Source organism: Mesorhizobium sp. M4B.F.Ca.ET.203.01.1.1, assembly GCF_004791025.1.
Lineage (GTDB): Bacteria > Pseudomonadota > Alphaproteobacteria > Rhizobiales > Rhizobiaceae > Mesorhizobium > Mesorhizobium abyssinicae.
The window spans coordinates 338927-448213 of sequence record NZ_SRUO01000003.1 but is presented as its reverse complement, the minus strand read 5'-3'; the positions used below and the strand labels follow the sequence as shown (position 1 = coordinate 448213).

Sequence of the window (109287 nt, the reverse complement as noted above, 5' to 3'; positions counted from 1 at the left end):
GGTGGTGCTCGACGGCAAGCGCGCGACGGGGGTGCGCTATCGTGCCGGCAAGAGCGAAGCCGTGGCGGAAGCCAGGCGCGAGGTCATCCTGTGCGGTGGCGCCTTCGGCTCGCCGCAAATGCTGCTGCTTTCCGGCATCGGTCCGGCGGTGGAGCTGGCAGTGCACGGCATTCCGCTCGTCCATGAACTGCCCGGTGTCGGCAAGAACCTGCAGGACCATCTCGATTTCATCCTGGCCTGGAAGTCGCGCGAGACCGAGCTGATGGGCATCGGCCTCCGCGGTCTGCCCGGACTGCTCAGGCACATGCTGCGCTGGCGCAAGGACGGCACCGGCATGATTGCCACGCCCTATGCGGAGGCCGGCGCCTTCCTCAAATCCGACGCGGCGGCCGAGCGGCCCGACCTGCAACTGCATTTCTGCATCGCCATCGTCGACGATCACGGCCGCAAGCTGCATATGGGTTATGGCTTCTCCTGCCATGTCTGCGTGCTGAGGCCGCATTCGCGCGGCGAGGTCGGGCTTACGAGCGCGAACCCGCTGGCGCCGCCGCGCATCGACCCGCGCTTCCTCGAGGACGAGCGCGACGCCGAGCTTCTGCTCCGGGGCGTGCGGATGACGCGCGGCATATTGGAGGCGCCGGCGCTGGCCAAATATCGCCAGAAGGAAATCTACACCGCCGGCGCTGCCAGCGACGCCGAGCTGATGGCGCATATCAGGGCCCGCGCCGACACGATCTATCACCCGGCCGGCACCTGCAAGATGGGCATCGACGAGATGGCGGTCGTCGATCCGCAGTTAAAGGTGCGCGGCTTGCAAGGGCTGCGCGTCGTCGACGCCTCGGTGATGCCGACACTCGTCGGCGGCAACACCAATGCGCCGACGATCATGATCGCCGAGAAGGCGGCGGATATGATCCGGGCGGCAGCCTGACGCCATCTTGGTCAGACCAGCCTGCCCGGTTTTGCTCCGGAAGCCCTGCCTTTATCGCTCGCCGGGCGCCACGGAATCAATCTGGTAGGACCAATCGTGCGATTTGCGCTTCCCCTCCGGCCTGCTTGCCCTTACGATAGGGCTATATTTCGTGCCTCGAAATAAATAGCCAGCTAAGGGAGGAACCGGCATGGCAGGCAAAAAGATTTTGATGCTCGTTGGCGAGTTCAGCGAGGAGTATGAGATTTTCGTCTTCGAACAGGCCATGCATGCGGTTGGCCATACGGTGCATGTCGTCTGCCCCGACAAGAAGGCCGGCGACATCTTGAAGACCTCGCTGCACGATTTCGAAGGCCACCAGACCTACACCGAAAAGCTCGGCCACGACTACATCCTCAACAAGAGCTTCGCCGAGGTGAACCCGGCCGATTACGACGCCGTCTATGCGGCCGGTGGGCGCGGGCCGGAATACATCCGCATCGACAAGCGGGTGCAGGCGCTGGTCAGGCATTTCCACGAGACCGGCAAGCCGATCTTCACCATTTGCCACGGCGTACAGATCCTGATCGCCGTCGATGGCGTGGTGCGCGGCCGCCAGGTCGCGGCGCTGCAATATTGCGAGCCGGAGGTGACGCTGGCCGGCGGCATCTACATCGATGTCGCGCCGACCGGCGCCCATGTCGATGGCAATCTGGTATCGGCCAAGGGCTGGCCTGGCCTTGCAGCGTTCATGCGCGAATGCCTGAAGGTGCTCGGCACCGAGATCCGCGACGGCAAGGCGCTGATGCGCGACGAACGCAAGGCGGCCTGAGCAAGGTTTGAAGAAACCCGCCGCATCCCGGTGCGGCGGGCAATGGATATTGAGCCGCTCTTAAGGCGCGCCGAAACGCCCTTGAGCGGCATGCCTCAAGCGGCAAGCGCGCTTCGCGGAACGACACCAGCTTGCCGCGGTTTTCGTCCCATAGCGCCAGCTTCACGCAGCGCAGGCTGTCGAGAAGCGTGACGCGGCCGATCCGCCGCAGCTCCGGATAATCCCGCAGCACTTCCGGAAGCCGGTAGCACGGCACCTTGGCGGAGAGGTGGTGGACGTGATGGACGCCGATATTGCCGGTGAACCAGTTCAGCACCGGCGGCAGGTCGTAGTAGGACGATCCATGCAGCGCGGCGCGCTGGAATTCCCAATCGGGATCCTTCGCCCATTCGGTCTCCTCGAACTGATGCTGGACATAGAACAGCCAGACGCCGGCCGAGCCCGCGAGGATCACGATCGGCAGGTGGACGACCAGGAACGCGCCCGGCCCGACAAGCCCGATGAGCGTCACCGCGGCGAGCGCGATGCCGAGATTGGTCGCCATGGATGACACCCACGGCGTCAGGCCGCCGCGCATCATGCCGACCGGCAGCCTCTGCTCGAAGATGAAAAGCCATATCGGGCCGAGACCAAACATCACCAGCGGATGGCGATAGAGGCGATAGGCAAGGCGGCCAGGCCAGGATAGCTGCCGGTATTCGGCGACGGTCAGTGTCCTGATGTCGCCCATGCCGCGCTCGTCGAGATTGCCGGCGCTGGCGTGATGGGTGGCATGGGCGCGCCGCCAGCAATCATAAGGCGTCAGCGTGAGCACGCCGAGGGCGCGGCCGATCCAGTCGTCCGCATAACGATTGGCGAAAAAGGAGCCGTGGCCGCAATCGTGCTGGATCATGAATATCCGCACCAGAAAGCCGGCCGCCGGAACGACGAGGGTCAGCCCCCACCAATGGCCGTAGGAATAGGCGGCAGAAGATAGAGCCCAGAGTGCGACGAAAGGGATGAGGGTTATGGCTAGTTCGATGGCGCTGCGCCGCCGGTCAGGCTTCTTGTAGCGCGCCAGGATCTTCAACCAGGCGCGCTTGCTGTTTGCCGCCGTCTCGGGGGAAATCATGTTCATCAGGGAGCATAGGCAGCGCATCCCGCCCCAGCAAGACGGCGATCACGCGAAATTACTGCGCGTAATTGTCGCGCGATGCCCGCGGTTCGTGCGGCCTACTGGCGACGTTCGCCGTTGGCGGCCCTGGTCTCGATGTCATCGAGCTGGTCGAGCAGGTTGCGGAAATGCTCGGGCGTGTTCGTTTCCAGGCGGAATGACGGCAGCGTGCGCAGGAAGCGCTTCGTCGCTTCGCTGCCAAGCTGTCGTCTGATATCGGCGGCGAGTTCCGCGCGCCGTTCGCCTTTGTTGCCGCTCATTGTCCCAAATCCTGTGTCGGCTTCGAAACTCCCTCAACCCGGCAATGGTTCCCTCGCCGTCGCTTTCTCGCAAGCGAAGCCGGCGATTAAGGTAAAATTTGATTTAATGTCGAACGTTCCCTGGAGACGCCGTGAAACTGCGCTGGGTCGCTTGCCCCTTGATTTTTGGCCCTCAAACCTCGATATCGGGCGCAAATCCAAACCATTCGGAATGACGGGAAACGGCGATGAGCGACCAGGCAAAAGACGAACGCGCGCCCGAGGATATCGAGCCTGCCGAGGCCAGTGGCGAGCGTCCGCAGGGCAGCGTCGACGGCGACTATGAGGCGCTGGTGCGGCTGCTGAAGGAAAACGAGGAACTGAAGGACCGCGCGCTGCGCGTGGCGGCCGAGATGGAGAACCTGCGCCGCCGCACCGCGCGCGACGTGCATGACGCGCGCACCTATGCGGTCGCCAATTTCGCCCGCGACATGCTGTCGGTGTCCGACAATCTGCGCCGCGCGCTGGACGCCATTCCGGCCGAGGCAAAGGCTGGCGGAGATGCCGGCTTCAAGGCGCTGATCGAGGGCGTCGATCTCACCGAGCGCGCCATGCTTTCGGCGCTGGAACGGCATGGGGTGAAGAAGCTTGCGCCGGAGGGCGAGAAGTTCGATCCGAACTTCCATCAGGCGATGTTCGAGGTGCCCAATCCCGACGTTGCCGCCGGCACCGTCGTCCAGGTCGTGCAGCCGGGCTATTCGATCGGCGACCGCGTGCTGAGGCCGGCCATGGTCGGCGTCGCCAAGGGCGGCCCGAAGGCCGCGGCCACCGAGGCGCCGGTCGAGCCCGGCCCGGTGAACGAGCAGGCCGAGAAGGATGCGTAGTTAAGGGAGTAGGGCAGTAAGGGAGTAGGGACAGCGGCGGGACTATTCACGCGGCTTGTGCTATCTAGAGGTCCCTATTCCCCTACTCCCTTACTGCCCTATTCCCTTATTCCCATGAACCTCATCGAGCTTCTCGACTATGCCGGCGTCGCCGTCTTCGCGGCGACAGGGGCGCTTGCCGCTTCGCGCAAGCAACTCGACATCATCGGCTTTCTGTTCCTGGCCTGCGTCACCGGTATCGGCGGCGGCACGCTGCGCGACGTCATCCTCAACCTGCCGGTGTTCTGGGTCGGCAACCGCGATTATGTGCTGATCTGCGTGGTGGTCGCGGTGCTAGTCTTCTTCAGCGCCCATCTGGTCGAATCCCGCTACAAATTGCTGCTCTGGCTCGACGCCATCGGTCTCGCCGCCTTCTCGGTGATGGGCGCCGCCAAGGGCCTCGCCATCACCGGGTCCCCGGTCGTCGCCACCATTACGGGCGTGCTGACCGCAACCTTCGGCGGTATCCTGCGCGATCTTCTGGCGGGCGAGCCATCGGTGCTTCTGCGGCCCGAGATCTACGTCACGGCTGCGCTTGCGGGTGCGGCGCTTTTCACCGTCGGCGATCTTGCCGGCCTGCCGCCATTGGCGGCCGGTCTGGTGGGTTTCGCCGCGGCATTCGCGGTGCGCGGCGGCGCGCTCAAATTCGGCTGGGCCTTCCCGGCCTACAAGAGCAGGCCCGGGCGGCGGCCGGAGGATATTCCGTGATGGAGGGATTAGGGAATAGTCAGTAGTCAGGGGAGCGTGAACGTGATGTCTTCCCCTACTGCCTACTGCCTACTGCCTACTGCCTACTCGCGTCAGGCCGCGAAGCGCTGGCCTTCCCCGCCATAATAGTTGACGTAGCGCGCGCCGATCTCCTTGACCGGCATGACGACGAAGACGTCGACGGTCGAGAATTCGTGATCGATGACGCAGCCGTCGCCGATGCGGGCGCCGACGCGCAGGTAACCCTTGACCAGCGGCGGCATGGACGCGATGGCCGCCTTGGCGTTGACCGCTTCGATCGGCATCAGGTCCATGGAGCAGTAGCGGCCGGCAACCGCCTTGACGTCCCACGCCGAATTGGTGCGGCAGTGATGGGCGAGGTAGGTTAGCGCCTCGGCATGCGCCGCCGGCACGATGCCGTGGAAGGAAGCGCAGCCGGTCATCACGCCAATGCCGTAGTGGTTGATATAGGCCCAGATGCCTTGCCACAGCGCCTCGATGGTGCGCTTGGAGCGGTATTCCTTAAGCACGCAGGAGCGGCCGAGCTCGAGAAAACGCTGGCCGGGATGACGGGCGATCAGATTGGTCAGCTCGAATTCGCCCTCGGAATAGAAGCCGCCAGCCGTCGCCGCGATCTCCTGCCGCAGCAGCCGGTAGGTGCCGACGATGCGGCGGTGCTCAGGGCCGGGAAGCGACGTATCGAACACCAAAAGGTGATCGCAGAGCGGATCGAAACGATCGGCGTCGCGCCGGTCCTGCGCCTGGAACAGGTCCTTCCTGGCGCCAAGCTCGTCATAGAACACCCGGTAGCGGACCTCCTGCGCGGCAGCGATCTCGGCTTCGTTGCGGGCAAGCCGGACTTCGAGATTGCCGATGCGGCCGAGAGGGGCGCCTGTTGCGACGGCATCAGCCGTCCGCGTGGCGAGCAGGGCGCCGCCAGCGTTCGGCCGAGTGTCACATTCCGGCATAACTGTATGCACGAGTGATTCTCCTTCGAGCCATCCCTCTTGGCACGGGGATACGGTGTAGGTGCAACAGGATTGTGACAGTACCGTGATACGGCGCGGCGGGCAATACTTCGTCGGCTGGCGAATGCCCTCAACCGGCTACCTTAACGAAGCAAAGCCAAGCGATCCAAGGGCGATTGGCGGGGCAAAAAAATCAGGCAGCGACCTGCGCCTCGACGGCGCTTACCAGAGCATCCGGATCGAGCGGCTTGGTAACGAAGCCGCTGGCGCCGTGCGCCAGCACCGTATGGCGGGTCTTTTCCTGGCTGTCCGCCGACAGCACCATGATCGGAACCGGCGGCACCGCCAGCGCCTCCTCGTGGCGGCGGATGGCGGCGATGGCATCCAGCCCGTCCATGACCGGCATGTGCAGGTCCATCAGCACAACATCGAAGCGATGCTTCAGGCCGGCATCGGTGACGGCCTCGACGGCGGCCTTGCCGTTGCCGACGACCTTGACGCGGTGCCCGGCCTTCAGAAGTGTGGCGCGGGCGAGCATGGCGTTGATGTCGTTGTCCTCGGCGATAAGCACCGACAGGCCGTGCTCGCCGCGGCGGCCGCCGGCGCGCGCGGGCGGTGCGCCCTGCCTGTCCGTCTGCGGCAGCGCGACGGCGGGCGCATGGCTGGTCAAAAGCACGCGCAGCAGCGTCTCGCCGCGCACCGGCCGCGCCAGGAAGGTGGCATAGCCATTGGCGCGGAATTCGCCGAGCATGCCGCGGTCGGTCGGCGCGATCAGCGTGATCGCCTCGCAATCGGCAAAGCCGCCCTGGCGCAAGCGCTTGAGCAGGCGCCCGTCGCCGTTCTCCATCGCGGCGTCGACCAGAAGCGCATCGCAACCCGCCGCGAAAGGCGTTGCCTGGGCGAGGGTCGTCGCCAGTTCGACGGCGCCGCCATGGGCGCGGATGGTGCGCGCGATGGCGTCGGCCTCGACCGCGTTCTTCGACACGATCACGGCACGCCGGCCGGACAGTATGTCCTGCCGGTTTTGCGGCGGCTCGGTCGCCGCCACCGCCGGAAGCTCGAAGACGAATTCGGATCCCTCGCCGAGCCGGCTCGACACGGAGATCGAGCCGCCCATGGCGGTCACCAGGCGCCTGGAGATGGCAAGGCCGAGGCCGGCGCCGCCATGCACCCGGGTCGAGGTGCCGTCGGATTGCTCGAACTCCTCGAAGATGCGTTCCATGTCCTCTTCGCGCAGTCCCGGACCGGTGTCGGCGACGTTGAAGCAGATGCGGTCGGTGGTTTCGGTGCGCGCCCGCGCGACGCTGAGCAGCACGCCGCCGGTGTCGGTGAACTTGATGGCGTTGCCTATCAGGTTGAGCAGCACCTGGCGCACCCGACCCGGATCGGCGGTGATCATCTGCGGAACGTCGGGCTCGACATGGCAACCAAGGCCGATGCTTTTGGTGAAGGCACGTGACGCCATCAGTTCGATGATGTTGTCGGCGATCTCGCGCACAGATGTCGGCTGCGGCTCGGGGTCGAAGCGGCCGGCCTCGATCTTGGAGTAGTCGAGCAGGTCCTCGATCAGGGCGAGCAGCGCGCTGGCCGAGGTCGAGACCGCGCCCACATAGGTGCGCTGCTCGGGCGACAGATCGGTGTCGACCAGGAGCTTGGCCATGCCCATGATGCCGTTCATCGGCGTGCGGATCTCATGGCTGACGGTGGCGAGGAAGCGCGACTTGGCCTGGCTGGCATATTCGGCGCGCTCGCGGGCGGTGATCAGCGAGGATTCGGCGCGCTTGCGGGCGGTGATGTCGCGCGCGATCGCCCGGTGCGAGACGGCGCCGTTGTCCTTGTCGCGCACCGACAGCTCGATCCAGGAAAACCAGCGCGGACCGCTCGGCGTGCGGATGGCGACGTCGGTGGAGCTCAGACACTCATGATCCGAGAAGGCGGCGTCGGGAACGATGCCGACATCGATGCCAAGCTCCGACAAGCTCTTGCCGGCGAGGTCGCGCTGATCGATGTCGACAAGGTCGGCGAAAACCTTGTTGGCGTAGACGATATGGCCGTCGCGATCGCGATGGACGACGAGGTCGCCGAGCGCGTCGATCAGCCCGCGAAACCGCTCCTCGCTTTCCTGCATCTCCCACATGCGGTCAGCGAGCGTCTCGATCTCGGCGCGGTTGCGGGCGGCGGTCTCGTCGAGCAGGGCCGCGGCGCGGCGTTCGTTGCGCTTGCTGCGCAGATGCATGCCGAGGCCGGCAAGGCCCGTCACCAGCAAACCGAGGGTGACGAAGGTCGGCGCGCCGGTCAGGTGAGCCAGCCCGGCCAACACCGCGATGGCGACGACGGTCAGGAAAGGCAGGCCTTCGGGATTGGCCGGGGGGAGCACGGGCGCCAGCGGCGGCGGGGCGACAAGCTGCCGCTTCGGCGCGTCGGGGCCTTGCCCGCCCACGCCTTCGGCAGTCTGCGCCGCCTTGATGCCGGATTCCGCGATCATGCGGAAAGCCTTGCCACAGAGAGATTATGGAAGGCTGCGGCGGATCGTTCGAATTTTAACAGTCGCGCGGTTTTCGCCCTATCCGCGGCTCACATATCGACCACGACGCGGCCCCTGATCCTGCCGTCGACGATGTCGCGCGCGGCGTCGATTATGCCGTCAAAACCGATGGTCCTGGACAGCGTCGCGAGTTTCCTGTGGTCGAGATCGGTGCCGATGCGGCGCCACGCCTCGAGACGCACCGCCTTCGGCGCCATCACCGAATCGATGCCGAGCAGCGAGACGCCGCGCAGGATGAAGGGAGCGACGCTCGCCGGCAGGTCCATGCCGCCGGCAAGCCCGCAGGCGGCCACAGCTCCGCCATAGGCGGTCATCGACAGTACATTGGCGAGCGTGTGGCTGCCGACCGCATCGACGCCGCCGGCCCAGCGTTCCTTGGCGAGCGGCTTTGCCGGCTGCGTGAGCTCGTCGCGCGAGATCACCTCGGCGGCGCCGAGGTCGATCAGATAGGGGCTTTCGGCATTGCGGCCGGTCGAAGCGATGACATGGTAGCCGAGGCTGGAGAGGATCGAGACCGCGACCGAGCCGACGCCGCCGGCCGCACCGGTCACCACGACCGGGCCGCGATCCGGCACGATGCCATGCCGCTCGAGCGCCATGACGCTGAGCATGGCGGTGTAGCCGGCGGTGCCGACCGCCATCGCATCATGCGGGCTCATGCCCTCCGGCAGCGGCACCAGCCAGTCGCCGTTGACACGGGCGCGGCCGGCAAAGGCGCCGAAATGCGTCTCGCCGACGCCCCAGCCGTTGAGGATGACCTTGTCACCCTTGCGCCAGTCGGCATGCGAGGAGGAGATGACGGTGCCGGCGAAATCGATGCCCGGCACCAGCGGCCAGCGGCGGATGACCGGCGCCTTGCCGGTGATGGCCAGCCCATCCTTGTAGTTCACGGTCGTCGCCTCGACCGCGACGGTGACGTCGCCCTCCATCAGGTCGGCTTCGGTGAGGTCGGTGACGGCGACCGACTGCTTCTTGTCGGCGTCGCGCGAAACGAGGATGGCTTTGAAGGTATCGGACACGTTCTTCTCCCGGCTGTGCGGTGCTCGGACTGTGCGGCGACGGCCGCGCGAGGTCAATCTTGCGAGGTCTTGGGCTGGCGCCGCCAGCCGATCAATTCATCGAAGAGGACCAGCGCGGCGCCGACCGAGATGAAGGCATCCGCCAAATTGAAGACGGCGAAGGACCAGACCGGCGTGTGGAACAAAATGTAGTCGATGACATGGCCGTAGGCGACGCGGTCGATGACATTGCCCACCGCGCCGCCGATGATCAGCGCGAAGCCGGTCCGGGCAACCGCGTGGCCCGCCGGCGTGCGGGTTGCGAGGTAGAGCACGAAGGCGACGACGAGGACGGCAATCACCACCAGGCCGGTATCGCCGAAGGACTGGAACATCGAGAAGGCGATGCCGGTGTTGTAGGTGCGGAACAGCGCCAGGAAGGGCAGGAGATCGACCTTCTCCTGGAAGGTGAGGCCGCTTTTCACCAGGTGCTTGATCCACTGGTCGAGCGCGATGGCGACGACGACCAGCAGGGCGTAGGGGGACCACGACTTCACGGTTTGATGCCCTCTTGTTTGACCATGACCCTGTCCGAATACCGGACGCCATTTCTTGGCATCATGGTCTAGTCCGGGCCCAGCTTCAGCGCGGCGCGCCGGATCTCGAACAGCATGATGCCGGTGGCGACCGCCAGATTGAGTGAATCGGCGCGGCCGGCTTGCGGAATCCTGAGCAGACGGTCGCAGCTCTCGGCCAGGCTGTCGGGCAGGCCCTGCTGCTCGTTGCCCATCAAGAGCAGCACCGGCCCCCTGGTAAAATCGACCGAACGGTAATCGACCGCGCCCTTCAGATGGGTGCCGGCGACGAGGCCCGGAAAGCCCTTGCGCCAGGCCAGAAAAGCCTCCGGCGTCGCCCTGGCGACGGGCACGGCGAAGATCGAGCCCATGGTGGCGCGCACGGTCTCGACGGAAAAGGGATCGGTGGTCTCGCCGACCAGGATGACGCCCTTGGCGCCGACGGCATCGACGGTGCGGATGACGGTGCCGAGATTGCCGGGATCGCGCACCCGGTCGAGCGCCACCCAGACGTCGCCATCCGTGGCGCGAATGTCCCTCAGTGGCAGCACCTTCTGGGCAAAGACGCCGACCACCATTTGCGGGTTGTCGCGGCGGGTGATCGCCGCCAGCACCTTTTCGGAGACTTCGAGCACGGTGCCGCCGGCGGCGACGGTGCGCGCCGCGACCTTCTCCACCGCCGCATTGCCGCGTCCGGCCTTGGCGAAGACCAGCGTGCGGATATGCCAGCCGAGATCGACCGCGTCGATGACCAGCTTCAAGCCTTCGGCCATGAAGGCGTTCTGCTGGTCGCGGAATTTCTTCAGCGCCAGCGCCTTGATGTCCTTGACCAGCGGGTTGGCGAGGCTGGTGACCTCCTTCACCTGGCCGACGGCGCGGGAGCTCTCATAAGCGTTCATTCAGGCCACCCAGCGCGAGAACAGCGAGGTCGACAGCGCGCGGCCGGCGGATTTCTCGCGGATGATCAGCTCGCCCGATTCGACCGTGCCGCCCATGCCGGCGAAGGTGTCGCGCATCAGGGCATGGATGGCGAAGAATGAAGCGCGGATCGAATAGGCGGTCAGCACAACGGCGAGCGGCTTCGGCGTCAGGATTGAGCGGCAGAGGTCGGTCAATCCGGGCAGGTCGTCGAACAATTGCCAGACCTCGCCCTTCGGGCCGCGGCCATAGGCGGGCGGGTCGAACAGGACGATATCGTAGCGGCTGCCGCGGCGCTCCTCGCGCTCGGCGAACTTCACGGCGTCCTCGACGATCCAGCGGATCGGCTTGCTGGCGAGCCCGGCCATCTCCTGGTTTTCCCGGGCCCAGCCGATGGCCTTCTTGGACGCATCGACATGGGTGACCTCGGCGCCGGCGCGGGCTGCCACCAGCGAGGCAAGGCCGGTATAACCGAACAAGTTCAGTACCTTGACCGGCCGTTTGGCGGCCATGATCAGCCCGGCCATGTGATCCCAGTGGGAGGCCTGTTCGGGAAAGACGCCGACATGGCGAAACGAGGTGAAGCGGCCAAGATAGTCGATGCCGTCATGCTTCATCGGCCAGGTTTCGCCGAGCGGCGTTTTCGGGAAGCGCCAGCGGCCGATACCCTCCTCGTCGGTGTCGCCGGTGAAGATGGCGTCGGCGCGCTCCCAGTCCCTGGCCGGCAGCGCCCGCTGCCAGATCGCCTGGCCCTCCGGCCGCACGATGCGATAGGGGCCGTACTGCTCGAGTTTTTGGCCGGCGCCGCTATCCAGCAGAGCGTAGTCGGCATTGGGCGCCACTTCGAGGATCAGTGGCAGCCGCTCGGTCGGCAGCGCGCCCTCGCGGCGCGCAAGGACGCGCGGCGCGGATTTGGGTTCGGGGCGGCCCTGTGGCTCCTGCCTCGTTGCCGCGCCGGCCTCGCGGGGATGCGATTGGGCGGCATTGGCTTTGGCGGGCTGGCGCGGACGGTTGTCGCGGTTTCGATCGCGAAAGGATTTCAAGAACACTCTCCGGAACGGCAGGCCGCTTTTGACATAGGGCCATCGGCGGCGCAACAAAATGGTCCGACGTCCGTGATGGACCTCAGCGGGGGAAACGGGCAAATCTGGGCCATGTCCCGCTCCGAACGCCTGCTCGACCTGATCCAGATCCTGCGCCGCCACCGCCGGCCGGTGAGCGGGCGCACGCTCGCGGGCGAAATGGGCGTCTCGATCCGCACGCTCTACCGCGACATCGCAACGCTGCAGGGGCAGGGCGCGCCGATCGAGGGCGAGGCGGGGCTGGGCTATGTGCTGAAGCCTGGCTTCATGCTGCCGCCGCTGATGTTCACCGACGAGGAGATCGAGGCCGTCGTGCTCGGGTCGCGGTGGGTCGCCAAGCAGCCGGACAAGCGGCTTTCGGCCGCCGCCACCGATGCGCTGGCCAAGATCGCGGCGGTGCTGCCGGATGACCTGCGCGAGGATCTCGACGCCACCGCGCTGCTCGTCGGGCCGGGCGCCGAGGCCACCGAAGGCATCGACCTTGGCCTGGTGCGCCTGGCCATCCGCAACGAACGCAAGCTCGGGTTCCTCTATCGGGATGGCGCAGGCGCCCAGTCCCAGCGCATGGTCTGGCCCTTCGCGATCGGCTTCTTCGACAAGGTGCGGGTGTTGGTCGCCTGGTGCGAGACGCGGCAGGATTTTCGCCATTTCCGCGCCGATCGCATGTCCGGCCTCAACGCCACCGATGTGCGCTATCCGCGCCGGCGCCAGTCGCTGCTCAAGGAGTGGCGGGCAACGCTCGACACGACGCAAGCGGGTCGGGATGCGTCGAAAGGCACCGGCCGCTGATGGCTGCTGCCAGAATCTGACAGTGGTGGTGCGTAAGGTCCTCCAATCGAAGACACGTTGGAGAACAGCAATGGACACCCCCAATTTCGTCATCCTCTATGTCGACAGCCCGGAGCGGAGCGGCGCCTTCTACGCCGCGCTGCTCGGGCGGCAGCCGGTCGAGGCATCGCCGACCTTCGTGCTGTTCGTGCTCGACGGCGGCTTCAAGCTCGGCCTGTGGTCGCGCCATACGGTGGAGCCGGCGGCGGCGGCCGCGGGCGGCGGCGCCGAGATCGTCTTCGCGCAGGACACGCCGGCGGCGGTCGACGCCGCCCACCGGGACTGGGCGGGTCGCGGCCTGAACATCCTGCAGGCGCCGACCGACATGGATTTCGGCCGCACCTTCGTCGCGCTCGATCCCGACAATCATCGGCTGCGCGTCTATTGGCTGAACGACGGGGACCAGGCATGAGCGCGCATTGGATCGCCGTCGCCTCGGCCGCGCATGTCCGGGTCGGCCGCGCGGGCGGCTTCATGCAGGTCAACCACGGCAGACTGGCGCCGTTGCGCCGCATCAGACCCGGCGACGGCATCGCCTACTATTCGCCGAACACGGTGCTCGGCGAAAGGGACGGCCTGCAGTCGTTCACGGCAATAGGCACCGTGCGTGAAGGCGATCCCTACCAGGGCGAGATGGGCGGCGGCTTCACGCCATTCCGGCGCGATGTCGCCTGGGCGAAGGCGGAGGAAGCGGCGATCAAGCCGCTGCTCGACAGGCTGGACTTCACAGCGGGCAAGACGAACTGGGGCTATCAGCTGCGCTTTGGCCTGTTCGAAATCGACGAACACGATTTTCGGCTGATTGCCGAGGCCATGGGTGCCAAGGCCTCCGAGGCAGCCTGAGTCAGCGGCAGGCTGCTGACACCAGGCTGTCATCAGCCTCGTGCAACAAGCGCATCATCACCTGATCCGCCGCGCTTGCCCCAAGGAGAACATTATGGACTTCGTCTCGATCCGCATCATCACCGACCAGATCAAGCCTCTGGTGGCATTTTACGAGGCGATCACCGGCTTGACGGCGACCTGGTTCACTCCGGATTTCGCCGAACTGGCAACCGCCTCCTGCACGCTGGCGATCGGCAGCACGCGCACCCTGGCGTTGTTCGGAGCGGATGTGGCGGAGCCGGCCGCCAATCGTTCGGCAATCATCGAGTTTCGCGTTGCCGACGTCGACGCGCAATATCGCAGGCTGGCGGAGACCATCGGCGCCTTCGTGCAGACGCCGACGACGATGCCATGGGGAAACCGATCGCTGCTGCTGCGCGATCCCGATGGCAATCTGGTGAATTTGTTCACTCCGGTCAGCGCCGAAGCGATCAGGAAGTTCGATCGCAAGGCTGTGGCGCCGGCAGACGCTATCGCTTGAGCGCCTTGTAGACGGCAATGCCGGCGGCAAGGTCCTCGAGCGCGGCGCCGACCGACTTGAACAGGGTGATCTCGCCGTCGCTTTGCCGCCCGGCCTTCTCGCCGCGCGCCAGCTCATGCAGGTCGGCAATGATGGCATCCGGCTTCAGCACGCCGGCGGCGAGCGGCTGGACAATGTCGCCCGCTTCCTTGGTGGCGCCGGCGCGAGTGTCGACATAGACGCGGGCGCGCCGGATGGCGTCGTCGTCGCTCTCGCGCATCGTCGGCGTGAAGCCGCCTACCAGGTCGACATGAGCGCCCGGCTTCAACAACGCGCCCCTGACCAGCGGCTGGGTGGTTATCGTCGCCGAGGAGACGATATCAGCCTCCGCAAGCTCGGCGTCGAGGTCTTCGGCGACGCTGGCCGGCAGCCCCTCGGCGCGCAAGCCGGCGGCGACCTTTTCGGCATTGGCCGGGGTCCGGTTCCAGATGCGAATGGCAGTGATCGGCCGCACCGCCGAATGCGCCTTGGCAAGGAAGGTCGAAAGCGCCCCGGCGCCGACGATCAGCAGCCGCGAGGCGTCCTTGCGGGCGAGGTAGGAGGCGGCAAGCGCCGAGGCGCAAGCGGTGCGCCATTGCGTCAGCCGCTGGCCGTCGATCAGCGCTTCCGGCTCACCGGTCGTTCCGTCGAGCAGCAGGTAGAGACCCATCACGGCCGGCTTGCCGATGGCGTTGTTGTCGGGCGAGACGGTGACGATCTTGACGCCGATATGGCCACCCGCCGAGGTGCCGGCGGCGTTGAAGTCGGTCCAGGCCGGCATCAACAGCAACGTCGAGGCCTCGCCGTCGGGACGTTCGACGGTGTGATGATGGCGGACCGGCTGCACGGCGCCGTCACGGAAAGCAGTGCGCAGCGTCTCGACCAGCCCGGGAAAGGTCAGCGCCTGGTCGACCTCGGCGGCCGAAATGGTCAGCATGAAAGACTCCGTGCAGTGAGGGCGCCCGCGAAACGGAAACTCTTGCGGCATCCCTGGCGCGCGCCCTGAAGGGTCACGCGGCGTTGCAATGCTTCAGGCCGTCGGCTTCGGCAGGGCCGGGCCCTGCGGCGCCTGCGGCGCGCGGCTGACCGCCTGGCGCAGGTTCTCGGCCTCGACGCCGCGCTGGCGCGCCAGCTTGCGATAACGGCCCTGCTTGACCCAGGTCGCCACGCTGCCGACGATCATGCCGACGGCGAGAGCCAGGAACAGGAAGATGAAAAGCGGCAGCTTCAGCGTCAGCGCCGGATTGCCGGGATTGAACGGGTCGAGCGTGAAGGCGACCGGCTCGCGGTTGGCGACGGCCAGCGCGATCAGGATGATGGCCAGCGGCACGAAGACAACGACGAGCATGAAGCGGTTAAACATCTGATTTCCTGTCGAAAGCAGGCCTGTCGGAAGGCCGGCGCACGAATTCGCGCCTATTTGCCGCCGTTAAGCCTTTCGCGCAATTCCTTGCCGGTCTTGAAGAACGGCACCCACTTCTCCTCGACCTCGACGGATTCGCCGGTGCGCGGGTTGCGGCCGGTGCGGGCGGGACGGTTTTTCACCGAAAAGGCGCCGAAACCGCGCAGCTCGACCCGATTGCCTTCGGCAAGGGCGTCGGTGATCTCGTCGAAGATGGCGCCGACGATGTTTTCGACGTCGCGCAGGAAAAGATGCGGATTGCGTGTGGCAATAATTTGCACAAGCTCGGATTTGATCATGAGAACGGCTCCCCTGAAAGCACTTCAGTCAAATTATGAGGATGATTTTATTTGCTTTTTCGCTCGTCCCAAACGGCTCGTCAAGGGTGCCAGACCGAAACGAGACCGTCAAGAAACAAGCGGTCCGCTCCAATTTCGTGAATGACGTCGCCGCCGGCGTCGGGCAGGCCGAGCGCGCCAGCGATGGTTTTCGCCATTGTCTTTGAGAACAGGAAGCCGCCGTGCCGTTCGGTGTCCTTCCACTCCACAACCTTGAGCTTGGCGTCGACGCCCTTGGTCGCCAGCCAGCCGATCGCCTCGGTCTCGCCGCCGACGGCGTCGATCAGATGGTTGGCGAGCGCCTGCCTGCCGGTGAAGATCGAGCCGTCGGCAAGCGCCAGCGCCTGCTCGTGGGTCATCTTGCGGCGGTCGGCGACGATGCCGACGAACCAGTCATAGCTGTCGAGGATGAGCTTGCGGACCATGGCGCGCTCGTCCTCATTGGTCGGCTTGAAGGGCGAGGGCGAGGCCTTCAGCGGCGAGGATTTCACCTCCTCGAGCTTGATGCCGAGCTTGTCCATCAGGCCGCTGACGTCCGGATACTGGATAAGCACGCCGATCGAGCCGACGATCGAGGATTTGCGCGCGACGATATGGTCGGCGGCGCTCGCAATCATGTAGCCGGCGGACGCGGCGAGCGTGCCGACTTCCGCCACGACGGGCTTGTCGCCGGCGAGCTTGCGCACTTCCTCGAAGATCGATTCACCTCCGACCGTGGTGCCGCCGGGCGAGTCGATCGACAGGATGACGCCCTTCACCCTCGGGGATTCGCGGATGGTCTCCAGCCGCTTGATGAGCTCCTCATCCTCGGTGATGGTGCCTTCGATCCGGACCTTGGCGATATGGTCGACGGCCGAGCCGCTGAAGTCGTCGCGATAGACCCAGGTCGACAGGGCGATCAGCGCGATGGCCGCGACGATGAGCGCGGCAACACGCCAGAACGTCACCTTGCGGCGCAAACGGCGGCGGTCGATCAGGTCATCGGCTCTCATTGCCATGGTCAGCCTCTCGGTCGGTGGGAAGAGTTGCTTTTAAAGCAAGCGTCCGCGCCCGGCTACCGTTTCCTGGCGGGGTTGCGTCAAAGCGTCCGCGCGACGCGAGGCGGTGCTTCATGAAAAATTAACGCCGCTCGTCCGTATCTGCTATGAAGTGCGGAAATTGCGTCGACTTCACTTCCGTTTGTACAACGGCAGCCGTCACATTTTTGCGGTTTTCCTCCGCTTGTGCTTGCTTACGGGGGCCGACATCCCACCTATAGGCGGTGATTTGGCGGGGCAAGGGTTTATTAGAATTTAGTCATGCTAGCGCGATCGAACGAAACGACCAATGCCGAGACGGCTTTGGCGCCAGCGGCGCCAGCCGGCACGCGCGGTGATGCGTTCGACCGCGCGCAGCGGCATTCGCGCCGGGTGCGCGTGCTGAAATTCGCTGTGCCGCTGCTTGCGGCTGGCATCGCCATCGCCTTTCCGGTCTATTCCTATCTTGCCGCCCCGGTGTCGATCTCGGTGCAGGCCGAAGGCAGCGCCTTTGCCGACGGCAAGCTGGTGATGGCCAACCCCAAGCTCAACGGCTTCACCAAGCAAAAGCTGCCCTATTCGCTGACGGCGCTGCGCGCCATCCAGGACGTCGGCAAGCAAGGGATCATCGATCTTGAAGGGATCAACGCCAAATTGCCGTTGACATCGGACAATGTGGCGACCGTCAACGCCACGCGCGGCGTCTACAACCGCGACGGCAACACGATGAGCCTGACCAGCGACATTACGGTGACGACGACCGACGGCATCGAGGCCAAGCTCAAATCGGTCTTCCTCGACATGGGCAAAGGCACTATGAAGACGGATGATCCGGTCGATGTCAGCCGAGGCGGCTCGCGGATCACGGCGGATTCGATGGCGGTCCAGGACAACGGCAAGGTCCTGGTCTTCGAGAGCAAGGTGCGCGTCAACATCGATCCCGCCAGCTTGAAGGCGGCAGAGCAACAGGGCGGAGAATCGAATGCGTCGCAATAGTATGGCACGGCTTTTGAGCGCGGCTTCGGTGCTGCTGCTGCTCGGCGCGTCGCCGTCGCTTGCCCAGTCCGGCACGACCAGCCAGGTCTCGGGCCTCAAGCTTTCCGGCGATCAGCCGATCCAGATCGAGAGCGACAAGCTCGAGGTTCGCCAGGCCGACAGCGTCGCCGTGTTCAGCGGCAATGTCACCGTGACGCAAGGGCCGACCACGCTCAAGGCCGGCAAGATGACGGTCTACTATGTCAAGGATCCCAATGCCGCCAAGGGCGCCGCCGCCGGCGCGTCGGCGATGACCGGCTCGGCCAACATCGACCACCTTGTGGTCGACAACAAGGTCTACATCAAGTCGAACGACCAGATCGCCACCGGCGACAATGGCACGTTCGACATGAAGAGCCAGGTGCTCGTGCTTTCCGGCAAGGAAGTGGTGCTGTCGCAGGGGCCCAACGTGCTCAAGGGCTGCAAGCTCACCGTGCAGATGAAGAGCGGCCTCGCTCAGGTCGACGGCTGTGGCGGGCGCGTCATCATGTCGATGACCCCGCCGCCGAAGTCGGGAGCGCCGAAGCAATAATGGCCGGCGTATCGTCGCTGCTGGCTCGCCTTCCGGGGCGGGCCGCCGGCAAACCAGCGGCGCCGGCTACGGTTTCCGCCGATTCCGCCAAGTTCAAGGGCACCTTGATCGCCAAGGGCCTGACCAAGAGCTACAAGGGCCGCAAGGTCGTCAGCGGCGTGACGCTTGGCGTGCGCGCCGGCGAGGCGGTCGGGCTGCTCGGCCCCAACGGCGCCGGCAAGACGACCTGTTTCTATATGGTGACCGGCCTGGTGCCGGTGGACGAAGGCACGATCGAGATCGACGGCTTCGACGTCACCTCGATGCCGATGTACCGCCGCGCCCGGCTCGGCATCGGCTACCTGCCGCAGGAGGCCTCGATCTTCCGGGGCTTGAGCGTCGAGCAGAACATCCGCGCCGTGCTCGAAGTGGTCGAGAAGAGCCGCAAGGCACGCGAGCGCAGCCTCGACGAGCTGCTCGAGGAATTCCACATCAGCCATCTGCGCAAGGCGCCCTCGCTGTCGCTGTCCGGTGGCGAGAGGCGGCGTCTCGAGATCGCGCGCGCGCTCGCCACGCGCCCGGCCTATATGCTGCTCGACGAGCCTTTCGCCGGCATCGACCCGATCGCGGTGGCCGATATCCAGCAGCTGGTGCGGCACCTGACCGCGCGCGGCATCGGCGTGCTGATCACCGATCACAATGTGCGCGAGACGCTCGGCCTGATCGACCGCGCCTACATCATCCACGCCGGCCAGGTGCTGACGCATGGCCGCGCCGACGAGATCGTCGCCAATGCCGATGTGCGGCGGCTTTATCTCGGCGAGGGTTTTACCCTCTAAACAGGAAATCCAGCTCCCGACGCAATTTTTCGGCGATTTTTGGGATTCTTGTCCGATTTTTGCCTGAAATAACGCTCCGGTAAGCGCGTTTTGCTACCGTTTCCCTTGACAAGCAAAAGCCGGGCCAGTTTGTTTGTCCCGGTCGGAAAAACTCGTTCCGGCATGTCCTGTGCGTAGAGGCGTTTGAAAACCAACCATGGCGCTGGCGGCGAAATTACAGCTACGGCAGTCCCAGTCGCTGGTGATGACGCCGCAACTGATGCAGTCGATCCGGCTGCTGCAGCTCACCCATGTCGAGCTCGAGCGCTTCATTGATGACGAGATCGAGCGCAACCCGCTGCTGGAGCGCGCCGAGCCGCAGGACGACGCGGCGAGCGACCTGGCGCAGAAGAGCGATGCCGCGCCGGAAACCGCCGCCGACGGCGACTGGTTCGAAGCCGAGACCGAATGGAGCGCCGAAGCGATCTCGGACAAGCTCGATTCCTCGCTGGAGAATCTCTTTCCCGACGATCCCGGCACCAGCGAGCGGCTCGGTCCGGATCTCAGCGCGCAATGGAAATCGGCTTCCGGCAGCGGCATGGGCGCGTCCTCGCCCGAAGGTTTCGATGTCGGCGACATGGCCGCCAGCGCGATCACGCTGCGCGAACATGTCGGCGAGCAGATCGCGCTCGCCTTCGCCGACCCGGCGGCGCGGCTGATTGCCGGGGAGCTTGCCGATGGCCTCGATGAAGCCGGCTATCTGCGCGCCGACATGGCCGAGATCGCGGCTCGCCTCGGCGCCAGCGAAGCGGCGGTGGCCAAGGTGCTGGTGATCTGCCAGACGTTCGAACCCGCCGGCCTGTTTGCCCGCGACCTCGCCGAATGCCTGTCGCTGCAGCTTGCCGTGCGCGACCGGCTCGATCCGGCGATGCGGGCGCTGGTCGCCAACCTCGAGCTGCTGGCGCGGCGCGATTTCCAGACGCTGAAGCGGATCTGCGGGGTCGACGAGGAGGATCTGCTCGACATGCTGGCCGAGATCCGGGCCCTCGATCCGCGGCCCGGAATGGCGTTTTCGGGCGGCGCCAGCGACGCCATCGTCGCCGATGTCGAGGTGCGTGCCGCCAACGACGGCAGCTGGGCAGTCGAGCTCAATGCCGAGACGCTGCCGCGCGTCCTGGTCGACAATGTCTATTTCGCCAGGGTTTCGGGCCACGCGAAGGACCAGGCGGAGAAGGACTTCCTGGCCGAGTGCCTGCAGAGCGCCAACTGGCTGACGCGCAGCCTCGACCAGCGGGCCAAGACCATCCTCAAGGTCGCTTCGGAGATCGTTCGCCAGCAGGACGCCTTCCTGGTCCATGGCGTGCGCCACCTCAAGCCGCTCAATCTGCGTACGGTGGCCGATGCCATCGGCATGCACGAATCGACGGTGAGCCGGGTCACGGCCAACAAATACATGCTGACGCCGCGCGGCGTGTTCGAACTGCGCTATTTCTTCACCGCTTCCATCGCCTCGGCGGGCGGCGGCGAGGCGCATTCCTCGGAAGCGGTGCGCGACCGCATCAAGCAATTGATCGATGAGGAAAAGCCTGTCGACGTGCTCTCCGACGACGCCATCGTCGACATGCTGCGGGAAAGCGGCGTCGACATCGCCCGCCGTACAGTCGCCAAATACCGGGAAGGCATGAATATTCCCTCCTCGGTGCAGCGGCGGCGTGAAAAGCGCGCTATCGCCAGCGCCGGGCGCTGACCGCACCGTCAAACGGCCGCGGCGCGGATTTCCACAGTTTTCGAGCTTCATTGACAAGCCGCAATGAAGTGTCTAGAAGCCCGCCCGCATGAGGCGGGCCTGAAACCCGCAAGCGGATGGGTCCGTCACAGCGAAGGCCTCGCGACGGCCAGAAGGCAACTTGTGATCAACCGGAAAGTTCGGATTTAAAATCGGCGCGAGCGCCGCCGCAAAGCTTGTGCGCGCGGACCACGAGTATAAACTCGGGACAGTTTGAAGCCTGAGTAGGGAAGGTCAGTTTTCAGATGAAACTGCGCATTTCGGGAAAACACATGGACATCGGCGATGCGTTCCGTACGCGCATCAACGACCGTGTCGGCGAGGCGATCGGGAAATATTTCGATCGCGGTTTTTCAGGGCATGTCACGGTCATCAAATCGGGGTCGCGCTTTTCGGCCGACTGCATGATCCGGCTCGATTCCGGCGCCTCATTGCAGGCGACGGGCGACGCACAGGACCCCACGCTTGCCTTCGAGGCGGCGGCTGATCGCCTCGAAACCCGCCTGCGGCGCTACAAGCGCCGCCTGAAATCGCACAACTCCGGCAACGGCAATGGCGAGCCAACCGACATCGCCTATACGGTGATGGCGCCTCTCGCCGACGACGACGAGGAGATTCCGGAGAATTTCGCTCCGGCGGTCGTCGCCGAGTCGACCATGACGCTGCGCACCATGTCGGTGGCGTCCGCCGTCATCGAACTCGACACCAAGGACAGCCCGGTCTTCGTGTTCCGCAACGCCGGGAACGAGCATCTCAACATCGTCTACCGCCGGCCGGATGGGAACATCGGCTGGATCGACCCGTCCACGACCAAAGTCGCACAGGGATAGCAGCCAGCCGCGCGAGGGGGCGAGGACTGGCTGCGGCGGGCGAACAAGGGATTTTTCAGGCATGGATCTTAGCGATCTGATCAACGTTCCGGCGATCATGCCGGCGTTGAAGGCGAACTCCAAGAAACAGCTGCTGCAATTGCTGTCTGAGAGGGCGGCGGCGATTTCGGGCATTCCGGAGCGGGAGGTGTTCGACACCATCCTGCAGCGCGAGCGGCTGGGTTCGACCGGAGTCGGCAACGGCATCGCCATTCCGCATGGCAAGCTCGCCGGGGTGAAGCGGATCGCCGGCGTCTTCGCCCGGCTGGAAACGCCGGTCGATTTCGAGGCGCTGGACGACCAGCCGGTCGACCTGGTGTTCCTGCTGCTTGCACCGGAGGGTGCTGGCGCCGACCATCTCAAGGCGTTGTCGCGCATCGCGCGCGTGCTGCGCGACGCCGACACCGTGGCCAAGATCAGGGGTACGCGCGATGCGGTGGCGATCCACGCGCTGTTGTCGGACACGCAGGCCTCGCACGCGGCCTGAAGCTCTTTTCGGGATTAAAACCTTCGGAGGGCCGCCAAAAGCGACCCTTTCCATTTGGACCCTGACAGACCGCCGTCAGTGAATGGCGACGGTGGTCAGGTCGTTCTCCAGCGCGCCAGCCAGCGCCCGGTCGCGGGCGTCGGACAGCAGGATCGGCTGGCCATTGGCCGCAAACAGCGCCCACAGCTCCATGCCGGGCGCGATTTCGTCGAGGCCGGGGAAGCGGCCGCGCAAATCGTCGCTCGAGACTTTCCGGAGATAGGCGACCGAGCCTTCGCCGAGATGGGCGAATTCGCCGCTGGTCATGGTCGAGGTTTCGTCGGTTCTGGTCATTTCAAGCCTCCTTGACGCGAGGACGCCGTCCAAGGCCGCCCCGCATGAGAGCCATTAGAGCGCCGTGCGTCCAGTTGGACGCACAAAGGACGCTCTAACTTCAAGTCTGCTGCATCGTGCTTTCGGAAAATCGATTCCGATTTTCCGGCCGATGCAGCGGTAAAGATCAGTCTTTCACCGATATGTTTATTTTCCGTACCAGCCGCTCGACCTCCGGCCGATCGAGATCGATCGACAACAGGCCGTTCTTCAGCTCCGCCGCGATCACCCGCATGCCGTCGGCCAGCACGAAACAGCGCTGGAACTGGCGCGCGGCAATGCCGCGGTGAAGGAATTCGCGCTCGGTATCGTCGGTCTGACGGCCGCGCACGATCAACTGGTTCTCCTCCGTCGTGACATCGAGGTCGCTTTCGGCGAAGCCGGCGACGGCGAGCGTGATGCGCAGCCTTTCGGCCATGCCGTCGGCGCCGCTGAGGCGCTCGATGTTGTAAGGAGGATAGCTGTCACCGGACTTCGCCAGACGCTCGAGCGTCTTTTCCATGGTGTCGAAGCCCAGGAGAAGCGGGCTCGAAAAGGGCGTCATTCGGCTCATGTTACAGTGTCCTCTGGAGAGCGACATAAACTGGAAAAACCCGGATGGCATTTTTCCCGATTGTCTTGATATGGTCCGCCGCGCGGACAAGTTCAAGCCATCACAAACCCCGCCCCAAAACCCCGCCCAAAAAGACTCCCAGAAGGAATTGAAATGCCGCAGTCACGCAAGATCATCATCGACACGGATCCCGGCCAGGACGATGCCGTCGCCATTTTGCTGGCGCTCGGCAGCGCCGAGCTGGAGATCGTCGGCATCACCGCCGTTGCCGGCAACGTGCCGCTGAATCTGACCGAGAAGAACGCCCGCAAGATCTGCGAGCTGGCCGGCCGGCCCGATATCAAGGTCTATGCCGGCGCCATCCGGCCGCTGGCGCGCCAGCTCGTCACCGCCGAGGAAGTGCATGGCAAGACCGGCCTCAACGGCCCGCAACTGCCCGATCCGACGATGCCGCTGCAGGATCAGTACGCCGTCGATTTCATCGTCGAGACGCTGATGAGCGAAGACAGCGGCACGATCACGCTCTGCCCGCTCGGACCGCTCACCAACATCGCGCTGGCGCTGATCCGCGAGCCGCGGATCGCGCCGCGCATCAAGGAAATCGTGCTGATGGGCGGCGGTTTCTTCGAGGGCGGCAACGTCACCCCGACCGCCGAATTCAACATCTATGTCGACCCGCACGCCGCCGACGTCGTCTTCAAATCCGGCGTTCCGATCGTGATGATGCCGCTCGACGTCACCCACAAGGCATTGACCACGGCCAAGCGCACGCAGGCTTTCCGCGACCTCGGCACCAGGGTGGGCATCGCCACGTCGGAGATGCTGGAGTTCTTCGAGCGTTTCGACGAGGAGAAGTACGGCACCGATGGCGGGCCGCTGCACGATCCGTGCGTGATCGCCTATCTCATCAAGCCCGAGCTGTTCAAGGGCCGCAATTGCAATGTCAGCGTCGAGACCTCTTCCGAGCTCACCATGGGCATGACGGTGATCGACTGGTGGGGCGTGACCAAGCGGGAAACGAACGCCATGGTGATGCGCGACATCGACCATGACGCGTTTTTCGCGCTGCTGGTCGAGAGGCTGGGGCGGCTCTGAAAGCTTCCTTCTCCCCGTTTAGGTGGATGAGGGGCGGCGCGAATGTCGGTGTTTTGCCAGCAATCCTGGCGCTGCCCTTCACCCGATCGCTTGGCGACCACCCTCTCCCCGTAAACGGGGCGAGGGAAGGTAGGCGCTACTTCGCCTTCGAGAACGCCAGCCAGAGGCCGCCGCCGACCAGGAAGCTGCCGCTGATGCGGGACATCAGCTTGATGCGGCTGGCCGACAGCAGCCGGCCGGCGCGGCCGGCGGCAAGCGCGTAGGTGGAATCCGACATCGCGGCGAAGACCATCGCGGTGAGACCCATCACCACGATCTGCAGCGTGTAGTTGCCCTGGGGCGCGATGAACTGCGGGAAGAAGGCGCCGAAGAACACCAGCGTCTTCGGATTGCTGATCGCCACCAGGAAACCCTGTAGGAAGAAGCCGCCGCGCGGCTTCCTGGCCGAGCCGTCGGGGTTCAGCGTGCCTTTCGAACGGAACATCTGCACGCCCATCCAGATCAGATAGGCGGCGCCGATCAGCCTGACCCATTCGAACCAGTGCCCCATGCCGGCGATCAGCGTGTTGAGGCCGATGCCGACGATGGCGATCATGATGGCGAGGCCGGCCTGGGTGCCGGCGACATTGGCAAGGCCGGCACGCGAGCCGTGGCGGATGCTGTTGGCGATGATCAGCGTGACGGTCGGGCCGGGCACCAGGACGATGACGATGCAGGCGACGACGTAGGTGGCGTAGAGTTCCAGCGACATGGTCTTCCCTCAAGCAGGATGGCGCCGATCCGGCGGCGGCCGAACGCGATCAATGCACGGCGCCGAGGCCGGCGCAAGCGCCAGCCTGCCGCCACAGGCGGTCCTCAGCTTGCCCCTGCCTGCCAGGGCAAGGTCGCCTCGTAGGCCGCGCCGGCCCGTAGCACAGCGAGGTCACAGCGTGGCGTCCCGATCAGTTGCATGCCCATCGGCCGGCCCTTGCCGTCGAAGCCAACGGGTACGTTGAGCGCCGGACAGCCGCCGAGCGTGGCGAAGGCGGAGACCTGCATCCAGCGATGGTAGCTGTCCATGGCGTGCCCGGCCACTTCGCGCGGCCAGCGGGTGGCGACCTCGAAGGGAAAGACCTGCGCGGTGGGCAGCGCGACGAGGTCGAAGCGATCGAAGATCGACAGCAGCGTCCGGTGCCAGGACGAGCGCCGTACCGTGGCGGCATGGATCTCGGGCGCGGTGAGGCGCATCGCCTGCTCCACTTCCCACACGGCCTCCGGCTTCAGCAGTTTGCGCCTGGCCGGATCGTCGTAGTGGACCTTGAGCGCGCAGCCGCTGCTCGCCTGGCGCAGCGTGACGAAGGCCTGCCACAGCGCCTCGAAATCGACATCCGGCACCAGCGCTTCGCTGTGGAACGACGCGTCGGCGAAGCGGACGAGCGCGGCCTGGCAAAGGTCGAGGATGCCAGGCTCCATCGGCAGATGGTCGCCGAGATCGCCGAGCCAGGCAATGCGGCCGCCAGTCGCCTTCGTCGACAATCCGTCGAGGAAGGAACCCGGCTTGTCGTGCGACAGTGGGGCGCGCGGATGATGGCCGGCCTGTTCGTCGAGCAGCAGGGCGATGTCGCGGACGCTGCGGCCCATTGGCCCTTCGACGCCCATCTGGGCATGGAAGACATCGATGTCCGGCCCGGCCGGGACCAGTCCCTGCGAAGGGCGGAAGCCGTAGACGTTGTTGTAGGCGGCAGGGTTGCGCAACGAGCCGCCGAAGTCGCTGCCGTCGGCGACCGGCAGCATGTCGAGCGCCAGCGCCACCGCAGCGCCGCCGCTCGAGCCGCCGGCGGTGAGAAGCGGATCGAAGGCGTTGAGCGTCGGGCCGAACACGCTGTTGTAGGTGTTGGAGCCAAGTCCGAATTCGGGAACGTTGGTCTTGCCGATGATGATGGCGCCCGCCTTGCGGACGCGCTCGACGAAGAAATCGTCCTCGCCGGGGACAAAGTCGGCGAAGATCGGCGAGCCGAAAGTGGTCCTCAGGCCCTTGGTCAGCGCCAGGTCCTTGATAGCAATGGGCAGACCGAACAGCGATCCCGCCTTGCCGGCGAGGGCCAGATGGGCGTCGGCCCTGTCGGCATCGGCGAGGATATCGGCGCGGTCGCGCAGCGACACGATGGCATTGACCAGCGGGTTCACCGCCTCGATGCGGTCGAGGAAGGCGGTGACCACCTCGCGCACCGACAGGCGGCGCTCACGGACTGCGCCGGCCAGCTCCACGGCGGACAGCCGGCAGATATCGCCCGCGGGCGGGACGGCATGTCTGGTCGCCGGACGCATGGCCGTCACCCGGCGGCCGACAAGGCGGCGTCGACGTCCTTCGCCAGCGGTATCGCCGGCTGGGCGCCGGGCTTCAGGCAAGCGAGCGAGCCGGCGGCGGCGGCGCGGACGAGCGCCTGTTCGAGTGGCAGGCCCGACGACAGGCCGGCACCGAAATAGCCGCAAAACGTGTCGCCGGCGCCGACCGTATCGACCGGAGTGATCTTCAACGCCGGCACGGTCAGGAAGGTGTCGGGCGTCGCGGCGAGCACGCCGTCGCCACCGAGGGTGACGACAATGGCGCGTCCGGTCTTGCCGGCATAGTCGCGCATCCGCGCCGGGCGGTCGCGGCCGCTGAGCGACAGCGCCTCGCCGTAGAGATCGAATTCGGTCTCGTTGGCGACGGCATAGTCGGCCTTGCCCAGAAGCTCGGACGCCTCGGGGCGGAACGGCGCGGTGTTGAGCACGCTGACGGCGCCGGCCGCCCGCGCCGCCTCCAGCGCGGCGTCAACGGTCTGCAAGGGGATCTCGTGCTGCAGCAGCACGACGTCGCCCTTCTTGAGCTGTGCCTTGGCGATATCGCCTGGCAGCACCGAATCATTGGCGCCCGGGACCACGGCGATGACGTTTTCGCCGTCGGCGCCGACCAGGATCAGCGCCGTGCCGGTCGAGGCGAAGCTCTCGCCTATGCCGGAGAGATCGACCTTGCCAGTGAGCAAAGCCAGCGCCTCGGCGGCGAAGCTATCCTTGCCGACGGCGCCGACCATCCTCACCTTGGCGCCGGCGCGCGCGGCGGCCAGCGCCTGGTTGGCACCCTTGCCGCCGGGCGCGGTGGCGAAAGCGGAACCGCGCACCGTCTCGCCAGGCGCTGGCAAGCGGTCGACATTGGCGATGAGGTCGAGGTTGATCGAGCCGACTACGATAATCAAGAAGTGCCTCCTGCTTAATGGGCGGGAAGCTAGCCCGTAAGAGTGCCGGTTGCCAGCCCATTGAGCAGTTCCGCGCGAGCCGCCACGCTTTCATTCGCAGCGCACGGTGACCGTGCCCTGGTAGCTGCCGGCGGGAAAGATGCCCGGCGATTTGGTGGCGGTGAGGTCGACCTGCATGGTGTGGGTGCCGTTGATTACACGCTGCGGCGAACTGCCGGGAATATCCGTGCCCGAGCCGTCGAGACGGAAGACCGTGGCGAAAGTGACGTTGGTGTCGCCACCGCTTGGAGCGGAGGTGAAGGCGATCGGCGCCGGCGCCGAAACAGAAAAGCAGTCGATCAGGTTGAGGATCGTGCACAGCAGCGAGCTTGCGGTGATGGTGGCGCCGGCGCTCGACCCGCCCGCCTGCTTGGAGCCGAAGATGTTGATGGCGGGATTCGGCTTCATCGTTCCGGAGGCGCCGATCACAATCGTGCAGGTGCCAACGACCGCCGCCTGGGTCGGAAGGCAGAGGCCGGCAAGTGCTGCCATCGCCAGCAGGGCGCGGCTATTTCTTCTTCCTTTTCCTGCCATCGCCGTTTGTCCCTCTGATGCTCCAGCCTTCGTTGGCCCATCCGGCCGATGCGGCCGCGGGAGCGCGAGCGGCCGTCGGAGGGGCGGCAGGCACGCTTGCCGTCGTCTGGCCGTCGGTGCCGAGGCCCATCTTGAGCAGCTTAAGCTCCAGTTGCAGGCGCTCGACCTCGAGCTCGTAGAGGCGGCTACAATCGACGCGCTTCGGCGTCCGCCCGATCGGCACCACCACGCGGCCATAGGTGGCGAGGTCGCTGTTCGACTGGCTGCTGTTGTTGCCTCTGATGACGCCGACATCGAGATAGGCGCCGCTGCCGGAAACCGAAGAGCGGCAGGTGGTGCCGTCGGAAGCGTGAACCTCGTCCTGGCCCTGGGGCAGAGTGACGCCGGGCAGGGTGAAGCCCGTCTGGTTCTGGTTCAGGTTCAGTATGTCCTCGGCAAACCCCTGACTCACGACCGCCAAGGCGGGCAGCAAGGCAAGGGTCAGGACCTGCGATGTCCGAAGAACTTTCCGCATATCTGTGCCCTTATCTGCGTCTGCTCGCTTGGAAAGGGGATACTCTCGGTACAGATACGCACTTTACGCTCGGTTGCGCCGTCGAACGGCACGACCACCAGGACCGGACGCGATGCCTGGCCGGCCAAAAGGAAGGCGCTCGGCGTGATCCTGGCGGCGACCGGCTGGAAATCCTGGTCGTAGACATGAACCTCGACGCGAATGCGCTGGTCATACGGGTTGCCCGGGAAGACCCGGACGGCGAAGGCATCGGTGAACGACCTCACCTCGCCGCGCATCGGCGTCATCGACTGGCCCGTCGCGGCGATGGGAGACAGCACGGCGGCCAACGCCGCCGCCAGAGTTCCAATCTTTCTCAAAGATCGCTCCTTTCGCGAGAGGCTATTCGCAGCGCAATGTCACGGTCGCCTGGTAGTTGCCGGCGGAGAAGCGGTTTGAGCCGCCCTTGGTGCCAGCAAGGTTGACGGCGACCGTCGATGTGCCGGGTACCGTCAGCGCGGTCGCCGTTCCGGTTTCGGCAATCGTCTGCGCGCCGGAGGTGGCGAAGGTCGGGGTCCATGTGGTGGCCGTGACATCCGAGGCCGGCACGGTGGTGGTCGTAACCGGGTCGACGCTGAGCGTGACGCCGCCCGTGGTGTCGACCTGGGCGCTGCCGGCTGAACCGCCGGCATTGTGGGAGCTCAGCGACTGAAGGTTGGTGCTGACGGTCATCGTGCCGTTGGAATTGATCGTGATCGTGCAGGTCGCGGTGATCGTGCCGTTGAACAACACGTTTCCGGTGGCGGCCGATGCGGTCTGGTCGATACAGGCGACCAGCAGTGCCGCACCGATGACGGCGCGAAAGAACTTCATCGAGACCCTCCTATCAAGCCGGCTGGTCCGACTTAATGCAAAGGTATCTTCGCTTTGTCGTGGTTAATTTAGGGTAAACTTAAGGGGCGTGACTTGCCTGCAAAGAGAAAAACCGGCGAAACCACAGGTTGTCGCCGGTTGTATCGCTTACTGTTGCAGGACAATAAGTGTAAGAATACTTGCTTATACTTCGATCTGCGGTTTTGTGCAACAATCACCGAAAAAATCGATGTTTCAAGACCCGACCTGTCCCGCCTCCCAGCCGAGGATGGCGCGCTTGCGCGTCAGGCCCCAGTGATAGCCAGTCAACGCCCCGGATTTGCCGAGCGCGCGATGGCAGGGCACGACGAAGGACATCGGATTGGCGCCGACAGCCGCGCCAACCGCGCGGCTCGCGCTCGGCGCGCCGATGCTGGCGGCGATCGAGGAGTAGGTGCAGGCCTTGCCCATCGGAATGCGCAGCAGGGCTTCCCAGACACGCAGCTGGAAGTCGGTGCCGATCATCACCACGCGCAGCGGCTGGTCGGCGCGCCACAGCCTCGGATCGAAGATGCGCGCGGCATAGGGCGCGGTGGCGCTCATGTCCTCGACATAAGTCGCGTTCGGCCAGCGCCCCGACATGTCGGCGAAGGCCGCCCGCTCGCCGCCGGCATCATTGAAGGCAAGGCCGGCAAGGCCGCGGTCGGTGACCATGATCAGCGCGATGCCGAAGGGCGAGATGTGATAGCCGTAGCGGATGGTGAGGCCGGCGCCGCGCGTCTTATAGTCGCCCGGCGACATCGCCTCATGGGTAACGAAGAGGTCGTGCAGCCGGCCGGGGCCGGACATGCCGAGCTCGAACGACGTCTCGAGCAGCGGCATGCCGGAATCAAGCAGCCGGCGCGCGTGGTCGAGCGTGACCGCCTGCAGGAAGGCCTTGGGCGACAGGCCGGCCCAGCGGGTGAACAGCTTCTGCAACCCGGTCGGCGTCTCGCCGACCTCCTCGGCCAGAACCTCGAGCGAGGGCTGGTCGCGATAGTCGAGGCTGATCTTCTCGATGGCGCGGCGCACGACCTCGTAATCGCTGCCTTCGGGGGTGATGTCGTTCTGAAGGATCGCGGTCGGTTTCATCTGCGCATTCATGGTCATCTGGGCGTTCATGGCAATATCTCCTTGAGCGCGAATATCGTTGTTCCCGCCCTCTGCCACCACCCGAAACTTGCCTTCCAGCAACCGGCGCCCAGATAGAACTGGCTCAGTGAAAGGAAAGCCCATGGCCGGCGAGAAAGTCCATCTCACCCGGGAAAAGGAAACCCTGCTCATCACCGTCTACGGCAAGGCGCTGGAAAGCCGGAGGCCGGATTCGCTGTTGCAAGATCGCTTCGCGGATGAGGCCGTTCGCCGAATCGACTATGACTTCGCGAGGCTTAAGGTCGACGACAATCTCGCCGTCAGCCTGGCAATCCGGGCGAAGGCGCTGGACGACTGGACGTCGGCCTTCCTGGCCATGCACCCCAACGCCATCGTGCTGCATCTCGGCTGCGGGCTCGACACACGGGTGTTCCGCATCGATCCGCCGCCAGGCGTCGACTGGTTCGACGTAGACTATCCCAAGGTCATCGAGCTCAGGCGCAAGCTTTTTCCGCCGCGCGACCACACCCATTTGATCGCTTCGTCGGTTACCGAGCCCGGCTGGCTCGATGCTGTGCCGGGCAATCGGCCGGCAATGATCGTTGCGGAGGGGCTCACGCCCTATCTCGCCGCCGACGAGGGTCCAAAATTGTTTGCGCGGCTTGTGTCGCATCTGGCCGGTGGCGAGCTTGTCTGCGACGCCTACAGCGATCTCGGTCTGAAATTCGTGCGTTCCAGCCCGACGTTCCGAGCTACCGGGGCCGAGCTTCACTGGGCGATCAACGACCCGCGCGAGCTGGAGCAGGCTGCGCCTGGCCTGCGGTTGGTGGAGGAAACCTCCGCCTACAAACCCGAACATGCCGCGCGCGTGAGCTGGTTCGCGGGCCTGATCTTCCGCCTTTGGAGCCACATCCCGGCCCTTCGCAAGGTGGGCCGGTTGCTGCGGTTCCAATTTGACGATCAGCGCGCCCTGGCGGTGGCGAGCGCGCGCGAAAAGGCGGCGGCAAAACTTTCGCGGGAAGCGGGGTCGAGGAAGGACCCGATCGACACGATCTGCCCCTGCGCTTCCACTGCCATCCTGGTAATGCCGATCTCGGCATGGCGGGCGATCGAGAAGCGGGCCCAGAATGGATTGAAGCGGTGCGCTTCCGATTTGCCGGAGGGCGCGGTCTTGCGGATGTCGAGGGTGGTGCGCGACACCGACACCTCCTCGCGGGCGCGGGCGGCGCGGTAGTTGACGCGGAAGGCGATGTAGACGGCGATCACGTCGAGCCCGAAGAAGCCGAACACCGGCCAGGCGCCGCGCGACAGGAAGAACGCGCCGGTGACCAGCCAGCCGAACGACAACGCGGCCATCAGGACGAAGAAGCCGGTGCGGCCGAGCGAGCGGTGCGGTGTCAGCAAGGCATGGAAGAAGGGTTCGTCGGCCTGGAAAGAGGCGTTTGTGTCGCTCATGGCTGGATATTATAGGAAGGGAATGGCAAGCCCCAAGACGAAAAAATCCCCGATGGCCAAAAATGCACTGCCGCCCGGCCGGCGCGACGGCTCGAACGCCAAGCCGCGGCCGCGGCCGGCACGATCACGGCCGCTCTACAGCCCGGCCGAGGTGCATGAGATCTTCCGGCGGTTTTCGGTGCAGCGGCCGGAGCCGAAGGGCGAACTCGAGCATGTCAACGCCTTCACCTTGCTGGTCGCCGTGGTGCTTTCGGCGCAAGCGACCGATGCCGGCGTCAACAAGGCGACGCGGGCGCTGTTCAAGGTCGCCGACACGCCGCAGAAGATGCTGGCGCTGGGCGAGGCAAAGGTCGGCGACTACATCCGCACCATCGGACTCTGGCGCAACAAGGCCAAGAACGTGATCGCGCTGTCCAAGGCGCTGATCGACGAGCATGGCGGCGAAGTGCCAGACGACCGCGACCAGCTGGTCAGGCTGCCGGGGGTCGGGCGCAAGACCGCCAATGTCGTGCTCAACATGGCCTTCGGCCAGCACACGATGGCGGTCGACACGCATATCTTGCGCATCGGCAACCGGTTGGGGCTGGCGCCCGGCAAGACGCCTGAGCAGGTCGAGCAGGGGCTGCTGAAGATCATTCCGGAAGAATATATGCGCCATGCGCATCACTGGCTGATCCTGCACGGCCGCTATGTCTGCAAGGCGCGCAAGCCGGACTGCCCGGCCTGCGTCATCGCCGATCTGTGCAAAGCGGCCGAGAAAACGTCCGAGATACCAGCGCCGCTGGTGCCGATCGCGCCGCTGGCGGAGAGCGTCGCCGTGGAGGCTCAGTAGCCGCGCGCCATCGCCGCGGCGAAGACCGGGATCAGCAGGAAGATGAAGGCTTCGGCGCGGACATAGGTCTTCACCGAGGCGAGCTCGGCCGCCGGCACCTGAAAGCCGGGAGTGGCGCCGGCCTGCCGGTTCCAGGAGATGAAGCGGATGGTCGGGACGATCGACAAAAGGCCGACGATGACGAAGGCCGTCATCTTTGCCCAGAACATCCAGTTGTAGATGTAGAACTCCCAGCCCTTGAGGCCATAGAAGACACGGCCGGCGCCGACGATGACGATCAGCGCGGCGATGATGCCGTAATGGCGGTCGATGCCGACAAGGCGCTTCAGCGTCGCGGCGGGCAAGTCGCCGCGGATCAGCACGAATTCGGCGCCGATGATGCCGGCCAGCGAAAACACCAGCAGATGATGGATGATGGCCAGCACGAGGTCGGTGGTATCCATGCTTTTCCTCTGGTTGGATGATGCGTGGGCTGAATCAGATTCCCGCGAAGACTAGCATCGCCGGACAGAATTCCCAGACATGGCCGGCAGCTAGCTGCTCTGGTGTGATGGGACGTTCTGGTCTGGAGGATGATCCGGACCGCCGTGGCCCTTGTTCGGTGCGGGAGGTTTGCTAGGCGCCTGCTTGACGTTCAAGCGAGGCAAGTTTTATGGGCAGTCCAAAGGCAACCGGCGTCCCGGTCATCGAAACGGCGCGGACCATCCTGCGGGCGCACCGGCTGGACGATTTCGACGCCTACGTCGCCATGTGGGCCGATCCCGCCGTCACCCGCTTCATCGGCGGCAAGCCGCGGACGCGCGAGGAAAGCTGGATGCGCTTCCTGCGTCATGCCGGCCTGTGGTCGCTGCTCGGCTACGGTTTCTGGGCGATCGAGGAGAAGGCGACCGGCCGCTTCATCGGCGAGGCCGGCTTTCACGATCTGAAGCGCGCCATCGAGCCCTCGATCGAGGGCGTGCCGGAAGCTGGCTGGGCGCTGGCTCCGGAAGCGCAGGGCCGGGGACTGGCCAGCGAAGTGGTACAGCGGGCTCTCGCCTGGGGCGACGTGACGTTCTCGCCGGCCAGAACAGTCTGCATCATCGATCCGGAAAACACCGCCTCGCTCAATGTCGCGGCCAAATGCGGCTACACGGAAATCCTGCGTACCACCTATCACGACAACGCGACGATCCTGCTGGAACGGCATCCCTGAGCCAGCCCAGCCATCCTCAGCCGGCCATGCGCAGCTTGCGCGCGAGAGCGCTGTCCGGACCGTCGTCGGGGGCAGCGCGCGAGCCCGGACTCAGCAGCTTCGTCGTTGCGTTGAAGGGTTGCGGCCGGGCGATCGCATAGCCCTGGCCATAGTCGACGCCGATCGACTTCAGGGCCTCGATGATGCTCTCGCTTTCAACGAACTCGGCAATCGTGCGCTTGCCCATCACCTTGCCGATATGATGGATCATCTCGACCATGGCCCGGTCGATGCGGTCCTCCAGCATGTCCTTGACGAAGCTGCCGTCGATTTTCAGATAGTCGACAGGCAGGTGTTTCAGATAGGCGAAGGACGACATGCCGGAGCCGAAGTCGTCGAGGGCGAAGCGGCATCCCAACTCGCGCAACTGGGCAATGAAGCGCATCGCGTTGGCGAGATCGGCAATGGCGCTGGTCTCGGTGATCTCCAGGCAGACCATGTTCGGCGGAATGCCGAAGACGCCGAACTGTTCGCGCAGGAAGTCGAGGAACGTCTCGTCGCCGAAGCTCGCCCCCGAGAGATTGATGGCACAGGTGGCGATCGGAGCGGCCGTTGGGTTGGCAAGGCGCGCGGCCAGAACGGCGAATGCGCCGCGCACGACCCAGCGGTCGATCGCCGGCATCAGCCCATAGCGCTCGGCCGCCGGGATGAAGCTGGCCGGCGAGACGATGGAGCCGTCCTCATCCGTCAGCCGCAGCAGGATTTCGATATGTGCGCCGGCTTCGGCCACGGCATCATTGAGCGGCCAGATCTCCTGGCAATGGAGCCTGAAGCGATTTTCCTCCAGGGCAGCGTGCAGGCGCTGGACCCAGGCCATCTCGGTGAAGCGTTCGCGCAGGGCGGTGTCGCTGTCGCTGTGCAGCTGAACCCGGTTGCGGCCCTTCTCTTTGGCCATGTAACAGGCGACGTCGGCGGCCTGCAGGGTCTCCTCGAGCGTGACTTCGGCATCGGTGATCTGCACCACGCCGATGCTGACAGTGATGACGAAGGGCCGCCCATTCCAGGAGAAATGCAGATCCTGCACGGTCGCCCGCAGCCGTTCGGCGATATCGGCGGCGACATCCGCGCTGCAGTCGAAGAGCAGCACGCCGAACTCGTCGCCGCCGAGCCTGGCCAGGATGTCGCCCGCGCGCAGCTCATTGCCGAGCAGGACCGAAACCTGGCGCAGCAACTGGTCGCCGGCGGCGTGGCCGCATGTATCGTTGACGAGCTTGAACTGATCGAGATCGAGATACATCAGCGCGTGCTGGCCTGGCCGGCTGTGCAAGTCCGCCGCCGTTCTTTGCAGGCGGTTCTCGAAGTCGCGGCGGTTGGCAAGCCCAGTCAGCGCGTCGTGCGATGCCTGCCATGAGAGCCGCTCGATATAGTCCTGTTCGCGCGTCATGTCGTGGACCGCGAGCACGGCGCCGACCAGCCTGCCCGCGACCGACAGCGGCGCGCCGGTCAAGGCGACGGGAACGACCGAGCCGTCAGCGCGCTTGAGCAGCCATGGTCGGGCGTTGGCGGGCTGCGGCTCGCCGGCCAGCAGGCGCTCCATCCACCGTGTCTCCTCGACGCCCGTTTCCTTGTCGATGAGCCTGAACAGCGATGCGATCGGCTTGCCCTTTTCCGCATCGAACTGGCGCGCCAACAGACGCTCGGCAACGGCGTTCATATAGTCCAGCCGCCCGTCGGCAGTCGTGCTGATGACGGCCTGGCCGATCGAGGCGAGCGTGATTTGGGCCCGTTCGCGTTCGGCGTTGAGCGCGTTCTGAAAGGCCTGACGCTGCGCCAGCAGCTTGCGCGTGCGCCACACGGCAAGCAGGATCAGCAAGGCCGCCGTGGCCAGGTTGGCCAGCGTCAATGCCAGCTTGATGAAACGCGAACCTTCACCCAGGCTGTCGGAGAATGCCTTGGAAAGGGGGCCGATCTCATCGTTGAGCCGGTGGATCTCTGCCTTCCAGGCGCCGATCTGCGCCGCCGATGCCGGTCCTTCCTCGATCTTGCGGTGGATGGCGTTGCCGAGCTCGTCGAGCGCCAGGATCATGACGTCTGCCGCCGCCCAGCGCTGGATGGCCACATCGAGGTAGCTGACATCGCGGAAGTTGCGGAACAGCCAGATCATCCCGGTGACATCGTCGGCGTGATTTCCGCCTTGCAGGAAACCGGCGCGCGCCGCGTCGGTGTCAGGCTCGGCTTGCTCGAGCGCCAGCCGCGCCGCGTGGTCGGCCAGCGGAACGGCGATCGCGTCGCGATATTCGTTGAAGAAGCCCGTTTTGCCGGTATCGACATAGAGGCTGAGGAAATAGATGGCCTCTTTCTGTCCCTTCGACCAATGGCTTTCGCCGCCAACGTAGGCGCGAACGGCCGAAAGCGTATAGAGGCTGCCGCTGGCGACGAGAGCCTGGATCAGGACCACGAGTATGAATGGCCAGACCAGTCCGACAAGACGCGGACTGGCAAGCGTCGCTGACAGCCTCATCAAGCTTCCATGGAAATTGCCATGGCTCCCCGTGAATCCGCCGGTCCGACCGATCAGTCATGGGTCGGACGAAACCTCTCGCCCTCATGTCGCAGCTCGTTATGCGACAACAGCTCGACTAGCATGTCGGCCTTAACAGCCAATAAACTTGTCCAGTATTTTAGCTCGACACAAGGCGTCTTCTTCCGCGGCGAGCTTACGCCGGGGTATAGGATCGGATTTTAGGAAAATATTATTGGGGCTCGACTGCTTCCAATTTGCCCGAATGCCAATGTCCGGCAAGTCGCGGCCGAAGCCTGTGAACATAATTCAGATAGATTCCAGTGCTTTGCCGGCGCTGGCCGCTTTCACGCTTGCCCGTTCGAGCATCGAGGCGTCTTCGCCGAAGGCGCGGGTGGCGCGGGCGGCGGCCTCGAGCAGGGGCGCGGTCATGCGCCGCAGAAAGGCCGCGTCCACGCGCGTTCTCGGCCCGGCCAGGGTGAGCGCGCCGAGAAGGGTCCGTCCGGGGCCGAAGACAGGCGCCGAGACGCCAGCCGTCTCGGGATCGCGATCGCCCACCGACAAGTGATGATAGTCTTCGCGGATGGTCTCATAGGGCTCGCCCGGCTCGCCCGAAAATGCCGCGAGCACGCGGCCGCCGGAGCCGGCCAGCAAGGGCAGCACGTCGCCCTCGCGGATCGTGTAGCGGATCGGATGCTTGGACTCGACGCGGTAGAGGCAGGTACGGACGTCGCCGGAGCGGACATAGAAGGCGACGCTTTCCCAACTCCGCTCGGACAGGTCGCGCATGATCGGCAGCAGGACATCCATCGCCACCACCGAGCGCTGGTAGATCGCGCCAAGCCTGAAGGTGGCCGGCCCGATGCGATAGCGCCCGTCGTCCAGGCGTTCCAGCAATTGCCCGCGCATCAGCGAGTTGGCGAGCCTCAGTATGGTGCTCTTGTAGAGGCCGGTGCGGGTCGCGATCTCGGCCAGGCCGAGCGAGCGGTCAGCGGGGGTGAATGCGTCGAGGATGGCGATGGCGCGGTCGAGCGCGGCAACGCCTTCGGCCGACGCCGGGCTGGCAGGTGTATTTTTCATCCCGATGATGATTTCATGTTGGTCGCCCCGTCCAGGCCAAGCCCGGATGAGGCGATTTTGTCGTGGCAAAATCGTTCTGTCCAGTAGAATGCCATTCCCGTTGACAGAACGCAGTCACAAATGCTTGAACTCGAAGGCGGGTCTGAATTCAGGCCACGTCTTGGCAGGCACCGGAGGAGGTGTCGTGATTTGGAGGAATCCCATGCTGAACAGACGCAGATTCTTGACGAGCACCGCGGCCGGCTTCGCGGCACTGCACTTCACGCCCGCCTTCGCGCAGGACGCGCCGCAGCTCCAGATCTTCGTGCCGGCCGCGCCCGGCGGCGGCTGGGACCAGACGGCACGCACGATCGACCAGGTGCTGCGCTCTGAAAAGCTGATCTCGGGCTCGCAGATCACCAATGTCGGCGGTGCCGGCGGCACGGTCGGCCTGCCGCAATTCGTCAACCAGTGGAATGGCAAGGCCAATTCGCTGATGGTGGCCGGCATGGTCATGGTCGGCGCCATCATCGCCAACAAGTCGGCCAACAACCTGACAGAGGTGATCCCGATCGCCCGCCTCACCGGCGAGTTCGAAGCGCTGGTGGTGCCGGCGGCGTCGCCGTTCAAGACCGCCGCCGACTTCGTCGCCGCGCTCAAGGCCGATCCGACCCAGGTTCCGGTGGCCGGAGGCTCGGCCGGCGGTTCGGACCATATTTTGTTCGGGCTGATCGCCAAGTCGGCCGGCGTGCCGGCGACCAATCTCTCCTATGTGCCGTTCGCCGGCGGCGGCGAGGCGCTGTCGGCGCTGCTCGGCAACCAGGTGGCGGCCGGCATTTCCGGCTATGGCGAGTTCTCCGAGCAGATCAAGGCGGGAGCGCTCAGGCTGCTCGCCATCTCCGCCGACAAACGCCAGGAGGGCATCGACGCGCCGACGCTGAAGGAGGCCGGCATCGATGTCGAATTGTTCAACTGGCGTGGCGTCTTCGCCCCGCCCGGCGTGTCCGATGCCGACAAGGCAGCGCTCATCAAGCTGGTCGAGACCATGGCCAAGAGCGAGGCCTGGGCGACCGAGTGCAAGAACCGCAACTGGACGCCGATCCTGCTCACCGGCGACGACTATGCCAAGTTCGTCACCGAGGACACCGCCCGCATCGGCGCCATCCTCAAGGATCTCGGCCTCGCCTGATGCCTTCCCGGAGCGGGGCGGCCCGCGCCGCCCCGCCTCGACGCTCGCCAAGCGCATGGACATGAACTCCGTCGCGGGTGAGACTGCGGTCAGGACCGGCCGTGGGATGCCGGTCATCCAGGGAGGACATTCATGAGCACCAGCGACCAGCAGGCGCCGCCGCGCTTCGCCATACCCGAATTGTTGATCGGCGTCGGGCTCTTGGCCTGCGCCGCGGCCGTGGCCTGGCAGACACTGGCGATCCCGGTGTCGCCGCTCTATTCCAAAGTCGGTCCCAGGGTGTTCCCTTATATCACCATGGCCGGCATGGTGGTGCTGTCGTTGCTGCTCATCGTCGCGGCGCTCCGGGGCGGCTGGCAGCCGGACGAGGAGAAGGAGACGCCGACCGACTGGAAGTCGATGGGCTTCGTGGTGGCCGGCCTCGTCGCCAACCTTACGCTCATCCATCCGCTCGGCTTCACCGCCGCATCGGTGATCATGTTCGTGCTGGTCTGCTACGGCTTCGGCAGCCGCCGCCCGCTGCGCGACGTGCTGCTCGGGCTGATCCTGGCGCTCGCGGCCTATTTCGGCTTCGCTAAGGCGCTTGGCGTCAACATCGGCGCCGGCTTCGTCGAAAACCAGCTGAACACGGTGATCAACGCCGTCATCGCCATGGTCAGGGGCTGACGCGATGGACACGCTCAACCAACTCGCACACGGCTTCTCGGTAGCCTTCACGCCGGCCAATCTTTTGTGGTGCCTGGTCGGCACGACGCTCGGAACGGCGATCGGCGTGCTGCCCGGCCTCGGGCCGGCGCTGACCATCGCGCTGCTTTTGCCGATCACCTACCAGGTGGCGCCGGAAGCCTCCTTCATCCTGTTCGCCGGCATCTATTACGGCGCCATGTATGGCGGCTCGACGACGTCGATCCTGCTCAACACGCCGGGCGAAAGCGCCACCATCGTCACCGCCCTGGAAGGCAACCGGATGGCGCGTTCGGGCCGCGGCGGCGCCGCTCTCGCCACCTCGGCGATCGGCTCGTTCGTCGCCGGCACGATCGGCACGCTGGGCGTCGCCTTCCTGGCCCCGATCGTGGTCAAGTTCGCATTGGCCTTCGGCCCGGCCGAGTATTTCTCGCTGATGGTGCTCGCCTTCATCACCGTCTCGGCGGTGCTGGGCTCGTCCTCGGTGCGCGGTCTCACCAGCCTGTTCGCCGGCTTCGTCATCGGCATGATCGGCGTCGACCTGCAAACCGGGCAGCCGCGCTTCACCTTCGGCATGGGCGAACTGCTCGACGGCGTCGACGTCATCATCGTCGCGGTCGGCCTGTTCGCGGTCGGCGAGACGCTCTACATGGCCTCGCGCCGCTATGCCGGCAAGGACGAGATCGTGCCGCTCAAGGGCTCGCTCTACATGACCGCGGCCGAATGGGGACGCTCGTGGAAGGCATGGCTGCGCGGGGCCCTGATCGGCTTCCCGATCGGCGCCATGCCGGCCGGCGGCGCCGAGATCCCGACCTTCCTCTCCTATGCGATCGAGAAGAAGCTGTCGAAGCACAAGGAGGAGTTCGGCACGGTCGGCGCCATCGAGGGCGTCGCCGGCCCGGAAGCCGCCAACAACGCCTCCGCCGCCGGCGTGCTGGTGCCGATGCTCACGCTTGGACTGCCGACCTCGGCCACCGCCGCGATCATGCTGTCGGCCTTCCAAAGCTACGGCATCAACCCCGGGCCGCTGCTCTTGACGACACAGGCCAATCTCGTCTGGGGCCTGATCGCCAGCCTGTTCATCGCCAACGTCATCCTCGTCATCCTCAACCTGCCGCTGATCGGCCTGTGGGTGCGGCTCTTGAAGATCCCGGCGCCGCAGCTCTATGCCGGCATCCTGGTGTTCGCCACCGTCGGCACCTATGGCATCTCGCAGTCGCCGGTCGATCTCGTCATCCTCTATCTTCTGGGGGCGGCCGGCTTCCTGATGCGGCGCTTCGATTTCCCGACCGCGCCGGTCATCATCGGCATGATCCTCGGGCCGCTGGCCGAGACGCAGTTCCGCCGCGCGATGACGATCGCCAACGGCGACTGGACGGTATTCTACCGGCATCCGCTGTCGCTGACGCTGCTGACGCTCGCCTTCATCGGTCTCGTCGGGCCGCATATCTGGGCCTGGGTCGAGCACCGGCGCAGGCGCGGACCGGAGCACGTGCCCGGCGATGCCTGATCGATCTGGAGCATCATGACCGACCTGCTTTCCGGCATCCGCGTCCTCGATCTGACCAATGTGCTGGCCGGCCCTTATTGCGCCTACCAGCTGGCGCTGCTCGGCGCCGACGTCATTAAGGTCGAGGCGCCGAATGGCGGGGATCTGGCGCGCCAGCTCGGCGCTTCGGCAACGCTCAACCAGGCCGGCATGGGCGCCTCTTTCCTGGCGCAGAACGCCGGCAAACGATCGGTCGTGCTCGATCTCAAGCAGGAGGCCGATCGCGACCGCTTCCTCGACCTGGTCGCGTCCGCCGACGCGCTGGTGGAAAACTTCCGGCCGGGCGTGATGGACAGGCTTGGGCTCGGCTATGCCAGCCTGAAGGCTATCCGCCCGGGTCTCGTCTACTGCGCCATATCGGGCTTCGGCCAGAGCGGACCGATGCGCGACAATCCCGCCTATGACCAGATCATCCAGGGCCTGTCGGGCATCATGAGCATCACCGGCACGCCGGAAACGGCGCCGCTGCGTGTCGGCTATCCGGTCGCCGACACCCTCGGCGGGCTGGTCGGCGCCTTCGCCATTGCTGCGGCCCTGGTCAAGCAGAAGACGAGCGGCGAGGGGGCATTCCTCGACGTGTCGATGTTAGAATGCACGCTTTCGGCGCTCGGCTGGCCGGTGTCCAACTATCTGACCGCCGGCGTCGAGCCGCGGCCGATGGGCAATGAGAACATGACGGCCGCACCGTCGGGCGCGTTCCGCACCGGCGAGGGGCTGCTCAACATCGCCGCCAACAAGCAGGAGCAGTTCGTCACGCTTTCCCAACTGATCAGACGGCCCGAACTGGCATCGGATCCGCGCTTTGCCGAGCGCGAGGCGCGCAAGCAGAACCGCGCCGCGCTGAAGGCGCTGATCGAGGATGCGCTGGCGGGCGCCTCGGCCGCCGCCTGGGAGGAAAAGCTCAACCGCGCCGGCGTGCCGGCCGGGCGGGTGCTGACGATCCCGCAGGTGCTCGACGAGCGCCAGGTGACCGAGCGCGGCATGACGACCCGCTTCGAAGGCGTGCCCGGCATGGACCGGCCGCTGACGGTGGTGCGCGGCGGCTTCATGGTCGACGGCGCGGCACCGCTGCCGGCCGGGCCGCCGCCGGCGCTGGGCGAGCATATGGACGAGGTGTTTGCGACGCTGCCGGCGCGCGACAAGACAAGAGCGCCGGCATGAGCGAGGACAAAAAGACCGGCCGCGCGCGCGGCGAGGATTGGTGGCGGACCGGCATCATCGAGATGAGCCCCGGCGTGATCCGGCTGCGCGGCTACGAGATCCAGGACCTTATCGGTCGCGTCAGCTTTCCAGCCATGATCTGGCTGATGCTGCGCGGCGAATTGCCCAGCGAGGACCAGGCGGCGCTGCTTGGCATCGCGCTGGGTGCCGCCGTCGACCACGGGCCGCAGGCGCCGTCGATCGCCATCGCCCGCATGGCGGCGACCTGCGGCGTCGGCATCAACAATGCGATGGCTTCGGCCATCAACGTGCTGGGCGACGTGCATGGCGGCGCCGGCGAGCAGGCGCTTTCCTTCTACGGCGACGTCGCCGCGGCGATGGACCAGGGCACGACGCTGGCCGATGCGGTGGCGGCGCGGCTCGATCGGTTTTTCGCCGAAGACAGGGGCTATGTGCCGGGTCTCGGCCATCGCTTCCATCCGGTTGATCCGCGCGCGCCGCGGCTCATCGAACTGACCCGCGATTTCGCGGCGCGCGGCGTGGTCGGCGGTCGCTTCGCCGACATCGCAGAGGCCATCGAGGCCGAGGTGGCGCGGCGCAAGGGCAAGCGCATCCCGCTCAACATCGACGGCGCGACGGCGGTGATCTATGGCGAGCTCGGCTTCCCGCCACCGCTGACGCGCGGCCTTTTCGTGCTGTCGCGCTCGGTCGGCGTCCTGGCGCATGCCTGGGAGCAGTCGCAGGAAACCGAGCGCAACAAGGGGCCGCTGCCGCGGGAATGGCTGTGGGCCTATACGGGTACTCCGGTACGACCGTTTCCCGGGCGCGAGGATGAGAGCAGCTGATCTCAAATCGCGTCGGGAGGCTCGGTCTGGGGGACAGTCAAATCCCTCAGCAGCGTCGACAGATCCGGCTCGTCGATAAGCAGCGCCGCATCGGCTGGGGCAAGCCATGCCCGCTGCCGCGTGCCCGCTTCCATCCAGCGGGGCAACTCCTCCGTCACGTTCAGCAGGTAGACGACGACGTCGACGCGGACGAAGCGGCTTGCCAGGCGTTTCCAGTAGGAATAGGTGCCGGCCGGCTGTTTCAGGATGTCACCGAGGACGCCGGCTTCTTCCCGCGCCTCGATCATGGCCGCCTTGCGCCCGCTCTTGCCTTTCATTGGCCAGCCTTTTGGCACGATGAAGCGCCTGGTCGTGCGCGACGTCACCAGCATCACCTCGATGTCGCCGCCGGCGTCCAGCCGAAAGGGGATGGCCGCCACCTGGCGGATCCGTTCCCCCTTCTTTGCCTTGCGTACCGCTGTCTTCTTGGTCGCTGCCATTCCCAGAATCCGGCCGGATCGCGCCCCTGCCCAGAAGGGAGGGCGCCATGCCGCAAAACCTCAAAACCGCCGGCAATGCAACGTGGCATTTTCCGGCAGGTAAGTCGGCTAAATAAATCGAAAATGCCGGCTTGTCAGCGGCACGACGTCAAAATTGCATTGCCCAGCACCTGACAGCCCGGCTTGACGACCGGCACCTGCGGACGAGGCTGCGGCACAATCTGGCGGTCCAGCTCGCGATTTAGCTGCTGCTGTTGCTGGAACTGCTGCCGCAGCATCCTGTTCTGCAGCTGCAGCAGTTCGTTCTGCTGGACCAGAACATTGCGATTTGTTGGGATAATCACCTGCGCCAAGGCATGGGGAGCCACCGCCGGCACGATCGCCGTCGCCAGCATTGCCGACATCAGAACCGTCGTTGGACGAAGCTGCGGCATCGATCCGCTCCCGCGTTAAAATCTACCATCCATATAGGGCATTTGACAGGCGGTGCCATGGTCGATGGGCGGCCACGCCGAATTTGATTGGTTCATCCGCCACGAATCTGCCCACCAACCTGGCATTGCCCTTGATGGCGGAGCTGTCGGCGGACTGAGTGCCTTCTTTGGCCGACCGGGACGATCGGCAGTGCCGATCGCCCGTATCAGTCCACCTCGCGCAGGCGGTAGCCGACGCCGGTCTCGGTGGTGATGTAGCGCGGCTGATCGGGGGTCTTCTCGATCTTCTGCCGGAGCTGGCGAACGTAGACCCTGAGATATTGCACGTCGGTGGAGTCGCCCCAGACCTGCTTCAGCAGGAAATGATGGGTGAGCACCTTGCCGGCGTGCTGCACCAGGATGCGGAAGATGTCGTATTCCTTGGGCGAGAGTTTTACCTCCTTGCCCTCGACCGTGACGATGCGCTTGACCAGGTCGACGGTCAGGTCGCCGGTGTGGAACACCGGCTTCTCGCCCTGCTGCTGGAACTTGTGGCGCAGCGCCACGCGGATGCGGGCGACGAGCTCGTTCATGCCGAACGGCTTGGTGACGTAGTCGTCGGCGCCGAGCTCCAGCGCCGAGACGATGCCGGCCTCGTCGGTACGGCTGGAGAGGATGACGACGGGAATGTCGAGACCCTCGCCCCGCCATTTGCCGAGCAATTCATGACCGGTCATGCCGGGCAGGCCGAGATCGAGCAGGATCAGGTCCGGCTTCTCCGTCGCCACCAGCTCGATGGCTGCCTTCGCGTTGGGTGCTTCGGAGACGGCATAGCCCTGGCTGCCCAGACCGACGCGCAGCAATTTGCGGATCGGCGGCTCGTCATCGACGACCAGTATGGTGACGTTCTGATTGGTCATGCCGGATCACCGTTGCTCTGATCGTCCGTACTGGCGCGGCGCATGCCGGGCACATCGGCCGGCACCGGCATGCGGATGGTGAAGATCGCGCCGGCGCGGTCGGTGCGGTTTGCCGCGGTGATCGTGCCTCCCATCGCCTCGATGAAGCCGCGGCTGATCGACAGGCCGAGCCCGGTGCCGGCGCGCACCTGATCGCGCTTGCGCACCCGGTAGAAGGTGTCGAAGATCCGTTCAAGATCATCGGGCGGGATGCCCGGTCCTTCGTCCATGATCTGCAGGATGACGGAGCCGTTGTCGACCCAGCCCTGCAGCCGGATGGTGGAGCCGGGCGGGGCATATTTCGCGGCGTTGTCGAGGAGATTGAACAGCGCCTGCTCGAACAGCACCGGATCGAGCCTGAGCATCGGCAAGTCGGCGGGGATGTCGATCTCGGTCTTGTGCTCCTCGGTGATCTTGCGTGCGCGGAGCAGGGCGGAGCCGACACTATCGCCGACAAAGTGCAGTGCGTGGTTCGGCTCCATTGCGCCGGATTCGATCTTGGTCATGTCGAGCAGGTTGGCGATGAAGCGGTTCAGCCGCTCCGATTCGTCGAGCACCGTCGACAACAGCTCGGCACGGTCCGTTTCGGGCAGCGCCGCCGCGAATTCCCTCAGCGTGCCGGCCGCGCCCATGATGGCGGCGAGCGGGGTCTTCAGATCATGCGAGATCGAGGTGAGCAGCGCCGAGCGCAAGCGGTCGGCCTCGGCGGCGAGCTTGGCACGGTCGACGTCGGCGGCGAGCTGGATGCGCTCGATGGCGACCGCCGCCTGGTCGGCAAGCGCATCGAGCAGGCGCTGCTGCTCGGGCGTCAGCAGCGGTCCCTGCCTGTCGTCGTCGAGGCCGACGACGCCGATCGCCGTGCGGCCAGTTCTCAGAGGAAGGTAGAGGCGTTTCGCGCCGGGCAGCGTGTCGGCGCCACGGCCGGCGGCGCGGTTATGCTCCCAGGCCCAGCGGGCGGCCGCGATGTCGGCCTCGGCCAGCGTGTCGTCGGGCGGATAGCCAGCCTTGACGGTGATGGTGCCGTTCTCGGGGAGGAGCAGGACGACGCGCAGCTTCAGCATCAGCGCGATCTGGAAGGCGGTCGCCCACAACACGTCGTCCAGCGTGCCGGCGCCGGCGAGCTTCCGTGAAAACTGATAGAGGTCCTCCGTGGCGCGCGCCCGCGAGCGGGCGGCGATCGCCTGGCGCTGCACGCGCGCGGTCAGATTGCTGGCGATGACGGCGACGACGAGAAAAACGGCAAGCGCGACAATGCTCTCCGGGTCGCGGATCGTCAGCGTGTAGCGCGGTTCGAGGAAGAAATAGTTGAAGGCGAGCGCGCTAACCAGGCAGGCGTAGAGTGCCGGCCAGAGCCCGCCGGTCACGGCCGATGCAAGCACCGCCACGAGAAAGACGATGGCGAGATTGCGGACGTCGAGAAACTGGTCGAGGACCGCGCCGAAGGCGAGCGAGCCGGCGACATAGGCCGTGGCAAACAGATAGGGCCAGATCTCGAAGGGCTTCTGCTCGGCTGCCGTGCCGACAGTCTTCGCCACCGCCTCGCTGGCCTGCTCCGTTCCCGAAATGACGTGGACGCTGATGTCGCCAGCATCGCGGATGAGATCGTAGGTGAGCGAGCCTTCGATCAATTCCCGCCAGCGCGAGCGGGTCGGCCTGCCGATGACGATATGGGTGAAGTTGTTCGCCTTGGCATGGCGAACAATGTCCTGCGCGATGTACTGGCCCGGAATGGTGGTGACCTCGGCGCCGAGCTGCTCGGCGAGGCGCAGGTTCGCCGCCAGCCGGTCCTTGTGGTCTTCGCTCATGCCGGCCGAGCGCGGCGTGTCGACATGCAGCGCCGTCCAGGGGGCGCGCAGCCGGTCGGCCAGCCGGCGCGCATAGCGGATGCGGGCAGCGCCGCCAGGGCGCGCATCGACGCAGACGAGCACCCTTTCGCCCGCCGCCCACGGCCCCGGGATGGCGTGCGACTGCATGTGGTTCAGCAATTGCTCGTCGACGCGCTGGGCGGTGCGGCGCAGCGCCAGCTCGCGCAGCGCCGTCAGATTGCCCGGCGAGAAATAGTTCTCGATGGCGCGCTGGGCGGTGTTGGGGAAATAGACCTTGCCTTCCTCCAGCCGCTTGATCAGGTCGTCCGGCGTGAGATCGATGATCTCGATGTCGTCGGCCTGGTCGATGACGGAATCGGGGACCGTCTCGCGGACCCTGACGCGGGTGATCTGCGCCACGACATCGTTCAGGCTTTCGACATGCTGGATGTTGAGCGTGGTGTAGACGTCGATGCCGTGCGTCAGGATCTCCTGGACGTCGAGATAGCGCTTGGGATGGCGGCTGCCGGGAGCGTTGGTGTGGGCGAGCTCGTCGACGAGTACCAGGGCCGGGCGGCGGACAAGGATGGCGTCGAGGTCCATCTCGTCGAGGACGCGCCCCTTGTAGTCGACCTGGCGGCGCGGGATCAGCTCATAGCCTTCGACCAGCGCCAGGGTTTCCTTGCGGCCGTGCGTCTCGACGATGCCGATCACCACGTCCACGCCGTCGGCCAGCCGGGCGCGGCCGGCCATCAGCATCTCGTAGGTCTTGCCGACGCCGGGCGCGGCGCCGAGGAAAATCCGCAGGCGGCCGCGCTCCTCCCGCTCCGCCTGCTCGAGCAGCGCGTCGGGAGAGGGTCTGGTCTCGTTGCTTCTGGCGTCCGGCATCTGATCCTGGGTCTGGCACCGATCCTAAACATGGGTGGCGCCGGGTAGGCTGTCGATCCCCGGCGCCACCATTCACGGATTCGTGGCGTCGTCCAGCGCGAGGTTGAGCGCCAGCACGTTGACCACCGGCTCGCCCAGCACGCCGAGCTCGCGGTCCTCGACGTGACTTTCGACAAGCGCCTTGAGCTTGGCTTCGCTGATCTCCCTTGCCTTGGCGACGCGGGCAACCTGGAAATAGGCGGCCTCGGGGCTGATGTGCGGATCGAGCCCGCTGCCCGAGGTCGTCACCAGATCCATCGGCACCGGCTGGCCCGGGTTTTCCGCCTTCAGCTTGTCGGCATCGCCCTTGATGCGGTCGACCAGCTTGGGGTTGGTCGGGCCGAGGTTGGAGCCGCCGGAGGCGGTGGCGTTGTAGCCGTCGCCGGCGGCGGAGGGGCGGCCGTGGAAATAGCGGTCGCTGGCAAAGGCCTGGCCGATCAGTTCGGAGCCGATGACCTTGCCGTCCTTCGCGACCAGGCTGCCATTGGCCTGGCGCGGAAACAGCGCCTGGGCGATCCCGGTCATGCCGATCGGGTAGACCAGGCCGGTGAGGATGGTGAAGAAGACGACCATGACGATCGCGGGTCTGATTTGCTTGAGCATGGGGATGGTCCTTATGCGAGGCCGAGCGCGGTGACGGCCATGTCGATCGCCTTGATGCCGACGAAGGGGACGATGACGCCGCCAAGGCCGTAGACGAGGAGATTGCGGCTGAGCAGCGCGCCGGCGCCGATGGCGCGGTATTTGACGCCCCTCAACGACAGCGGGATCAGGGCGATGATGATCAGCGCGTTGAAGATGATGGCCGACAGGATGGCGCTCTGCGGCGTCGCCAGATGCATGATGTTGAGCGCCTGCAGCGGGCCGGCGGTCTGGCCCGGCGCGACGTAGAAGACGGCGAACATCGCCGGGATGATGGCGAAGTATTTTGCGACGTCGTTGGCGATCGAGAAGGTGGTCAGCGAGCCGCGCGTCATCAGCAGCGCCTTGCCGATCTCGACGATCTCGATCAGCTTGGTCGGGTCGGAATCCAGGTCCACCATGTTGCCCGCTTCGCGCGCGGCCACCGTGCCGGTGTTCATGGCGACGCCGACATCGGCCTGGGCGAGTGCCGGCGCGTCGTTGGTGCCGTCGCCGCACATGGCGACCAGCTTGCCCTTGCCCTGCTCGTCGCGGATCAGCTTCAGCTTGTCCTCGGGCGTCGCCTGGGCGAGGAAGTCGTCGACGCCTGCCTCCGCCGCGATCGCCGCCGCCGTCATCGGGTTGTCGCCGGTGATCATCACGGTGCGGATGCCCATCTTGCGCAATTCGGCGAAACGCTCGCGGATGCCGCCCTTGACGATGTCCTTCAGGTGGACGATGCCGAGCAGGCGTCCGTCGCGCTCGACCGCCAGCGGCGTGCCGCCGGACTTGGCGACCTCGTCGGCGATCGCCTGCAGATCCCTGATCGTTTCAGTGCCCGGCCGCGTTGCATGGCTGGCTGATGTCAGCTGGTTGACATGGGCGAGCACGGAATCGACCGCGCCCTTGCGCACCGACGAACCGTCTATGTCGACGCCGCTCATGCGGGTCTGCGCGGTGAAGGGCACGAAAGTTGCATGCAATGTCGCCATGTCGCGGGCGCGGATGGCGTATTTCTCCTTGGCCAGCACGACGATCGAGCGGCCCTCCGGCGTCTCGTCGGCCAGCGAGGCGAGCTGCGCGGCGTCGGCCAGCTCCTGCTCGGTGACGCCCTTGACCGGACGGAACTCCGTCGCCTGGCGGTTGCCCAGCGTGATCGTGCCGGTCTTGTCGAGGAGCAGCGTGTCGACGTCGCCGGCGGCCTCGACGGCGCGGCCGGACATGGCCAGCACGTTGAAGCGCACCAGGCGGTCCATGCCGGCGATGCCGATGGCTGAGAGCAGCGCGCCGATCGTCGTCGGGATCAGCGTCACGAAGAGCGCGACCAGCACCGTCACCGGTATGTAGCCACCCGAATAGGAGGCGAAGCTCGGAATGGTGGCGGTGGCCAGCACGAAGATCAGCGTCATGCCGACGAGCAGGATGTTGAGTGCGATCTCGTTCGGCGTCTTCTGGCGTTCTGCGCCCTCGACCAGCGAGATCATGCGGTCGAGGAAGGTATGGCCGGAGGCTGCGGTGATGCGCACGCGGATCCAGTCCGACAGCACCTGCGTGCCGCCGGTGACGGCCGAGCGGTCGCCGCCGGATTCGCGGATGACCGGTGCGGATTCGCCGGTGATCGCCGCTTCGTTTACGGAGGCGACGCCTTCGATCACCTCGCCGTCGGAGGGGATGATGTCGCCGGCCTCGACCAGCACGATGTCGCCGACCTTGAGGCTGGTGCCGGGCACCAGCTTGAACTTGGCGCGGTCCTCGCCGGCGAGCAGCTTGGCCTGGGTCTCGGTGCGCGCCTTGCGTAGCGAGTCGGCCTGCGCCTTGCCGCGGCCTTCGGCGACGGCTTCGGCGAAGTTGGCGAACAGCACGGTGAACCACAGCCAGATGATGATCTGCAGTGTGAAGCCGCGATCGCCGCCGCCGGTGAGCAGGTCCCTGACGAACAGCACGGTGGTGAGCAGCGAGACGACGGCGACGACGAACATCACCGGGTTCCTGACCAGCGTGCGCGGGTCGAGCTTCCGGAAGGCGCCGCCCATGGCGGGCCACAGGATGCGGGCATCGATGATGCTGGCGGATTTGGACTGGCTCATTTTGAGGCTCCAGTATCGATGGTGTTGGACGACGCCGAGCGGTCGGATGCCGAAAAGGGCGGCCCGTAGACCAGCAGCCAGATCACGATCATGACCACTGCCAGGCCGAGGAAGGTGGATATGGTCGGGAAGGGACGGGGAGTTGCCTCCCCCTCATTTTCAGCTCGGGGCCTGACCTTGCGACGCATGTAGGTGAACCAGGACATGGTGGTTTCAGAAGGTCTGCCCATGGATCATGGCCAGGTGCTCGACGATCGGTCCGATCGCCAGCGCCGGGAAGAAGGTGAGGCCGACGACGATCAGGATGACGCCGACCAGCAGGCCGACGAACAGCGGGCCGTCGGTGGGGAAGGTGCCGGCCGACGCGGGCACCGTCTTCTTTGCCACCAGCGAGCCGGCGATGGCCAGCGCCGGGATGATGACCAGGAAGCGGCCCATCAGCATGCCGATGCCGAGCGTGATGTTGTACCAGGGCGTGTTGCCGGTGAGGCCGCCAAAGGCCGAGCCGTTGTTGGCAGCGGCGGACGTGTAGGCGTAGAGGACCTCGGAGAAGCCGTGCGGACCGCCATTGCCCATCGAGGCGACGGCGCTCGGCAGCACGACTGCGATGGCCGTGAAGATCAGCATCGCCAGCGGCAGGCAGAGGATGGCGAGCATCGCCATCTTGACCTCCTTGGCCTCGATCTTCTTGCCGAGATATTCAGGCGTGCGGCCGACCATCAGGCCGGCGACGAAGACGGTGACGACGATGAACATCAGGATGCCGTAGAAGCCGGCGCCGACGCCGCCGACGATGACCTCGCCGAGCTGCATGTTGAGGATCGGGATCAGGCCGCCGATGGCGGTGAAGGAGTCATGCATGGCGTTGACCGCGCCGCAGGAGGCGGCCGTGGTGATGACGGCAAACAGCGCCGACGCCGCGATGCCGAAGCGCGTCTCCTTGCCTTCCATATTGCCGCCGTCGATGCCGAGCGCATGGACCAGCGGATTGCCCGATGCTTCCGCCCAGTAGCAGACGGCGACTCCGGCGACGAACAGCGCGCCCATGGCGGCGAGGATCGCCCAGCCCTGGCGCTGGTTGCCGACCATGCGGCCGAAGACGTTGGTCAGCGCCGCGCCCAACGCGAAGATGGTCACCATCTGGATCAGGTTGGAGATCGCGTCGGGGTTCTCGAAAGGATGCGCGGCGTTGGCGTTGAAGAAGCCGCCGCCATTGGTGCCGAGCATCTTGATGGCGACTTGCGAGGCGACGGGGCCGAGGGCGAGCGTCTGCCTGGCGCCCTCGAGCGTGGTGGCGTCGACATAGGGGCCAAGCGTCTGCGGCATGCCCAGCCAGACATAGACGAGGGTGAGCGGGACGCAGAGCGGCAGCAGGATGTAGAGCGTGCAGCGGGTCACATCGACCCAGAAACTGCCGATCGACTTTGACGAGGCGCGGGCGAAGCCGCGCATCAGCGCCACCGCGATCGCGATGCCGACGGCCGCCGAGACGAAGTTCTGCACGGTAAGGCCGACCATCTGCACCAGGTAGGACATGGTGCTTTCGCCGCCATAGTTCTGCCAGTTGGTGTTGGTGACGAAGCTGGCGGCGGTGTTGAAGGCGAGGTTTTGCTCGACGGCCGTCATGCCGGCGGGGTTGTAGGGCAGCACGCCCTGCAGCCGCTGAAGGGCATAAAGCAGCAGGAAGCTCGCCAGGCTGAAGACCATGATGCCGGCCGCATAGGTGGTCCAGTGCCGCTCCTCGCGCTCGCTGGTTCCCGAAATGCGATAGAGCCCGCGTTCGACCGGGCCGAAGACCGGCGATAGCAAGGTGCGCTCGCCATTGAAGACCCGGTACATGTAGCCGCCGAGCGGCTTCACCAGCAAAACGACGATCCCGCAATAGACGAGGATCTGTATCCAACCGTTGAGAGTCATGAGAATAGCTTTCCGTGCCTTGCGCCAGATGCGGTCAGAAGCGTTCCGGGCGAACGAGGGCGTATGTCAGGTAGACGAGCAGGAACAAGGTCACGCCACCCCCGAGGAAATAGTCGAGAAGCATTTTCGGACCTTTCGCTCAGAGAATGTCGCAGGCTTTGATGTAGGCGAAGGATAGGGCGAAGAACAAAACGCCTATCCCGATAACGATGACGTCCATCGCGCGTGGTCCTTATTTCCGGTTGGCTTCGGCCTGCCCGCGGTCGGCAGGGTCAGAGCGGCACAAGACACCGCCGCGACTGCAATGCGGAAGCCGCTACGGGGTGCTTGCCCCCGGGAATATGGATCGGAAGGCCATAAAGGTTCGAGACGGGGCGGACAGGAAAGAAATAGGAATCCCATAAAGATTTCGGACCGACAGGCGGCACTGCCTCTCACTGTCCCGCGGGGCACTTGCAGGCTGGCCCCGCCGGATTATCAATAGTCTCGAGGCACATTCTGCGTGGCCCCAGGCTTGGCGGCGCGCGGTCGATATTCCGAGGAAGGACAAGAAATGCTCGACATCGCACCATCGCAGCAGGCGGCCACCTGGCTCGGTTCCTTCGCCCGCACGCTCGAAGCCGGCGACATCGAGGCGGTGGCCAATCTGTTCGTCGAGGACTGCTACTGGCGCGACCTGCTCACCTTCACATGGAACATCAAGACCATGGAGGGCCGGGCGGCGATCCGCGACATGCTGGAGGCGACGCTCGCGACGGCACGGCCGTCGCGATGGAGCCTCACCGGCGACGCGAGCGTCGACGATGGCATCATCGAGGCCTGGTTCAGCTTCGAGACGGTCGTTGCCAGGGGCGAGGGCATCCTGCGCCTCAAGGATGGTCGCTGCCGGAGCCTGTTCACGGCGATGAGCGAACTCAAGGGGTTCGAGGAGCAAAGGGGTCCGGCGCGGCCGCTCGGCATCCGCCACAAGGCCGATCCCGATCGCGAGACCTGGGCGGAGGCGCGGGCACGCGAGGCACGCGACCTCGGTGTCAGGGAGCAGCCCTATTGCCTTGTCATCGGCGGCGGCCAGGGCGGCATCATGCTGGGCGCCAGGCTGAGGCAGCTCGGCGTTCCCGCGCTCATCATCGAGAGGAATGCGCGCGCCGGCGATTCCTGGCGCAACCGCTATCGCTCGCTCGTGCTGCACGATCCGGTCTGGTACGACCATCTGCCCTACATTCCGTTCCCGGAGAACTGGCCGGTGTTCACGCCCAAGGACAAGATGGGCGACTGGCTGGAAATGTATGCCCGGGTGATGGAGCTCAACTACTGGGTCGCCACCAAATGCGTCAGCGCCGCCTATGACGAGGCCGAACAGGTCTGGACGGTCGTCGTCGACCGCGTCGGCCAGCGCATCACGCTGAAGCCCAAGCACATCGTCTTCGCCACCGGCGCCTACGGGCCGCCGCGGCGGATCGACCTGCCGGGCGCCGAGGCCTTCAAGGGCGAGGTCCTGCATTCCAGCCAGTATGCCAGCGGCGAGAAGTTCCGCGGCAAGCGGGTCGCGGTCATCGGCGCCGCAAGCTCGGGCCATGATGTCAGCGTCGACCTCTGGGAGAGCGGCGCCAAGGTGACCATGGTCCAGCGCTCGCCGACCACGGTGGTGAAGTCCGACACGCTGATGGAGGTCGGCTTCGAGATTTTTTCCGAGAAGGCACTGGCGCGCGGCATCACCACCGACAAGGCCGACATGATCGTCGCCTCGACGCCGTTCGCGCTGGTGCCCAAGGGCCAGCGGGCGCTGTACGACGTCATCCGGAAACGCGACGCGGACTTTTACGACCGCCTTCAAGCCTCGGGCTTCGCCATCGACTTCGGCGAGGACGAGACCGGCCTGCTGATGAAGGCCTATCGCACCGGCTCGGGCTTCTACATCGATGTCGGCGCCTGCGAGTTGATCCTGAACGGCGAGATCGCGGTCAAGAGCGGCGTCGGCATCAAGTCGCTGACACCGAGCGGCATTCTGTTCGAGGACGGCAGCGAGCTTGCCGTCGATGCAATCGTCTGCAGCACCGGCTTCCAATCGATGAACGAGACGGTGGCGCAGATCGTTTCGCGCGAGGTCGCCGACAAGGTCGGTCCGTGCTGGGGCCTGGGCTCCGGTGTCAAGGGCGACCCCGGACCGTGGCAAGGCGAGTTGCGCAACATGTGGAAGCCGACGGCGCAGGAGGCGCTATGGTTCCACGGCGGCAATCTCGCGCTGTCGCGGTTTTATTCGAAGTTCGTGGCGATGCAGATCAAGGCGCGGATGGAGGGGATTGCGACGCCGGTTTATGGCGAGCCGAGCAACGCCGGGTAAGGTCGACCCCCACTCCGTCGATCTTCGCTCGCCACCTCTCCCCCGATCGACGGGGGAGGGGAAAGGCGCGAATTCGCCAACCCTGGCGCGCCCTTCCTCTCCCTCCGGAGGGGGGAGAGGTGGCGCTGCGAAGCAGCGACGGAGTGGGGGAAGCCATTCGCCAAACGTGCCGCCACCGCAACCCGGGCATCTCCCCTCACGTGGGGGGGAGATTGGCCAATCACTTTCCAAAATGCCTGGCCGCTACTTCCACATGCGTGTGACCCGCATGCGGCTCGAAGCGTTCGGTCTCATTTTGGTCGCCGGCGTCGTTCGGCCACCATGTGCCGCCGATGACGATGCCTTCTGAGACCAGCCGCTGATCGGCGACCAGCGCGGCGCCGACCGCGTCGACGAAGGTGAAGCGGCCCGCTTGCTGTCGCAGAACCGCGACGTCGCCGATGCCGCCGACCTTGAGCGTGCCAAGCTCCGGCCTGGCGATCGCCTCGGCCGGCCGCTGCGTCGCTGCGCGCAGAACCTCGACCAGCGGCATGCCGAGCGCCATCAGCTTCGACATGCAGACGACGATGTCGAAGGCGGGGCCGTCGACGCAGTAGAGATGCACGTCGCTCGAGATGACGTCAGGCGCAAGTCCCTCGCCGAGCATCGCCTTCGCGACTTCGAAGTCGAAGGAGCCCATTCCGTGGCCGATGTCGAAGATGACGCCGCGCTCGCGCGCCAGCCGCATGTCCGGGCGCACCGCGCCCGAGGCGAACACCGGCGCGTTGGGAAATGGGCGGAAGCAGTGGGTGAGGATGTCGCCCCGGCGCAGCCGCGGCAGCACTTCGGAGCGGCCGGGCGGCGGCTCGTCAATATGCGCCATCAACGGCAGGCCGGCCTGATCGGCCGCTTCCAGCGCCAGGTCGACCGGAGCGATGCCGCTGGTGCCTCCGGCATGCTTGCCGGAGCGGACCTTGACGCCGACGACGACATCGGCGTGCTCGCGCACCGCGGCCACCGTCTCGCGTGGCTCGCAGAGCCGCAGATCGCTGCACTCGCCGACGGAGACCGTCTGCGCGAAGCCGAAGATGCCGGCGAAGGAGATGTTGACGTAGGCGAGGATGCGGACCCTCGAGCGCTCGATGACGTGACGGCGGAAGCCGAGGAAATTGCCGGCGCCGGCGCTGCCGGCGTCGATGAAGGTGGTGGTGCCGCTCTTCGCCGCCAGCCGGTCGGCGTCGACACCGAGCGAGGTGCCGCCCCAATAGACGTGGCTGTGCAGGTCGATCAGTCCCGGCGTGACGAGGCAATCCCGCGCATCGATGACCTGCGTTGCGTGCTCGGCATCGATGGCGGCCTCGATCGCGGCGACATGGCCATCGGCGATGGCAAGGTCGCGCGGCGCATCGAGCCCGGAAGCGGGATCGATGACACGGCCGCCCTTAATCAGGAGATCGAATTGCATCGGCTGGCCTCTTGCTTGTCTATCAGAGCGGTCGGTAGGCGACCGCCTCGACCTCGATCTTGATGTCGATCATCAGTCGCGACTCGACCGTGGTGCGGGCCGGCGGATCCTTGGGGAAATGCCTGGCATAGACGGTGTTGAAGGTGCCGAAGTCGCGCGCGTCCTCCAGCCACACGGTCGTCTTGACGACATCGTCCATGGTGCAGCCGGCAAGCGCCAGGGCCGCCTTGATGTTCTGAAGCACCTGCTCGGTCTGCTCGACGATGCCACCCTTGACCACCATGCCGTCGCTGCCGACCGGCACCTGGCCCGAGACATAGACGAAATCGCCGGCGCGGACGGCTGGCGAAAGCGGCACATGGGACGTTCCGAAACACTGCTTGGGCAAGGAATAGCCTCCTGTTCAGACATGGCAGGACGGTTGCTGGTCCCGCCGCTGCCGACCCTCTACCCCTATCGACGCGATCCTCCTAGTGCCCGCTGTTGGAAAGCAACATTCTTAGCGATGGATGTTGCTTTCTTACAGGCAGGCCAGCATCTTGCGCCGCCATGCCGGCCGCGACCCAGGAGAGAGAAAAATGACCTTCGACAAGAACCCGTTTCCGGCCGGCGACGCCGATCGCCACGCGCTGTGGGAAATGCTGGTGCGGCGCGATATCGATGCCTTTCTCTCGCAGGACTGGTCGATGGTCGAGGACGATTTCGTCGCCGAAAGTTTCTTCGGCATGCATGCGCATTTCCTCAACGACGCGGACGCCTGGCGGCTGCAGTTTCCGACGCTTGTCGCCTATCGCGACGAATGGCTGCGCCAGGCGAAGGAGACCGCGGCGACGGCATTCGCCGAGCCGCTGCGCGAGGCGCTGTTCCGCGTCACCAACATGCGCGACATCGACGTCGACGGCGATCGCGCGGTGCTGCACAAGAAGTTCAACGGTTCGGTCACCAAGGCGGACGGCAGCGTCGACAGGCTGAAATGGCAGACGCTCTATTTCTGCTCGAAGGCGGGCGGCCGCTGGAAGATAACGGGTTTTGTCGGCTACATGCCGCATCCGCTGGGAAGCTAGGCTTCAGCTGAAGCCTTCGGCCTACTGCCCTTTGATGCTCTCGGCGATTTCGTGCAGCACCTTGCGGTCAGTGCCGTGCCGCTTGATGAGCGTGCGGGCCTGTTCCGGCGTGATGCCGGCTTCCTCGGCGAAATGCCTGACCTCGTAGTCCTCGTCGCCGGCCACTTGCGAACGGTCGCGGTTGTCGGTCTTCGTCTTGTCGTCGGCCATGACTGCGTTCCTCGTTCAACACGAGATAACGAAGAGGGTCGGGTGGGGTTCCCGGACCCTGGGATTCAACGCGAGCGCACGGATGCGCAAGGAGCAAGCAGGCTCGGGCCTTAATGTGTCCGGTGGTCGAAAACCACGCCCATGGTCTTACCAATTGCCGCCATCACGATCAGCTCGACCAGATGGTCGTCGCTGTCGTCGCAAGCCGGACCGATGCGACGGATGGCGTCGATCGCCGCCCGGGTCGATACGGTATCGCCGGCGCGGAATCTCGAAAGCGCAGAGGAAACAAGTTCTTCTGCCGTCGGGTCGATGGCTGCCACTTTTGGCACGATGGTCATTGGCCTCCTCCTGCCATGAACCCTCACACGGACAATGATACGCCAAAGGCCGGCCGGCGCCAGCGAAATGGTGGTCCGACCAGTGTCACTGGCGACAGCCTGCCGCCATTGCCTACCCTGTCCTCGATGATCCGCGACTACGCCGCTGTCACGAGCAACCGATGGTGTGCTTGGGCGGCGCGTCGTTTTCGTCCGGGTTGGGAACCGGGTCTTCGTCCGGAAGCCGCTCCGGTTCCGGCTCACGCATCGGCTCCGGTTCGGGAAGCGGCGGCGGCGTTGGCATCGGAGTGGGCGTGGGATCGGGATTGGGAAGAATTGCCATCGTGTGTTGTCCCTGCGCTCGGTGTCTCAGGCGCGTTCGTTCAGGCTCGACGTTCGGGTGATGCGGGCAGAACGGCTGCGCCCCGCGCATGGTTCCGACTGACCTCTGCGCGCCGGCCGCGGCATGCGGTCACGCCGCCCCCGAAAATGATTCACGACGCGGCCCGTTCCGGGTCTTGCCGACCATCGGCGGCGCCATAATTCCACTTCAGGGGTTGGGTCATCTGCTGAAACAGGAGGCGGCCGTGAAACACCAAACCGTGGACCAACTCAATGCCGTTGCCGACGTTCATGCCGAAGCAACGTCTCTCTTCGCAACCCGAGCCCAACGCCTCGAACGCTGGGCGAAACTACTGGAACAAAATCTCGATCGGCGCCTCGTGGCGCTCACGGGCACCGAGTACACGGCGCCCGACCTGCGTGACAAAATGCGCTGCGCCGGATCTCCGATCGATGTCGCCTTCGAGGATCCGATCTTTCGCGCGCAAGGCCTGGCCGATGACACTTACGGCGAAGCCAGGCGCTTCTTCGAGCTGAGCGACTGGCAGCTGCACGAGATCGTCTGCCATTGCCATGTCGGCGCGTCGTTGCCGGCCAGATGGACTGCCTCCCGCGTGCGCGCGGCAATCTCTCCCGGATCGGGCGTCTTCGCCTGGCTGAGAGCCTTGTTCATCCACTGACAGGGTGGTGAGGCCGCCGACTTGAAGCGGCTCCGGTTCGACCTCGAACCGGACCGCTTTCATCGTGGATGGAGCGAGGTTCAGACCGAAAGGGTCCTGCGCGGCCGGGCGCCCTTGCAGCCAAGCGAGTGACGATCGGGTCCGTCGCCCGGCGCGCCGGTCACGTCGTTGTCTGGATGATCAGCGTCAGCGTGCCGTCGCCGTCGATGTTGGCCGCGACGACTTGCGAGGAGTTGAGCCCGTTGGCCTGCAACACGGACAATGCCTGCGGCGAGGCATCGACGGAACGCTGCAGCTCCAGCAGCTCGTCGGCGCTGGTCTCGGTGATCACGGCTTCCGCCTGCTGCTTGAGTTCCGCCGGCAGGTCCTCCACCGCGACGAGGGCGATGTTGGTGAAATCCTGTCCGGAGAGGTTCTGGTCGGGCGCCGGCTGATCCGGCAGCGGCTGCTGGGCCGGGGGCAGGTTCTGGGGAAGCTGCGGGTCGGCAAGTTGCGCCGAGGCCGGCTGGGACAGGGCGAGCGCAGAGAGCGCGACGATCGCCGTCAACATCCGCATCGTCTTTCCTTCCGTTCTTTTGGGGTGGTGTCCTTGCGACACAACCAATCCGCGGACCGATGGTTCCCGAATGAGCACGGCACCAGAGCGGGGCCGCCACCCGGCGGCGTCATCAAGCCGCGATGGAACGTTTCGGACAGGCGTTCATTTTTCCAGATCACCCCATCGGCGAGGGGCGCTGCAACGTGAGGAGAGAACCATGAAAATCAGGGATTGCATGACGCAGGCCGTTCGGGTCGCCAGTCCCGACCAGACCTTGCGGGACGCGGCTCGGGCCATGGCCGATCTCGACGCCGGTGTGTTGCCCGTCGGCGAGAACGACCGGCTGGTCGGGATGATCACCGATCGCGACATTGCCGTACGCGGCGTCGCGGAAGGCAAAGGCCCGGATACGAAGATCAGTGAGGTGATGAGCGCGGAGGTGAAATATTGCTTCGACGACCAGGAAGTGGACGACATCCTGCGCAACATGGGTGACCTGAAGCTGCGGCGGATGCCGGTCCTCAGCCGCGAGCACCGGCTGGTCGGCATCATTTCGCTCGGCGACCTCGCCACCAACAGCAACGCGGCATGGGCCGGCGAGGCGCTTGGCGGCATTTCGCAGCCAGGCGGCGAGCATTCACAGACCGCGCACTGACGGATCACGCCAGCGCGTCCAGCGAGCCCTCAGCGCCAGCCGAGGGCTGGCGCGACGAATTTGAGGATCGCCTCGATCACATGCGCATTGTAGGCGACGCCGAGCTGGTTGGGCACGGTGAGAAGCAGCGTGTCGGCCTCGGCGATCGCCTCGTCCGCCTTTAGTTGTTCGATGAGCACGTCCGGCTCGGCGGCATAGGTGCGGCCGAAGACGGCGCGCTTTTCGGGCTCGATATAGCCGAAATGATCCTCGCCCTCGCTGTTGCCGAAATAGGCGCGGTCCATGTCGTTGACCAGCGCGAAGATGCTGCGGCTGACCGAGACGCGCGGCTCGCGGCTATGGCCGGCCTCGGCCCATGCCTTGCGGAAGGCACGGATCTGCTCGGCCTGCTGGATATGCAGCGGCTGGCCGCCCTCGTCGAACTTCAGCGTCGAGCTCTGCAGGTTCATGCCAAGCTTGGCCGCCCATTCCGCCGTAGCGTTGGTGGCCGCACCCCACCAGATCCTGTCGCGCAGGCCCTCGGACAAAGGTTCCAGGCGCAGCAGGCCGGGCGGGTTGGGGAACATCGGCCGCGGATTGGGCTGGGCGAAGCCGTGGCCGCGCAGCACCTCGAGGAAGACCTCGGCGTGGCGGCGGGCCATGTCGGCGTCGCTCTTGCCCTCCTCGGGCACGTAGCCGAAATAGCGCCAGCCATCGATCACCTGCTCCGGCGAGCCGCGGCTGATGCCGAGCTGCAGCCGGCCGCCGGCGATCAGATCGGCGGCACCCGCGTCCTCGACCATGTAGAGCGGGTTCTCGTAGCGCATGTCGATGACCGCAGTGCCGAGCTCGATACGGCTGGTTTTGGCGCCGGCAGCGGCCAGCAGCGGGAAGGGCGAGGCGAGCTGGCGGGCAAAATGGTGGACGCGGAAATAGGCGCCATCGGCGCCCAGCTCCTCGGCGGCGACCGCAAGGTCGATCGACTGCAGCAGCGCATCGGCCGCCGAGCGCGTCCCCGACTGCGGCGACGGCGACCAATGCCCGAACGACAGAAAGCCAATTTTCTTCATGGGATTACCGGATGCGGGTGGAGGATTGGGCGGGAGCAATCGCATATAGGGTTTCACGCGGTATCGCCGCAAGGTGGCCGCTGGTTCATTCGCAAGCGCGTGACGCTCGCACAGACGGCCCCATCATTGCATGCTGGGTGAAAGCGCGATGACAATCGGATGGTCGCTGAGCGTAATTTCGAGCGAACGCACGTTGCTCAGTGTTTGGACAGGCTCAACGCCAATTGTTGGATCGTAGGTCGTCACCGACGCGCGTGTGTCGCCAAACTGGAGCGTCACATAGTCCTGACCGCTCAATCGTTCGTCCCACACGATAAGTTGGAATGTGCCGTCGCTGTGTTGCAGGAGCAGCTCGTGCACGGTCTCGGGTTGGTCCGCGATCGTGAAGTCGAGCTGGCCGGGTTTGGCGAGGGTACCTTTGTCCGCCAAAATCGTCGTAAGGTTGTGAAGGTAGATCGCGGCCTTGCGGGGTGAATAATCGGGTTTGAAGAAGCCGAAGGATTGGTTGCCCTCTTCGTCGGTACGGTCCCGCAACAGATAGACCGATGTATAGGCGTAGCCGCGCTTGAACTGCGCGAGGTACATGCTCATCAAATTCAAGCCATGCATTTGTTCGGTGACGCTACCTCCGATCGCAACCCCGGTCTCGGTCGTGACACGCGGCAGCGTATTGAGTTGCTCCTGGGTGTAGCCCTGAAATCCTCTGCCCCAGGTGACGCCGAAATTGCCGAATAGCCCGTCCACTCTGGATGCGGCGGTTGGATCCGCAGCGTGCCACGTCTTGTTGTCCGCCGGATATGGCGAATGCGAGTGATAGATGTAGTTGTGCAAATTGGCGTAGTCGGCATACTTCGTGCCGTCTGGCATCCGGGTTTGGGCGTCGGGCGGGATCGTAAGGAACTGAAGGCCGACATTGTCTCGCTGCGCGCCGGGTTCCGATATCGACCAGACGGGATATTTCGCGAGCATCGGATCACTTTTGACGGCCTGGTAAAGATCGCGCTGAAGCTTTGCTACGGCCATCCACGAAGCCTCAGTACCGCCGCCGTTCTCTCCCTGATAGGTGACGCCCCAGTTGTTCGGCTCGTTGTTGCCCTCGAACGCGAGCAGCGCGCCGGCTTCGGCAAGCACTCTGCCTGTTTCGACCAGCTTCTTCACATCGGTCCCACCACTGACCAATCCCCAATTCAGACGCGCGCCGGTTTCGCGATGCAGATCAAGAAAGGTCTGGATGGTTGTGGGACCCTCGTCGCTCAAACCTTCTATTCCCGCCCTGACCCACCGAAAGCCGCAATAGCGGACCATTTCGATAGTCCTGGCCAACGGCTGGCCTCGATCGGGGAATGTGCTGACGACGCCGATGCTATTGAGAAAGTCGTTCGTCGCAACGGCGGTCTTGGGCGCTGCAAGCGAATGGTGGGGCGATACCGGCACCACAGCCAGCGCCAACCACACGCCGACGAGGGAGCGAAGCATTTTTGAAGGGATGATCATCGCCTGGGACTTCAAGCCTCTCCGGGAAGAGCAGGGGTCTGCGCGCGTGCGCTGCTCCCGCCGTCGCTGGTACACCCGCAGTCGGGTGCCGGACCTAAAGCTTGAACCAGCCAGTGCTGGAGGTCCCGCGCCAGCGAAGTTACAGCCGCATCAGGAGTTCCTCAATTAAGGCTAAGTGCGGGTGGCCGTCATCCTTTTTGGGGGCGTGACCGGCCCGCGGTGCCATCTGACAGCCAGGCTTTGCGAGGCGGCCAAAGAGGTGATGATCGAGGTGGCAGCGGCCCACGAGGGAAGTGGCAATTTCGGTGGTGGAGAAATGACGCCGCCGGTCCAAGGCGGTGGTTTCACACTTTCGCCGTGCGCCAGCCGGCCGATCCCGCTTCCGGTCGCGAACAGAACCATTGCTCGCCACGGGCCGGGTTTGTGGGGGCGCCGGCTTTTGGCGGCTTTCCCCAAAATGTTTGTTTTTCAGGTCTTTAGTGGCCTACGGCAGTGATGGCGGAGAGAGCGGGATTAGACGCCAAAGGGCCCTATGCCCTTGAAATCGTTGATTGTGCTTGGTAATCGCCCCTTGGAGTTGGTCTAAGTGGATGGTCTAAGCATGGCAGGTTTCAAGGGCAGAGCGCGGCGGCACCTCTCGCTGAGGGGGCGAACGTGGTGGTTCAAGATGGCGATACCGGAGGCGGCTCGCCATGAGTTCAAGCGCCGCACGGCCATCGTGGAAAGCCTCGAAACCGGGGACATCCGGGTTGCAATGGAAAGGCGAGACGCGAGAGAGCGGACAGCCCTCGACCTATTCAAGGCCATCAAGGCCGGGGAAGCGGTGACACCGGAGCAGATCGACGCGACCTCGCGGGGTGCCATCGTTCGGGAAGCGATCAAAGCCCTTCAAGATGCAGGCGATACCGACGCGCTGCACGACGCTGTAAGCGCCGCCGAGGACGAGCGTGACCATTACCGAGGCAAGGAACGGAAGCTGTTTGACACTGCGGTGTCTGGGAAGGTGCCCGTCGATCAGCACCTTGAGGCGTATCTGAAAGAGGCAAAGCTCGCCGACAAGACGACCGCTGAGTGGCGGGGACTGGTCAAGCGGTTTGCCCGATGGTGCGCCGAGAAGACCCTCAGGCTGGCCGACATCGACCGTAGGAACGCAGGCAAGTACGTCTCGGAGGAAATCGCAGAGATGCACCCGAAGACCGCCAAGAAGCACCTTTCGGCGGTGCGGGGTTATTGGGACTATCTGGCGCGGCGGGGCCTCGTTGACACCGAGCAGAGCGGCAACCCATGGGACCGCCAGCTACAGCCCCAGCGGCGCAAGAAGGGCTCTGCCGAGGCCACGCAGGGGGAACGACCATTCATCCCGAGGGAATTGAACGCGGTGCTGTATGGGCAGCAGCTCGACAGCGGCGACAGGATAGAGGCGGGGCAGTTCGACCACCAGCTACAGGACGCGGCATTGGTCGGGGCGCTGTCTGGAATGCGCCTGGAGGAGATCGTGACGCTTCGGGTAGGGCAATGCGCAGGCGGTTGGTTCGACATACGGGACGCGAAGACACAGGCTGGCATACGGCGGGTGCCGATACACTCGGGGCTGGTCAAGCTGGTAGGGCGACGGACTAAGGGCAAGAAGCCCGGTGACTGGCTGTTCCATGAATTGGCCAACGAACGGGACGCGGCGGCGGTGACGACCAAACGGTTCACGCGCTACCGGGTGGCTTGTGGTGTTGACGACAAGCGGGACGGTAGGCGCAGGAGCTTGGTCAACTTCCATTCGTTCCGGCGCTGGTTCGTCTCTCAGGCGGAACAGGCGGGCATACCTGAGACGACCGTGGCGGCTGTTGTCGGGCACGTCGAGGGGCGCAAGTCGATCACCTTCGGGGTTTACTCTGGAGGACCGAGTGATGCGCAGAAGGTGGCATGTGTGAAGGCCGTGAAGTTGCCGCAGCCGCCACTTGCGGGTTGACGCCAAACCTGAGCAGACTTGTGGCAGCAAACGAGGAACAAACGCGCTGATGTTGCCCGCAACCGAGGAGGAGAAAGCCGACGTCGTCAGGTACTTACTGTCACAATCGCCAGCCCGCACGAAGGTGACATTCCTTCAGAAGGTTTATTCCGAGGCGCTGATCGGCCACCGGCACGATGTGTGGGATGTTCATACGGGCAAGGGCCGTTGGTGGGTGATTACCAATCCGACAAATCTTTATTCGCAAGAACAGTTCCCAAACATGGACCTTGCGGTGACATTTCACATGGGCCTCTGCTTGCGTATCCCGCGCACCCAACAACAGCGCAAGTCCGATAGACGCATCATCCCGTTTGGGAGTGTCTTCACACATCTGGTTGAGGCCACAGATGCACTGGGGCAGGCCCAGAATGTGCCTGACTATCAAGCCATAGGGATGCGAGCGCGCGAGGCTCTTCTCGCGTTCATCCGCGCCGCTCAAGACATTACAGAGTGGACCATGGAGCCGGCCCCGAAACGCGCCGACTTTCGCGCTTGGACTGACTTAATCTGCAATACAGCATTAGGCGGAAGTGCGCAGCAGGAACGCCGACACCTATTTAAGGCGATGCTGACAGAGGCATGGGTGTTCTCGAACTGGCTGACCCACGCCCACTCGGCCACATGGCACGACGCAGAAGCGGCGATTGCGGCGGTCGAGCATGCTCTGGGTCTGGCGTCCTCGTTGGTACTCCGCCACGCAAGGGAGGTGCCTGAACAGTGTCCCGAATGCGGCTCGCCTCATCTATCTCCGCAGGAAGGGTGGCGGGAGGATTTGCCGGAGATCGCGTGGGAACGCCCCGTATGCGGTGACTGTGGCTGGATGGGAAAGGGCGTTCCGATAGGGCCTCGTGACGGTGAGACGGATGAATTGTTCATTCGTGAAGGTGCAGATGAAGGGGACGATTGCGTGATCATGACAGTCCCCTTGGTTGCGCTGAAGAAGCCGGGCGAGGGCGTGAAGCCCGCCAGACGGGGCCGAAATGTTGGGCGGAAAAATCCGCGTGGGTGATCAGATAACTGGCTCGCGCGAGGACCCCCGTGCCCCCCCTCTCCGTCGCCACGCATAGCGCTTCAAGCACTCGCTTGTCTCCCAATCGTGCTTTTGCCGACATTGCCAATGGGCTACGTTTCTGTCTGCCATCACCGAAGGGATCGTAAGATGCAGAGCAGCATACTCATGGAAATTCGTGACAACATTTTCCTTATAATCGCATTCGCTATTGGCTTTGCTGTACCTGTCGTCAGCATGTTCAAGCCGTGGAAAGGAGGATTGTGGAACTATCCATCTGATCCAAAAGAACAAAGACGGCTCGCGTGGAGCGTTTTTGCATCGTTAGTTGCGATGTGTTTTATGGCTTTGCATATTTATTCTAGGCGTTGAAAACAGACGCGGCGGCGCAGCCCATCATTTCGCGTGAACAAAGGTAATCCTTACCTCACATCGCGGTTGACATGTGAACTTCGTGTGAGGTAAGTCGTGTGAACATTGGCTCTAAGGAGATAGTTCACACCATGGCAATCATCGGATACGCCCGCGTCAGCACGACCGACCAGAACACGGCAGTCCAGATCGACCAGTTGAAGGCGGCAGGGGTGACCGACGACCACCTCTTTGAAGACCGGCTGTCGGGACTTGACGACAAGAGACCTAAGCTCGCTGAGATGCTGCGGCACGCCCGCAAGGGTGACACGGTGGTGGTGACGAAGGTTGACCGGCTGGCACGGTCGGCGGCACATCTGCACCAGATCGTGGACGACCTCGACAAGCGAGGTGTTGGGTTCCGGGTTCTGAACGACCCGTCGCTGGACACGACCAAGCCGCACGGCAAGCTGATGTTTGGCATCCTCGCCAGCATTGCAGAGTTTGAGACCGCCCTCAGGAAGGAGCGGCAGATGGAAGGCATCGCCAAGGCGAAGGCTCGGGGTGACCACCTCGGGAGGCCAAAGACGGTGACTTCCGAGGTTGAACAGAAGGTGCGCGACATGCGGGCCGTTGGGGCGTCCCTGAGGGCCATTGCGGCTGCTGTTGGGTACTCCACCGCTACCGTGCAAAGCGTTCTCAAAGGAGATGAGACAACAGGATGAAGAAGGGTAGGAAGTTCCTTGGTGGCAAGACCGGGCGCTATGAGGGCGCTGGACCGAAGCGGTATCAAGGGGGCTGGGAGCATGACGGCCTGAGCTTCGCGGAAGTGGTCAAGGTCAAGTTCCCGAAGACGGGAGAGGAAAGTCGCGCGGTGAGACGCGAGCGGATACGGAAGGCGCTCCGATACTGGGCGCGCGGGCAGCTTCGGGCTTGGACCGCTGACTGGGAAGTCTACAAACCGATGGTGGCCGAGATTGACGCGATGGTGAAGGCCAGACGGTCGGTGGGAGCCGTCCAGGCCATGGTGATGGAGCGAGTGACGGCACGGAGCTTCGTGGTTGGGACCTCCGAATACCAGAAGTGGGACGGAAGACAGCCGGGGATGGCCGATAGCATTGAACAAATAGAGGACCATTTCAAACCAGTGGAAAGGCCAGATGATGGAGAGCGCGTTCGGAAGAGCGAGAAGGAACTCTTCGATGAACTTCAGGCCATCTTGAGGGATGCTCCGAGGGGCCGGTAGAGGTTACTTGGTCGGATAAGGCCCACCTGTTCGGACGACAACACCCTCTCCTCACGGCTTCTCACCTACCGATCTGTCCGGCGTTCTCCCGCTGCCTGCCCTGTTCCATTCCGGGGGCCGTGGCGCGCGGTGGCTGTGGCCGGTCGGTAGATGTGAGGCCGTGTGTGCCCCTATCTGTCCTCCCCTTTTGGACTGGACGGTTCAGGGTCGCGGGTTCCCTCATACAACAACAATCTGAAAGGTGAACATGATCACAGGAGCGGCTGAGGCATTGGCCGGCCTTATAGAACTATCAGCGTCCCGCCAGGACAACCTCAGCAGGCCCGACAGATTGCCGCTTGTGAGCGTGAGGGTGCTGCCAGACCTATTCCAGCCACGCGGCGGGATGGATGAGCGGCACCTATCCGACCTTGTGAAGCTCCTCAGGAGCCGGAAGGACCTCGACCCCGTGACCGTGATGGTTGTCGGGGACAGCTACGTCTTGATCGACGGGCACCACCGGCACGAAGCGTACCAGCGGACGGGCAACGACAGCATCCCCACGGTCTATTTCGAGGGGACCCCTGAGGAGGCCGTGCTGGAGGCCGGGAAGGCGAACGCCAAAGCCAAGCTACCGATGTCCTCCCGTGAGCGGCAAGACTTCGCGTGGCGGCTTGTCGTGCTGGATCGGTACAGCAAGGCGAAGGTGGCAGACGCGTCGGGAACGTCGACGTCACAGGTGGCCACCATGAGGAAGGCCAAGAGGGTACTGGGGGTGGACGCCGGGAACTTCGAGACGTGGTTCAAGGCAAGGAAAGCAGCTGAAGGAAAGGACATGGACGGGGCGGACGAATTTGACCCTGAAGAGTGGAAGCAACAGGTAGCAGATCGGTTTGCGGATACGCTTGCGAGAACCTTCTCGGGGCGGCTGTCCGACGACCCTGAGATTGCCGCTATGGCCCTTGCGGCGTACTTCGGCAGGCGGCTTCCCGAGGTGGTCGGGGAACTTCAAGGCTTCCTGCCCGAGGTGGCCGACGAGGAGTTCTGAGGACCCTCAGGTGTACAACCACTACGGTGTACGAATTGTACAGGCTGGGACCCAAAGAGGCCCGGCGACAACATCAACGCAACAGCAGAGAAGCAGAGGAATTTGAGATGCAGGACGAAGCGACGCGCCGGAAATGGCGTGAGTACAAGAGCAAGTGGCGCGCGGAGAACCCGGAGCGCAACAGGGAACTCGACAGCCGGGCCTATCACCGAAACCGCGAGACCATCAACCGGAAGCGCAAGGAGGTGCGGAAGCTGTTCGCGGAGTGGCGGCAGTCGTTGAAGGTGATGCCGGTCAATGACTGACCGTTACATCGAGATCATCCCCACAATCCGTGTGATCGAGACCGACCGCGAATGGATTGTCCAGGCGGTCGAGACGAAACGAACCCGTAGGCGCGGCGCTCAGTCGACCGGCGAATGGACCGACCGCGCATACCTCACCAGTCGGACGATGCTGAACGGCGAACTTAAACGCCTTGTTGGCAACGGTGCGATGAAGGCGGGCCTTGTTGGGCACGTCAGCCAAGCGGTTCTGGACTGGCTCGACAGCCTGCCGGATCGGCACCCGTCGCGCGAGGTCCCCACGGTGTTGGACATGCTGGAGGCGTCGACAGCGGGCAGCGAGCATGGTGAGACTTTCCATGACCATCTGCCGCTCATCGTGAGGCATGGGCCGCTGAGGTGGCGCAACGACCGGAATGCCCGCTTTGACCCTTGACGAAATCAGGCGGCGTGACTGGGTCGCGACTTATCCGGCGAGGGCCGCAGCCCTTGCCCTGATCGAGTGGTTGAACGCCGATGACTGGGAAATCTCATCGGAGCTTGACCGGAGGCTGCCGGGCATCGGCATCGACTGGACGAGCAGTTTTTCCGTGGCAGCCGAGCGGTGCTTTGAGGTCTATGGCTTCCCTGAATTGGGTGCTGTAGCGGTTGCCCGGAGAGTTGCCGAGGTGTGGATGCGGCCCACCCGCTCAGCGCCACAGGAAGGGGTCACCGGAGGCAGCACCAGCCTTTCCCGTCCAGCCACCCCAGCCGCCCCTTGCGCGCGTTCTGAGAGCCCTGAGGCGTTGACCTACGGGTTCCAGCCTCGGCGCTGACTGCGTCAACCACCACCGCCATCACAAGCAGACCAAGCCTCGGGGCAATTCCGCTCCGGGGATCACATCAACGTTGAAGGATCAAACGAAATGACCGACTACATCGACAACCCGAACAAGTACCAGACCGACAACACGCCCGTGGCGCAGGCCATGATGAGGGCGCGGGAAGCACAAGCCGAAGCCGACAGGGCAAAGCAAGGTGCGCTGGCTGCCGAGGCCGCAGAGCGGGCGAAGCAGGACGAAATTGACCGTGCGGTCGAACTCTCGATGTCCCGCATGAACCAGCAGCTTCAGGCCCAGCGCATGGGTGTGAAGACCCAAGGAGCGATCCGGTCTCAGGATGTCGGGGTTGTGCCACCCATGGCAGAGGTCGAGAAGACCACGGTCAAGGTTCTTGGCGGTATCGAGGTCAGCTTTAGTCAAGCGAAGGACATGGCCGAGACGGGGCAGATTACGCAGGCCGAGTTCAACAAGGCCGTGGTCGATGGTCTGGCTGTTCGGGGCTACGCAGCACCGAAGTCTTTCGCCTGACCACGGAGGCCGAGAGTGACGAGGGGGCTTCGGCCCCTGAGTTGCCTGCCGTGGACGACAAGACCGAAGAGGAGGAACAGACCGACGACGAGAAGGAAGACAAGCAGCATGCCGAGTTTGTGCGCATGGCGGACCAGAGCCTTGACCGCTTCAGGGACACTCATAGCGAACCCCAGCAGCAATTCATTGTGGACGCCTTCGTGGAGACGGGAGAGATACCAACCGGGGAAGCCTTCGGGATCGAGGAGGTGGAAGCGGCTGTGGTCGAGACTGCATTCACTCAGCACCTCGACCGCAACGTTCTGCGGCAGCATGGGCTGACGCTGGCGACCTACTTCGAGCATGTCGACGAGGCCGACTACCCAGCGCTGCGCAAGGCTGCGGTCAAGGGTGAATGGCACGTCTTCCACAGGCATGCTCAAGCCATAGCAGCGGCCCGTAAGGACGGCACAGCTTTCGCCGATTGACGACCTTCCTGCCCCCGATGCATCGCCCCAAGAGGTGTGTCGGGGGTGGGGTCTTTGTGGCATCCGTCCCTATTGCACGAACCCCTGTTCCGCCATGCAGCCCTTGAAGGTGCTGCTCGACGCCATCGCTCCGGCAATCCAGAGCCGTCCAGCCATCACCTGCGTTTCGCTTGCGCGACCATTGCAAATCGCCTTGGCCCTTTCGAAGCGGCTGTCTTTTGTTGTGGCCTTAACCTCACGCCACTGCCCCGACGACGTCGTGTTGTTGCACCCGACGAGCGCCAAGCCGAGCGCGGCTATGAACATGGACCGCATTCATCCCTCCCGGTTTGGCGCAGCATGCTGGAAGTTGAAAATGAGGGCAATGGGTCGATCCGTTGCGATACCCATGGCAGGCGCCAACGGTGTATTGAAGATGTGGGAGCATGGCGCGCAGCGAAGCGCGCTAATCGGGGCGTATGAGGAATGATGCCAGATTGGTCTAAGTGATTGGTCTAAGTCTCAGGCGATCATTCACCTAAGATGCTGATTTTGCTTACTAAATCGCCTCATTGTGAGGAATGGCGGAGAGAGCGGGATTCGAACCCGCGTTACGGTTTCCCGTAAACACACTTTCCAGGCGTGCGCCTTCAACCACTCGGCCACCTCTCCGTCCTTGCATGGCGCGCCGGCCGGTTTTGCCGCGCGGGTTGGGGATATGCGGTCCCTTGGGAATTTTTCGGGCGGTATTTCCGCACCTCGAGCGCCGTCAACCGGCGGGCACTCTTTCCCCGCACCTGCAGCGTCGAAGCAGCAGGCGCGGGGCTCATCTAGTCGATCCCGGAGCGAATGCCAAGCCATAATGGCGCTTTGTCGGCTTTGCCGCATAAGGGATCGCTCGCGAGGCCCCGGCCGCGGCTTCGCTAGGCTCCCGGCGGGCCGAATGATGTGCACAGGCCGGGTGTCACAGCCTGTCGTTGCTTGACTTCGCCATCCGTCCGCTGTCCTTGTCGATACAAGGCTTTGCGGGGGCTCAGTCCGGAGATGACTTCGACCAACCAGGAGCCGGCGGCGCGGCCGGATAGCGGGCTGTCCTACGTGCCCGTGGCGTGGCTCGTCATCGTCATGGCCATGTCGGTCTACGGCCTGATGTCGACATGGCGGCTGATCGGCGAACCCAGCCTGCCGGAAAGCGTCTTCTTCCTCATCTATGGCGGCCTGATCGCGGGCATCGTCACCATATTGTGGGGCCTTTACCTGCTCGGCCTCGCCTTCAACCGCTCGGCGCGCTTCCCGCGCCATTTCGCCATCTGGCAGGTCGCGACCATCCTATGGCTCTTGGCGCGGCAGGCCTATGTGCTGCTCACGCCCGACTTCGTCTTCTCGGCGAGGAGCCTCGTCTTCACCGCGGGCGAGATCGCCATCGGCGCGCTTTGCCTCTATCTGCTGCGGCGCGGGGCCGGCGCCGATGCGGTCTATGCCAATGCGGAAACCGAAAGGCCGTCGGTGCTGGTTTCCGTGGTCGCGGCCTTGCTCGGCATCGTCCTTGGCGCGGCGATCGGCGCCTGCGCCGGCTTTGCCGCCGGCTCGCTGATCGCGGATGCCACCGATATGAGCTGCTTCGAGGGCGCCTGCGGCTATTTCGCCGTGTTCATCGGGCTGGCCGGCCTGATCGCCGGCGCCATCGCCGGCGGGCTGTTCGCGGTCTGGCGCGTCAACCGCAAACGCAAGCCGGCGGCATAGCTCAAATTCGCGTGTCGCGATTGCCGGCAAGGCGCGCACGCTCTATCTCTGCGACGGGGAAGGGACGATGCCCGAGGCTCTCGCGATGGGCTTGGCACCTCGTCCCGAGGGAGGATGGTCTCGATGCTACGCTTCATCTTTCGTCTCGCGGCGATGGTCGCGCTTTCGGTTTCGGTGATCATGGCAGTGGTCGACGCGACGCGCTCGGTGGCGGCCTCGGCGCTGGTCATGACGCCGCTCAACACGAGCTGGCTGGCGGTATCGCCAGACACCCGCGCGGCCTTCGAGACCTACGTGCGCGACAAGGCCAGCCCGCTGCTGTGGGATGGCGTCATCGCCTGGGTGCTCGCCCAGCCCGGTTTCGCGGTGTTCGCTGTCGTGGCCTTCCTGTTCTACGCCATCGGCTACCGGCGGCAGCGGCGGGGCGGCGAGTTCGCCGCCACCTGACGTCGTCCGCGCCGGCCCCAAGGGCAGCCGAAGAACGGATGATGCGCCGCGCCGCATGCCGGCGGCATGCTTTTCCAAAAGGTCAAAATTCCGCGTGAATTTTGTTTCGGGCCGTGCCAGATTGGCCGCGAGCGGGAGGGGCATACTTCCTGCCAGACGCCGTCTGCCCGCCGGAGAACCGGGCTGTCAGGCGGTGCGTAACGGAAAAATAACCGACAGGGTGTGGATCACATGAAACGTATCGTTCTTGGCCTTCTGGCCGCAACCGCAATGGTTCTTCCGGCTTTCGCCGCGGATATCCAGCCGGCGATCCTCTACGATCTCGGCGGCAAGTTCGACAAGTCGTTCAACGAGGCATCCTTTAACGGCGCCGAGAAGTTCAAGACCGAGACCGGCATCGCCTATGTGGAATTCGAGGTCTCGAACGCCACCCAGCGCGAGCAGGCACTGCGCCGCTTCGCCGAGGACGGCCGCAATCCGATCGTCATGGCCGGCTTCTCCTGGGCGGACGCGCTGGACAAGATCGCCACCGAATTCCCCGACACCAAGTTTGCCATCATCGACATGGTCGTCGACAAGCCCAACGTCCGCTCCGTCGTCTACAAGGAGCAGGAAGGCTCCTACCTCGTCGGCGTGATGGCGGCGATGGCCTCGAAGTCCAAGAAGGTCGGCTTCATCGGCGGCATGGACATCCCGCTGATCCGCAAGTTCGGCTGCGGCTATGTGGGCGGCGCCAAGTCGGCCGGCGCGACCGATGTCATCCAGAACATGACCGGCGACACGCCCGCCGCCTGGAACGATCCGGCCAAGGGCGGCGAGATCGCCAAGACGCAGATCGACCAGGGCGCCGATGTGATCTACGCCGCGGCCGGCGGCACCGGCGTCGGCGTGCTGCAGGCGGCGGCCGATTCCGGAAAGCTCGGCATCGGCGTCGATTCCAACCAGAACGGGCTGCAGCCCGGCAAGGTGCTGACCTCGATGGTCAAGCGCGTCGACGTCGCCGTCTATAACACCTTCATGGATGCCAAGAACGACAAGTTCACCGCCGGCATCAACGACCTCGGCCTCAAGGAAGGCGGCGTCGACTACGCCATGGACGATAACAACAAGGCGCTCGTCGACGATGCCATGAAGACGGCGGTCGAAAAGGCCAAGGCCGACATCATCGCCGGCACCGTCAAGGTGCACGACTACATGTCGGACAACGCCTGCCCGTATTGATCGGCAGCGGTATTCAGTAGAGTGAACCGCCGGGTGAAAACCCGGCGGTTTCTTTTTTGCCGCCGTCGGCGTCCTAAGTGATTGTTTTGACTAAATTCCGGACGGAAAACCGTTTCACACTTTTCCTGGAGTTGCTCTAGGGCACAAGCATGCCGTCGGCCGACCATGCACCGGTGAGATAGCCGAGCGCGAAGGCGGCCACCAGCGCCAAGGCGATGGCAAATCCGCGCCGGCCGCCAAGGGCGTGCAGGCCGACGCCGTAGGGCGGGCGCTCCAGCCTGCGGATCATCGTTGGCCCCGCTTCCTCGCCGCTGTCGCCGCCACCAACGCCGGCAAGCCGCATCTGCGGCAATTCGGCGATGCGCCGGGTGACCAGGTCCCAGCGCTTGTCGGTCGCGCCGTCTGCCGGCGCGGCGGGGTCGAAGGCGCGCATGCGCTCGGCCAGGCGCAGCACCGCGTCGCGGAAGGCGGGGTCGATTTCCAAATCGCGTTCGGCGCGCCGGCGCTCGACGTCGTTCATCAGGCCGAAGACATAGTCGCCGGCGCGGGCGATGCGGTCGCTTTCACTGGCCATGCGGCTGTCCCTCCCTCACCAATGCGGCGGCTTGGTGACCGGCACGTCGGACGCGGCCTGCTCCTCCAGGGCCAGGAAGCGGTCGGTAAGCGCGCTGAGCTTGCGTTCCATCCGCTCGATCACCTTCCACTGCTCGGCGATCTGGCCTGACAGTTCCTCGATGGTCTTTTCCTGCTCGGCGGCGCGGATTTCCAGCGTCGTCAGCCGGTCGGCAGGCATGATCATTTCAAAACCCCGGTCTGTTGCGCTCACAGGCGATGCGTCCGTCGCGTTCCCCACATTAGCGAATGTGAAGGTCCCGGCCACCTTCGAAATTGACAAGCACGCGGGGATTTGTCGAGAGTGGACAACCCCCCGGCCGATTGGCACGGGCGGGGCAGCATGCTAGGCGTTTTGACCAAGCGATAAAAAATAAGAGTGGGACAGGCTGCATGGCGCAAGCCGCAATCGAACTGATCGGCATCAACAAGAGTTTTGGCGCCGTGCGCGCCAACCGCGACATCAATCTGGAGGTCGCGCGCGGCACCATCCACGGCATCGTCGGCGAGAACGGCGCCGGCAAGTCGACGCTGATGTCGATCCTCTACGGTTTCTACCAGGCCGACAGCGGCGAGATCCGCGTCGGCGGCCAGCCGGCGTCGATCAAGACGCCGAACGACGCCATCGCGCTCGGCATCGGCATGGTGCACCAGCATTTCATGCTGGTCGACAATTTCTCGGTGCTGGAGAACGTCATCCTCGGCGCCGAGAGCGATGCGCTCTTGAAGCGCAGCATCGCCAAGGCGCGTTCCGAGCTGGAACGGCTGGAGCGCGAATACGGGCTGGAGGTCGATCCCGATGCGATCATCGAAGAACTGCCCGTCGGCCTGCAGCAGCGCGTCGAAATCCTCAAGGCGCTCTATCGCGGCGCCGAGATCCTGATCCTCGACGAGCCGACCGGCGTCTTGACGCCGGCGGAGGCCGACCACCTGTTCCGCATCCTCAAGCAGCTGAAGGAGCAGGGCAAGACGGTGGTGCTGATCACCCACAAGCTGCGCGAGATCATGGCCATCACCGACACCGTCTCGGTGATGCGCCAGGGCACGATGGTGGCGACCAGGGTGACGAAGGAGACTACGGTCGGCGAACTCGCCGAACTGATGGTCGGACGCCGCGTGCTGCTCAGGGTCGAGAAGGGCGAGGCGGAAGCCGGCGCCGTGAAGCTCGCGGTCAAGAACCTGACGGTGAAGGACCAGCGCGGCGTCACCATGGTCGACGACATTTCCTTCGACCTGCGCGCCGGCGAGATCGTCGGCATCGCCGGCGTGGCCGGCAACGGACAATCCGAACTGCTCGAGGCGATTTCCGGCATCCGCCACGCCGTCTCCGGCTCGGTCATGCTCGACGGCAAGCCGATCGACCTGACCGGCAAGGCGGATCCCGGCGAACTGCGCGACCGCGGCCTCGCCCACGTGCCGGAGGACCGCCACCATGTCGGGCTGGTGCTCGCCTTCGAGGAGAACGAGAACTCGATCCTCGGCTACCACGACGACGAACGCTATCTGAAGGGGCCGCTGCTCGACATCGACGCCATCCGCAACGACGCCAAGGACAAGATCGCCAAATACGACATCCGTCCCGCCGACTGCCGGCTGAAGACGGCCAATTTCTCCGGCGGCAACCAGCAGAAGATCGTGCTGGCCAGGGAGATGGAGCAGGATCCGGGCGTGCTGATCGTCGGCCAGCCGACGCGCGGCGTCGATGTCGGCGCCATCGAATTCATCCACAAGCGGCTGATCGCCATGCGCGACCAGGGCAAGGCGGTGCTGGTGGTGTCGGTCGAGCTCGACGAGATCCGTTCGCTGTCCGACCGCATCCTGGTGATGTTCGCCGGCCGCATCGTCGGCGAGCGCGGTCCGGAAGCGACAGAAGGGGAACTCGGCCTGCTGATGGCCGGCGTCGAGCAGCGGGAGGCCGCGCAATGAGCACGCCTTACGCAAAACTTCCGGCCTGGGCCGACTACGGCCTGATCCCGGTGATCAACCTGTTCGTTGCCTTCGTCGTCGCCGGCTTCGTGGTGGTCCTGGTTGGGGAGAATCCGTTCCGCGCCGCGGTCATCCTGGTGCAAGGCGCCTTCGGCAAGGGGACGGGTATCGCGTTCACGCTGTTCTACGCCACCACCTTCATCTTCAGCGGGCTGTCGGTGGCGGTCGCGGCGCATTGCGGCCTGTTCAACATCGGCGGCGAGGGCCAGGGCTACATTGCCGGGCTCGGCATCGGCGTCGTGTGCCTCGCCTTCGACAGCGTGCTGCCATGGTGGCTGACCTTTCCGCTGGCGATCGTTGCCGCCGCGGCGATGGGGGCGCTGTGGGCGCTGATCCCGGCCTATCTGCAGGCCAGGCGCGGCTCGCACATCGTCATCACCACCATCATGTTCAACTTCATCGCCGCCAGCGTCATGGTCTATGCCCTGGTCGGCTTCCTTAAGCCGCTCGGCTCGATGGCGCCGCAGACGCGCACCTTCCTCGACGGCGCGCAATTGCCGAAGCTCAACTGGGTGATCGAGCTGTTCGGCGCCAAGATCCGCTCGGCGCCGCTCAACGTCTGCTTCCTCCTGGCGCTGCTGATGGCATTCCTGGTCTGGCTGCTGATCTGGCGCACCAGGCTCGGCTACGAGATGCGCACCTATGGCCACAGCGCCAAGGCGGCACGCTATGCCGGCATCTCGGAAACGCGCATCGTCATCATCGCGATGATGATCTCGGGCGCGCTGGCCGGCATGATGGCGCTCAACCCGACGATGGGCGACCAGCACAATGTCGCGCTCGATTTCGTCTCCGGCGCCGGTTTCGTCGGCATCGCGGTGGCGCTGATGGGGCGCCTGCATCCGGTCGGCATCGTGCTGGCGGCGATCCTGTTCGGCATGCTCTACCAGGGCGGCGCCGAACTTGCCTTCGAGATGCCGGCGATTTCCCGCGACATGATCGTCATCATCCAGGGCCTGGTCATCCTGTTCGCCGGCGCGCTCGAACACATGTTCCGGCCCTACATCCAGGCGCTGTTCGCGTCGATCAGTCCGAAGACGGTCGGCATCGAAGCGGTCAAGGGGAAGGGCGCCTGAGATGGATTTCTTCATCGCCATTGTGCAGATACTCGACTCGACCATCCGCCTGTCGGTGCCGCTGTTGCTGGCCTGCCTCGCCGGCCTCTATTCGGAGCGCGCCGGCGTCTTCGATATCGGGCTCGAGGGCAAGATGCTGGTCGGCGCCTTCGCTGGTGCTGCCGCCGCCTCGGTGCTGCATTCGGCCCTGCTCGGTCTCGGCACGGCCATCCTGATCTCGGTCGCCTTCGCCATGGTGCACGGCTTTGCCTCGATCACCCATCGCGGCAACCAGATCGTGTCCGGCGTGGCGATCAATTTCATCGCCGCCGGCTCCACCATCATGCTCGGCCAGCACTGGTTCCAGCAGGGCGGGCGGACGCCGGCGCTGGCGCCGGGCGAGCGGTTCGAGGCGATCACCTGGCCCGGCGCCGACGCGCTGCGTGACGTGCCGATCATCGGGCCGATCTATTCGGAACTGATCTCCGGCCACTCGATACTGGTCTATTTCGCGTTCCTGATGGTGCCGTTCGCCTGGTGGGTGCTCTACCGCACCCGCTTCGGCCTCAGGCTGCGCGCCGTCGGCGAGAACCCGGCCGCCGTCGACACGGCCGGCATCTCGGTCGCCTGGCTGCGCTACCGGGCGCTGATCTGCACCGGCATCCTCACCGGGGTTGCCGGCGCCTATCTGTCGATGGTGCAGAATGGCGGCTTCGTGAAGGACATGACCGCCGGCAAGGGCTACATCGCGCTGGCGGCATTGATCTTCGCCAAATGGAAGCCGGTCAACGCCATGTTCGCCTGCCTTTTGTTCGGCTTCCTCGATGCGCTGTCGATCCGCCTGCAAGGGACGCCGCTGCCGGTCATCGGCAAGGTGCCGGTGCAATTCATGCAGGCGCTGCCCTATGTGCTCACCGTGATCCTGCTTGCCGGCTTCATCGGCAAGGCGATCCCGCCGCGCGCCGGCGGCGTGCCCTATGTCAAGGAACGCTGAGGCAAACGCGGAAGCGAACCGGCTTTTGGACAAGATCGTGGGAGAGAAGAACTGAATGTCGCATGATCTGTTCGAGGCGGCCAAGGCTGCGATGGCCAAGGCCTATGCGCCCTATTCGAAATTTCCGGTGGGCGCCGCATTGCGCACCGAGGACGGGCGTATCTTTGCCGGCGCCAACATCGAGGTGGCCTCCTATCCCGAGGGCTGGTGCGCCGAAACAACGGCGCTCGGCCACTACATCATGGGCGGCGGCGGCAGGATCACCGAGATCGCGGTCCTTGCCGAGCGCATGGCCAAATGCTCGCCCTGCGGCGGTTGCCGGCAGCGGCTGGCGGAGTTCTGCCGGCCGGAGACGAAACTCTATCTTTGCGACAATGGCGGCGTGGTCGAGACGGTGACCATGGGCGATATGCTGCCTTACGGCTTCAGGGGCGACATACTGAAATGATGGAAAAGGCGCTCGATCATCTCGTCGAACGGCTGGACGGGCTGGCGCCCACGGTCGCGCTGGTGCTGGGTTCGGGCCTTGGCGGCCTCGTCGACAAGGTCGAGGACGCCAGGCGCATTTCCTATGCCGAACTGCCGGGCTTCCCGAGAAGCGGCGTCAGCGGCCATGCGGGTGAGGTGGTGGCGGGGCATTTCGCCGGCACGCCGGTGCTGATGCTGTCCGGCCGCGCGCATTATTACGAGCACGGCGTTGCCGCGGCGATGCGCCCGGCGCTGGAGGTGCTGGCCGGCATCGGCATCTCGCAGCTCATCCTGACCAATGCCGCCGGCTCGGTCGATCCGGAGATGGGGCCGGGTTCGGTGATGCTGATCACCGACCACATCAATTTCTCGGGCTCCAATCCGCTGATCGGAGAGCCCAGCGATCGCCGCTTCGTCGGCCTCACCGAGGCTTATAATGCGGGCCTGCGCAAGGCGATCGAGAAGGCGGCCAAGGCGACCGGCACCAAGCTGCATCAGGGCGTCTATATGTGGTTCTCCGGCCCTTGCTTCGAGACGCCGGCGGAGATCCGCATGGCGCGCATCATGGGCGCCAATGCGGTCGGCATGTCGACGGTGCCGGAGGTCATCCTCGCCCGCTTCCTGGGCTTGCGCGTCGCCGCCTGCTCGGTCGTCACCAACCTCGCCGCCGGCATGACAGGTGCGGAGCTCTCGCATCAGGAGACCAAGGACATGGCGCCCATCGGCGGGGCGCGGCTGGCGGCGATCCTCGAACGCGTGTTCCGCGACGGGCTGCCGGAGAGCTGATGCTTCCGCAGGAAATCATCCGCCGCAAGCGTGACGGCCACCGGCTTTCGGCACCTGAGATCGCGGCCTTCATCGAAGGGCTGACCGCTGGTACCGTCACGGAAGGCCAGGTCGGCGCCTTCGCCATGGCGGTGTTCTTCAACGGCATGAGCCGCGAGGAAGCGGTGGCGCTGACCGTCGCCATGCGCGATTCCGGCGACGTGCTCGACTGGTCCGACCTGCCCGGCCCGGTCACCGACAAGCATTCGACGGGCGGCGTCGGCGACAATGTCTCGCTGATGCTGGCGCCGATCGTCTCCGCCTGCGGCGCCTATGTGCCGATGATCTCCGGCCGCGGCCTCGGCCATACCGGCGGCACGCTGGACAAGATGGACGCCATCCCCGGCTACATCAGCCAGCCGGACGTGGCGCGCCTGCGCAAGACGGTGCTCGAGACCGGCTGCGCCATTATCGGCCAGACCGCCGACCTGGCGCCCGCCGACCGCCGCTTCTACGCCATCCGCGACGTCACCGGCACGGTGGAATCGGTGCCGCTGATCACCGCCTCGATCCTGTCGAAGAAGCTCGCCGCCGGACTTGGCTCGCTGGTGCTCGACGTCAAGGTCGGCAACGGCGCCTTCATGGAGAAGTCGCGCGATGCGACGGCGCTTGCCAGCAGCCTGGTCGAGGTCGCCAACGGCGCCGGGCTGAAGACCTCGGCGCTGGTCACCGGCATGAACGAGCCGCTGGCATCGGCCGCCGGCAACGCCGTCGAGGTGCGCAACGCGGTCGATTTCCTCACCGGTCGTTTCCGCGACAAGCGGCTGGAGGATGTGACGCTGGCGCTCGCCGCCGAGATGCTGCAGTCGGCCGGGCTGGCCGCGTCCAACCAGGACGGTATAAGGCGCGCCACCGAGACGCTTGCCGGCGGCCGCGCGGCTGCCGTCTTCCAGCGCATGGTGGCAGCGCTCGGCGGCCCCGCCGATTTCATCGACAGGCCGGAAAAATATCTGCCGAAAGCGCCGGTAGAACTCGCCGTGAAGGCGTCTGGAAACGGCTTCGTCAGCGGCATCGCGACGCGCGAGATCGGACTTGCGGTGGTCGGCCTCGGCGGCGGGCGGACGCGGCCTGAAGACAGGATCGATCACGCGGTCGGCATTACCAGGCTGTCGCCGGTCGGCGCGGAAGTGCGGGCGGGTGAGCCGCTGGCGCTGGTCCATGCGCGCACCGACGCGGATGCCGAGACAGCGGCTGCGGCCGTGCTTGCGGCCTACACGATCGGGACGTCGAAGCCGGCGGCGGAAAAGACCGTCATCCGGCGCGTGCTGCCGCGCTGACCATCCGGTCCGGCACCCCTACTGGACCAGCAACAGCGCCCCGTTCTCGACCTGATATTTCTGCAGCCGCTGCAGGAAGCTCATGCCGATCAGGTTGGTCTGCAGCGCCCGGTCGTCGAGCACCACCGCCTGGATATTGTCGACCGAGATCTTGCCGATCTGCAAGCGGTCGACCGTCACCACGGCGGCCTTGATCGAGCCATTGGCAGTGTTGACCTCGTGGATGAAATCCGACGGGCTGAGCGAGATGCCGACGCGGCGCGCCGTGGACGTGTTGATGGCGACCAGCGTCGCGCCGGTGTCGATCATGCCGTCGACCTGGCGGCCGTTGACCTTGAACGCAGAGCTGAAGTGTCCGCGCGCGTCGGCGTTGACCACCACCTTGCGGCCGAGCGGCAGCGGCGCGGCAGGCTTGTCCGGAACCGCGGCGAGGTTCAGGGCCGGCTGCGGCTCGGTCGCCGGCCTGGAGGCTGCCGTCGGTTTGAACAGCCCATCGAGCATCTGCGGGTTCGACTGATAGATGATCGGGATCGATGCCGATGTTCCGGCAAAGACGCCAAGGAAGAGGAGCTTGCGCAGCATGGGACCGGCCTGTGTGAAGGCCGATCCTTAACCCCGACATGGTGTTTTCGACTTTAACGTCGGCCGAAACCGCGGCTTTGCGTAAACGGGTGGTAAACAGCGGGCCTATTTGGTGCCGTACATGCGGTCGCCGGCGTCGCCAAGGCCGGGCATGATATAGCCCTTGTCGTTCAACTGGCGGTCGATCGAGGCGGTGAAGACGGGCACGTCGGGATGCGCCTTGGTGAAGCGCTCGATGCCCTCGGGCGCCGCCAGCAGGCACAGGAAGCGGATGTTGGTGGCGCCGCGCCCCTTCAGCTTGTCGATCGCCGCGATCGCCGAATTGGCGGTGGCGAGCATCGGATCGACGACGATCACCAGCCGGTCGGCGAGGTCGCTCGGCGCCTTGAAGAAATATTCGACCGCCTCCAGCGTGTCATGGTCGCGGTAGAGCCCGATATGGGCGACACGCGCCGCCGGCACCAGATCTAGCAGGCCTTCGAGCAGGCCGTTGCCGGCGCGCAGCACCGAGGCGAAGACCAGCTTCTTGCCCTCCAGTGTCGGCGCCTCCATCGTCTCGATGGGCGTCTCGATCTCGGTCGTCGTCAGCTCGAGATTGCGTGTGACCTCGTAGCCCAGAAGCAGCGAGATCTCGCGCAGCAGCCTGCGGAAGCCGGCGGTCGACGTCTCCTTCTTGCGCATGATGGTCAGCTTGTGCTGGACAAGCGGGTGGTCGACGACGGTGACGCCCTGCATGGTGCTCTCCTGGAATTCCGGCAATCCGAAAGACCCTAGCGACAATGCGGCGGCCAAGGAACCGCTTGGCCGTCACCGATCACCGTTTTTGCCGGAAATTTGCCTGTAAAGCAGTCAGCGCCCGGCGCCGTTCAGCCGGGCGAGAAGCGCTGCTTTCGTCTTGCGGTCGACGAAGGCGGCCTCGATCGCCGTCCTGGTGATGGCGACAAGCGCCTTGTCCTTGATCCCGAAATGCTCGGTGGCGATGTCGTATTCGCGCTGCAGCGAGGTCCAGAAATAGGGCGGATCGTCGGAGTTGAGCGTCACCTTGCAACCCGCCGCCAGCAGCGCCGGGAACGGATGGTCGGCGAAACTGTCGAACACCTTGAGCGCGATGTTGGAGCCCGGGCAGCATTCGAGCACCACGCCTTCGTCGGCGATGCGCCGGACGAGGTCGGGATTCTCGATGGCGCGCACGCCATGGCCGATGCGGGACGGCCGGATGTGGTCGAGCGCGGCCTTGACACTCTCCCAGCCCATCAGTTCGCCTGCATGGATGGTGATGCCGAGGCCGGCCTCGCGGGCGATCTCGAAGGCGCGGACATAGTCCTCGAAATCGCCGATGCGCTCGTCGCCGGCGACGCCGAAGCCGGTCACCAGCGGGTGGCCGCAGCGGGCGGCGAAGCGCGCCGCCTGCTCGATCGACTCGACGCCGACATGGCGCGCGCCGGTGACGATCATGCGGCCCTCGATCCCGGTCTTGGCCTTGGCGCGCGCCATGCCTTCGCCGAGCGCGTCGGTATAGGCCTTGGGCGACAGGCCGGCCTTTTTTGCGTGATCCGGCGAGGTGAAGACCTCGGAATAGATGGCGCCGTCGCGGGCGAGGCTGGTGAGATAGTGGTCTGCCAGCCGCGCATAGTCCTCCTCGGTGCGGAACAGGTCGGAGGCGAAATCGTAAGCCGCGAGGAAGGAGGTGAAATCATGCCAGACGAAGGCGCCGTCCTTGATGTAGGGCGACGTGTCCTTGCCGTATTTGCGCGCCTGGCTGATGACGAGCTCGGGCGCTGCTGCCCCTTCGATGTGGCAGTGCAGTTCCGCTTTCAGAGGCATACAGTCATCCCGTCAAGTTCGGTCCAGGTCAATAAGCCCACCACCTGGAAGCGCGGCCGAACACCGCGCCTTAAACAATAGCGCCCGCACCAGTGATCGGCTATGGTCCCGCCGGTTTTATGACGGATCAAAATAATGTCAGGTGAGAGAACCACGGCCGCGGGCGGCATGGAAACCTCCTATGGTTTCAAGCGGGTAGGGGCCGGTGACAAGCAGTCCCTGGTCAACGACGTTTTCCACAAGGTCGCCAATCGCTATGACCTGATGAACGACCTGATGTCGGGCGGGCTGCACCGGTTGTGGAAGGACGCCATGGTGACATGGCTCAACCCGCCGAAACGGCCGGGCTGGAAAGTGCTCGATGTCGCCGGCGGCACCGGCGACATCGCCTTCCGCATCATCGAGGCGAGCGATCGCCACGCGCACGCCACGGTGCTCGACATCAACGGCTCGATGCTCGACGTCGGCCGCGACCGCGCCGAGACGAAAGGCCTCAGCGAAAACGCCGATTTCGTCGAGGCCAATGCCGAGGAACTGCCCTTCGCCGACAATGTTTTCGACGCCTATACGATCGCCTTCGGCATCCGCAACGTGCCGCGTATCGACGTGGCGCTCTCCGAGGCCTTCCGCGTGCTGAAACGAGGCGGGCGTTTGCTGTGTCTCGAATTTTCCGAGGTCGAGATGCCGTTGCTCGACAAGGCCTACGAAGCCTGGTCGTTCAACGCCATCCCGAAGATCGGCCAGGCGGTCACCGGCGACGGCGAACCCTATTCCTACCTGGTCGAATCGATCCGCAAATTTCCGAACCAGGCGAATTTCGCTTCCATGATCACCCGGGCGGGCTTCGACCGCGTCTCCTTCCGCAACTATTCCGGCGGCATCGCCGCACTGCATTCGGGCTGGAAGCTTTGAGGCAGGAAACCTTGAGGCAGGCCAGACGATGAGCAGCGTCCGATGAGCAGCGTCGGCGCCGCCTTTCGGCTCGCAAGGGCCGGCTGGGTGCTGGTCCGCGAGGGCGTCGTCTCGGCGCTGCCGGGCGAGGAGCTTTCCGGCCTGCCGAAATTCGGCTGGCGCATGGCGCGGCTGTTCACCCGCCGCAGCGCGCTTGCCTACAAGCGCGGCGACCGGCTGGCCAAGGCGGTGGTGCGGCTGGGGCCATCCTACGTCAAGCTCGGCCAGTTCCTGGCGACACGGCCCGACGTCGTCGGCAACGACATGGCGCTCGACCTCGCGCTTCTCCAGGACAAGATGCATACGTTCCCGCAGGCCGAGGCGATCGCCGCCATCGAGTCCTCGCTCGGGCGCAAGATCGGCGATCTCTACGCCAGCTTCGACGGCGCCGTCGCCGCCGCCTCGATCGCCCAGGTGCACAACGCCGAGACGGTGAAGGAAGGGGTTGCTACCCGGGTGGCGGTGAAGGTCATCCGGCCTGGCGTGCGGCGGCGCTTCTTCCACGATCTCGAAAGCTATTTCCTCGCCGCCCGCCTGCAGGAAAAATACATCCCCTCGTCGCGCCGCCTGCGGCCGGTCGAGGTAACCGAGACGCTGGCGCAGACCACCAAGATCGAGATGGATCTCAGGCTCGAGGCGGCGGCGCTGTCCGAGCTCGGCGAGAACACCAAGGACGATCCGGGCTTCCGCGTGCCCTCGGTCGACTGGGAGCGGACCGGCCGCGACGTCTTGACCATGGAGTGGGTCGACGGCGTCAAGATGAACGACATTGCCGGCCTCGTGGAGGCAGGTCACGATCTCAAGGCGATCGCCACCAACCTCATCCAGTCGTTCCTGCGCCATACGCTGCGCGACGGCTTCTTCCATGCCGACATGCATCCGGGCAATCTGTTCGTCGAGGCCAACGGTACCATCGTCGCCGTCGATCTCGGCATTGCCGGCCGGCTCGGCAAGAAGGAGCGCCGCTTCCTCGCCGAGATACTCTACGGCTTCATCGTGCGCGACTACCAGCGCGTCGCCGAGGTGCATTTCGAGGCCGGTTATGTGCCGCGCCAGCACAATGTCTCGGCCTTCGCGCAAGCGATCCGCGCCATCGGCGAGCCGATCCACGGCCAGCCGGCGGAAACCATCTCGATGGCCAAGCTGTTGACGCTGCTGTTCGAGGTCACCGAACTGTTCGACATGGCGACCCGGCCCGAGCTGATCCTGCTGCAGAAGACCATGGTGGTGGTCGAGGGCGTCGCCCGCACGCTCGATCCGGCCTTCAACATGTGGAAGACATCCGAGCCGGTGGTGGGCGACTGGATCGCCGGCAATCTCGGCCCGCGCGGCCTTCTTGTCGATGCGCGCGACGGCACCAGGGCGCTGCTGGCGCTGGCCCGCCAGGCGCCCGACATCGCCGCCCGCACCGAGCGGCTGTCGCGCGAGATCGACCTGATGGCCGAGCACGGGCTGCGCTTCGACGAGGCGACGGCACGCGCCATCGGCAAGGCCGAGGCACGCCATACCCGCTCAGGCCGCGTGGCCCTGTGGGTGATCGCGCTGACGCTGCTCTACATCGTGTGGAAGCTCGCCTAGCGGTCTGGTTGCCCTCTCTTGATTGCATTGCTATCATTGCAACCAGAGATGCCAAGCAGAGTGCAATCACATGGCCAGCATCACCATTCGCAATCTTGACGACGAAATCAAGGACCTGCTGCGCCGGCTGGCGGCCGAAAACGACCGCTCGATGGAGGAGCAGGCGCGGGTGATGCTTCGGGCCTCGGTCGAAGGTCAAGTCGGATCCGCCGGTCGCCTCGACCAGATCGAGAAGACGCTGCACGAACTGGCAGGCTCGCGCCAGCAGGCGACGCCCATTGTCGCCGCATCAGGCAAGGCTGCCCTGCGAGGCAGCCTCTCCGGCAAGCGCATCCTGCTCATCATCGGCGGCGGCATTGCCGCCTACAAGGCGCTCGACCTGATCCGCCGCCTGCGCGAGCGCGGTGCGGCGGTGCGGGTGGTGATGACGGCGGCGGCGCAGGAGTTCGTCACCACGCTTTCGGCCGGCGCGCTTTCGGCCGACCATGTCTTCACCGAACTGTTCGACCGCAATGACGAGCATGATGTCGGCCATATCCGCCTGTCGCGCGAGGCCGACCTGCTGGTGGTGGCGCCGGCCACCGCCGATCTGATGGCGAAGCTTGCCAACGGCCATGCCAATGATCTCGCCTCGACGGTGCTTCTCGCCACCGACAAGAAGGTGCTGATGGCGCCGGCGATGAACCCGAAAATGTGGTCGCATCCGGCGACCCGCCGCAACCGGGCGACCCTGCAAAAAGACGGCGTTGTCTTCGTCGGCCCGGCCAAAGGCGAGATGGCCGAGAGCAACGAGGCGGGCGAGGGCCGCATGGCCGAACCGCTGGAGATCGCAGCCGCGATCGAGGCGCTGCTCGACGAGAGGCCGAAGCCGCTGGCGGGCCGCAGGATCATCGTCACCTCGGGGCCGACGCATGAGCCGATCGACCCGGTGCGCTACATCGCCAACCGCTCGTCCGGCAAGCAGGGTCACGCCATTGCGGCGGCGTTGGCGAAGCTCGGCGCCGATGTGCGGCTGGTCTCCGGTCCGGTCACCATCGCCGATCCGGCCGGCGTCATCACTACCCATGTCGAGACCGCAGCCGAGATGAAGGGCGCAGTCGAAAGCCTTTTGCCGGCGGATGCGGCGGTGTTCGTCGCCGCCGTCGCCGACTGGCGCACGGCGAACGCCGCCGGCGAGAAGATCAAGAAGATGGCCGGCGAGGGACCGCCTTCGCTGCAGATGGTCGAGAACCCGGACATTCTGGCCGGCGTCGGTCATCACAAACAGCGGCCGGGGCTGGTTGTCGGCTTTGCCGCCGAGACGCAGGATCTGATCAGCAACGCCGAGGCCAAGCTGAAGAAGAAGGGCGCCGATTTCATCGTCGCCAACGACGTCTCGCATGAAAGCGGCATCGGCCCGTCCGGCGTGATGGGCGGCGACCGCAACAAGGTGCGGATCGTCTCGAAGGCAGGCGTCGAGGAATGGCCCGAGATGGGCAAGGACGAGGTGGCGGCACGGCTCGCCGCACTCATTGCCGAGCGGCTGAAGACCATCGTTGTCTGAACGCCCCGCCGCCGAAGACGGCCGGCCCGGCTAATTTCACTCGGCGGCGATGCCTGTAAGGCTCGCGTTGGCGGCTAGTCCGGCTTCGATGGACTCCGAAATGATCCTCAGGCCGAGACCCAGGTCCTCCTCGGAGATGGTCAAAGGAGGGGCTATGCGGAAGACGCCGCCCATCCCGGGAAGCTTGACGATGTTCATGCTCAGGCCGCGCCGGAACGCTTCCGCCGCGATTGCGGCACCCAACTCGTGATTGGGCACCTTGCCGTCCTTGACGATCTCGACCCCGAGCAGCAGGCCGCGACCGCGCACGTCGCCGACACATTCATATCGCTGCTTCAGCCGCGACAGCCCTTCGAACAGTTTCGCTCCGAGGCGCTGGGCCCGGTCGACGAGCTTTTCCTCTTCCACCACATCGAGCACCGCAACGCCGACGGCCGCCGGCAGCGGGTCGGAGACATGCGTGGTATAGAACAGGAAGCCCTTGTCGTGCGCCGCTTCCTCGATTTCAGCCGTCGTCATCACCGCCGACAGAGGAAGCCCGGCGCCGATGGTCTTGGACAGCGTGAGGATGTCCGGGGTGACGCCATCTTTTTGGAAAGCGAACATGTCTCCCGTGCGGCCGATGCCGGTCTGCGCTTCATCGAGGATCAGCAGCATTCCGCGCTCGCGGCATTTCTGATGGAGTGCCGCCAGATAGCCTTGCGGCAATTCCAGAATGCCGCCGCTCGACAGGATCGGCTCGGCGACAAAGGCCGCCAGGCTCCCGGTCGACTGGCTGTCGATCATATCGAACGCATCGTTCAGCTCGGTCAGCCAGTCCAATGAACCGTCGGCATTCCTGAAGCGCGGCCGGAAGCTGTTGGGCGCGGGAATCGCAAGAGATCCAACCGCCGCGGGCCCATATCCCTTGCGGCCGGCGCTGTAGGTCGCCGACGCGGCGGCACCGGTCATCCCGTGCCAACTCTTCGAGAAGGCGACGATCTCGTGCTTGCCGGTCACCAGCTTGGCCATCCGGATGGCTGCTTCGTTGGACTCGGCGCCGGTCGAGAGCAGCAGCACCCTGTCGAGGCCGGGCGCCAGCGCGGCGAGACGTTCGGCAAGCTCGACCACCGGGCGGGACAGCATGCCGCTGAAAAGATGCGCGGCCCTTTCCACCTGGCGGCTGACCGTCGAGACGATCCTGGGGTGAGCATGCCCGAGCAGGGCGCTCATCTGTCCGGAGGTGAAGTCGAGGATGGGCCTGTCGTCGGCATCGTAGACGAAGGAGCCAGCGGCGCGCTCGATGATGGCGGGCTCGAAGCTGCCGCCATAGCGGATCAGGTGCTTGCGCGCCGAATCCCAAAACCCAGGCTCCAAGTTTTTCGACATCTCTCAACTCCAGCAAGCGTTGCGCCAACAATCTAGCGGCTGGCGCGGATGCAGTAAAATTGATAGTTGTCGGATTCTGATATCAATGGATTTGATATGCTCGATCTCAAGCTGCTGGCGACATTCGTGCGCGCGGCGCATTCGGGAACCCTCAGTGCGGTGGCGGTACAGGTCGGACGCACGCAGTCGGCCGTGACAATGCAGGTGCAGCGGCTCGAGGAAGCCCTCGGCCAGAGCCTGTTTCATCGCAGCGGCAGCGGGGTGCGGCTCACCGGCAGCGGCGAGCGCTTCCTGGCCTATGCCGAGCGCATCCTCAAAACTCGGCGCTGTCCGACAAAGGCCTGCACGGTTCGATTATTTTCGGCAGTCCCGAGGACTATCTGAGCGCGTTCTTTCCCGCGCTCCTGAAGGGCTTCGGAACCATGTATCCCGATGTCGAAATCAAGGTGGTTTCGGCGCCCACCGTCGAATTGCGGACGCTTCTCAACGCGCGCCAGATCGACCTGGCGCTTGTCTCCAGTCCGAACGCAAGCGACGCGCATGTGCGCACCGAAGCGCTCGTATGGGTGGGCAGCAAGCCGGCGCTGGACCTCTACGATTTTGGCGACATCGTGCCGCTGGCGTTGTCGGCGTCGAATGCCGTCGACCATAAGGCGGCTTGCGAGGCCATGGCGCGCGCCGGACTGCGCTACAAAATATCCTATGCCAGCAACAGCCTTGCCGGGCTGATCGCCGTGGCGCGGTCGGGCCTGGCAATCAGCGTGATGACCGAGGATGCGGTGCCGTCGGACCTCCATATTCTGGGCGCGCCGCTTCCTCGCTTGCCCCAGCTTGGCATTCTGGTCGCCTTTGCCGACACCGAGCGATCACCCGCGGTCGAGGCCTTCGCCGATCACATCCGAGCCGTTCTGCCGTCCCTGTGAGAACTTCCGCTCTCCGATTGTCTCCCGAGGTCAGCCCGTCGCTTCCTGTGGATGCGCGGTTGGCATAGCGATCCTGATGGCCGCCAGGCAGCCGAGAATGCCGAGCGGCACGAAAGCGAGGAACAGCCAGCCGGCGACGTTCGCCGCCGCGTCGCGGTTCAGGCCTTCGGAAAAGCCGCTGGCATTGGCGATGATGCCGGCGAGCGCCGCCCCCACCGCATAGCCGATGCGCTGCATGGTCGGCACCGCGGCGGAGGCGATGGTCTGCTCGCCGTCACGGGCCGAGGCGACGATGACGCGGGTGAGGAACGGCCAGGACACGCCGAAGCCGCCGCCCTGCAGCAGAGCGCAGAGCAGGATCAACGGAATCGAGCCGCTCGGGATTGCATAGGCAAGCCCGGCGAGGCCGGCCGCGATCATCAGCGCGCCCACCACGATGATAAGTCGCTCGCGCTCCAGCGGCGCATTGGCGACGAGGATCGCAAGGATCGACCAGGCAATCGATTCGGCAGCGATGATGTAGCCGGTGGTCAGGATCGGGATGCCGTGCAGCGTGGTCAAAAGCAGCGGCCCATAGATGGCGAAGGAACAGGTTGCCACCGAGAAGGCGGCCACCATGGTCATGCCGCTGCCGACCGGCGAGCGCCAGGAAAACAGCCGCGACGGAAACAGCCGCGAGTCCGGCTTCAGCGCATCGATGCGGAAGAATAGCACGAGGCCGATCAACCCCAGCCCAAGCAGCAGCGAGGAGCGCAGCAGGGCGACATCGACGCCGGCGCTGGCGATCAGCACGACGCTGACGGCAAGGCAGCCGAGCGCTGCATAAGGGAAGGGCGGCGCCGTGCCCTTGTCCACCTGCGGCCTGGTCGCCTGCGGCGTGTCGAGCACGATGAAGCTTGCCAGCGCCATGGCGGTGCCGCCGACGGTGAAGATGCCGAAGGCCCAGCGCCACGACAGAAGCTCGGCCATGATGGCGCCAAGCATCGGGCCGCTGAAGGCGGCAACACCCCAGATCGCCGACATGATGCCGAAAAGCTGCGGCCAAATGTTGCGCGGGAACAGCCGCTCGACCGAGACGAAGGCCAGCGACACCAGCGCACCGCCGCCCAGCCCCTCGACCAGCCGTCCGGCAAGGAAGAGCGGCATTGAGGGTGCGGTGGCGCAGATCAGCGCGCCGGCCGCATAGAGCAAGGCGGCAACCATCATGTTGGTGCGCAGCGCCACATAACTCACCAGCCTTCCGGCGGCAGCACCGGCGACGATGGCGCCAAGCTCGTAGATCGCCAGCGACCAGCCGACCAATTGCACGCCGGCCAGCTCGCCGACCATCGCCGGCATCACCGTCGCCACCATCGTCTCGTTGGTGGCGTGCAACAGAATGCCGAGGCTGATGAAGCAAAAGCGCGCCAGGTCGCCGCTCGCCCACAATGCCCGCCAGTCCACCTTGCCGCCCGCCTTGTTGCCGCTTGCCGCCGTCACGTCGATCTCCTGCTTGCCATTCGCAGCCTCATCCGCAACGCGAAAGGGCGCCAGATCCAGTTCGGCTGAGCTTGTAGAACCTCAAGCGCGGTTGAGCTCAAGAGGCCTTTTCAGGAATGTATGGCGAACGCCGCGACGCTTGAAGACCGGCTTTTGATGAGCTGTCAGTTGGCGGTGCTGCGCAGCTGGAACTGGCTGACGCCGATGGCGATGTTGATGCCGGTCTGCGTCTGCAAGCTGAGAGGCTGCAGCGTGAAGGCCTGTTCGGAGCCGCCGACGAGTAGATTGGCGCCGGCGCCGACCGCCGCCGTCAACTCGGCGCTGGCGCCGACATAGTCGCCGGCAAGGGCGCCCGGCGCATAGATGTTCTTCAGCGGCGTCAGCACCAGCCACTGCATGACACTCTGTTTGGTGGTGCCGATGTCCAGCCCGTATTTGTTGACGGCGCCGAAATAGGCCTCCGGCGCGAAAGTCTTGTCGGCGGGCGTGAAGGTGCAGCTCAGGTCCTTGCTCGAGCCGAAGACAAAGCCGGTGCCGCCGCCGATGGCGCAATCGAGCACGCCAAGCTCGACGCCGCCGCTCTGCGCATCGGCCTGTCCCGCGCAGGCGGTAGCGATCAGAGCAGCGGCAATGATGGTTCTTGGCATGGCGGTCCCCCCAAAAGCATGCGGCGCGAAACAGTAACCTGTTCCGCGCCGCGCGTAAGGGAGCAAATGCGCCTTATTTGAAGGAGTGGATCAGCTCCAGCGAGGTGACCGCCACCGCCAGGTTGACGCCAGTCTGCGCCTGAACGCTGAGCGGCTCGAGCATGAAGGCGCCACCCAGCCCGCCGACCAGGAGATTGGCGCCGCCGCCGGTCACGACACTCGCCTCGGCGTTGACGCCATAATAGCTGCCGGCAAGGTCGCCCTCGTCATGGCTTCGGGTGGCGGCCAGAACCGCCCATGCCAGCTGGCCCTGATGCGTCTGGCCGACATCGATGCCGAGCTTGGAGATCATTCCCGTGTACTGCTCGGCCGGCCCATGATGATACGGGCGGAAGGTGCAGGACACGCCCTTGTTCGAGGTGATGACATAGCCGACGCCGCCGTCGATGGTGCAATCAAGCGTGCCAAGCCGGAGCGTGCCGGCGTTGACGGGGAACGCGAGGACCGTGGTGGCGAGCGCGGCGGCATAGGCAAGTGTCTTGATCATTGGAAAGGTCCTTTCGCAAATTTGGCCCCGGTTAACGGTCGAGGTGCGTGGAGCGTTCCGCCGAAAACTTGGCGCGAACATGGCAAGGGTTAACGCTTTGCCCTCGCTGTCAGCATGGGTGACAGTGGTTCGTCGTCGGACACGGCCGGCGGATTTTCCAAGCATCTGCGACTGAGGATCGGTTCTTTTGGGCGGAAGGCCTCGTTGGCGACCAGGCCTTCCAGCCATGCGGGATCGACCCTATCGACAGGGCGTCGCGCGGCGCGCCGGCTGTATCAGCTGGCGCTGGCGGTGTTGGTGCGCGACAGGCCGTCCTTGGCCGGCTGGTAGTTCGGATCGAGATGAACCGCCTCGCGGTAGGACTTCGCCGCCCGCGCCTTGTCGCCGCGCCGCTCGTAGATCAGCGCCTGGTTGGCCCAGGCCTCGGCGTTCTTGCCGTCGAGCTTGATGGCCATGTTGAAGTCGGAGAAGGCGTTGTCCTCGTCGCCCGTCGCCAGATAGGAGAGGCCGCGGCCGTTGTAGGGCTCGGCGGCGTCCGGCGCCAGCGAGATGGCGGTCGAGAAATCCTCGATGGCGAATTTGTGCTGACCCTGGCTCTGATAGATCAGGCCGCGATTGTGGTAGGCGCGGGCATCGGTCGTATCGAGCTGGATCGCCTTCTGGAAATCGTTGAAGGCGTCCTGGGTGCGGCCCGCCTTGCGGTAGAGATTGCCGCGGCCGATAAAGGCGGCGTCGTAATTGGCGTTGATCTGGATCGAACGGTTGTAGTCGGCGAGCGCGGCCTCCTGGTTGCCGAGGAAGCGCTGGATGAGCGCGCGGTTCGAATAGGCCTGGTAGAAATTCGGGTTGAGCTGGATGGCGGTGTCGAAGTCCTTCAGCGCCGCCTGGTACTGGCCGCCGCGGCCATAGGCCGAACCGCGCACATTGTAGCCTTCCGGATCCTGCGGATTGCGCTGGATCACCGCCGACAGCGAGGAGATGTTCTCGGTCGAGCCCTGCGCCTTGTCGATGTTGTTGAATTCGCCGGTCGGGGCCGTCTGGCATGCGGCAAGCGCCAGGCCCGAGAGCAGGGCCGCCGTCAGGGCGAAGCCGCGCATTGCGGTTCTGCGCTCCACGGAAATTGAATTCATCTCTGCTTTGTCCTCACTGCCCGCCGCGCCGTCAGGTCCGTTCCCTCTCCGAACCGGGTCAAACTTCATCACAAAGTGTCAGAGCATCCGTTGTGCGTCCAAGCAGGCGCACGTCGCTCTAAGCAAAAGGGTGGCGGCGATTCCGCATCGCGCCACCCTTGGGTATCCTTCGAAAAGGACGAAAAATTGGCGGTATCAGCGCGGCGAACGCGCAGCACCCGCAGCGCCAGCCGGAGCCGGACGCGGCGTCATCGGCAGCAGGCCTTCGCGCTGGGCGCGCTTGCGGGCCAGCTTGCGGGCGCGGCGCACGGCCTCGGCCTTTTCGCGGGCGCGCTTCTCGGAAGGCTTCTCGTAGTGACCGCGCATCTTCATTTCGCGGAAAATGCCTTCGCGCTGCATCTTTTTCTTCAGCGCGCGGAGCGCCTGGTCAACATTGTTGTCGCGGACGAGTACCTGCACGTGCAATCCTGTCTTTCGGGTTTGAAATCAACAGGCAAGCGGCCATAGCCACTATGCCTCCGCGGCAGGTTGCACCGCGAATTGTGGCGGCTGATAGCAGAATCAGGCCGTCCTGTCCACTGCCGAATGCAATCGAGCGGCGAAATCGCAACCCGCCGCTGCCGGTCGGACGTCCCGCTACGCGGTCGCCAGGTGCAGGCGGGCGAAATCCTCGAAGAATTCGCCGTAGTCGCAGGTGATCTCCTCGCCCGCCGCGATGTCGCGGGTCGCGGTCGCCCCGCCATACTGCGAGAAATCCGTGTTCGGCCGCTCGGCATGGTTCATGAAGCGGCCATTGTCGACCTCGTAGACCATGAAGCCCGGCCGGTCGGGGCTCGGATAGGCGTAGCGGTCGAGCAGCTCCTTCAGATGCGGCGGCGCCGCCTCGTATTTCTCCATCGGGATCAGCCGGTCGAAATCCGGATCGAGGCGCCAGATCGAGGCGCCCTTGCGGATCGGCTCGGCGGCGAAAACGCCGACACCTTCGATGGCGCTCTGGGCGACGTAGGTCCTGATCAGCAGCATCTCTTACCGTCCGTTATCGACGGGAAACGGAATCGTCAAATCGGAGCGAAATGCAAGGCCGCTTCGTGAGATTTTCGGCTGGCGGGCAGTGCTGTGGCCGCCTATCCCTTCACGTCCGGTTGATCGAGACGCCGCCATCGGCAAACAGTGCGGTGCCGGTGGTGAAGCTCGATGCGTCCGAGGCGAGATAAAGCGCCGAGCGGGCGATCTCTTCCGGCTGCGCCACACGCTTCAACGCATGAAGATTTTCGACGAACGTCCGCGATTCTGGGGTCTTGAATGTCGCCGCCGGCGTGTCGGTGCCGCCCGGCAACAAAGCGTTGACGCGCAAGCCCTGCGGTCCGTATTCGGCCGCAAGCACCTGTGTCAAACCGATCAACCCGGCCTTGCTTGCCGCGTAGCTCGTCATGCCGGGCATGCCGACGGTGTGGCCGACAAAGGTGGAGGTGAAGATCAGCGAGCCGCCGCCGCGCTTGATCATCGCCGGTACCTGGTATTTCGCGCCGAGAAACGCGCTGGTCAGGTTGGTATCGAGCGTCTCGCGCCAGCCATCGAGCGACAGCTCGGAAATCGATCCCATCTGCCCGACGGCGCCGACATTGTTGAAGGCGATGTCGAGGCCACCGAACGTTTCGACCGCGAGATCGACAAGGGCCTTGGCATAGGCCTCGTCGCGGACGTCGCCGGCAAGCGCGACTGCGCTTCCGCCGGCCTCCTCGATCTCGTCGGCCAAGAGGTCGAGCTCTGCCTTGCGCCGGGCTGCGATGACCAGACTGGCGCCCTCTGCGGCGAACAGCTTTGCCGTGGCGCGGCCGATGCCGGAACTGGCGCCGGTGACGATGGCGACCTTGTCTGTCAGTGCGAACATCTTCTGAGCATCCTTCTTTCGTGCCGGCCTTGCCAGCGATTGGACGCTTGGTCGCAAATGGCGGCGGTCCGGGCCACCCGAAAGCTGCATTGAGGTTTGTGCCGCGTGGCTTGGTTGCTCGCCTGTGGATGCCACGGCGCAAAACGGCAAGCGCCGTCGCAAACAGCGCAAGGATGGCTGCGCGGTTTCGCTAGTGATACTCCTCGCGTGCCGAGGCGGGGATGCCCGGCCGCAAAATTCCGCGAAAGCTACTGGCGCGAGGCCTGGAACGTGAAGAAATATTCGGTATTCGCCATCGCCCGCGAGGCCATGCGCGGCCACAAGGGCTGGGAAGAGCAATGGTCTTCGCCGGAGCCGAAGAAGGAATACGACGTCATCATCGTCGGCGCCGGCGGCCATGGCTTGGCGACCGCCTACTATCTGGCCACCGTGCACGGTATCACCAATGTCGCGGTGCTGGAGAAGGGCTGGCTCGGCGGCGGCAACACCGGCCGCAACACCACCATCATCCGCTCCAACTATCTCTATGACGAGAGCGCCGGCATCTATGACCATGCGCTGAAGCTGTGGGATGGGCTCTCGCAGGAGCTCAACTACAACGTCATGTACTCGGCGCGCGGCGTCATGATGCTCGCCCACAATGTGCACGACATCCAGGTGCTGAAGCGCCACGTGCACGCCAACCGTCTCAACGGCATCGACAATGAATGGCTGACGCCGGAGCAGGCGAAGGAATTCTGCCCGCCGCTCAACATCTCCAAGGATGCGCGCTACCCCGTCGTGGGTGCGGCCTTGCAGCGGCGCGGCGGCACGGCGCGCCACGACGCGGTCGCCTGGGGCTATGCCCGTGGCGCCTCGGCGCGCGGCGTCCACATCATCCAGAACTGCGAGGTGACCGGCGTCAAGCGTGCGGCCAATGGCGCGGTCACGGGCGTCGACACGACGCGCGGCTTCATCGGCGCCAAGAAGGTCGGCGTGGTCGCCGCCGGCCATTCCTCGGTGATCATGAACATGGCCGGCGTGCGCATGCCGCTGGAGAGCTACCCGCTGCAGGCGCTGGTGTCGGAGCCGGTCAAGCCGGTGGTGCCTTGCGTGATCATGTCGAACACGGTGCACGCCTATATCTCGCAGTCCGACAAGGGCGAGCTGGTCATCGGCGCCGGCACCGACCAGTACGTCTCCTATTCGCAGACCGGCGGCCTGCACATATTGCAGCACACGCTCGACGCCATCTGCGAGATGTTCCCGATCTTCACGCGCATGAAGATGCTGCGCTCCTGGGGCGGCATCGTCGACGTCACGCCCGACCGCTCGCCGATCCTGGCCAAGACGCCGGTCAAGGGCCTCTATGTCAATTGCGGCTGGGGCACCGGCGGCTTCAAGGCCACACCGGGCTCGGGCCACGTCTTTGCCCACACCATCGCCAAGGACGATCCGCACCCGATCAACGCGCCCTTCACCATCGAGCGCTTCCGCACCGGCCGCCTGATCGACGAGGCGGCAGCGGCGGCGGTGGCGCATTGATGGCTGCCGAAAGGCTTTGCGACCAACCGGCCACCGGCCACGGCGAATTGTAGGAACCAACAAATGCTTCTCATCCGCTGCCCCTATTGCGAGGAAGAGCGCCCGGAACTCGAGTTCCGCAACGCCGGCGAGGCGCATATCGCGCGCTCGACCAACATTGCCGGCGAGAGCGACGACGATTTCGAGAAGTTCTTCTTCATCCGCTCGAACCCCAAGGGGGTGATCTATGAGCGCTGGCGCCACATGCATGGCTGCGCGCGCTTCTTCAACGCCGTGCGCGACACCGTCACCGACAAGTTCATCATGACCTACAAGGCCGGCGAGCCGAAGCCTGCGAAGCTGCCGGGAGCCTCGAAATGAGCATCTCTTTCCGCATTTCCGGCGCCGGCCGCCTCAAGCAGGCGAAGACCGCCCGCTTCAGCTTCGACGGCCAGGCCTATACCGGCGTCGAGGGCGACACGCTGGCCTCGGCGCTGCTCGCCAACGGCGTCCATCTCGTCGGCCGTTCGTTCAAGTACCATCGGCCGCGCGGCTTCCTGTCGGCCGGCGCGGAGGAGCCCAACGCGCTGGTGCAGATCGTGCGCGACGATGCACGTAAGACGCCGAATGTGCGGGCGACCGTGCAGGAGCTCTATGACGGGCTCACCGCCAACTCGCAGAATCGCTGGCCGTCGCTCGCCTTCGACGTCGGCGCGGTCAACGACATTGCCTCGCCGCTGTTCTCGGCCGGCTTCTACTACAAGACCTTCATGTGGCCGAAGGCGGCCTGGAAGAGCCTCTACGAACCGAAGATCCGCGCCGCGGCAGGCCTCGGCGTGTCGCCGGACAAGCCTGATCCCGACCACTACGGCGCGCGCTATGCCCATTGCGAGGTGCTGGTGCTGGGCGGCGGCGCTGCCGGCATCGCCGCGGCGCTCGCCGCGGCCGAGACCGGCGTCAGGGTGATCCTCGCCGACGAGCAGGCCGAATTCGGCGGCAGCCTGCGCTTCGAGGCCGGCGCCAGGATCGACGGCGAGGACGGCTTTGCCTGGGCGCAAGCTGCGATCGCCAGGCTCAAGGCAATGGACAACGTCCGGTTGCTGACGCGCACGACTGCTTTCGGCTATTACGCGCAGAATTTCGTCGGCCTGGTCGAGCGCGTCAGCGACCATTTGCAGAACCCCGGCCGCGAACTGGCGCGCGAGCGCCTCTGGCAAGTCCGCGCCAGCCGAGTCGTGCTGGCGACCGGCGCCATCGAACGGCACATGGTGTTCGCCGACAACGACCGTCCGGGCGTCATGCTGGCCTCGGCCGCGCGCACCTATCTCAACCATTACGGCGTCGCCGTCGGCAGGAATGTCGGCGTCTACACGGCAAACGATTCCGCCTATGCGGCGGCGATCGACCTGAAGAAGGCCGGCGTCAACATCGCGGCAATCGTCGACCTGCGCGACAACCCGACCGGACCGGTGATCGACGAGGCGAGAGGACTGGGCATCGAGATCAATTTCGGCCGCGCCGTTGTTCGCGCCGGCGGCAAGCTGCGCGTGTCGTCGATGACGGTGCAGCCGAAGAATGGCGGCGGCGAGCGCACCATCCCGGTCGACGCGATCCTGATGTCGGCCGGCTGGACGCCGTCGGTGCATCTGTTCTCGCAGTCGCGCGGCAAGGTCGCCTTCAACGAGGAGACGCGGCGCTTCGTGCCGGGAACCTACGCGCAGGACTGCGTTTCGGTCGGCGCCTGCAACGGCACGGATGGCCTCGACGCGACGGTCGACGAGGCCTATGCGGCGGGCGCCAAGGCGGCGAAGGAGGCCGGCGGCAAGGCGGGTAAAGGCGCCAAGCCGAAGGTCGATGCCAGCGAGAGCTGGTCGCGCGGCATGCTGGGCGCCGCGCCCGGCGCCGGACAGGGCACGACGGTCAAGGCCTTCGTCGATTTCCAGAACGACGTCACCGCCAAGGACATCCGCCAGGCGGTGCACGAAGGCATGCACTCGATCGAGCATGTCAAGCGCTTCACCACCAACGGCATGGCGACCGACCAGGGCAAGACGTCCAACATGCACGGCCTGGCGATCGCCGCCGAGACGCTCGGCAAGCCGATCCCGCAGGTCGGCCTCACCACCTTCCGCGCGCCCTATACGCCGGTCACCTTTGGATCGATCGTCGGCCATGCGCGCGGTGCGTTGTTCGACCCGACGCGTCGGACGGCGATCCATCCCTGGGCCGCGGCGCAAGGGGCGGTGTTCGAGGATGTCGGCCAGTGGAAGCGCGCCTGGTATTTCCCCCGGGGAGCCGAGGACATGCACGCAGCCGTGGACCGCGAATGCGTCACCGTGCGCAAGACGGCCGGCCTGTTCGACGCCTCGACGCTGGGCAAGATCGAGGTGGTCGGGCCGGACGCGGCCAAGTTCATGGAACTGCTCTACACCAATCCGTGGGAGAAGCTGGAGCCCGGCCGCTGCCGCTATGGCATCATGCTGCGCGAGGACGGCTTCATCTATGATGACGGCGTCGTCGGCAGGCTGGCGCCGGACCGCTTCCATGTGACGACGACGACGGGCGGCGCTCCGCGCGTCATGCACCATATGGAGGACTATCTCCAGACCGAGTTCCCGCATCTCAATGTCTGGCTGACCTCGATCACCGAGCAGTGGGCGGTCATCGCCGTGCAAGGGCCGAAGTCGCGCGACATTATCGCGCCGCTGGTCGAAGGCATCGACATGTCGGACGAGGCGCTGCCGCATATGTCGGTGCGCGAAGGCAAGATCTGCGGCGTGCCGACGCGGCTGTTCCGCATGTCGTTCACCGGCGAGCGCGGCTTCGAGGTCAACGTGCCGGCCGACTACGGCCAGGCCGTCTGGGAGGCGCTGTGGGCCGAGGGCCAGAAGCATGGCGCCTGCGCCTACGGCACCGAGTCCATGCACGTGCTGCGCGCCGAGAAGGGCTACATCATCGTCGGCCAGGATACCGACGGCACGGTGACGCCGAACGATGCAGCCCTCGACTGGGCGGTCGGCAAGAAGAAGCCCGACTTCGTCGGCATCCGTGGCATGGCCCGGCCGGATTTGGTCGCCAAGGGTCGCAAGCAGCTTGTCGGCCTCAAGACTAAGGACCCCAAGGTGGTGCTGGAAGAGGGCGCGCAGATCGTCGAGGATCCTGGCCAAGCGATCCCGATGAAGATGATCGGCCACGTCACCTCCAGCTACTGGTCGGAGAATTGCGGCCGTTCGATCGCGCTGGCGCTGGTCGCCGGCGGACGCGACCGCATGGGCAAGACGCTCTATGTGCCGATGCCGAACGGGACGATCGAGGTGGAAGTCACCGGCATGGTGTTCTTCGACGAGAAGGGGGAGCGCCTCAATGGCTAAGGCTGCCGCAAAGACAACCGCTGCCGGCTCGTCGGCCGAGCGCCGTCCGGCGCTGGCCGGGCGCACGATAGAGGCGAAGGGCGTCACGCTCGCCGTGCTGGCGCCGGCCGAGCGCATTTCGGTACGCGCGCCGGAGGCTTCGCTGACCGCGCTTTCGAAGGCGCTCGGCGTGAGCTTGCCGACAAAGCCGAAGACCTCGGCGGCCAAGGCCGGGCGCACGGCGCTCTGGCTCGGACCGGACGAATGGCTGGTGATCGACGAGGCGGGCAAGGATCCGCTCGCCGACTGCGCCAAGGTGACGGCGCTGCATTCGGCGGTTGACATCTCGCACCGCAACGTCGCGTTTTCCGTCACCGGCCCGGCGGCCGCCGTGACCGTCAACTCCGGCTGCCCGCAGGATCTCTCTCTTGACGCGTTCCCGGTCGGGGCGGCTTCGCGCACCATCCTCGGCAAGGCCGAGATCGTGCTGCTGCGCACGGCGGCGGATGCCTTCCGGGTCGAATGCTGGCGTTCGTTCTCGGACTATGTCTTTACTCTGCTGTCGGAAGCGGCGAGCGACGCGGCGGCGTGAGGACAGGAACCATCGCCACGCCACGCCGTTTTGCGGCAGCGTGTCGAGGGAGAATGCCGATGCCGTCGAAATCCGCGCCGAAGCCACCGCCAAGGAAGACGGCGGCCGTCCGCTCGCTCGAGCACGAACGAACACACGAGGTCGAGGAAGAGGAACTCGAGGAAGGTCTCGAGGACACGTTCCCGGCCAGCGATCCGGTGTCGATCACCTCGACCTCCATTCCGGGCGGCCCCGCAAGACCTGGCAAGGCCAAGACGGTGCCGGGGCGCAAGCCACGCAGGTAAGAAGGCCAGCAAAAAGGGCGGTCAGGATATCCTGCCGCCCTTTGAGTATTTCGTGGCGTTCGAACCGCCTTAGAACGTGCTGGGCACGATCCACGGATCGATTTCGATGCCCAGACGCTGGCCCTTGGCGGCGTCGGTCTTGGTCGTCGCGCCGGTCTTTTCGACCGAGCCGGTCGTGCCGCAATCGAGCTTCACATTGGCGTTGGTCTGGACGCAAGCCGCGGCAGGAGCCTGCTTGGCCTGATGGCTGGTGCCGGCGAAAGCGGCGCCCGAGAAAGCCAGGACGGTAGCGAGAGCGAGGATTGTCTTTTTCATCATCTTTCTCCGGTCAATCTTGTTCGTACATGTACGATATGGCGTACATATACGTCCGGAGGAGTGGGAGTTCAAGTGAGAAATTGTACATGTACGGTCAAATTTTCTGAAAATACGAAAATGTCGCACTGCGCGACGCTCGGCCAGATCGGACGGTAAAAGCCGGGGGTTCGCTCCTGCGCAATTCCGGCCCAAAACCGCTGGGCGGAATTGCTCCAGTCAGCAGTTGACTGGCGTCTCGGTCAGCGGCGGCACGTCCTGCGTCGAAAGCGAGGCAAGCGTGAAATCGCACATCCGCTTCACGAAGGCCTGCGGGTCACCGAACGGATAGAACGGAAAGGTGATCAAGAGCGAGATCGTGCCGTGGCCGACCGCCCACAGCATGGTGGCGATGGCGCGCGGGTCGCCCTTGAGCTTGCCGGCGGCGACGCAGGCCTCGACCCTGCTGATCAGCACCTTCATCGCCGGATTGCCCTCTTCCATGTCCTCGTAACTGCGGCCTTCCGGCAGCCGGGTCTTTTCGGTCATGAAAACGGTGCGGTATTCGTTGGGATTGCCCAGGCCGAAGGCGGCGTACTCGGTCATCACCGCCTGCAGGGCCTCGATCGGATCGTCGGCGGGGTGCGCCTCGATCCGCCGCGCCAGCGTCTCGAAGGCGTCCTCGGCCAGCGCGAACAGGATGTCCTGCTTGTCGGCGAAGTAGGAATAGACCGACATCGGCGCGTAGCCGACCCGCTTGGCCAGCTTGCGGATGGTCAGGCCCTCATAGCCTTCTTCCTGAACGAGCTTGTGGGCCGCTTCGACCAGTTCGGAGCGCAGCTCTGCTTTCTGTTTTTCGCGGCGTGTCTGGACGCTCAACGGCAAGGTTTGCCTGCCTTCGTTGGTTGGTTGCCTTGTTAAATTATATACGCTGTACGGAAACGAACAAGTGCGTGGCAGGTTCCCCAACGTCCGCCCTAACCCTTTGTTCCAACGCAATTCCTAGATGGCGCCGATGCCGCCGTCGAGCGCCAGCGCATGGCCGGTCATGAAGGAGTTGGCGGGATCGGCAAGAAACAGGATCCCCGTCGTGATCTCGTCAACCTCGCCGACCCGCTTCATCGGCACGCCGCGCGTGAGTTCGGCAATCGCCTCGGCTTCCGGGGAGCCGCTGGCGCGGACGAAGCCGTCCACCATCGCGGTCCTGGTATGCGCGGGACAGACTGCGTTGATGCGCACGCCCTTGGTGGCATATTCGGCAGCGGCCGAGCGCGTCAGCCCGACAACGCCATGCTTGGCGGCGGCATAGACCGACAGCTTGGGCGCGCCGGACAGGCCGGCGACAGAGGCGACGTTGACGATGACGCCGCCCTTGCCGCTTGCCTTGAACTGCCGTTCCATCTGCGGGATCTGGTGCTTCATGGCGTAGAAGACGCCGAGCAGGTCGACCTCCAGCACCCGGCGCGCCTCGTCCGACGCCACCTGCGGCAGGCGCACGAAGGAATGGACGATGCCGGCATTGTTGACGGCAATATCGAGCCGGCCGTACTTCTCCACCGCCAGCGCGACGAGATCCTCGGAGAGTTTCTCGTCGGCGATGTTGCCGGGGAGGATTGTCGACTCGACATCAAGCGTCGCGGCGAAATCGCGTAGCGCAGCCTCGTCGAGATCGGAAAGAACCAGCCGCGCACCTTCGGCGGCGAAGGCGTTTGCCGCGCCGCGGCCGAGGCCGCCGGTCGCACCGGTGATCAGCACCGTCGCTCCATCGAAACGGCCCATCGCTCAGTTCTCCCATTGTCAAATCTTGTTGTCGATCAGGTCCACGGCGAGCGCGGCAAGCAGTTTTACCGCCTCGCCATAGGTCCTGGCCTTTTCCGGATTGGAGGCGTTGCCGTCCAGCGCGCGGCGGTAGACGCCCTGGCAGATCGCCGCCAGCCGGAAGAAGGAGAAGGCGAGGAAAAAGCTCCAGTTGCCGATGCCGGCAAGGCCGCGGCGGCGGCAATAGGCGTTGACATAGGCTTCTTCCGAGGGCAGGCCGAGGGCTGCGCGGTCGACCCCGCCGAGGCCGCGAAAGCCCGATGCATGCGGCAGGCGCCATTGCATGCATTGATAGGCGATGTCGGCGAAGGGGTGGCCGAGCGTCGACAGCTCCCAGTCGAGCACCGCAATCACTTGCGGCTCGCTGGCTGCGAAGATCATGTTGTCCAGCCGGTAGTCGCCATGCACCAGCGAGACCCGGCCATCATCGGCCGGCATGTGCGTCTCCAGCCAGGCGATCAGCCGATCCATGTCCGCCACCATGCCGGTTTCGGAGGCGCGGTACTGGCTGGTCCAGCGGCCGAACTGGCGTTCGAAATAGCTGCCGGACTTGCCGAAATCCACAAGCCCGACAGCTTCGACGTCGACATCGTGCAAGGCGGCCAGCGTTGCGTTCATGGCGTCGTAGATGGCGGCGCGATCCTCGTTCCCGGATGCATCCGGCAGCGACGGGTCCCAGAAGATGCGGCCGTCGAGGAACTCCATGAGGTAGAACATGCGGCCGATGGGCGATTCCTCGCCTGACAGATGCAGCATGCGCGGCACCGGCACGGCGGTGGCGGCAAGCGCCTTCATCACCCGGAACTCGCGATCGACCTGGTGCGCTGATTTCAGCAACTGGCCCGGCGGCTTGGCGCGCAGTACGTAGCGGCCGCTTGCCGCGGTCAGAAGATAGGTCGGGTTCGATTGTCCGGATTTGAACTTCTCGATGGCGGAAAGCCCGCCAAAACCCGGGATATGCGCCTCGAGATAGGGCGCAAGCGCCGCCTGATCGAGCGCGTTCAGGTCGTTCATGCGGTCTCGGGCTGGCGCTCGATTAGCGTCAGGGTCAGCCAGCGCGCGGTCAGCGCCGGCTTCTTCGAGCCCTCGATCTCGATGGTCACGTCATGCGCCGTCTGCACCCAGCCCGAGGGCCTGACCTTGACGTCGGCGAGCACGAAACGGGTGCGGATGCGCGCGCCGGTCTTTACCGGCGCCAAAAAGCGCAGCGAATCGAAGCCGTGGTTGACGCCCATCTTGCTGTTTTCGAGCGGCGGCATGGTCTCGAAGGTCATCGCCGAGAGCAGCGACAGCGACAGGAAGCCATGCGCGATGGTGCCGCCGAACGGCGTCTCGCGGCTGGCGCGGTCTGGGTCGCAGTGGATGAACTGGTGGTCGTCGGTGGCGTCGGCGAACTGGTCGATCATGCGCTGCGTGACCACACGCCAGGGCGACACGCCGACTTCCTTGCCGACGCTGGCCAGAAGCACATCGAGACTGATCGGTTCCACGCTGATGTCCTCCACTTCACCCCCGCCGGCGTTCCGGTCGGACATTCATTCCTTGAACAGGGTCAGCCCATGCTGCACCGACTGGCCGCCGTCGATCGGCAGGATGGCGCCGGTGACGTAGCTGCCCGCACGGCTGCACAAATAGAGCGTTGCGCCGGCAATGTCATCCGGCATGCCGATGCGGCCGATCGGAACATGGCCGCCGACATGTTTCGCCTGTTCCTCGGTTCCGGTCGCAAAGGCAGTCATCCGGCTCTGGAAGGGACCGGGGGCGAAGGCGTTGACGGTGATGCGGCGGGCGGCGAACTCGATCGCCAGCGTGCGCGTCAGGTGATGAACCGCGGCCTTGGAGGCGGTGTATGAATAGGCATCATCGGCAAGCGGCTGCGTGCCCATCACCGAACCCAGATTGATCACCCGGGCCGGATCCGCCTCGCTGGCGGCGGCGTCGAGCAGTGGCAGCAGCTCGCGCGTCAGATGGAAGACGGCGGTGACGTTGACGCCGAACACCTTGGCCCACGCGTGGTAGGGGAACTCTTCCAGCGGCGCGCCCCAGGAGATGCCGGCATTGTTGACCAGAATGTGCAGCCGCTCCGTCCGCGCCTTTACCTCGGCGACGAGCGCGGCGATGCCGGCCTCGCTGGAGACGTCGCCGGCAAAGCCCTCGGCATGCCCCGGGCCGCCGAGGGCGTTGAGTTCGTCCGCGACCTTGATGCAGTCCTCGCCCTTGCGGGAGGCGATCATGACGCTGGCGCCGGCCCTGACCAGGGCGGTCGCCGCCATGCGGCCGATGCCGGTCGCGGCACCCGTGACCAGCGCGGTCTTGCCGGCGACCGAGAACAGCTCGTCCAGATAGCTCATGGCGCTCCTCCGCAATCTCGCCGCAGGCCGAGGCCAGGGGACTCGCCTGGGGACTCGCGTTGACAAGGCTAGCCGAAGTACGGTCATCCTTGCCACGGGTAAAGAGGCATCTCCGAAAGGACCGGAAGCGATGGCGGATATGAATCTCGGCATGACCGAGCGACTGAAGCCGATCCACGCGCGCGTCGCGGCGATGGTGCGCGACGAGATCGCGCCGCTCGGCGAGGAGTTCCTGGCCGAGATCGGCAAGGGCGGCGACCGCTGGGTCTACACGGCGCGGCAGACCGAAATCCTCGAGGGCCTCAAGAAGACCGCCCGGGAACGCGGGCTGTGGAACTTCTGGCTGACCGGTTCCGAGCGCGGCTATGGCCTCTCCACGGTCGAATACGCCTATCTGGCGGAGGAGATGGGCAAGGCGCATCTGGGAGCCGAGACCTTCAACTGCTCGGCGCCCGACACCGGCAATATGGAGGTGCTGGAGCGCTACGGCTCGGCGGAGCACAAGCAACAATGGCTGGAGCCGCTGCTCGACGGCAGGATCCGCTCGGCCTATCTGATGACCGAGCCGGACGTCGCCTCCTCCGACGCCACCAACATTTCGATGCGCTGCGAGCGGCGCGGCGACGATTATGTGCTCAACGGCGAGAAATGGTGGGCGTCCGGCGCCGGCGATCCGCGCTGCGCCATCTACATCGTGATGGTCAGGACAGGCTCCGGCGACGATCCGCGTCATCGCCAGCATTCGATGATCCTGGTGCCTTCCGATGCGAAGGGCGTGACCAAGCTCAGGGCCATGCAGGTCTATGGCGACGACGATGCGCCGCACGGCCACATGCATCTCAGGTTCGACAATGTGGTCGTGCCGGCGTCGAACCTGATCCTCGGCGAGGGCAGGGGCTTCGAGATCGCGCAGGGGCGGCTGGGACCGGGCCGCATCCATCACTGCATGCGCGCCATCGGCCAGGCCGAGATGGCGCTGGAGATGCTGTGCCAGCGCTCGGTGCGCCGCGAGGCCTTCGGCCAGCCCCTGGCGAAACTCGGCGCCAATTTCGACACCATCGCCGAATGCCGCATGGAGATCGAGATGGCGAGACTGCTCTGCCTCAAGGCGGCATGGATGATCGACCAGGGCGACGCCCGCGCCGCCGCGCCCTGGATCAGCCAGATCAAGGTCGTGGCGCCGCGCGTCGCGCTCAAGGTCACCGACGAGGCGGTGCAGATGTTCGGCGCGCAAGGCATCAGCCAGGACACGCCGCTGGCGCGCTCGTGGACGCATCTGCGCACGCTGCGCCTCGCCGACGGGCCCGACGCCGTGCACCGCCGGCAGGTGGCGCGAACCGAGCTGAAGAAATACACGCAGGAGAAGGTCTGAGCGCGAGGCTTGGCCAGTCACTGCTCTGCGACAAGCAAGGAGTATCCCCGATGACCCTCCCATCCGAAATGAAGGCGCTGCTGCTGACCGGCGACGGCTACACCAAGACGCCATCGGGCAGCGCGCTTGAGACGATGGACCCCTATCTCGAGCAAGGCACGATCGCGGTGCCGACACCCGGACCGAGCCAGGTGCTGATCAAGGTCAGCCTGGCCTCGATCAACCCGTCCGACGTCGCCTTCATCAAGGGCCAGTACGGCCAGCCGCGGGTCAAGGGTCGGCCGGCCGGCTTCGAGGGCGTCGGCATCGTGGCCGCGACCGGCGGCGAGCCCTACGCAACGGGTCTGGCCGGCAAGCGCGTCGCCTTCGCCACCGGCCTGTCGAACTGGGGCGCCTGGGCCGACTATGCGGTCGCGGAAGCGGCGTCCTGCATCCCGCTGCTCGACACGGTGCGCGACGAGGATGCGGCGGCGATGATCGTCAACCCGCTCACCGCGCTCGCCATGTTCGACATCGTCAAGCAGGACAGCGAGAAGGCCTTTGTCATGACAGCCGGCGCCAGCCAGCTCTGCAAGCTGATAGCGGGCCTCGCCAAGGAAGAGGGCTACAAGCCGATCGTCACCGTGCGCCGCGACGAGCAGATCGCGCTGCTCAAGGAAGTCGGCGCCGCCCATGTGCTCAACGAGAAGGCGCCGGATTTCGAGGCCAGGCTGCGCGAAGTGATAAAGGCAGAGCAGCCGCGCATCTTCCTCGACGCGGTCACCGGGCCGCTGGCCTCGGCCATCTTTAACGCCATGCCGAAGCGCTCGCGCTGGATCGTCTATGGCCGGCTCGACGCGGAGCCGACGGTCATCCGCGAGCCGGGCCAGCTGATCTTCCAGCACAAGCATATCGAAGGCTTCTGGCTCGCTGAATGGATGCGCGAGCACCGCGACCGGATGGGTCCGGCGGTCATGGAGGCGCAGAAGCGCTTTTCCGACGGCCGCTGGTCGACGGATGTGACGGCGGTGGTGCCGCTGGAAGAGGCGATCGGCCGCGCGGCGGGGGAGCTCGCCAAACCGAACGGCAAGGTGTTCATCAAGCCGTAGGTTTTCCCTTCACCCCGTTCACGGGGAGAAGGTGCCCGAAGGGCGGATGAGGGGCGGCGCTGACGGCCGTGATTGGCCGTGCTGCTGGCGTTCGTCGTCATCGATACCAGGCGGCAATCTCGCAAGCTTGGTGCTGCCCCTCACCTGCCTGCCGGCATCCTCTCCCCGTATAGTGACGGGGAGAGGAGAGCTAGACCTACTCCGCCGGCTCGACGTTGGTGTAGGCGGCTTCCTCGAGCTCGCGCTTCAGCCGTGCTTCCTCGTGCGTCTTCGGCGTAACGAAACGGCCGAGCAGCAGATAGGCGACCGGGGTCAGGAACAGGGTCGAGACGGTGGCGAGGCCAAGCCCGCCGACGATCACCCAGCCGAGCGCAATGCGCGCCTCGGCGCCGGCGCCGACGGCCAGCACCAGCGGCACGCCGCCGAGCACGGTGCAGATCATCGTCATCATCACCGGGCGCAGGCGGATGATGGAGGCCTGCTCGATCGCCTCGCGCACCCCGAGCCCGCGGTCGCGCAGCTGGTTGGCGAACTCGACGATGAGGATGCCGTTCTTGGCCATGACGCCGACGAGCAGCACCAGGCCGATCTGGCTGTAGGCATTGAGGCTGGTCCCTGAGAGCAGGAGCGCGAAGATCGCGCATGCCAAACCCAATGGCACCGTCGCCATGATGATGATGGCGCTGACGAAGCTTTCGAACTGCGCGGCAAGCACCAGCAGGATGATGACCAGAGCGAAGCCGAAGATGGTGATCATGGCGCTGTTGGTCTCGCCCAGCGTCGCCGCCTCGGCGAGCGGCAGGATGCGGCTGCCCGGCGGCAAGAGCGGCGTGGCGATCTCCTCGGCGCGGCTCAGCGCGTCGCCGAGCGCGAAGTCGCCTGACAGGTTCGAGGTGATAGCGACCGACGGCTGCTGCTGCTCGCGCGTCAGCGACGGCGGCACGGCGCGTTCGGTCAGCGTGGCGATGGTCGACATCGGCAGGAAGCGACCGTCGCCGGTCTTCAGGAAGATGTTCTCGAGGTCGGTCGGGTCGTTGATCGGGTTGGTCGTCGACACCAGCTTCACGCCATAGCTGCGGTCGGCGATATAGACGTCGACGACGTCGTTGCCGTCGAGCATGGCCTGCAGCGTGTCGGCCAGCCCGGTGATGTCGATGCCGAGGTCGGAGGCGCGTTCGCGGTCGATGGCGACGGCAAGCTGGGGCTGGGTCGGGTCGACGGTGAGCCGTGGCGTCTGGAAGCGCTGATCCTTCTGCATCTCGGCAATGACCTTGCCGGCCGCCTCGCCGAGCGCCTTGCGGTCGTTGCCGACCAGCGCGAACTGCAGGCCGTTGCCGGCGCCGCGAATGCCAAGGCTGTTGGGCTGTACGGGGAAGACGCGCACGCTCGGCACCTGCCTCGTCAATC

Annotated in this window: 117 protein-coding genes, 1 tRNA gene and 3 pseudogenes (2 of these 121 only partly in view); 56 read left to right on the top strand and 65 right to left on the bottom strand. The window is 65.2% G+C overall.

Translation table 11 applies throughout. The features are described from left to right. Positions 1 to 931, top strand: partial view of a GMC family oxidoreductase N-terminal domain-containing protein gene (locus EN846_RS08960; protein WP_127393247.1) — the 3' portion only. It extends 677 nt beyond the left edge of the window; 931 of the gene's 1608 nt are visible here — the last part of the coding sequence; its start codon lies off the left edge, out of view; its stop codon occupies positions 929 to 931. A 190-nt stretch (positions 932 to 1121) separates the two neighbouring features. After that, entirely contained in the window at positions 1122 to 1742 is a 621-nt protein-coding gene (locus EN846_RS08955) for a DJ-1/PfpI family protein (RefSeq protein WP_127393246.1), read from the top strand. Between the two features lie 103 nt (positions 1743 to 1845). Here the strand turns inward: EN846_RS08955 and EN846_RS08950 are convergent. Together EN846_RS08950 and EN846_RS08945 are read right to left on the bottom strand one after the other, a co-directional pair. Next, positions 1846 to 2859 (bottom strand): annotated as a pseudogene (locus EN846_RS08950) (fatty acid desaturase); the annotation flags it as partial. Between the two features lie 95 nt (positions 2860 to 2954). Beyond that, a complete protein-coding gene (locus EN846_RS08945) occupies positions 2955 to 3155 on the bottom strand; it encodes a hypothetical protein (protein WP_127282395.1) in 201 nt (66 codons plus the stop codon). 227 nt (positions 3156 to 3382) lie between these two features. Here EN846_RS08945 and grpE point away from each other — a divergent pair, with 227 nt between their 5' ends. Both grpE and EN846_RS08935 read left to right on the top strand, forming a co-directional pair. Beyond that, positions 3383 to 4018, top strand: a complete 636-nt coding sequence (gene grpE, locus EN846_RS08940; RefSeq protein ID WP_127282396.1) for a nucleotide exchange factor GrpE — start codon at positions 3383 to 3385, stop codon at positions 4016 to 4018. A 114-nt stretch (positions 4019 to 4132) separates the two neighbouring features. Continuing rightward, positions 4133 to 4765, top strand: a complete 633-nt coding sequence (locus tag EN846_RS08935) for a trimeric intracellular cation channel family protein (RefSeq protein WP_127282397.1) — start codon at positions 4133 to 4135, stop codon at positions 4763 to 4765. Positions 4766 to 4857: 92 nt separating this feature from the next. Here the strand turns inward: EN846_RS08935 and EN846_RS08930 are convergent, their stop codons facing one another. The 6 genes from EN846_RS08930 to EN846_RS08905 form a co-directional block, all read right to left on the bottom strand. Then, positions 4858 to 5745 (bottom strand): GNAT family N-acetyltransferase, encoded by an 888-nt coding sequence (locus tag EN846_RS08930; protein ID WP_127282398.1) that lies wholly within the window; start codon positions 5743 to 5745, stop codon positions 4858 to 4860. Positions 5746 to 5926: 181 nt separating this feature from the next. Then, positions 5927 to 8218, bottom strand: a complete 2292-nt coding sequence (locus EN846_RS08925) for a PAS domain-containing hybrid sensor histidine kinase/response regulator (protein ID WP_127392464.1) — start codon at positions 8216 to 8218, stop codon at positions 5927 to 5929. Between the two features lie 89 nt (positions 8219 to 8307). Next, positions 8308 to 9297, bottom strand: a complete 990-nt coding sequence (locus EN846_RS08920) for an MDR family oxidoreductase (RefSeq protein WP_127282400.1) — start codon at positions 9295 to 9297, stop codon at positions 8308 to 8310. A gap of 53 nt (positions 9298 to 9350) precedes the next feature. Then, positions 9351 to 9833: a signal peptidase II gene (gene lspA, locus EN846_RS08915; protein WP_127282401.1), complete on the bottom strand. Its 483-nt coding sequence runs from the start codon at positions 9831 to 9833 to the stop codon at positions 9351 to 9353. A gap of 68 nt (positions 9834 to 9901) precedes the next feature. Next, a complete protein-coding gene (locus tag EN846_RS08910; protein ID WP_127282402.1) occupies positions 9902 to 10750 on the bottom strand; it encodes an RNA methyltransferase in 849 nt (282 codons plus the stop codon). Further along, the gene (locus EN846_RS08905; protein WP_127309355.1) at positions 10751 to 11812 is read right to left on the bottom strand and encodes a class I SAM-dependent rRNA methyltransferase; all 1062 of its coding nucleotides are present in this window, start codon (positions 11810 to 11812) and stop codon (positions 10751 to 10753) included. A gap of 111 nt (positions 11813 to 11923) precedes the next feature. Between EN846_RS08905 and EN846_RS08900 the strand changes: the two genes are divergently transcribed. From EN846_RS08900 to EN846_RS08885, 4 genes are all read left to right on the top strand, one after another. Further along, positions 11924 to 12640 (top strand): YafY family protein, encoded by a 717-nt coding sequence (locus EN846_RS08900; protein WP_127309354.1) that lies wholly within the window; start codon positions 11924 to 11926, stop codon positions 12638 to 12640. Between the two features lie 70 nt (positions 12641 to 12710). Continuing rightward, a complete protein-coding gene (locus tag EN846_RS08895; protein ID WP_127309353.1) occupies positions 12711 to 13091 on the top strand; it encodes a VOC family protein in 381 nt (126 codons plus the stop codon). Further along, a complete protein-coding gene (locus EN846_RS08890; protein WP_127309352.1) occupies positions 13088 to 13522 on the top strand; it encodes an EVE domain-containing protein in 435 nt (144 codons plus the stop codon). The genes EN846_RS08895 and EN846_RS08890 overlap by 4 nt, the downstream gene beginning before the upstream one ends. 94 nt (positions 13523 to 13616) lie before the next feature. Then, positions 13617 to 14045, top strand: coding sequence for a VOC family protein (locus tag EN846_RS08885; protein WP_127309351.1), 429 nt, complete (start codon positions 13617 to 13619; stop codon positions 14043 to 14045). On the opposite strand, the gene EN846_RS08880 is transcribed toward EN846_RS08885, so the two are convergent. The 4 genes from EN846_RS08880 to sppA form a co-directional block, all read right to left on the bottom strand. Then, positions 14035 to 15000, bottom strand: a complete 966-nt coding sequence (locus EN846_RS08880; RefSeq protein ID WP_127392465.1) for an ornithine cyclodeaminase family protein — start codon at positions 14998 to 15000, stop codon at positions 14035 to 14037. The genes EN846_RS08885 and EN846_RS08880 overlap by 11 nt on opposite strands. A 93-nt stretch (positions 15001 to 15093) precedes the next feature. Further along, positions 15094 to 15426: a DUF1049 domain-containing protein gene (locus EN846_RS08875; RefSeq protein ID WP_127392466.1), complete on the bottom strand. Its 333-nt coding sequence runs from the start codon at positions 15424 to 15426 to the stop codon at positions 15094 to 15096. A 53-nt stretch (positions 15427 to 15479) separates the two neighbouring features. Continuing rightward, entirely contained in the window at positions 15480 to 15764 is a 285-nt protein-coding gene (locus EN846_RS08870) for an integration host factor subunit beta (protein WP_006200394.1), read from the bottom strand. Positions 15765 to 15844: 80 nt separating this feature from the next. Then, positions 15845 to 16801, bottom strand: a complete 957-nt coding sequence (gene sppA, locus EN846_RS08865; RefSeq protein WP_127309349.1) for a signal peptide peptidase SppA — start codon at positions 16799 to 16801, stop codon at positions 15845 to 15847. A 300-nt stretch (positions 16802 to 17101) separates the two neighbouring features. On the opposite strand from sppA, the gene lptC reads away from it, so the two are divergent. From lptC to ptsN, 6 genes are all read left to right on the top strand, one after another. Next, positions 17102 to 17815 (top strand): LPS export ABC transporter periplasmic protein LptC, encoded by a 714-nt coding sequence (lptC, locus tag EN846_RS08860; protein WP_127282411.1) that lies wholly within the window; start codon positions 17102 to 17104, stop codon positions 17813 to 17815. Next, complete coding sequence (locus EN846_RS08855; RefSeq protein WP_127282412.1) at positions 17802 to 18386, top strand: LptA/OstA family protein; 585 nt, start codon at positions 17802 to 17804, stop codon at positions 18384 to 18386. The genes lptC and EN846_RS08855 overlap by 14 nt, the downstream gene beginning before the upstream one ends. Further along, complete coding sequence (gene lptB, locus EN846_RS08850; protein WP_127309347.1) at positions 18386 to 19204, top strand: LPS export ABC transporter ATP-binding protein; 819 nt, start codon at positions 18386 to 18388, stop codon at positions 19202 to 19204. The genes EN846_RS08855 and lptB overlap by 1 nt, the downstream gene beginning before the upstream one ends. Positions 19205 to 19400: 196 nt before the next feature. Then, complete coding sequence (rpoN, locus tag EN846_RS08845; protein WP_135860064.1) at positions 19401 to 20930, top strand: RNA polymerase factor sigma-54; 1530 nt, start codon at positions 19401 to 19403, stop codon at positions 20928 to 20930. 284 nt (positions 20931 to 21214) lie between these two features. Next, positions 21215 to 21799 (top strand): ribosome-associated translation inhibitor RaiA, encoded by a 585-nt coding sequence (gene raiA, locus EN846_RS08840; RefSeq protein WP_127286970.1) that lies wholly within the window; start codon positions 21215 to 21217, stop codon positions 21797 to 21799. 61 nt (positions 21800 to 21860) lie between these two features. Continuing rightward, positions 21861 to 22325, top strand: a complete 465-nt coding sequence (ptsN, locus tag EN846_RS08835) for a PTS IIA-like nitrogen regulatory protein PtsN (RefSeq protein WP_006200387.1) — start codon at positions 21861 to 21863, stop codon at positions 22323 to 22325. 75 nt (positions 22326 to 22400) lie between these two features. Here ptsN and EN846_RS08830 read toward each other — a convergent pair whose 3' ends face one another. Both EN846_RS08830 and EN846_RS08825 read right to left on the bottom strand, forming a co-directional pair. Then, entirely contained in the window at positions 22401 to 22658 is a 258-nt protein-coding gene (locus tag EN846_RS08830) for a DUF1150 family protein (RefSeq protein ID WP_127286971.1), read from the bottom strand. A gap of 166 nt (positions 22659 to 22824) precedes the next feature. Further along, positions 22825 to 23250 (bottom strand): Hsp20 family protein, encoded by a 426-nt coding sequence (locus EN846_RS08825; protein WP_126058304.1) that lies wholly within the window; start codon positions 23248 to 23250, stop codon positions 22825 to 22827. Positions 23251 to 23403: 153 nt separating this feature from the next. Here EN846_RS08825 and EN846_RS08820 point away from each other — a divergent pair, with 153 nt between their 5' ends. Next, positions 23404 to 24345 (top strand): nucleoside hydrolase, encoded by a 942-nt coding sequence (locus EN846_RS08820; RefSeq protein ID WP_127392277.1) that lies wholly within the window; start codon positions 23404 to 23406, stop codon positions 24343 to 24345. Between the two features lie 136 nt (positions 24346 to 24481). Here the strand turns inward: EN846_RS08820 and EN846_RS08815 are convergent, their stop codons facing one another. The 8 genes from EN846_RS08815 to EN846_RS08780 all read right to left on the bottom strand — a co-directional run bounded on the left by EN846_RS08815 (position 24482) and on the right by EN846_RS08780 (position 30621). Beyond that, positions 24482 to 25096, bottom strand: coding sequence for a LysE family translocator (locus tag EN846_RS08815; protein WP_127392278.1), 615 nt, complete (start codon positions 25094 to 25096; stop codon positions 24482 to 24484). A gap of 104 nt (positions 25097 to 25200) precedes the next feature. Next, entirely contained in the window at positions 25201 to 26652 is a 1452-nt protein-coding gene (locus EN846_RS08810) for an amidase (RefSeq protein WP_127392279.1), read from the bottom strand. A 5-nt stretch (positions 26653 to 26657) separates the two neighbouring features. Further along, the gene (locus EN846_RS08805) at positions 26658 to 27560 is read right to left on the bottom strand and encodes a ribokinase (protein ID WP_127286386.1); all 903 of its coding nucleotides are present in this window, start codon (positions 27558 to 27560) and stop codon (positions 26658 to 26660) included. A 90-nt stretch (positions 27561 to 27650) separates the two neighbouring features. Continuing rightward, complete coding sequence (locus EN846_RS08800) at positions 27651 to 28133, bottom strand: hypothetical protein (RefSeq protein WP_127392280.1); 483 nt, start codon at positions 28131 to 28133, stop codon at positions 27651 to 27653. Beyond that, entirely contained in the window at positions 28108 to 28647 is a 540-nt protein-coding gene (locus tag EN846_RS08795; protein WP_127392281.1) for a hypothetical protein, read from the bottom strand. Before EN846_RS08795 ends, EN846_RS08800 begins: the two co-directional genes overlap by 26 nt. Beyond that, positions 28614 to 28934 (bottom strand): hypothetical protein, encoded by a 321-nt coding sequence (locus EN846_RS08790; RefSeq protein WP_245478317.1) that lies wholly within the window; start codon positions 28932 to 28934, stop codon positions 28614 to 28616. The genes EN846_RS08795 and EN846_RS08790 overlap by 34 nt, the downstream gene beginning before the upstream one ends. A 94-nt stretch (positions 28935 to 29028) precedes the next feature. Then, on the bottom strand, positions 29029 to 29499 hold the full coding sequence (locus tag EN846_RS08785; RefSeq protein WP_127286382.1) for a hypothetical protein: 471 nt from the start codon (positions 29497 to 29499) through the stop codon (positions 29029 to 29031). 234 nt (positions 29500 to 29733) lie between these two features. Next, a complete protein-coding gene (locus EN846_RS08780) occupies positions 29734 to 30621 on the bottom strand; it encodes a methylated-DNA--[protein]-cysteine S-methyltransferase (RefSeq protein WP_127286387.1) in 888 nt (295 codons plus the stop codon). 130 nt (positions 30622 to 30751) lie between these two features. On the opposite strand from EN846_RS08780, the pseudogene EN846_RS35795 reads away from it, so the two are divergent. Then, positions 30752 to 31210, top strand: a pseudogene (locus tag EN846_RS35795) (class I SAM-dependent methyltransferase); the annotation flags it as partial. Positions 31211 to 31569: 359 nt separating this feature from the next. Here the strand turns inward: EN846_RS35795 and EN846_RS08770 are convergent. Continuing rightward, entirely contained in the window at positions 31570 to 32064 is a 495-nt protein-coding gene (locus EN846_RS08770) for a DUF2244 domain-containing protein (RefSeq protein WP_127286380.1), read from the bottom strand. Positions 32065 to 32086: 22 nt separating this feature from the next. On the opposite strand from EN846_RS08770, the gene nth reads away from it, so the two are divergent. Continuing rightward, positions 32087 to 32896 carry an endonuclease III gene (gene nth / locus EN846_RS08765; RefSeq protein ID WP_127286379.1) on the top strand — a complete coding sequence of 270 codons (810 nt, stop codon included), beginning with the start codon at positions 32087 to 32089 and terminating at the stop codon, positions 32894 to 32896. On the opposite strand, the gene EN846_RS08760 is transcribed toward nth, so the two are convergent. Beyond that, on the bottom strand, positions 32890 to 33339 hold the full coding sequence (locus EN846_RS08760) for a DUF2214 family protein (protein WP_127286378.1): 450 nt from the start codon (positions 33337 to 33339) through the stop codon (positions 32890 to 32892). The two genes, nth and EN846_RS08760, sit on opposite strands and share 7 nt — an antisense overlap. 209 nt (positions 33340 to 33548) lie before the next feature. On the opposite strand from EN846_RS08760, the gene EN846_RS08755 reads away from it, so the two are divergent. Further along, positions 33549 to 34088, top strand: a complete 540-nt coding sequence (locus tag EN846_RS08755; RefSeq protein WP_127310572.1) for a GNAT family N-acetyltransferase — start codon at positions 33549 to 33551, stop codon at positions 34086 to 34088. 16 nt (positions 34089 to 34104) lie between these two features. Here the strand turns inward: EN846_RS08755 and EN846_RS08750 are convergent, their stop codons facing one another. Together EN846_RS08750 and EN846_RS08745 are read right to left on the bottom strand one after the other, a co-directional pair. Beyond that, on the bottom strand, positions 34105 to 36588 hold the full coding sequence (locus EN846_RS08750; RefSeq protein WP_127286136.1) for an EAL domain-containing protein: 2484 nt from the start codon (positions 36586 to 36588) through the stop codon (positions 34105 to 34107). Positions 36589 to 36897: 309 nt separating this feature from the next. After that, positions 36898 to 37668 (bottom strand): IclR family transcriptional regulator, encoded by a 771-nt coding sequence (locus EN846_RS08745; protein ID WP_127391440.1) that lies wholly within the window; start codon positions 37666 to 37668, stop codon positions 36898 to 36900. A gap of 202 nt (positions 37669 to 37870) precedes the next feature. On the opposite strand from EN846_RS08745, the gene EN846_RS08740 reads away from it, so the two are divergent. The 5 genes from EN846_RS08740 (at position 37871) to EN846_RS08720 (ending at position 43075) form a co-directional block, all read left to right on the top strand. Further along, a complete protein-coding gene (locus tag EN846_RS08740; RefSeq protein WP_127286134.1) occupies positions 37871 to 38836 on the top strand; it encodes a tripartite tricarboxylate transporter substrate-binding protein in 966 nt (321 codons plus the stop codon). Positions 38837 to 38968: 132 nt separating this feature from the next. After that, positions 38969 to 39502 (top strand): tripartite tricarboxylate transporter TctB family protein, encoded by a 534-nt coding sequence (locus EN846_RS08735; RefSeq protein ID WP_127286133.1) that lies wholly within the window; start codon positions 38969 to 38971, stop codon positions 39500 to 39502. A 4-nt stretch (positions 39503 to 39506) separates the two neighbouring features. Then, complete coding sequence (locus EN846_RS08730) at positions 39507 to 41030, top strand: tripartite tricarboxylate transporter permease (RefSeq protein ID WP_127310122.1); 1524 nt, start codon at positions 39507 to 39509, stop codon at positions 41028 to 41030. A gap of 15 nt (positions 41031 to 41045) precedes the next feature. Then, on the top strand, positions 41046 to 42230 hold the full coding sequence (locus EN846_RS08725) for a CoA transferase (RefSeq protein ID WP_127391439.1): 1185 nt from the start codon (positions 41046 to 41048) through the stop codon (positions 42228 to 42230). Further along, positions 42227 to 43075: a citryl-CoA lyase gene (locus EN846_RS08720; protein ID WP_127391438.1), complete on the top strand. Its 849-nt coding sequence runs from the start codon at positions 42227 to 42229 to the stop codon at positions 43073 to 43075. Before EN846_RS08725 ends, EN846_RS08720 begins: the two co-directional genes overlap by 4 nt. Positions 43076 to 43077: 2 nt before the next feature. On the opposite strand, the gene EN846_RS08715 is transcribed toward EN846_RS08720, so the two are convergent. From EN846_RS08715 to EN846_RS08675, 9 genes are all read right to left on the bottom strand, one after another. Continuing rightward, complete coding sequence (locus EN846_RS08715) at positions 43078 to 43554, bottom strand: NUDIX hydrolase (protein WP_127287138.1); 477 nt, start codon at positions 43552 to 43554, stop codon at positions 43078 to 43080. A 134-nt stretch (positions 43555 to 43688) separates the two neighbouring features. Then, complete coding sequence (locus tag EN846_RS08710) at positions 43689 to 43988, bottom strand: hypothetical protein (RefSeq protein WP_127391437.1); 300 nt, start codon at positions 43986 to 43988, stop codon at positions 43689 to 43691. Between the two features lie 206 nt (positions 43989 to 44194). Further along, positions 44195 to 44887, bottom strand: coding sequence for a response regulator transcription factor (locus EN846_RS08705; protein WP_127391436.1), 693 nt, complete (start codon positions 44885 to 44887; stop codon positions 44195 to 44197). Continuing rightward, positions 44884 to 47619 (bottom strand): sensor histidine kinase KdpD, encoded by a 2736-nt coding sequence (locus EN846_RS08700; protein WP_128346007.1) that lies wholly within the window; start codon positions 47617 to 47619, stop codon positions 44884 to 44886. The genes EN846_RS08705 and EN846_RS08700 overlap by 4 nt, the downstream gene beginning before the upstream one ends. A gap of 72 nt (positions 47620 to 47691) precedes the next feature. Continuing rightward, positions 47692 to 48261: a potassium-transporting ATPase subunit KdpC gene (kdpC, locus tag EN846_RS08695; protein ID WP_128346008.1), complete on the bottom strand. Its 570-nt coding sequence runs from the start codon at positions 48259 to 48261 to the stop codon at positions 47692 to 47694. A gap of 11 nt (positions 48262 to 48272) precedes the next feature. Next, a complete protein-coding gene (gene kdpB, locus EN846_RS08690) occupies positions 48273 to 50366 on the bottom strand; it encodes a potassium-transporting ATPase subunit KdpB (RefSeq protein ID WP_127391434.1) in 2094 nt (697 codons plus the stop codon). Beyond that, entirely contained in the window at positions 50363 to 50572 is a 210-nt protein-coding gene (locus EN846_RS08685; protein WP_127283513.1) for a hypothetical protein, read from the bottom strand. Before EN846_RS08685 ends, kdpB begins: the two co-directional genes overlap by 4 nt. Before the next feature lie 7 nt (positions 50573 to 50579). Continuing rightward, positions 50580 to 52283 (bottom strand): potassium-transporting ATPase subunit KdpA, encoded by a 1704-nt coding sequence (gene kdpA / locus EN846_RS08680; protein ID WP_127391433.1) that lies wholly within the window; start codon positions 52281 to 52283, stop codon positions 50580 to 50582. 34 nt (positions 52284 to 52317) lie between these two features. Next, positions 52318 to 52407 carry a K(+)-transporting ATPase subunit F gene (locus EN846_RS08675; RefSeq protein ID WP_126058331.1) on the bottom strand — a complete coding sequence of 30 codons (90 nt, stop codon included), beginning with the start codon at positions 52405 to 52407 and terminating at the stop codon, positions 52318 to 52320. A gap of 429 nt (positions 52408 to 52836) precedes the next feature. On the opposite strand from EN846_RS08675, the gene EN846_RS08670 reads away from it, so the two are divergent. Then, entirely contained in the window at positions 52837 to 54624 is a 1788-nt protein-coding gene (locus EN846_RS08670) for an NAD(P)/FAD-dependent oxidoreductase (RefSeq protein WP_127283515.1), read from the top strand. 220 nt (positions 54625 to 54844) lie between these two features. On the opposite strand, the gene EN846_RS08665 is transcribed toward EN846_RS08670, so the two are convergent. Together EN846_RS08665 and EN846_RS08660 are read right to left on the bottom strand one after the other, a co-directional pair. Further along, complete coding sequence (locus tag EN846_RS08665) at positions 54845 to 56068, bottom strand: amidohydrolase/deacetylase family metallohydrolase (protein WP_127391432.1); 1224 nt, start codon at positions 56066 to 56068, stop codon at positions 54845 to 54847. A 22-nt stretch (positions 56069 to 56090) separates the two neighbouring features. Next, complete coding sequence (locus EN846_RS08660; RefSeq protein WP_127283517.1) at positions 56091 to 56456, bottom strand: RidA family protein; 366 nt, start codon at positions 56454 to 56456, stop codon at positions 56091 to 56093. 190 nt (positions 56457 to 56646) lie between these two features. Between EN846_RS08660 and EN846_RS08655 the strand changes: the two genes are divergently transcribed. Continuing rightward, complete coding sequence (locus EN846_RS08655) at positions 56647 to 57132, top strand: hypothetical protein (protein WP_127283518.1); 486 nt, start codon at positions 56647 to 56649, stop codon at positions 57130 to 57132. 21 nt (positions 57133 to 57153) lie between these two features. On the opposite strand, the gene EN846_RS08650 is transcribed toward EN846_RS08655, so the two are convergent. From EN846_RS08650 to EN846_RS35020, 3 genes are all read right to left on the bottom strand, one after another. Next, complete coding sequence (locus tag EN846_RS08650; RefSeq protein WP_126058336.1) at positions 57154 to 57342, bottom strand: DUF3606 domain-containing protein; 189 nt, start codon at positions 57340 to 57342, stop codon at positions 57154 to 57156. Positions 57343 to 57452: 110 nt separating this feature from the next. Next, entirely contained in the window at positions 57453 to 57683 is a 231-nt protein-coding gene (locus tag EN846_RS08645) for a hypothetical protein (RefSeq protein WP_127391222.1), read from the bottom strand. Between the two features lie 148 nt (positions 57684 to 57831). Beyond that, complete coding sequence (locus tag EN846_RS35020) at positions 57832 to 58005, bottom strand: hypothetical protein (RefSeq protein WP_187331323.1); 174 nt, start codon at positions 58003 to 58005, stop codon at positions 57832 to 57834. 244 nt (positions 58006 to 58249) lie between these two features. Here EN846_RS35020 and EN846_RS08640 point away from each other — a divergent pair, with 244 nt between their 5' ends. Further along, positions 58250 to 58684, top strand: coding sequence for a hypothetical protein (locus tag EN846_RS08640; protein WP_127283530.1), 435 nt, complete (start codon positions 58250 to 58252; stop codon positions 58682 to 58684). Between the two features lie 160 nt (positions 58685 to 58844). Here EN846_RS08640 and EN846_RS08635 read toward each other — a convergent pair whose 3' ends face one another. Next, positions 58845 to 59234, bottom strand: a complete 390-nt coding sequence (locus EN846_RS08635) for a hypothetical protein (RefSeq protein WP_245493257.1) — start codon at positions 59232 to 59234, stop codon at positions 58845 to 58847. A gap of 205 nt (positions 59235 to 59439) precedes the next feature. On the opposite strand from EN846_RS08635, the gene EN846_RS08630 reads away from it, so the two are divergent. Next, positions 59440 to 59877, top strand: a complete 438-nt coding sequence (locus EN846_RS08630) for a CBS domain-containing protein (RefSeq protein WP_127391224.1) — start codon at positions 59440 to 59442, stop codon at positions 59875 to 59877. Between the two features lie 29 nt (positions 59878 to 59906). On the opposite strand, the gene EN846_RS08625 is transcribed toward EN846_RS08630, so the two are convergent. After that, positions 59907 to 60926, bottom strand: a complete 1020-nt coding sequence (locus EN846_RS08625; protein ID WP_127283522.1) for an LLM class flavin-dependent oxidoreductase — start codon at positions 60924 to 60926, stop codon at positions 59907 to 59909. 123 nt (positions 60927 to 61049) lie between these two features. Continuing rightward, the gene (locus tag EN846_RS08620) at positions 61050 to 62435 is read right to left on the bottom strand and encodes a glycosyl hydrolase (RefSeq protein ID WP_127391225.1); all 1386 of its coding nucleotides are present in this window, start codon (positions 62433 to 62435) and stop codon (positions 61050 to 61052) included. 586 nt (positions 62436 to 63021) lie between these two features. On the opposite strand from EN846_RS08620, the gene EN846_RS08615 reads away from it, so the two are divergent. From EN846_RS08615 to EN846_RS08575, 9 genes are all read left to right on the top strand, one after another. Continuing rightward, complete coding sequence (locus EN846_RS08615) at positions 63022 to 64383, top strand: site-specific integrase (protein ID WP_127391226.1); 1362 nt, start codon at positions 63022 to 63024, stop codon at positions 64381 to 64383. Between the two features lie 49 nt (positions 64384 to 64432). After that, positions 64433 to 65434, top strand: a complete 1002-nt coding sequence (locus tag EN846_RS08610) for a hypothetical protein (RefSeq protein WP_135858281.1) — start codon at positions 64433 to 64435, stop codon at positions 65432 to 65434. 503 nt (positions 65435 to 65937) lie between these two features. Further along, positions 65938 to 66510, top strand: coding sequence for a recombinase family protein (locus tag EN846_RS08605; RefSeq protein WP_127391228.1), 573 nt, complete (start codon positions 65938 to 65940; stop codon positions 66508 to 66510). Continuing rightward, positions 66507 to 67031 carry a hypothetical protein gene (locus tag EN846_RS08600; protein ID WP_127391229.1) on the top strand — a complete coding sequence of 175 codons (525 nt, stop codon included), beginning with the start codon at positions 66507 to 66509 and terminating at the stop codon, positions 67029 to 67031. Before EN846_RS08605 ends, EN846_RS08600 begins: the two co-directional genes overlap by 4 nt. Positions 67032 to 67278: 247 nt before the next feature. Further along, positions 67279 to 68058: a ParB/RepB/Spo0J family partition protein gene (locus tag EN846_RS08595; RefSeq protein ID WP_145971927.1), complete on the top strand. Its 780-nt coding sequence runs from the start codon at positions 67279 to 67281 to the stop codon at positions 68056 to 68058. Between the two features lie 107 nt (positions 68059 to 68165). Then, positions 68166 to 68363, top strand: a complete 198-nt coding sequence (locus EN846_RS08590; protein WP_127391231.1) for a hypothetical protein — start codon at positions 68166 to 68168, stop codon at positions 68361 to 68363. Then, positions 68356 to 68778 carry a hypothetical protein gene (locus EN846_RS08585; protein ID WP_127391232.1) on the top strand — a complete coding sequence of 141 codons (423 nt, stop codon included), beginning with the start codon at positions 68356 to 68358 and terminating at the stop codon, positions 68776 to 68778. The genes EN846_RS08590 and EN846_RS08585 overlap by 8 nt, the downstream gene beginning before the upstream one ends. A gap of 469 nt (positions 68779 to 69247) precedes the next feature. Next, a complete protein-coding gene (locus tag EN846_RS08580) occupies positions 69248 to 69691 on the top strand; it encodes a hypothetical protein (RefSeq protein ID WP_127391233.1) in 444 nt (147 codons plus the stop codon). A 50-nt stretch (positions 69692 to 69741) separates the two neighbouring features. Continuing rightward, the gene (locus EN846_RS08575; protein ID WP_127391234.1) at positions 69742 to 70158 is read left to right on the top strand and encodes a hypothetical protein; all 417 of its coding nucleotides are present in this window, start codon (positions 69742 to 69744) and stop codon (positions 70156 to 70158) included. 69 nt (positions 70159 to 70227) lie between these two features. Here EN846_RS08575 and EN846_RS08570 read toward each other — a convergent pair whose 3' ends face one another. Then, complete coding sequence (locus EN846_RS08570; protein ID WP_127391235.1) at positions 70228 to 70473, bottom strand: hypothetical protein; 246 nt, start codon at positions 70471 to 70473, stop codon at positions 70228 to 70230. Positions 70474 to 70719: 246 nt separating this feature from the next. Next, positions 70720 to 70809, bottom strand: a tRNA-Ser gene (locus EN846_RS08565). A 372-nt stretch (positions 70810 to 71181) separates the two neighbouring features. Here EN846_RS08565 and EN846_RS08560 point away from each other — a divergent pair. The 3 genes from EN846_RS08560 (at position 71182) to EN846_RS08550 (ending at position 73548) form a co-directional block, all read left to right on the top strand. After that, a complete protein-coding gene (locus EN846_RS08560) occupies positions 71182 to 71880 on the top strand; it encodes a hypothetical protein (protein WP_127391236.1) in 699 nt (232 codons plus the stop codon). A 123-nt stretch (positions 71881 to 72003) separates the two neighbouring features. Beyond that, the gene (locus EN846_RS08555; protein ID WP_127391237.1) at positions 72004 to 72327 is read left to right on the top strand and encodes a hypothetical protein; all 324 of its coding nucleotides are present in this window, start codon (positions 72004 to 72006) and stop codon (positions 72325 to 72327) included. A gap of 231 nt (positions 72328 to 72558) precedes the next feature. Beyond that, positions 72559 to 73548, top strand: a complete 990-nt coding sequence (locus tag EN846_RS08550; RefSeq protein ID WP_127283526.1) for a BMP family ABC transporter substrate-binding protein — start codon at positions 72559 to 72561, stop codon at positions 73546 to 73548. A gap of 136 nt (positions 73549 to 73684) precedes the next feature. On the opposite strand, the gene EN846_RS08545 is transcribed toward EN846_RS08550, so the two are convergent. After that, positions 73685 to 74122: a hypothetical protein gene (locus EN846_RS08545; RefSeq protein ID WP_127391238.1), complete on the bottom strand. Its 438-nt coding sequence runs from the start codon at positions 74120 to 74122 to the stop codon at positions 73685 to 73687. Between the two features lie 15 nt (positions 74123 to 74137). Beyond that, positions 74138 to 74344, bottom strand: coding sequence for a SlyX family protein (locus EN846_RS08540; protein WP_187331332.1), 207 nt, complete (start codon positions 74342 to 74344; stop codon positions 74138 to 74140). A gap of 209 nt (positions 74345 to 74553) precedes the next feature. On the opposite strand from EN846_RS08540, the gene EN846_RS08535 reads away from it, so the two are divergent. The 6 genes from EN846_RS08535 to deoA are packed head-to-tail and all read left to right on the top strand — an operon-like array spanning position 74554 to position 80765. Then, positions 74554 to 76086, top strand: a complete 1533-nt coding sequence (locus EN846_RS08535) for an ABC transporter ATP-binding protein (protein WP_127283528.1) — start codon at positions 74554 to 74556, stop codon at positions 76084 to 76086. Beyond that, positions 76083 to 77222: an ABC transporter permease gene (locus EN846_RS08530; RefSeq protein ID WP_127391239.1), complete on the top strand. Its 1140-nt coding sequence runs from the start codon at positions 76083 to 76085 to the stop codon at positions 77220 to 77222. Before EN846_RS08535 ends, EN846_RS08530 begins: the two co-directional genes overlap by 4 nt. A 1-nt stretch (position 77223) precedes the next feature. Continuing rightward, complete coding sequence (locus tag EN846_RS08525; protein ID WP_127312239.1) at positions 77224 to 78195, top strand: ABC transporter permease; 972 nt, start codon at positions 77224 to 77226, stop codon at positions 78193 to 78195. Between the two features lie 55 nt (positions 78196 to 78250). Next, positions 78251 to 78643 carry a cytidine deaminase gene (gene cdd, locus EN846_RS08520; RefSeq protein WP_127286137.1) on the top strand — a complete coding sequence of 131 codons (393 nt, stop codon included), beginning with the start codon at positions 78251 to 78253 and terminating at the stop codon, positions 78641 to 78643. Continuing rightward, positions 78640 to 79449 carry a purine-nucleoside phosphorylase gene (locus EN846_RS08515; RefSeq protein WP_127391240.1) on the top strand — a complete coding sequence of 270 codons (810 nt, stop codon included), beginning with the start codon at positions 78640 to 78642 and terminating at the stop codon, positions 79447 to 79449. The genes cdd and EN846_RS08515 overlap by 4 nt, the downstream gene beginning before the upstream one ends. After that, the gene (gene deoA, locus EN846_RS08510) at positions 79449 to 80765 is read left to right on the top strand and encodes a thymidine phosphorylase (RefSeq protein ID WP_128346399.1); all 1317 of its coding nucleotides are present in this window, start codon (positions 79449 to 79451) and stop codon (positions 80763 to 80765) included. Before EN846_RS08515 ends, deoA begins: the two co-directional genes overlap by 1 nt. Positions 80766 to 80783: 18 nt before the next feature. Here deoA and EN846_RS08505 read toward each other — a convergent pair whose 3' ends face one another. The 3 genes from EN846_RS08505 to EN846_RS08495 all read right to left on the bottom strand — a co-directional run bounded on the left by EN846_RS08505 (position 80784) and on the right by EN846_RS08495 (position 83171). Continuing rightward, complete coding sequence (locus tag EN846_RS08505) at positions 80784 to 81347, bottom strand: TIGR02281 family clan AA aspartic protease (RefSeq protein WP_127393650.1); 564 nt, start codon at positions 81345 to 81347, stop codon at positions 80784 to 80786. A gap of 105 nt (positions 81348 to 81452) precedes the next feature. Next, entirely contained in the window at positions 81453 to 82082 is a 630-nt protein-coding gene (upp, locus tag EN846_RS08500; RefSeq protein ID WP_126058358.1) for a uracil phosphoribosyltransferase, read from the bottom strand. Positions 82083 to 82196: 114 nt separating this feature from the next. Beyond that, on the bottom strand, positions 82197 to 83171 hold the full coding sequence (locus EN846_RS08495; protein WP_127393651.1) for an adenosine deaminase: 975 nt from the start codon (positions 83169 to 83171) through the stop codon (positions 82197 to 82199). Between the two features lie 135 nt (positions 83172 to 83306). Between EN846_RS08495 and ubiE the strand changes: the two genes are divergently transcribed. The 3 genes from ubiE (at position 83307) to coaBC (ending at position 87243) form a co-directional block, all read left to right on the top strand. Then, positions 83307 to 84083, top strand: coding sequence for a bifunctional demethylmenaquinone methyltransferase/2-methoxy-6-polyprenyl-1,4-benzoquinol methylase UbiE (gene ubiE, locus EN846_RS08490; RefSeq protein ID WP_127308935.1), 777 nt, complete (start codon positions 83307 to 83309; stop codon positions 84081 to 84083). Positions 84084 to 84125: 42 nt separating this feature from the next. After that, positions 84126 to 85700, top strand: coding sequence for a 2-polyprenylphenol 6-hydroxylase (gene ubiB / locus EN846_RS08485; protein WP_128346400.1), 1575 nt, complete (start codon positions 84126 to 84128; stop codon positions 85698 to 85700). Between the two features lie 70 nt (positions 85701 to 85770). Then, a complete protein-coding gene (coaBC, locus tag EN846_RS08480) occupies positions 85771 to 87243 on the top strand; it encodes a bifunctional phosphopantothenoylcysteine decarboxylase/phosphopantothenate--cysteine ligase CoaBC (protein ID WP_210214026.1) in 1473 nt (490 codons plus the stop codon). A 36-nt stretch (positions 87244 to 87279) separates the two neighbouring features. On the opposite strand, the gene EN846_RS08475 is transcribed toward coaBC, so the two are convergent. Further along, positions 87280 to 88611 (bottom strand): aspartate aminotransferase family protein, encoded by a 1332-nt coding sequence (locus tag EN846_RS08475; RefSeq protein ID WP_128346401.1) that lies wholly within the window; start codon positions 88609 to 88611, stop codon positions 87280 to 87282. A 96-nt stretch (positions 88612 to 88707) separates the two neighbouring features. Here EN846_RS08475 and EN846_RS08470 point away from each other — a divergent pair. Next, a pseudogene (locus tag EN846_RS08470) lies at positions 88708 to 89534 on the top strand (LysR family transcriptional regulator). A gap of 30 nt (positions 89535 to 89564) precedes the next feature. Here the strand turns inward: EN846_RS08470 and EN846_RS08465 are convergent. The 7 genes from EN846_RS08465 to EN846_RS08435 all read right to left on the bottom strand — a co-directional run bounded on the left by EN846_RS08465 (position 89565) and on the right by EN846_RS08435 (position 95228). After that, positions 89565 to 91013: an MFS transporter gene (locus tag EN846_RS08465; protein ID WP_127393778.1), complete on the bottom strand. Its 1449-nt coding sequence runs from the start codon at positions 91011 to 91013 to the stop codon at positions 89565 to 89567. Positions 91014 to 91177: 164 nt separating this feature from the next. After that, entirely contained in the window at positions 91178 to 91660 is a 483-nt protein-coding gene (locus tag EN846_RS08460) for a DUF992 domain-containing protein (protein ID WP_127393779.1), read from the bottom strand. A 73-nt stretch (positions 91661 to 91733) separates the two neighbouring features. Next, the gene (locus tag EN846_RS08455; protein WP_127287195.1) at positions 91734 to 92207 is read right to left on the bottom strand and encodes a DUF992 domain-containing protein; all 474 of its coding nucleotides are present in this window, start codon (positions 92205 to 92207) and stop codon (positions 91734 to 91736) included. A gap of 275 nt (positions 92208 to 92482) precedes the next feature. Next, positions 92483 to 93337 carry a tetratricopeptide repeat protein gene (locus EN846_RS08450; RefSeq protein WP_127287196.1) on the bottom strand — a complete coding sequence of 285 codons (855 nt, stop codon included), beginning with the start codon at positions 93335 to 93337 and terminating at the stop codon, positions 92483 to 92485. Between the two features lie 195 nt (positions 93338 to 93532). Then, positions 93533 to 93796 carry a 30S ribosomal protein S21 gene (gene rpsU / locus EN846_RS08445; protein WP_126058367.1) on the bottom strand — a complete coding sequence of 88 codons (264 nt, stop codon included), beginning with the start codon at positions 93794 to 93796 and terminating at the stop codon, positions 93533 to 93535. A gap of 177 nt (positions 93797 to 93973) precedes the next feature. Next, complete coding sequence (locus EN846_RS08440; protein WP_127308941.1) at positions 93974 to 94360, bottom strand: SET domain-containing protein-lysine N-methyltransferase; 387 nt, start codon at positions 94358 to 94360, stop codon at positions 93974 to 93976. Positions 94361 to 94469: 109 nt separating this feature from the next. Beyond that, positions 94470 to 95228, bottom strand: coding sequence for an SDR family oxidoreductase (locus tag EN846_RS08435; protein ID WP_127391340.1), 759 nt, complete (start codon positions 95226 to 95228; stop codon positions 94470 to 94472). Positions 95229 to 95498: 270 nt separating this feature from the next. Here EN846_RS08435 and EN846_RS08430 point away from each other — a divergent pair, with 270 nt between their 5' ends. The 5 genes from EN846_RS08430 to EN846_RS08410 all read left to right on the top strand — a co-directional run bounded on the left by EN846_RS08430 (position 95499) and on the right by EN846_RS08410 (position 100957). Next, entirely contained in the window at positions 95499 to 96752 is a 1254-nt protein-coding gene (locus tag EN846_RS08430; RefSeq protein ID WP_127286937.1) for a sarcosine oxidase subunit beta, read from the top strand. Positions 96753 to 96815: 63 nt separating this feature from the next. Then, on the top strand, positions 96816 to 97112 hold the full coding sequence (locus tag EN846_RS08425) for a sarcosine oxidase subunit delta (protein ID WP_127286935.1): 297 nt from the start codon (positions 96816 to 96818) through the stop codon (positions 97110 to 97112). Continuing rightward, positions 97109 to 100102 carry a sarcosine oxidase subunit alpha gene (locus tag EN846_RS08420; protein ID WP_127308943.1) on the top strand — a complete coding sequence of 998 codons (2994 nt, stop codon included), beginning with the start codon at positions 97109 to 97111 and terminating at the stop codon, positions 100100 to 100102. Before EN846_RS08425 ends, EN846_RS08420 begins: the two co-directional genes overlap by 4 nt. Continuing rightward, a complete protein-coding gene (locus tag EN846_RS08415) occupies positions 100095 to 100673 on the top strand; it encodes a sarcosine oxidase subunit gamma (protein ID WP_127391341.1) in 579 nt (192 codons plus the stop codon). The genes EN846_RS08420 and EN846_RS08415 overlap by 8 nt, the downstream gene beginning before the upstream one ends. A 59-nt stretch (positions 100674 to 100732) precedes the next feature. Further along, positions 100733 to 100957 (top strand): hypothetical protein, encoded by a 225-nt coding sequence (locus EN846_RS08410; RefSeq protein WP_127308945.1) that lies wholly within the window; start codon positions 100733 to 100735, stop codon positions 100955 to 100957. A gap of 69 nt (positions 100958 to 101026) precedes the next feature. On the opposite strand, the gene EN846_RS08405 is transcribed toward EN846_RS08410, so the two are convergent. The 6 genes from EN846_RS08405 to EN846_RS08380 form a co-directional block, all read right to left on the bottom strand. After that, positions 101027 to 101272: a DUF680 domain-containing protein gene (locus tag EN846_RS08405; protein ID WP_127286101.1), complete on the bottom strand. Its 246-nt coding sequence runs from the start codon at positions 101270 to 101272 to the stop codon at positions 101027 to 101029. A 219-nt stretch (positions 101273 to 101491) separates the two neighbouring features. Further along, a complete protein-coding gene (locus EN846_RS08400) occupies positions 101492 to 102136 on the bottom strand; it encodes a TetR/AcrR family transcriptional regulator (protein ID WP_127391342.1) in 645 nt (214 codons plus the stop codon). 117 nt (positions 102137 to 102253) lie between these two features. Further along, positions 102254 to 103030 carry an SDR family oxidoreductase gene (locus EN846_RS08395; protein WP_127391343.1) on the bottom strand — a complete coding sequence of 259 codons (777 nt, stop codon included), beginning with the start codon at positions 103028 to 103030 and terminating at the stop codon, positions 102254 to 102256. Between the two features lie 18 nt (positions 103031 to 103048). Then, positions 103049 to 104083, bottom strand: a complete 1035-nt coding sequence (locus tag EN846_RS08390; protein WP_127391344.1) for a phosphotransferase — start codon at positions 104081 to 104083, stop codon at positions 103049 to 103051. Continuing rightward, positions 104080 to 104604, bottom strand: coding sequence for a MaoC family dehydratase (locus EN846_RS08385; protein WP_281015710.1), 525 nt, complete (start codon positions 104602 to 104604; stop codon positions 104080 to 104082). The genes EN846_RS08390 and EN846_RS08385 overlap by 4 nt, the downstream gene beginning before the upstream one ends. Beyond that, positions 104605 to 105420 carry an SDR family oxidoreductase gene (locus tag EN846_RS08380; RefSeq protein WP_127391345.1) on the bottom strand — a complete coding sequence of 272 codons (816 nt, stop codon included), beginning with the start codon at positions 105418 to 105420 and terminating at the stop codon, positions 104605 to 104607. It abuts the gene before it with no gap. 130 nt (positions 105421 to 105550) lie between these two features. Here EN846_RS08380 and EN846_RS08375 point away from each other — a divergent pair, with 130 nt between their 5' ends. Further along, the gene (locus EN846_RS08375) at positions 105551 to 106792 is read left to right on the top strand and encodes an acyl-CoA dehydrogenase family protein (RefSeq protein WP_127391346.1); all 1242 of its coding nucleotides are present in this window, start codon (positions 105551 to 105553) and stop codon (positions 106790 to 106792) included. Positions 106793 to 106842: 50 nt separating this feature from the next. Beyond that, positions 106843 to 107880, top strand: a complete 1038-nt coding sequence (locus EN846_RS08370; protein ID WP_127391347.1) for a zinc-binding dehydrogenase — start codon at positions 106843 to 106845, stop codon at positions 107878 to 107880. Between the two features lie 196 nt (positions 107881 to 108076). Here EN846_RS08370 and EN846_RS08360 read toward each other — a convergent pair whose 3' ends face one another. After that, positions 108077 to 109287, bottom strand: the end of a protein-coding gene (locus EN846_RS08360; RefSeq protein WP_127391348.1) for an efflux RND transporter permease subunit. The gene runs 1921 nt beyond the window's last position; the window shows 1211 of its 3132 coding nt (coding positions 1922-3132); the start codon falls outside the window, past its right edge — the gene reads right to left on this strand; the stop codon is at positions 108077 to 108079.

Bases quoted from the DNA above. Each gene is read 5' to 3' on its own strand.
- EN846_RS08955 (WP_127393246.1), top strand. From the start codon at position 1,122: ATGGCAGGCAAAAAGATTTTGATGCTCGTTGGCGAGTTCAGCGAGGAG.
- EN846_RS08945 (WP_127282395.1), bottom strand. From the start codon at position 3,155: ATGAGCGGCAACAAAGGCGAACGGCGCGCGGAACTCGCCGCCGATATC.
- grpE (WP_127282396.1), top strand. From the start codon at position 3,383: ATGAGCGACCAGGCAAAAGACGAACGCGCGCCCGAGGATATCGAGCCT.
- EN846_RS08935 (WP_127282397.1), top strand. From the start codon at position 4,133: ATGAACCTCATCGAGCTTCTCGACTATGCCGGCGTCGCCGTCTTCGCG.
- EN846_RS08925 (WP_127392464.1), bottom strand. From the start codon at position 8,218: ATGATCGCGGAATCCGGCATCAAGGCGGCGCAGACTGCCGAAGGCGTG.
- EN846_RS08910 (WP_127282402.1), bottom strand. From the start codon at position 10,750: ATGAACGCTTATGAGAGCTCCCGCGCCGTCGGCCAGGTGAAGGAGGTC.
- EN846_RS08900 (WP_127309354.1), top strand. From the start codon at position 11,924: ATGTCCCGCTCCGAACGCCTGCTCGACCTGATCCAGATCCTGCGCCGC.
- EN846_RS08895 (WP_127309353.1), top strand. From the start codon at position 12,711: ATGGACACCCCCAATTTCGTCATCCTCTATGTCGACAGCCCGGAGCGG.
- EN846_RS08890 (WP_127309352.1), top strand. From the start codon at position 13,088: ATGAGCGCGCATTGGATCGCCGTCGCCTCGGCCGCGCATGTCCGGGTC.
- EN846_RS08885 (WP_127309351.1), top strand. From the start codon at position 13,617: ATGGACTTCGTCTCGATCCGCATCATCACCGACCAGATCAAGCCTCTG.
- EN846_RS08880 (WP_127392465.1), bottom strand. From the start codon at position 15,000: ATGCTGACCATTTCGGCCGCCGAGGTCGACCAGGCGCTGACCTTTCCC.
- EN846_RS08875 (WP_127392466.1), bottom strand. From the start codon at position 15,426: ATGTTTAACCGCTTCATGCTCGTCGTTGTCTTCGTGCCGCTGGCCATC.
- EN846_RS08870 (WP_006200394.1), bottom strand. From the start codon at position 15,764: ATGATCAAATCCGAGCTTGTGCAAATTATTGCCACACGCAATCCGCAT.
- sppA (WP_127309349.1), bottom strand. From the start codon at position 16,801: ATGGCAATGAGAGCCGATGACCTGATCGACCGCCGCCGTTTGCGCCGC.
- lptC (WP_127282411.1), top strand. From the start codon at position 17,102: ATGCTAGCGCGATCGAACGAAACGACCAATGCCGAGACGGCTTTGGCG.
- EN846_RS08855 (WP_127282412.1), top strand. From the start codon at position 17,802: ATGCGTCGCAATAGTATGGCACGGCTTTTGAGCGCGGCTTCGGTGCTG.
- lptB (WP_127309347.1), top strand. From the start codon at position 18,386: ATGGCCGGCGTATCGTCGCTGCTGGCTCGCCTTCCGGGGCGGGCCGCC.
- rpoN (WP_135860064.1), top strand. From the start codon at position 19,401: ATGGCGCTGGCGGCGAAATTACAGCTACGGCAGTCCCAGTCGCTGGTG.
- raiA (WP_127286970.1), top strand. From the start codon at position 21,215: ATGAAACTGCGCATTTCGGGAAAACACATGGACATCGGCGATGCGTTC.
- ptsN (WP_006200387.1), top strand. From the start codon at position 21,861: ATGGATCTTAGCGATCTGATCAACGTTCCGGCGATCATGCCGGCGTTG.
- EN846_RS08830 (WP_127286971.1), bottom strand. From the start codon at position 22,658: ATGACCAGAACCGACGAAACCTCGACCATGACCAGCGGCGAATTCGCC.
- EN846_RS08825 (WP_126058304.1), bottom strand. From the start codon at position 23,250: ATGAGCCGAATGACGCCCTTTTCGAGCCCGCTTCTCCTGGGCTTCGAC.
- EN846_RS08820 (WP_127392277.1), top strand. From the start codon at position 23,404: ATGCCGCAGTCACGCAAGATCATCATCGACACGGATCCCGGCCAGGAC.
- EN846_RS08815 (WP_127392278.1), bottom strand. From the start codon at position 25,096: ATGTCGCTGGAACTCTACGCCACCTACGTCGTCGCCTGCATCGTCATC.
- EN846_RS08810 (WP_127392279.1), bottom strand. From the start codon at position 26,652: ATGCGTCCGGCGACCAGACATGCCGTCCCGCCCGCGGGCGATATCTGC.
- EN846_RS08800 (WP_127392280.1), bottom strand. From the start codon at position 28,133: ATGGCAGGAAAAGGAAGAAGAAATAGCCGCGCCCTGCTGGCGATGGCA.
- EN846_RS08795 (WP_127392281.1), bottom strand. From the start codon at position 28,647: ATGCGGAAAGTTCTTCGGACATCGCAGGTCCTGACCCTTGCCTTGCTG.
- EN846_RS08790 (WP_245478317.1), bottom strand. From the start codon at position 28,934: ATGACGCCGATGCGCGGCGAGGTGAGGTCGTTCACCGATGCCTTCGCC.
- EN846_RS08785 (WP_127286382.1), bottom strand. From the start codon at position 29,499: ATGAAGTTCTTTCGCGCCGTCATCGGTGCGGCACTGCTGGTCGCCTGT.
- EN846_RS08780 (WP_127286387.1), bottom strand. From the start codon at position 30,621: ATGAATGCGCAGATGAAACCGACCGCGATCCTTCAGAACGACATCACC.
- EN846_RS08770 (WP_127286380.1), bottom strand. From the start codon at position 32,064: ATGAGCGACACAAACGCCTCTTTCCAGGCCGACGAACCCTTCTTCCAT.
- nth (WP_127286379.1), top strand. From the start codon at position 32,087: ATGGCAAGCCCCAAGACGAAAAAATCCCCGATGGCCAAAAATGCACTG.
- EN846_RS08760 (WP_127286378.1), bottom strand. From the start codon at position 33,339: ATGGATACCACCGACCTCGTGCTGGCCATCATCCATCATCTGCTGGTG.
- EN846_RS08755 (WP_127310572.1), top strand. From the start codon at position 33,549: ATGGGCAGTCCAAAGGCAACCGGCGTCCCGGTCATCGAAACGGCGCGG.
- EN846_RS08750 (WP_127286136.1), bottom strand. From the start codon at position 36,588: ATGAGGCTGTCAGCGACGCTTGCCAGTCCGCGTCTTGTCGGACTGGTC.
- EN846_RS08745 (WP_127391440.1), bottom strand. From the start codon at position 37,668: ATGAAAAATACACCTGCCAGCCCGGCGTCGGCCGAAGGCGTTGCCGCG.
- EN846_RS08740 (WP_127286134.1), top strand. From the start codon at position 37,871: ATGCTGAACAGACGCAGATTCTTGACGAGCACCGCGGCCGGCTTCGCG.
- EN846_RS08735 (WP_127286133.1), top strand. From the start codon at position 38,969: ATGAGCACCAGCGACCAGCAGGCGCCGCCGCGCTTCGCCATACCCGAA.
- EN846_RS08730 (WP_127310122.1), top strand. From the start codon at position 39,507: ATGGACACGCTCAACCAACTCGCACACGGCTTCTCGGTAGCCTTCACG.
- EN846_RS08725 (WP_127391439.1), top strand. From the start codon at position 41,046: ATGACCGACCTGCTTTCCGGCATCCGCGTCCTCGATCTGACCAATGTG.
- EN846_RS08720 (WP_127391438.1), top strand. From the start codon at position 42,227: ATGAGCGAGGACAAAAAGACCGGCCGCGCGCGCGGCGAGGATTGGTGG.
- EN846_RS08715 (WP_127287138.1), bottom strand. From the start codon at position 43,554: ATGGCAGCGACCAAGAAGACAGCGGTACGCAAGGCAAAGAAGGGGGAA.
- EN846_RS08710 (WP_127391437.1), bottom strand. From the start codon at position 43,988: ATGCCGCAGCTTCGTCCAACGACGGTTCTGATGTCGGCAATGCTGGCG.
- EN846_RS08705 (WP_127391436.1), bottom strand. From the start codon at position 44,887: ATGACCAATCAGAACGTCACCATACTGGTCGTCGATGACGAGCCGCCG.
- EN846_RS08700 (WP_128346007.1), bottom strand. From the start codon at position 47,619: ATGCCGGACGCCAGAAGCAACGAGACCAGACCCTCTCCCGACGCGCTG.
- kdpC (WP_128346008.1), bottom strand. From the start codon at position 48,261: ATGCTCAAGCAAATCAGACCCGCGATCGTCATGGTCGTCTTCTTCACC.
- kdpB (WP_127391434.1), bottom strand. From the start codon at position 50,366: ATGAGCCAGTCCAAATCCGCCAGCATCATCGATGCCCGCATCCTGTGG.
- EN846_RS08685 (WP_127283513.1), bottom strand. From the start codon at position 50,572: ATGTCCTGGTTCACCTACATGCGTCGCAAGGTCAGGCCCCGAGCTGAA.
- kdpA (WP_127391433.1), bottom strand. From the start codon at position 52,283: ATGACTCTCAACGGTTGGATACAGATCCTCGTCTATTGCGGGATCGTC.
- EN846_RS08675 (WP_126058331.1), bottom strand. From the start codon at position 52,407: ATGCTTCTCGACTATTTCCTCGGGGGTGGCGTGACCTTGTTCCTGCTC.
- EN846_RS08670 (WP_127283515.1), top strand. From the start codon at position 52,837: ATGCTCGACATCGCACCATCGCAGCAGGCGGCCACCTGGCTCGGTTCC.
- EN846_RS08665 (WP_127391432.1), bottom strand. From the start codon at position 56,068: ATGCAATTCGATCTCCTGATTAAGGGCGGCCGTGTCATCGATCCCGCT.
- EN846_RS08655 (WP_127283518.1), top strand. From the start codon at position 56,647: ATGACCTTCGACAAGAACCCGTTTCCGGCCGGCGACGCCGATCGCCAC.
- EN846_RS08650 (WP_126058336.1), bottom strand. From the start codon at position 57,342: ATGGCCGACGACAAGACGAAGACCGACAACCGCGACCGTTCGCAAGTG.
- EN846_RS08645 (WP_127391222.1), bottom strand. From the start codon at position 57,683: ATGACCATCGTGCCAAAAGTGGCAGCCATCGACCCGACGGCAGAAGAA.
- EN846_RS35020 (WP_187331323.1), bottom strand. From the start codon at position 58,005: ATGGCAATTCTTCCCAATCCCGATCCCACGCCCACTCCGATGCCAACG.
- EN846_RS08635 (WP_245493257.1), bottom strand. From the start codon at position 59,234: ATGTTGACGGCGATCGTCGCGCTCTCTGCGCTCGCCCTGTCCCAGCCG.
- EN846_RS08630 (WP_127391224.1), top strand. From the start codon at position 59,440: ATGAAAATCAGGGATTGCATGACGCAGGCCGTTCGGGTCGCCAGTCCC.
- EN846_RS08625 (WP_127283522.1), bottom strand. From the start codon at position 60,926: ATGAAGAAAATTGGCTTTCTGTCGTTCGGGCATTGGTCGCCGTCGCCG.
- EN846_RS08615 (WP_127391226.1), top strand. From the start codon at position 63,022: ATGGCAGGTTTCAAGGGCAGAGCGCGGCGGCACCTCTCGCTGAGGGGG.
- EN846_RS08610 (WP_135858281.1), top strand. From the start codon at position 64,433: ATGTTGCCCGCAACCGAGGAGGAGAAAGCCGACGTCGTCAGGTACTTA.
- EN846_RS08605 (WP_127391228.1), top strand. From the start codon at position 65,938: ATGGCAATCATCGGATACGCCCGCGTCAGCACGACCGACCAGAACACG.
- EN846_RS08600 (WP_127391229.1), top strand. From the start codon at position 66,507: ATGAAGAAGGGTAGGAAGTTCCTTGGTGGCAAGACCGGGCGCTATGAG.
- EN846_RS08595 (WP_145971927.1), top strand. From the start codon at position 67,279: ATGATCACAGGAGCGGCTGAGGCATTGGCCGGCCTTATAGAACTATCA.
- EN846_RS08590 (WP_127391231.1), top strand. From the start codon at position 68,166: ATGCAGGACGAAGCGACGCGCCGGAAATGGCGTGAGTACAAGAGCAAG.
- EN846_RS08585 (WP_127391232.1), top strand. From the start codon at position 68,356: ATGACTGACCGTTACATCGAGATCATCCCCACAATCCGTGTGATCGAG.
- EN846_RS08580 (WP_127391233.1), top strand. From the start codon at position 69,248: ATGACCGACTACATCGACAACCCGAACAAGTACCAGACCGACAACACG.
- EN846_RS08570 (WP_127391235.1), bottom strand. From the start codon at position 70,473: ATGCGGTCCATGTTCATAGCCGCGCTCGGCTTGGCGCTCGTCGGGTGC.
- EN846_RS08560 (WP_127391236.1), top strand. From the start codon at position 71,182: ATGACTTCGACCAACCAGGAGCCGGCGGCGCGGCCGGATAGCGGGCTG.
- EN846_RS08555 (WP_127391237.1), top strand. From the start codon at position 72,004: ATGCTACGCTTCATCTTTCGTCTCGCGGCGATGGTCGCGCTTTCGGTT.
- EN846_RS08550 (WP_127283526.1), top strand. From the start codon at position 72,559: ATGAAACGTATCGTTCTTGGCCTTCTGGCCGCAACCGCAATGGTTCTT.
- EN846_RS08545 (WP_127391238.1), bottom strand. From the start codon at position 74,122: ATGGCCAGTGAAAGCGACCGCATCGCCCGCGCCGGCGACTATGTCTTC.
- EN846_RS08535 (WP_127283528.1), top strand. From the start codon at position 74,554: ATGGCGCAAGCCGCAATCGAACTGATCGGCATCAACAAGAGTTTTGGC.
- EN846_RS08530 (WP_127391239.1), top strand. From the start codon at position 76,083: ATGAGCACGCCTTACGCAAAACTTCCGGCCTGGGCCGACTACGGCCTG.
- EN846_RS08525 (WP_127312239.1), top strand. From the start codon at position 77,224: ATGGATTTCTTCATCGCCATTGTGCAGATACTCGACTCGACCATCCGC.
- cdd (WP_127286137.1), top strand. From the start codon at position 78,251: ATGTCGCATGATCTGTTCGAGGCGGCCAAGGCTGCGATGGCCAAGGCC.
- EN846_RS08515 (WP_127391240.1), top strand. From the start codon at position 78,640: ATGATGGAAAAGGCGCTCGATCATCTCGTCGAACGGCTGGACGGGCTG.
- deoA (WP_128346399.1), top strand. From the start codon at position 79,449: ATGCTTCCGCAGGAAATCATCCGCCGCAAGCGTGACGGCCACCGGCTT.
- EN846_RS08505 (WP_127393650.1), bottom strand. From the start codon at position 81,347: ATGCTGCGCAAGCTCCTCTTCCTTGGCGTCTTTGCCGGAACATCGGCA.
- upp (WP_126058358.1), bottom strand. From the start codon at position 82,082: ATGCAGGGCGTCACCGTCGTCGACCACCCGCTTGTCCAGCACAAGCTG.
- EN846_RS08495 (WP_127393651.1), bottom strand. From the start codon at position 83,171: ATGCCTCTGAAAGCGGAACTGCACTGCCACATCGAAGGGGCAGCAGCG.
- ubiE (WP_127308935.1), top strand. From the start codon at position 83,307: ATGTCAGGTGAGAGAACCACGGCCGCGGGCGGCATGGAAACCTCCTAT.
- ubiB (WP_128346400.1), top strand. From the start codon at position 84,126: ATGAGCAGCGTCGGCGCCGCCTTTCGGCTCGCAAGGGCCGGCTGGGTG.
- coaBC (WP_210214026.1), top strand. From the start codon at position 85,771: ATGGCCAGCATCACCATTCGCAATCTTGACGACGAAATCAAGGACCTG.
- EN846_RS08475 (WP_128346401.1), bottom strand. From the start codon at position 88,611: ATGTCGAAAAACTTGGAGCCTGGGTTTTGGGATTCGGCGCGCAAGCAC.
- EN846_RS08460 (WP_127393779.1), bottom strand. From the start codon at position 91,660: ATGCCAAGAACCATCATTGCCGCTGCTCTGATCGCTACCGCCTGCGCG.
- EN846_RS08455 (WP_127287195.1), bottom strand. From the start codon at position 92,207: ATGATCAAGACACTTGCCTATGCCGCCGCGCTCGCCACCACGGTCCTC.
- EN846_RS08450 (WP_127287196.1), bottom strand. From the start codon at position 93,337: ATGAATTCAATTTCCGTGGAGCGCAGAACCGCAATGCGCGGCTTCGCC.
- EN846_RS08440 (WP_127308941.1), bottom strand. From the start codon at position 94,360: ATGCTGCTGATCAGGACCTACGTCGCCCAGAGCGCCATCGAAGGTGTC.
- EN846_RS08435 (WP_127391340.1), bottom strand. From the start codon at position 95,228: ATGTTCGCACTGACAGACAAGGTCGCCATCGTCACCGGCGCCAGTTCC.
- EN846_RS08425 (WP_127286935.1), top strand. From the start codon at position 96,816: ATGCTTCTCATCCGCTGCCCCTATTGCGAGGAAGAGCGCCCGGAACTC.
- EN846_RS08420 (WP_127308943.1), top strand. From the start codon at position 97,109: ATGAGCATCTCTTTCCGCATTTCCGGCGCCGGCCGCCTCAAGCAGGCG.
- EN846_RS08415 (WP_127391341.1), top strand. From the start codon at position 100,095: ATGGCTAAGGCTGCCGCAAAGACAACCGCTGCCGGCTCGTCGGCCGAG.
- EN846_RS08410 (WP_127308945.1), top strand. From the start codon at position 100,733: ATGCCGTCGAAATCCGCGCCGAAGCCACCGCCAAGGAAGACGGCGGCC.
- EN846_RS08405 (WP_127286101.1), bottom strand. From the start codon at position 101,272: ATGAAAAAGACAATCCTCGCTCTCGCTACCGTCCTGGCTTTCTCGGGC.
- EN846_RS08395 (WP_127391343.1), bottom strand. From the start codon at position 103,030: ATGGGCCGTTTCGATGGAGCGACGGTGCTGATCACCGGTGCGACCGGC.
- EN846_RS08390 (WP_127391344.1), bottom strand. From the start codon at position 104,083: ATGAACGACCTGAACGCGCTCGATCAGGCGGCGCTTGCGCCCTATCTC.
- EN846_RS08385 (WP_281015710.1), bottom strand. From the start codon at position 104,604: ATGTCCGACCGGAACGCCGGCGGGGGTGAAGTGGAGGACATCAGCGTG.
- EN846_RS08380 (WP_127391345.1), bottom strand. From the start codon at position 105,420: ATGAGCTATCTGGACGAGCTGTTCTCGGTCGCCGGCAAGACCGCGCTG.
- EN846_RS08375 (WP_127391346.1), top strand. From the start codon at position 105,551: ATGGCGGATATGAATCTCGGCATGACCGAGCGACTGAAGCCGATCCAC.
- EN846_RS08370 (WP_127391347.1), top strand. From the start codon at position 106,843: ATGACCCTCCCATCCGAAATGAAGGCGCTGCTGCTGACCGGCGACGGC.